Below are 113,774 nucleotides of genomic sequence, written 5' to 3'. Positions count from 1 at the left end.
CCGCTGCCCGCGGGCAGTGCGCTGGCCGACGCGCCGAACCTGATCCTGACACCGCACATCGCGGGGCTCACGCAAGAGGCCAACACGCGCGTTTCCGACATGGTGGCCGCCGGTGTGACAATGGCGCTTGACGCCCGCGCACGCTGACGAGGCGCGGCGCGCCTCACACGACAGGAAGGATATGGCTCACATCTATCTGGACGAACTTCAACACCTGGCCGCGGCCGGTCTTGCCGCCGCCGGCGCCAACCCGGTCATGGCCGACAGCACCGCCCGCGCACTGGTCTTCGCGGAAAGCCAGGGGCTCAGCTCTCACGGTCTGTCGCGCGTGCCGTTCTACGCCGGTCATCTGCGCACCGGTCGCGCCATCGGCTCGGCCGTGCCGCGCCTGGTGAACGAACGCGGCGGCGCAGCGCTGATCGATGCCGGTTCGGGCCTGGCGTTTCCCGCCTGCGCGATGGCGGTCGAACAGGCCACGGCCCGCGCCCGCGAGCATGGCGTTGCGTTCGTGGGCGTGGCCAACAGCCATCACTTTGGCGAAGCGGCCTACCACCTGGAAGCCCTGGCGGACGCCGGCATGGTGGGGCTGGCGCTGAGCAACTCGCCTGCCGCCATGCCCGCCTGGGGCGGCAAGCGTCCGCTGTTCGGCACCAACCCCGTCGCGGCGATCTTCCCGCGCCGCGGCGGCGCGCGGCTGGTCATCGACCTGTCGCTGTCGCAGGTGGCGCGCGGCAAGCTCATGATCGCCGCGCGCGACAACCAGCCCATTCCGCTGGGCTGGGCGCTGGACGCCGAGGGCCAGCCCACCACCGACCCCAAGGCGGGACTGGCCGGCAGCATGCTGCCCGCGGGCGGCGTCAAGGGCGCCATGCTGGCGCTCATTGTCGAACTCATGGCCTGCGCGCTGACCGGCGCGCGCTTCGGCTACGAGAACGAGTCGTTCTTTGTGGATGAAGGCGGCCCGGCGCGGCTGGGGCAGGCCTTCATGGCGATCGATCCCAACGCGCTGGCGGGTAACGATGTCTACCTGGAACGCGTGGAAACGCTGGTCGACGCCATGCTCGAAGACGAAGGCGTGCGCCTGCCGGGCGACCGCCGCCGTAAGCTGCGCGACGAGGCGGTCAAGCACGGCCTGGATCTGCCGGATGCGTTGATGACGCAGTTGCGCACGCTGGCGGGTGCAGGCTGAACCGCGCGGCCTGACCGCGCGATTTGACTGCCGGGCTTGGCTGCCGGGTTTGACTGCGGGACTTGACCCCGCCGCCCGGCGCCCCTACTGCCCGTGGGAGAACCACAGCATCAGCGGCGCCAGCAGCAGAAACACGACGGTGGACACCAGCACGGCGCCCGCCGCGGTGTCGCCCAGCGGCGTGTAGCGCCGCGCGTACATGTAGCTGACCACCGCGCACGGCATGGCCATCTGCAGCGTCAGCGCACCGGCCAGCACCGGCTCCAGGTCCATCGCCCACACCACGGCCAGCCCGGTCAACAGACCCGCCACCAGGCGGATCGCACCAACCTTGGCGCCGTCGCGCATGCCGTTCGACGGAATCAGCGCCAGCGCATGGCCCAGGCTCAGCAGCATCAGCGGCACCGTCACCGCGCCCAGCATGCGCGCCGTCTCGATGATCCACGCGGGCACCGGCACGTCCAGCAGACGCAGCGCCACCGCCACCAAGGACGCCAGCAGGATCGGGCTCTTCCAGCTTCCCTTGGTGTTGACGCCGGGCAGCATGCGCACTGCGATGGTGTGCATAACGAATGAACTCACCGCAAAAAAAGCCACCGCCACCGACAGGCCCGCGTCGCCGAACGCCAGTTGCGAAATAGGCAGGCCCAGGTTGCCGGCATTGGGCTGGAACGCCGTGGGTAGAAGGCTCAGCACAGGCAGCTTCCAGGCCTTGAGCAGCGCCGCGCAAATCAACGCGCATAGCAGCAGGGCGATAAGGGTTGCTGCAGCCACGTCGGCCAGCGCGCGGTTGTCCAGGTGGGTGGTGACGAAGGTATGGAACACCAGCGCGGGCGTGGTGACGGAGGTGACCAGCGTGGTGATGAAGTTGCCGCCGAAGGGAAGATCGCGCTTGCCCCAGTAGAGCCCGATTCCCACGCAGAAGAGCAGGGGCATCATCAGCACAATGGCTGACAGGTAGAACTGCGCGATGGCCAACATGGACTATTCCGTCAGAGATAAAAAGATTGATGCGTCACGGCATCATTGCTTGCCCCGGCCGGGGCGGTCGCCGCAGCATGGGGACATTGTTCACAAATGGACCATCCCGTCCTCGCCGCCATGTCCGCCACACCGATGCGCATTCCTGCCCACTCATCGCGTTGCGCCGTCCGCAGCGCCATTCCACCCGCCGGCCTGCATCTGGCAGACCGGCAGGCAGCTTGCCTGCCGTTATCGGACAGACAGGCCGCGTGCCTGCGGTGGTCCGCCGCGGGCAAAACCAGCTGGGAAACCGCCCGCATATTGGGCGTCAGCGAAAGCACCGTGAATTTCCACCTGCGCAACGCCTGCAGCCGCCTCGGCGTGCGGGGCCGGCGCGCGGCCGTGGTGGCGGCGCTGCGGCTGGGCCTGCTCGAGTTCAAGGCTTGATGACGACGGACCGCAGGAATTCGCGCGCGCGCTCGGCGGGCAGGCTTTCCTCGGTGCCGGCGGCCACGGCCTCGATCAGCATCGTGTCCGTCACCCACACCTTGGCCTGCAGCCATCCGGGCTTGCCCACCGCCTTGCCGCGCACCTCGATTTCCTGGCCATAAGGCGGCCATTCGTTGGGCGGCGGCGCCTGCATGTTGGTGTAGAGCGACCGCATCAGCGCCACGCCCAGCGCCTGCCGGGCCGCGGGGCTGGCCGCGATCTCCGGTGGCAGGGGCGCCGACCCCACGGCAAACACCGCTTCGCCGACGGTCGCGCTGGCCATCGTGAACTTCAACGCATGCGTGTCCAGCTTCAGATCGCGGGTTTCCGTCGACACCCGGGCGGGGAACGCGGCGCGGACGTGGCCGTCCGCCACATCCATCTCGCGCCAGTTGTAACTGGGCGAGCAAGCCGCCAACGCCAACGTCAGCGTCAAAAAAACGCCCGCTTTCTTGAACATGAAACGAAACAGCGATGAAATCGTCATTACCCGAGGACTCCAGGGTCCCGTCATTTCGAGGAATCCAGAAATTGTCGCCGATTTCCATGGCGCCCGCGCCCGATGGCACGTTGCTCGCCAATTATTGCTGGCCCGCCGCGCCAAACGTCCCGCCTCCGATAGCGGGCGACGGAGGCCGGCTATCCGATGACGGGCTATCCGATGACGGGCACTCCGGTGACGCGCAGGCCGCAGACGGGCTGCCGGCAGCCCGGCCCAGCATCTATCTGCTGCACGGCCTGAGCGAGCACGCCGGACGCTATGACCGGCTGGCGCGCTGGCTGACCGCCCGGGGCTGGACGGTGGGCGCGCACGATCACCGCGGTCACGGCCGCTCCGGCGGACACCCCGCCACCCTGCGTGACCAGGAAGACCTGGTCACCGATGCCGTGGACCGGCTGCAGGACTGGACACAGGCCTGCGGCCGTCCGCCCATTCTGCTGGGTCACAGCCTGGGCGCCCTGGTCGCCGTGCGCATCGCCCAGCGCCGGCTGGCCGACCTGGACGGGCTGGTGCTCAGCTCCCCGCCCTTTGCCGTCAATGTCCCGCAATGGGTGCGCCGCACCCTGACATGGATGTCTCTGCATGCCCCCGACCTGCGCGTCCCGCACGGCCTGGCGCCCGCCCGCATTTCCCACGACCGGGCCGTCGTAAAGGCCTACCGCGCCGATCCCCTGGTGCGGCGCCGCATGACCGGCCGGCTGGCGCGCTTTGTGGACGAAGCCGGCCAGCAGGCGCTGCGCGAAGCCAGCCTGCTGCCCTGCCGCACGCTGCTGATGGTGGCCGGCGACGACTCCATCGTGGCGGCCGAAGGCAGCCGCCAGTTCGCCCAGCGGGCGCCTGCTGAATTGCTCACCCTGCGCTGGTACGACACCGCGTGGCACGAGATCTTCAACGAAACCGCCCCCATTGCCGATCCCGTCTATGCTGACCTGGATGAATGGCTGGCGCGCACCGCCCAGGCATTGTCCCTGTCCCCAGTACTGGTTCCCTCAGCACAGGAGGCCAGCACCCCGTAAAATCCGGCGACAGCCCCCAACGAGAACAATCCGTGACCGATACTGCCGCCAACCGCCTCGCCCGCCTAGAGGCCAACCGCTCGATGCTGACCCAGACCCTGCGGGGCATCGAGAAAGAAGGCCTGCGCGTGGACGAACAGGGCATCCTGGCCCGCACGCCGCACCCCGCCGGGCTGGGCTCGGCGCTGACCAACGAACACGTCACCACCGATTATTCCGAGTCGCTGCTCGAGCTCATCACGGGCACGCACGACAACGTGGACGCGCTCCTGGCCGAGCTTGCCGACACGCACCGCCACGTCTACACCGTGCTGGACCATGAACTGATCTGGAATCAGTCCATGCCGGCCACGCTGCCGCCCGAACCTGAAATCCCCATTGCCTGGTACGGCACGTCCAACACGGGCATGCTCAAGCACGTCTACCGCCGCGGTCTGGCCGAACGCTACGGCAAGACGATGCAATGCATCGCCGGCGTGCACTACAACTTTTCCCTGCCCGAAGCCCTGTGGTCCGTGCTCGACACGCAGCCCGGCTCCGACCAGGACCGCCGCTCGCGCGGGTACATCGGCCTGATCCGCAACTTCACGCGGTATTCGTGGCTGCTGATGTACCTGTTCGGCTCGGCGCCCGCGCTGGCCAGCGGCTTCCTGCAAGGCCAGGACCACGCGCTGGACAAGCTGGGCGACCACACCCTTTACCTGCCCTACGCCACCAGCCTGCGCATGAGCGACCTGGGCTACCAGAACAAGGCGCAGTCGCAGCTCAAGCTCTGCTACAACGACCTGGACACCTTCCTCGGCCGCCTGTACGGCGCCGTGACGCAGCCCTGGCCCGACTATCAAAAGATCGGCACCCACCGCGACGGCGAATGGATCCAGCTCAACACCAACGTGCTGCAGATCGAAAACGAGTACTACTCCAGCATCCGCCCCAAGCGCGCCACGGGCCGCTGCGAACGCCCCATCACGGCGCTGGCCGAACGCGGCGTGCAGTACGTTGAAGTGCGCTGCCTGGACATCGATCCGTATTCGCCGGTCGGCATCGACGCCACCACCGCCCGTTTCGTCGACGCCTTCCTGCTGTTCTGCACGGCCTCGGACAGCCCGTTCTTCCCCGCCAACGGTTACTGTCAGCGCAGTGCCGACAACTTCTCGGTCGTCGTCAAGGAAGGCCGCAAACCGGGCCTCACGCTGGACCGCGACGGCCAGACCATCGGCCTGGCGCAATGGGGCCACGAACTGCTGGATCAGATCGCGCCGTACGCGGCGCTGTACGACAGCGCCATGGGCGGCACCGCCTACGCGGATGCGCTGGCGGCGCAACGCGCCAAGCTTGACCAGCCCGACACCACGCCCTCGGCGCGCCTCTTGGCCGAACTGAAGGACAGCGGCCTGTCGTTCCACGATTACTCGCTGGCGCTGAGCCGCAAGCATGCGGATGCGCTGCGCGCGCAGCCGCTGCCGGCCGACGTGGCCACGGCCTATCAGCAAGCCGCCGAAGCGTCCGCCGCCGAACAGCTCCGCCTGGAACAGTCGGACACTGAAGACTTCGATACCTACGTGAGCCGCTATCACGCCGCGCTCAAGGCGCCGCGCAAATAAGGCGTATCGTTAGGGATTGGTCCGCGCCGCGCCCCTGCGGGGTGCGCGCGTGGGCCTTACCAGTCACATCAGGAGGTTTTATCCATGCGCCGCACCGCAAAATTTCTGCTGGCCCTGGCGGTCAGCGTAGCGGGCATTGCCCACGCCGCGCCGCCGCCCATGCAGACCGTCGAATCCGTCGACCTGAAACGCTACGTGGGGATGTGGTACGAAATCGCCAACTTCCCCATGTTCTTCCAGCGCAATTGCGTGGGAGACACCACGGCCGAATACACCGCGCATCCGGACGGCACCATCGGCGTGAACAACCGCTGCCGCACCAAGGACGGGGATATCGATTCGGCGTCGGGCACCGCCACGGTGGTCGAAGGCAGCAACAACGCCAAGCTCGAAGTCACGTTCTTCAAGCCATTCAAGGGCGATTACTGGGTGATCGGTCTGGATCCCGAATACCGCTGGTCCGTCGTCGGCACGCCCGATCGCAAGTACCTGTGGATCCTGTCGCGCTCACCCAAGCTGCCCAAGGAAGAACTGGACAAGGCGCTGGCCGCCGCCACGGCGCAGGGCTATCAGCTCGATGAGCTGCGCTACACGCCGCAGAAGTAAGCGCCCCCCTCAGCCCGCGGCGTAGTCGCGGGCCAGCCTGACCACCGTCACGCCGGGCTTCAACTGCCGCAGCGACGGCATGATCAGCGTGCAGTTGTCGTAGGGCGTCACCACCGGCTGCTCGTCGGCCCAGCCGATGAGCGATCCGGCCTTTTCAAACGTTTCCAGCCCCGACCAGGGGCCGGCAAACCGCACATTCATCGACGGCGCCACCACGGCGTCCGTCACTTCCAGCACGCGTTGCGCCGCCGGATCCGGCAGCAGCCAGCCTTCGGGCAGGTCCGGCGCGTCAATCACGCCCGATTCCACCAGCATCCGCGCCACCATGTCGTGCGCCACATCGCGCGACGACAGGTCGCCATGAAAGCCGCATTCGATCAGCAGGGCGCAGGCGTCGTCGCGAGCAGGGTCGCCAAAGTGTTCAAAGTCGCGCATGCGCACGCCGTCCTTGTGGCCGGCGTCCACGATGACGTGCTGCGGCGCCTTCAGGCGGCGCGCCAGCGCGATATTGCGCGGCAGCACGCCCGTCAGCAGCAGCGGCGCCCCCGGCTCGTGCATCGAATGCAGGTCCAGCAGCCAGTCGGCACGCCGCACCCACGGGCGCAGCGCCGCGCCGCGCTGGCGGTCCGGCGACGTGGGATTGTCCAGGCGCTCGGCGCTCCAGACGCGGTTCATGTCTTCCTGCACGAAACGCGACGCATCGTGGTTTGCGTGATCGAAGCGGTCGAACGCGTCCAGGTTGCAGAAGGCCAGCGTCAGGCTGCCGCGGCGCGGGCGCAGACCCGAAGCCAGCAGGTCCTTCAGCGCCCAGGCGCCGCACAACTCGTTGCCATGCACGAGCGCGCTCACCATGAGCGCCCGTCCCGGCACGCCCGAATCAAAGTGCCACACGCCCAGCGTGTCGGTATTGCCCGCGCGCTCGGCGGCGATGTCGGGAACGGGGAGCTTGAATTCCATGGTGATATCCGCTTGATGCCTGGTCTTTCGATGGTGTGATGCGTCGCGCGCAGCCTTATTGCGCTTCGATCTTGGCGGCCTTGACCAGCGCGCCGTACTTCTTGGTTTCTTCAGCCTGGAACGCCACCGGGTCCACGCCCGGCTTGGCCACTTCGCCGCCGGCGTCCTGCATCTTGGCGCGGAACTGGTCCGACTTCAGCGTTTCATCCAGCACGGTGCGCAGCTTGGTCACCACCGGCTCGGGCAGGCCGGCCGGGCCGTACAACGCAAACCACAGGTTGATGTCCACGGACTCAAAGCCCTTGGTGGCGGCCAGCGGCGCGATCTCGGGCGCGGCGGGCGAACGCTTGTTCTCGGTCAGGCCCAGCGCGACGATGTTGCCGCTACGCACCTGCGGCAGCCCGGAGGACAGCACCAGCATGCCGTAGTCCAGCTGACCGCTCATCAGGTCGGTCACCAAAGGCGACACGCCGCGGTAAGGGACGTGCTCGGCGCGGGTGCCGGTGGCCTGGTTGATCATCTCGCCGGCCAGGTGCAGCGTCGTGCCCACGCCCGACGAGCCGTAGTTGAACGTGCCGGGCGCGGCGCCCTTCAGCTTTTCCAGATAGTCGGCGGCGGTCTTCACGCCCGAGTTCTTGCTCGCGGCCAGCAGCATCGGCTGCGAGGCCACGATGCCCAGCGCCGTGAAATCCTTGGCGCTGTCGTATTTGACGGCGGTGTTGATCATGCGGGCGATCACCATTTCGTTGGTGGAGCCCAAAAAGATGGTGTAGCCGTCCGGCGCGGCGCGCGCCACACGTTGCGCGCCGATCGTGCCGCCGGCGCCACCCACGTTCTCGACCACAACGGTCTGGCCCAGGCGCTTGCCCAGTTCCTCGCCCAAGAGGCGCGCGGTCAGATCCAGGCTGCCGCCTGCGGGGTAACCGACGATCAGCGAAATGCTGCGGGACGGATAATCGGCCGCGCTCGCGGCAGGGGCCGCGGCAAGCGCCGAGGCGGCACACAACGAGACTAGCGCCGCACGCAGCGGCTTCAAGATGGACTTCATGACTTTCTCCCTGGGGTGCTGTGGGTGGACGGCGGAGCCGTCTCATTTGATTTCGGGAGCTATTTTCGAGCGCGGCCCAGGGCCAGTCCGTGCCAAAGCGGCACATCGTTGTGCTGATCGGGATTCTGGCGGCGAGATATGGTCGCTGAAACTCCAGGTGCTAAGCAGCAGGCGTTGAACTTCAGGCGCTGGAATCCGGACCCGAGGCCAGACCTGAATTCACGCCTTGCGATTCGCCGTCGCTTCCCAGGCGGCTTCGGCCAGGTCGGTCAGCCGCGCGCGCGGGCGGTACAGGCGGACTTCGAATGCGATCTCGTCGCTGCGCCCGCCCAACTCAGCCAGCGCGCCGCGCCGGCAGTCGGCCGCCACCATGGACCACGGCAGCCAAGCCACCCCCACACCCTTGGCGACCGCGCCATGCGCCGCGTCCAGCGAATCGCTGCGCACAAACGGCGTCAGCGCATACGGCGTGGCCTCAAGCCGATCCCCCACGATGCGCTCCATTGCCAGCCCGCCGGTGTACGTGATGAGCGGCACGGGCGCCCCGCCCTCCTGCAGCAGAAAACGCGGCCGGCCCCGGGTATCCATCTGGCTGACCGGCACCAGCTTGTCCGTCGCCAGCGTCATATACCGGTAGCGCGAAGGGCTGAGCGGCACGGACAGCGCCGGATGCTCGTAGCAGCACAACAGGTCGACCTTGCCCTGTTCCAGCCGCACCACCAGGTCCTGCGCCTTGCCGGTGGACAGCTCCACCTGCGTGCCGTCCGTCAGCACGCGTGGCGTGCGGTGCCGCAGCCGCGCAATCCAGTCCGCCACCAGCGTGCGCGCCAGGCTGCGGCCCGTGGCGATGCGCAGCACGGCCTCGCCGCCCGCGCCCGAACTACGGATGCGATGGCGCACCAGCCCCATCTGCTCGACGACCTGCGTCGCCGTCTTGAGCAGCGTCTCGCCTTCGGGCGTCAGCGTCACCGGCAGGCGCTGGCGTTCCACCAGCGGTGTGCCGGCCCACGTCTCCAGCGCACGGATGCGCCGCCCGAAAGCGGGATGCGTGACGTGCCGCAGCTCGGCCGCACGCACGAAGCTGCCGGTCTGCGCCAGCGCAATCAGATCTTCGAGGAGTTTCAGGTCTGCCATGGACGACAAGCTTACGGCATCGCGCGTGCTAGGCCGCCGCTTGTCCCTCGGGCAGGGACAGGATGCGCGCGATGACCTGCGCCGTCTCGCGGTAGTGCGCCGCCAGCAGCGCCACCGCGCGATCGGCATCGCGCGACACCGCCGCATCCAGCAGCGCGCGATGCTCGTCGTCAACATCGCGTTCAGGGCCGTACGCCATGGCTTGCGCGCGCGCCGGCCGGCGGTAGCGTTCGGTCTGCGCGTACAACTGCGCGGACAGGTCCAGCAGCCAGGGCGAGCGGCAGGCGCCGATCAGCGCCTGATGAAAATCCTGGTGACGCGCTTCCAGTGCGTCCTCGCGGTCCGGGTCCAGTCCCGGCGCGGCGTCCGCCCGCCGCGCGGCCAGCGCCAATGCGTGAAACGCCCCAACCAGCCGCGCCTCCCAGGCGTCGTCGGCATTGGCCAGCGACCGGCGCAGCGCGTCGCAATCGATCAGGATGCGGGTCTCGCAGGCATCGCGCATTTCGTCCACGGATAGCGGCGCGATGCGAAACCCGCGCGACGTCGTGGTGAGCACCATGCGTTCGCTGCGCAACCGGTTCAGCGCCTCGCGGATCGGTGAAAAGCTGCCGCCATAGCGCTGGCGCAGCAATTCCAGCCGCAGCGACTGGCCCGGCGCAAACGCGCCGCGCATGATGTCGCGGCGCAGTTGCCGGTAGATCTGTTCGGACAGCGTGATGTCTTCGATCTCGGCGCCGCCGTTTGCCGCCGCATCCTCACGCGGGGCCTTGATTTTGGGTTTCAAGCGCGGCGCTCCTAGACGGCCACCACCGGGTGGCGCAGCGTGCCGATGCCTTCCACGCAGGCCACGACCACGTCGCCCGGCCACAGGAACTCCTGCGGCTTGCGGCCGGCGCCCACGCCCTCCGGCGTGCCGGTGGCAATGATGTCGCCCGGCTCCAGCGTGATGCCCGCGCTGATGTCGGAGATCAGGAACGGCACCTTGAACAACATGTGGCGCGTGTTCGAGCCCTGCTTCTTTTCGCCGTTGACCGTCAGCCACAGGTCCAGCACCTGCGGATCGGGAATTTCGTCGGCGGTCACGATGCACGGGCCGAACGGCGCATAGGTGTCCTGCCCCTTGGAATAGATCCATTGCCCTGCGCGGCGGCAATCGCGCGCGCTCATGTCCAGCATCACGCTGTACCCGAACACATACGACAGCGCATCGGCCTCGGCAACGCGCGACGCGCGGCGTCCGATGATCACCGCCAGCTCGACTTCCCAGTCCAGTTGCTGCGTGATCTTCGCGTTGTGCTCGATGGCGTCGCCCGGTCCGATCACCGTCGTGGGCGGCTTGGAGAAGATGACGGGCTGCTTGGGCAGGTCGGCCGACGTGTCCAGCGTGCGGCTGGACTCGGCCACGTGTTCCACGTAGTTCAAGCCGATGCCGAAGATGTTCTTGCGCGGACGCGGGATGGGCGCCAGCAGCTTCACGTTCTCCTGCGGCACCGCGCTGCCCACCGGCCAGTTGCCACGGAACGTGTCCAAGAGACGCGTCGCCTGCGCGACTGCCACCGGCCCCAGATCGATGAATTCCAACATGTCGTCGGGCAGGTCGACCCCGCCTTCCTGACCCAGCAGGAACAGGTCGATCACGTAGCCGTCGACAAGCGCGCCCAGGCGGGCGGCGGCGGTGGGATGAGCGCGAAAGGTCACCAGGCGCATCGGGAACTCCAGAAGGTCAAAGGTTGATGGAACCGGCCGCCGCGGCGCGGCGGTTTGCGTTCAGAAACTAGATCAGCTGCTGATGGCCGCTGTTGTCCTGCACCGCTTCCTCGCGATACAGGGCCAGCGAGCGCATGACGGGCAGATCGTTGAAACAGAAGAGGCATGCGTCGTCGTTGGACGACAGGTTGGCGTGTTCGTGGATGGCCCAGGACGGCACGCAGAAGATGTCGCGTTCGGTCCAGTCATAGCGCTTGCCGTCGATGACGGAAAAACCGCTGCCCTTGGCCACCTGGTAGATGAAGCTGCCGGTATGCCGGTGCGCCTTTGTGTGCTCGCTGGGACGCAGCAGCTGCATGCTGGCGCCAATTGTCGGCATCACGGGGCCGCCCGTCGCCGGATTGACGTATTCCAGCAGGATGCCGTCGTAGGGACTGCCCGCGGTGGTGCGCGCGTAGCGGCGCAACGCCTCGTACGTAGGCTCCCATTCGTACTTGAAGAGCGGGGAATACGGCTTGGTCCAGCCGGACACCTGCGGCCGCAGCGCCACGCCGCCCCACGCGCCGCTGGTGTCGTCCACCGGGTGCGTGACGGTCTGGTTCAGGTCTGGATGCACGGCATAAAAGCCCGCTTCCAGCGCATTGACCAGCGGGATGTCCAAGCCGTCCTGCCAGATGCAGGTGGTGCCGTCCTCGGCCACGCCGTGCTCGTGCCAGGTGCCGTTCGGCGTCAGCACGAAATCATTCGCCCCCAGCGTCATCTTGTGGCCGTCCACCACCGTGAACGCGCCCTGTCCTTCCATGATGAAGCGCAGCGCCGAATGCGTGTGCGCGTGCGCGGACGCCAGCTCACCCGGCCGCATCACCTGCAGCCCGGAATACAGCCAGCCCACCGCGGCCGCCACGTCGCGCCGGCCGGGATTGTTCAGGTAGATGACGCGGCGGCCCGCCTCTTCGGGGGACACCAGTTCGGCGGACCGCAGCACGTGACCGCGCAGGTCCTGGTAGCGCCAGACCACGGGCACGGACGCCGACCGCGGCGCCCACGGCTCGATCTTGTTCGCCACCGTCCACAGCGCGCCGGTCTCCAGCCGCGCCAGCTCCTGGTAATAGGCCACCCGCTCCGGCGAGTCGGCCACATTGGCGCGGCCCGCGGTGTCTTCGCGGTAGGCGTCGTAGCGGTTCGCTTCCATTCCGTGCCCCTGGTTTTATAAAACGCCGAGGATTTTCGAAAATACTAAGCGCGGGGCCAGAGGGCGGGCAATGGCGAAACGCTAGGGGTTTTCCTTGAACGGCGAAGTCGCTTCGCAAAAATATCTTGGCGACCGTGGCAAAAATACTGTACAAAAACACAGTGCGACGTGATACATTGCGCTCGCCCGAAAAACTGTCGTCCAGGGGAGAATTCCTGTGTCAGAAGCTGCTCATCTCGTTCAGTACATCGTCGTTCCCTACCGCGCCGCCGCCAATGGCGTCGCCCCCGGGGAAATCCGCCCGGCCAGCAGCGAATTCGGAGCCATCCGCATCGCGAATTCCATGGCCTCCAAATTTGCCGGCGTCGCGGCCTATGAAGTGATGATCGACAAGGAAACCGGCGACATGGAATCGCCGCGCATCCTGATGCAGATCGGCACCGTGCCTTCACTGGACGACTAGCCAACGGAAATCGCCCGCCCCGCATGCTCGCGGGGCGGGCGATTCAATGGCTTGGCGTGCAATGCCAGCACGCAGCCAGTACCTCCGTGGGATCCGTCATTCGCAGACGCCTGATCTGCGAACGCTAGAACAGATACTTGATCCCCACCGAGCCACCCACCGCGCGCAAGCCCGAAGCGCCGCCCAATCCCTGCTCGGCGTTCAACTGCACATTGACGAACGTGTTCTTGCCGGCCCGACGGTCGTAGCCCGCCGATAGCCCCACGCGCGATCCGTCCAGCTTGTTGTCAAAGGCAATGTCGCCTTGCGTCAGCGTCTGGTAGGAACTGGACGATTCCCCCAGCGTGTGCCGGTAGCTCAGCATCAGCCATCCGTGGTTCTGCGCGCCGTCCTGCTCGCCCCACGCTTTGGACAGCTTCAGACTCACGCGCGAATGCAGCGCCTGCGATGCCGGCAACGCCACTTGGCCAACGTCATCATCGCCGTCGCGCAGCTTGACGTGCTGGACCATCGCCTGCGCCTGAGGTTCGAGTCGAAGGCCACTAGACGCATCGCCAATGTCGAACGCCTTGCCGGCTTCGGCCGACAACGCCACGCCCCAACCCGACGTCTGCATTGACATGCCATCCGCGCCGTTCGATTGGGTTTTCACGCCATAGCGGCTGATCTGCGTGACGAAGTCGGCATACCCGCCCTTGCCGTCCATCATCGTGTAGTACGCGCCCAGACCGTACATCGTCTGATCGCTGCGGCCGGCATTGATGGTCGAACGCGTGGATGCCTGGAAATGATCCACGTCGGCTCGGGATACCAACGCGGTGCCGAACACGCCCAGGCTGTTGCGGCGGATGCCCTGGCTGGTCACGAAGAGGTCCGTGCCCACCTGCAGGCCGCCCAGCGTCGTGCGGCTTCCCACCTGAGACTGCAGGATGCCGCGCGACGCGCCATCGCGGTTTTCCCATCCGCCCAGCGTTCTGGCCCACGCATACGGGTAAACCTTCCGAGCCAGCGTTTCGGTGGCGCCCATGCGTTCATTGAACGTCCCCACCGCCACTTCAGACTGCCTCAAGGCTTGGCCGCCCAGCTGCGAGTACAGCGAGACCTCGGGGCGGGTCTCGCTGATCAAATACCAGTTGTTGGCAAGTTCCGGTGAGCCATCCAGCGCGCCATGCGTCAGCACGTAGTGGAACGCGCCGCTCCGCGAAGCTTGTCCAGGCGTTTGCTGGAATGCGTTGTCCGTGCCGGCGCCGGCCTTGACCAGCAGATAGCCGTTTCCGCTGAAGGCATCGCCAAAGCCGCCGTCGGTGTTGACCGTCAGGTTGGTCAGCCCCGTGGCGCCCGCGTTCAAGGTGAGGTAATCCGCTGCGCCGTTGGCGGGGGGCCCCAAGTGCAGTTGCACTTCGCCGCCACTGCCCACCAGATTGTTGGCGGTGAACGTTCGGCCGATCTCATCGTGCGCCCAGTCCGCGGGCGGTGCAAACGCGACGCTGCCTTCGAGCCGAAGTTCACCGACGGTGCTGAGGTTGTTTGCTTGCGCGGGATTGGAGGCATCGGTCAGCACGTTCCATTTGCTGGTCGCGTCGATGGCGAGACTGGGTCCATCCACCCAGCCGTCGAGCGTGGCGCCGCCTGCCAGACGCAAATCGGCGCCAACCGCCCCCACGACCCGGGCGACCGCATGATCGGCCTGGCCCAGCGACGTCCCCCGGATCTCAAGCGCGCCGTCGAATAGCCGCGTGATGCCGGTGTACGTGAGCGGGCCCGTCAGCGTCGTCATGCCTTCCAACTGATGCAGCTCGCCGCTACCCGATATGGCATTGGAGAACGCGCCCCGGTGCTGAGACATCGCCAGGACGGCATTGTTTTCGATCGCACCCGCGCCCAGAGATCCGCCGTATTGCGTTCCGCCGGCGCCAAGCTGAAGCACCCCTTCTTCGATGACGACCGCGCCGGAAAAGGCGTCATTGTCACGACCGATGGACAAGGTTCCCGCGCCGGTCTTGATAAGCGCGCCCGATCCGGTGATGTTTCCGAACAGGTGTACGTCCGCCGCCTGCCCTTGCGTCGCCAGCTCTGGATTTCCTGTCCGGATCACGCCGTCTCTGGCGAAATGCATGTCTCGGTCCATCACCGTCGCGGCCTCCACCTGCAGCCCGCCGCCGTTGAAGGTAAGCGTGCCTGACCGATCACCCAGATTGATGTCGTGGTCAATCGCGAGCCACCCGCCCGACAGCGTCCACGGCGTTCCGACCTGGCCGGTCCCGCCTATCAGCTTCCATGTTCCGGCCGACGTTTTCTCGAAGGCATTGAAGCCCAGATATTGGGCCGGTCCGGTCGCACCGGTTCCGATCAGGCTGACATCGAAGACGTTGTTGTCGTAGTCCAGGCGGGCGTCCCAGCCACCATCAAGAACGAGCGTATTCGTGCCGCCCGATTCCGTGGCATCGACCAGGCCGATGATCTGGCTGTCCGGGTTGTCCCAGCCGCCCTGCGCCTTGAGCACCAGCGTGGAATCGCGGGCGGTCTCGGCATATTTGATGGCGGTGTCCTGGTTCTCCGGGCCCTGCGATATCGTGCCCGTATTGATGATTACGGAGTTGGCGCCCGTGACGTAGACGCCGTGACCGCTCGTGCCCCCGGCGCCGCCTGCGGGGCCGCCCTCGACGTAGCTGCCAGGCCCGCCGTTGCCGCCCGATCCGCCAGCCGCCCCGCCGCCGCCTCCGCCACCGCCGTAGCCGTCCAGGACGGCATCGATTTCTTGCCGGCTCAACCCCAACTCCAGCGCTTCGGCCGCTTCAGGGTTGGCGATGCCGCCGTCTACCCCCGACTCTCCGCCGGCGATGCCGCCCCCGCCACCCATGCCGGAAATCTGACTCTCGAATAAAGCCTGGCCGGGCGTCCCTCCATGGGTGTAGGTGCCACCGCCCCCGCCGCCACCGCCTGCAAACTTGCTGGCCCCTGGACTCTGAATATTGCCTCCGCCCGACGAACCATTGCCACCCGCGTGGCCCCCATCTCCGCCAAAGCCTGCCCCAAACGCGCCGCCAAAGGTGAGGTCCGCGCCGCCGCCACCCCCGCCGCCGCCACCGCCGCCCGCGCCCCCGCCGCCGTCACCGCCGCGGCCGCCATTACTGGACACGGTCATATGAAAAGCGCCTCCGCCACCGCCCCCGCCGCCGCCGCCCTTGCCGCCGCTGATCGCGTACCCGTCGTTATGCAAGACCACGCCGTCGCCCGAGATCACGATGCCGTGCCCGCCGTTACCTCCCGAGCCTCCCGCGCCCCCCACGATACCGCCGCGTCCACCGCCACCGCCGCCGCCCCCCCCGCCGCCGGGCGCCCCTTCAATGTCGTCATAGGTCGTATAGGACGTCGTGATATCCAGGGCGGTAATGCCATCCCCGCCGTCCCCGCCTCTGCCGCCATTGGCAGCCCCGCCAACGCCGCCGACGCCCGCCTCGCCGATGATCAGCGCGCGCGCTGCGGGATGCGGGGACATGCCGAGAGAGATCAAGGACAGGCCAAAGAAAAGCCTGAGCGTGATGCCGCGCGCTTTGTGGATTTGAGTCGGGGTCGAATGTGCGTGTCGCAACGCCAAGCAAGAATCCGTGTGCATCTCTGGTTCATCCTGGGTAGTGGATTCACGCGCGGCTTCACGAAAACAATTGCTCCCGGCGCATCGGGCTGCACCAGGGCGAAATCGTCTGCTTGAGGTTTTAAGAACGTGGAACACCGGACTTGCCGGTTGCGCGCTGAATTCCGATTAATGACATCGCGCGACGTCGGCTGAGTAGTCTCAAGTAATTATTGATACCCATATCGTCGGCGCAATTGATTCTGTGTATGCGCGCAGGATTCGCCGAGAGTACGTTTACTCCGTTGGCCCGCAAACTTCCAAAGCCATCGGTTCCAGCCGTCGAAATGCGACTGATCCTAAAGGAGCGAATACCCGCGCAGCCGCTATGCGGCGGGGCGCCTACGCGGGGGATGTTCTGTGTTCGCTAGAACAGATACTTGATGCCGACCGATCCACCCACGGCGAGCAGCCCCGACTCGCCGCCCAGGCCCTGCTCGGCATTCAGCTGAACATTGATGAACGTGTTCTTGCCCGCCCGCCGGTCATAGCCCGCCGACAGGCCTACGCGCGATCCGTCCAGCTTGTTGTCGAACGCGATATCGCCTTGCGTCAGCGTCTGGTAGGAGCTGGTCGAGTCCCCCAGCGTGTGCCGGTAACTCAGCATGAGCCAGCCGTGGTTCTGCGCATCGTCCTGCTCGCCCCAGGCTTTCGACAGCTTCAGGCTCACGCGCGAATGCAGCGCATGGGATTTGGGCAGCGCCACGCGGCCAAGGTCATCATCGCTGTCGCGCAGCTTGATGTGCTGGACCATCACCTGCGCTTGCGGTTCGATTCGCAGCCCTTCGGACGCGTCGCCGATGTCGAACGCCTTGCCGGCTTCGGCCGACAGCGCCACGCCCCATCCCGATGTTTGTAGCGACATGCCGGCCGCGCCGCTCGATTGCGTTTGGACGCCATACCGGCTGATCTGGGTGACGAAGTCGGCATACCCGCCCTTGCCGTCCATCATCGTGTAGTACGCGCCCAGGCCGTACATCGTCTGATCGCTGCGGCCGGCATCGATCGTTGAACGCGTGGATTCCTGATAATGATCCACCTGCGCGCGCGAGACCATCGCAGTCCCGAACACCCCAATGCTGTTGCGGCGAATCCCCGTGTTGGTCACGAACAAGTCCGTTCCCACCTGCAGCCCGCCCAGCGTCGTGCGGCTTGCGACCTGTGATTGCAGAATGCCGCGCGACGCGCCGTCGCGGTTTTCCCAACCCCCGAGCGTTCTGGCCCAGGCAAACGGGTATACCTTCCGAGACAGCGTTTCGGTGGCGCCCATACGTTCGTTGAAAGTGCCGACCGCCAGTTCGGACTGCCGCAACGCTTGCCCGCCCAACTGCGAGTAAATGGAGACTTCGGGGCGGACTTCGCTGATCAAGTACCAGTTGTTGGCGAGTTCCGGCGAGCCGTCCTGCGCGCCATGCGCCAGCACGTAGCGGAACGCGCCGCCTCGCGGGGCCTGTCCCGGCGTCAGCCTGAACGCGTTGTCCGTGCTGGCGCCCGCCTTGACCACCAGAAAGCCGTTTCCACGAAGCGGATCGCCAAAATCGCCCTGGGCGTTGAGCGTCAGATTGGTCAAGCCCGTCGCTCCGGCGTTCAAGGTCAGGTAATCCACGGTGCCAGCCGCGGTGGGAATCATGTGCAGCTGCACTTCACCACCGCCCCCTGCCAGGTTGTTGGCAGACAACGTGCGTCCGATCGCATCGGTGGTCAATTCGGCGGGTGGCGCAAAGGCAACGCTGCCGGCAAGCTGGAGTTCGTTGACCGTGCTGAGGTTGTTGTCTTGCGCGGGGTTGGACGCGTCGGTCAAGATGTGCCACCGGCTGGACGCGTCGATGGAAAGACTCGGCCCATCCACCCAACCTTCGAGCGTGGCGCCGTTGGCCAGGCCCAGACCCGCACTGCCTGCACCGATGACCCGGGCGATCGCATGATCGGCCTGGCCCAACGATGTGCCGTCGAGGACGAGCGTGCCATTGTCCACCCGCGTGACACCGGTATAGGTGAGCGGTCCGGTCAGCGTGGTCGTGCCCGGGCCTGCCTGTCGCAGTTCGCCCGTACCCGATATGGCGTTGGACATGACGACCGCGTCGGCGCGATCGATGGCCAGGACGGCGTGGTTCTCGAAAGCGCCCGCCCCCAACGATCCTGCGGTCTGACCCGTGCCGAGCTGCAGCACGCCATCGTCAATCAGCGTGTCGCCAGCAAAGGCATTGTCGCGGTCGATGATCCACGTGCCCGCGCCGGTCTTGGTCAGCGTGCCCGATCCCGTGATCGCGCCTTGCATCACGGATACCGTGCCGTCCGCCGCACGGATCGCGCCTTCTCCCGCGAACTGCATGTCGCGCTGCGTCAGGATGTCGGCATCCAGTTGCAGTCCGCCGCCGTTGAACGTGACGGCGCCGGCCGCGTCGCCCAGGATGGCGTCGTCGGCAATCGCGAGCCACCCGCCCGACAGGGTCCAGGGTGTGAGGGTCTGGCTGGGCGTTCCTGTCAGCGTCCATGTTCCGGCCGACGTTTTTTCGAAAGCATTGAAGCCCAGGTATTGCGCCTGCGCGCCACTCCCGATCTGGCTGACGTCAAAGGCCAGCGCGGCGCCGCCATCCAGAGCCAGCGTATTCTTGCCGCCCGACTCCGTGGCGTCGACCAGGCCGATGATCTGGCTGCCCGCTTGCAGAACAAGCGTGGAATCGCGAGCCGTGGCTGAATACTTGATGGCGGTGTTCTGGTTCGCCGGCCCTTGAGATATCGTTCCGGAATTGATGATCATGGTGTTGGCGCCGGTGACATAGACACCGTGACCGCTGTTGCCGCCAGCGCCGCCTGGAGGCCCCCCTTCGAATCCGGACCCACGCCCGCCATTGCCGCCAGATCCGCCGGCGGCCCCGCCGCCTCCGCCGCCCCCACCCCATCCTTCCAATGCCGTTCCTGGATTTGCCCGGCCACCGTCTACGCCGACCTCACCGCCAGCCATACCGCCCGATCCGCCTACACCCGGACTTTGGCTATTGAATAACCCTTGGCCCGCCGACCCGCCGTTGGTGTAGGTACCGCCGCCACCGCCACCGCCACCTGCATAGGGAGAGGTACCCGGGAGGTCGCCGCCACCCGGCATGCCATTTTCACCCCCATTGCCGCCATTTCCGCCGTAACCCGTTCCATCGATCCCGCCGGGGTTGATATCCGCGCCGCCCCCTCCGCCCCCGCCAGCGCCACCGCCTTCTCCTCCGGACCCATTACCACCCCGACCGCCGTCGCTGACCGCATCCTCACTGTAGCTGCCGCCACCCCCGCCCCCGCCGCCACCGCCTTTGCCGCCGCTGATCGAGTAGCCGGCGTTATGCAGGATCACGCCGTCGCCAGAGATCACGATGCCGTGCCCGCCGTTCCCGCCCGCTCCGCCCCCGCCGCCGTCGAAGTTTCCTGGCCCGCCCCCGCCACCACCGCCGCCACCGCCGCCGGGCGCGCCTTCAATGTCGTCATAGGTCGTGTAAGACGTCGTGAGATCCAAGGCGGCATAACCATCCCCGCCGTCGCCGCCGGTACCCCCATTGGCAGCCCCGCCTACGCCGCCCATCCCCGCCTCGCCGACGATCAACGCGCGCGCAGCAGGATGAGGGGACATGCCCAAAGAAATCAAAGACAGACCAAAACAAAGCCTAAGCGCAATACCGCGCGCCTTGTCGGTTCGATTTGAGATCGAAACCGCATGTCGCGACGCCAAGCAAGAATCCGTACACATCAATGGTTCATCCTGGGTGGTGGATTCACGCGCGGCTTCACGAATTCAACAGCACCTGAAGCTCAGGTGACGCTACATGCAGAATCGCTACTTTGATCTCGTAAGAACGTGGAATACCGGAGTGGCCGGTTGCGCGTTTGAGTAATCCGGTTAATCACATCGAACGACGGAAGCACGCTGCAAAGCGTTCAAGCCTCTGTCGTCGGTGTCTCAGATTCTCTTTATGCGCCCCGACTTCACCCAGAGTAGGTTTACTCCGATGTCGCGAGAGCCTTCATAAGAATCAGTCGCCGGGCAAAATCAGACGATCGCTATGGCGCACATTGCAAGACACTGCCAGTTATCCGGCGGACCCATGCTTCGCGCGATTGCTAGAACAGGTACTTCACCCCAACTGAGCCGCCCACCGCCCGCAACCCTGACGCGCCGCCCAAGCCCTGTTCGGCATGCACCTGCACGTTGACGAAAGTGTTCCTGCCCGCGCGCCGGTCGTAGCCCGCCGTCAGGCCCACGCGCGACCCATCCAGATCGTTGTCGAACGCGATGTCGCCTTGCGTGGCGGTGGGGTACGTACTGGAGGATTTTCCAAGCGTGTGCCGATAGCTCAGCATCAGCCAGCCGTGGTGCCGCGTCTCGGGTTGCGCGTCCCAGACTTTGGAAACCTTCAGGCTCACACGCGAGTGCAGCGCGCGCATTCCGGGCAGCGCAACCGGCCCGACTCGGTCTTCGCTGTCGCGCAGTCTGACGTGTTGGACCATCACCTGGGCTTGCGGCTCGATGCGCAGTCCGCTGGCGTCGTCGATGTCGAAGGCTTTGCCGGCTTCGGCGGACAACGCGGCGCCCCATCCGGACGTCTGCAAAGACAAACCTTGCACGCCGCGCGAATGGGCCTTCACACCGTAGCGGCTGACCTGCGCGACGAAATCGGCGTATCCGCCCTTGCCGTCGATCAACGTGTAGTAGCCGCCCAGGCCATACATGGTCTGATCGCTGCGGCCGGCAGCCACGGTCGAACGCGTGAACGCCTGATAGTGCGCTACGTCGTTGCGTGAAGCCATTGCCGTAGCGAACACGCCCGCGCTCCGGCGGCCGGCGCCTCTGCTGGCTACGAACAGGTCGGTTCCCACCTGTAGCCCGCCCAGCCGCGAATCCACGGCGACGTTCGCTTGCCGGATTCCCATGGGTGCGCCATCCCGGCGTTCGAGGACGCCGAACGATCGCGCCCAGACATACGGATAGACCGTTCGCGCCAGTGTTTCGGTCGCACCCATCCGTTCGTTGAACGAACCCACCGCCACCTCGGACTGCCGCAAGGCCTGATTGCCCAACTGCGAGTAGATGGACACCTCGGGGCGGACATCGCTGAACAGATACCAGTTGTTGGCCAGATCGGCTGCGCCGTTTCGCGCGCCGTGCACCAGCCCGTAGTTGAACGCGCCGGCCAGCGTGGGTTGTTCTGGGGATTGGCGAAACGCATGGTCGGTGCTGGCGCCTGCCTTGACCACCAACAGCCCGTCGCCGGCCATGGGATCTCCGAAGCCGCCGGGCGTGATGATCTTCAGGTAGGTCAACCCCGTGGCGCCCTGGGTCAGCGTCAGATGATCCGCAGCGCCGGTCGGACTGACGTGCAACTGGACTTGCCCGCCCGCGCCCACCAGGTTGTTGGCGGTAAGCGTTCGGCCGACCTCGTTGTTGGACCCGTCGGGCGGTGCGAAGGCAATGCTGCCTGCAAGCTGAAGCGCATTGACGGTGCTGAGATTGTTTCCCGCCGAGGCATGAGGGGTATCGGCCAGGACGTTCCATCGGCTCGTCGCATCGATGACGAGATTCGGTCCGTTCGTCCGGCCGTCGAGCACGGCACCGTTGGCAAGGTACAAGGCCGCATTGCTGGCGCCAGCAACACTGGCCGCATGATCGGCCCGCCCCAGGCTCGTGCCTTGAATGACCAGCATGCCCTCATCAACTCGCGTGGAGCCTGCATACGTGAGCTGCGCCGCCGGCGGGGTAATGCCCGATCCGGTATCGTTGCGTTCGATGATCCATGTTCCGGACCCGGTCTTGGTGAGGTTGCCGGCGCCGCTGATTGTTCCGTGCATCACGGACACGGTGCCGTCGGCAGTGTGGACCGCGCCATCACCGCGCAGCTGAAAATCGCGCTGCGATGTGATGCTGGCGTTCAGCTGCAATCCGCCGCCCTCGAAGATGAGGCCGCCCGCTGTGTCTCCCAGCGCCGCGTCGTCCGTGATCGCAAGCCATCCCCCGGAAAGCGTCCAAGGCGTAAGCGCCAGCGCGGGCGAACCCGTGAGCGCCCACGTGCCGTGAGACGCTTTCTCGAATGCGTTGAAGCCCAGATACTGACCCTGCGCGCCGGGGCCGATCTTGCCCACGTCAAACGCCTGCGCAGCGCCGCCATCCAGGACCAGCGTGTTTGTGCCGCTGGATTCGGTGGCATCGACGAGCCCCTGAATCAGGCTGCCTTCGCGGAGCATCAAGGTCGAATTGCTGGCGGTCGCCGCGTACTGGATGGCGGTGTCCTGGTTGACCGGCCCCGCCATAATGGAGCCCGCGTTGATGATGACTGAGCCGGCCCCCGTGACATAGACGCCGTGATTGCTGCTGCCGGCTGCGCCGCCCCCGTTCGTATCGAAACGCGAGTACTGTCCGCCGTTACCGCCATCGCCGCCTGGCGCGCCGCCGCCGCCACCGCCTGCGGCGAAACCTTCATACGGTTTGGCATCGCCTCCGTTGACGCCGGATGCCCCGCCGGCAATGCCGCCCGCCCCCCCAATGCCCTCGATCAGGATCGGCCACACGTCTGTGCCCGGAGCCCCCCCGTTGACGGAAGAACCTCCGCCCCCGCCCCCGCCGCCGGCCCAGGAGATGCCTGGCGGGCCCCCGCCCGCAGTCAGGCCATTTTCTCCCCCGTTGCCGCCGTCTCCACCGAAGGCCGCCCGGACGTGTGCGCCGCCTCCGCCGCCCCCGCCGGCAGCGCCGTCAACGCCCGTCGAGCCGTCACCGCCGCGACCGCCGTCCGGCTCCACGGAGGGGTGGAAGGTGGAGCCGCCTCCCCCTCCGCCGCCGCCGCCCTTGCCGCCGCGGATAGACCAGCCATCGTTGTGCAATACCACCGCGTCGCCTGAGATGACGACGCCGACTCCGCCGTTCCCGCCGTCGCCACCCGCTCCCCCCACGGCGTTACCATGCCCGCCGCCACCGCCTCCCCCGCCGCCGCCGCCGGCCCCGCCCTCGACGTCGCCGACCGTCGTGTATGAGGTCGTCAGGTCCAGGGCGGTATCTCCGTTGCCACCATCGCCGCCGCGGCCTCCATTGGATGCGCCGCCGACGCCGCCGGCCCCCGACACACCCACGAGCGCACCCCAGGCATCGGGCTGGTGCGACATGTTCACGGATAACAGCAACAGACCAAAGCAGAGCTTGGTCGCGGTGGTTCTGGCATTGAGAAACAGCATTGAATCTGCGCGGCGCAGCGCCGCGCGGGAATCCACGAGCATCAATCGATCATCCTGGGTGTTGGATTGACGCGCGGCTTCTGTTCGTTCAGCTCGGCTGATCGTCAAAGCGCATTGCGTCGGTGTGATCGATTGTGTTCAAGCTCCCCGGCCTCACCCAGAGTACGTTTACTCCGATGGCGCGACCCGCTTATCAGGATCAACGTCCGCTTGGGAATCCGACGAGTCTCGGTTGCTCTGAATTCGATAACGTGCCAGCCCACCGGAACGTTTGCGGCGGCAAGGGTGTATTCATGCCGGCGGCAATCAAAGTGCAAATTTGCATCTTGAAAGCGCAGTAATGCGCTCCCGGAACTTCGTGCCACGGTTACGCTGGAGCCTTCTGATCACACACCTTCTTTCCCACATCCCCAAGGAGAAAACCATGACGACGCAAACGAACCCGCTCGAAAAGAAAACCGCCTACTGGGGCGTGCCGTGGGAAGACGCCTATGGTTATGCGCAGGCGGTGCAGGTGGGCAACGAGATCTATGTGTCGGGCCAGCTGAACCACGACAAGGACGGCAACCTGATCGCGCCGGCCGAACTGGATGACCAAGGCAAGCCGCGCGACTTCTCCACGATGGAAGCGCAGATGCGCGCCACCTACGAGAACCTGGCGGTGTTGCTGGGCAAGTTCGGCGCCACGCTGGATAACGTCGTCGAAGAAACGCTGTATGTCCTGGATGTGGATGCCGCCTTTGCAGCGGCGGGCAAGGTGCGCAAGGCCGCGTACGGCACCGACCGTCCGCAAGTGGCCAGCAACCTGATCGGCGTGTCGCGTCTGGCGATGCCTGCGCAGTTGATCGAGATCGCTTGCAAGGCCATCCTGCGTCCCAAGGCTGCCGGCTGACCGGGCACTGCTGCTTGGCGGGAAAAGGGCCTAGCGGCCCTCGATCAACGCCTTCTGCTTGGCCACGGCCGCGGCGCAAAAGCGCATGAAAGCCTGGACGCGCCGGGATCCGCGGATGTCAGGATGGGTGAGCAGCCAAAGCTCATCCTGAAGCTCGGGCACGACGGGACCGACCCGCACCACATCGGCCATCGCGTCGCCCAGCATGCAAGGCAGGTAGCCCATGCCCAGGCCGGCCGAGATACCCGCGCTTACTGCGGCAACCAAGTCCGACCGGTAGGCAATGCGGGATGGCGCGACACGGCTTTCAAGGTAATGCGCGGCCTTGAGCCCGGACAGCCCGCCCGCGTACGACACCCAATCCAGCTCGTAAAGGCGTTCGGCGGCGGGTGTCTTGCGGCGAAATTGCTGCGCAGCCCCGTAAGGCGCCCACGCGATGCCTGCCAGCCTGCGTCCCACCCAGCTCTCGGGCGGGCGCCGCGTCGCCCTGAGCGCGACGTCGGATTCGTCCCGCGCCAGATCCAGTGTGCCGTTGCCAACCAGCACCTCGACGGTCAATGAGGGATGCGCCGCTCTGAATTCAGCAATGATGGGCGTCAGGAAATACAGCAGGAGCGAATCGCTGGTGGCGACGCGCAGCGTGCCCTGCGGATCGTGCGCGGCGCCGGAAATGCGTCGGGCCACGCTGACGACATCGAGTTCGACGCGCTCGCTCAGTGCGCGCAGCTCCGTGCCCTCAGGCGTCAGCTTGTAGCCCGCGTGCCGCCGGTCGAACAACGCGACGCCCAGCGCGGCTTCGGCGTGCGCCACGCGGCGCGAGACGGTGGAGGCATTGATGCCGAGCTTTTCGGCAGCGATCGACCGATTGCCGCAGTCGCTCAGTGTCTTGATGATGCGCAGGTCATCCCATGACAACTGTTGCGCCGCGTCGCGCTGTCCCATGGAAAGGCGATCGGAGTGCGTCTGAGTTTTAGCGGGTTTGGACGGCACGATGATTGGCGGATGTTCTTTCGCGGCGGATTATTGGGAATCGTCGGTGATCCTGCCCTCGCGAATTGCCCTCGCGATGGTGCCCGCGCGATTTTGTCCACGGGCGTTCGCCCGCAGTACGGCGAAAACAAAAAAGGGCCCATGAAGGGCCCGGAACAACGCACTGCTTTAATCAGTTGGCGCGCCCGACAGGAATCGAACCTGTATCAAGAGCTTCGGAAACTCTCATTCTATCCATTGAACTACGGGCGCAGCGCAAGGAGGCGGTATTGTACCCAGTTTTACGCGTTCTGCATGAACTGGATCAAATCCTCCGGCAAACTCATCGAAAACCCGTCCTTTCTCATTGGACGATCGTCCATGACACCGTTATATAATCCAGCGTTTGCTTGCAGGCGGGCATGAGTTGCCGCCGACTTGTGCAGTTCTGATTTTCTGTTGCCGCCGCCAGGCGCCCCCGGTACCCGTTAGCAGGATTAGGTCATGAGCAACGAGCAGGAACACATAGAAGAGCACTCCTCCCCCATCAAGACCCCGAAGCAACTGATCGTCACGATCGTCCTGGCTTTCGTGGTTCCCATCGCCATCATCATCCTTCTGGTGAACATGGTGGTCACCGGCACCAAGACCGGCGCCGGCTCGGACGCTTTGTCCGGCGAGGCCGTCGCACGGCGGATCGCGCCCGTTGCGGGATTCGAACTCGTTGACGCCAACGCGCCCAAGGTCTTCAAGACCGGCGAACAGGTCTTCGCCAGCGTCTGTACGGCCTGTCACACCGCTGGCGTGGCGGGCGCACCCAAGCTGGGCGACAACGCCGCGTGGGCGCCGTTCATCAAAGCTGGCTACGACGAGATGATGAAGGTCGCGCTGCACGGCAAGGGCGGCATGCCCGCCAAGGGCGGCAACCCGGCCCTGTCCGACTACGAAGTCGCGCGCGCCGTGGTCTACATGGCCAACAAGTCCGGCGCCTCGCTGCCGGAACCGGCAGCCCCCGCTGAAGACGGCGCCAAGAAGGAAGGCGAAGCCGCACCGGCTGCGCAAGCCGCTGCACCGGCGCCGGCGGCTCCCGCTGCTGCCGCGCCCGCCGCCGCTGCTCCTGCCGCCGCTCCTGCTGCTGCCGCTCCCGCCCCCGAGCAAAAGGCCGCCGCCGTCAACCCGGCGGGCGAACAGCTCTACAAGACGGCCTGTTTCGCGTGCCACGCCACGGGCGTGGCCAACGCGCCCAAGTTCGGCGACAAGGCCGCCTGGGAGCCCTACATCAAGACCGGCATGGACGCGATGGTCAAGGTCGCCATGACGGGCAAGGGCGCAATGCCTCCCAAGGGCGGCGCGGCCAACGCCTCGGAAGACGACATCCGCGCCGCCGTGGAGTTCATGGTGAACGCGGCCAAGTAATACCGGCCCGCATCGCAGGCGATAAAAAGCCCCTTGAATCTTCAAGGGGCTTTTTTTATCCGGTGACCCGGCTTCGCGTGGCAAAGGTGTCAGACACCTCGCCACCCAGCGATCAGTCCGCCGCCGACGTCTTCACCAGCGACATGCCCAACTGCACGCGGCGCTGCAGCCACAGGCTGGGACGGTAACGGGTGTCGCCCGTCACGCGCTGCATGCTCTTCAGGATTTCCAGAATGCGATCGGCGCCCAGCTTGTCGCCCAAAGCCAGCGGGCCCACCGGGTAACCCAGCCCCAGCGTCACGGCCAGATCGATGTCCTCGGGCGTGGCGATCTTCTGCTGCGCGATATCGCAGGCGATGTTCACGATGTGCGCCACGATACGTTGCGCGATGAAGCCGGGAGAATCCTCGATCACCGTGACGGGCACGCCGTCGGCCGCCAACAGCGCATGGGCGGCGTCGCGCCACTTGTCCTCGGTGGCGGGCGAGACCATGATCGTGCGGCGCTTCGCGTTATCGAACGCATACAGCGTGTCCAGGCCAACCGTGCGGGCCGCGTTCAGGCCTTGCGCGGAGACGCTGGTGGACACGTCTTCACCGAACGGCGTGACGATAATCAGTGCATCGGCATCCGGCGTCGATCCCGTGACCAGCGTGCCGCCCAGCTTTTCAACCAGCGCGGACGCGCGGGCGTAGCCTTCGCCGTGCTTGGGGCTGACCCAGACCTTCAGGCCCTCGGGCAGCGCGGGCGCAGCCGCTTCGGCCGGCACCTGCTTCTGGCCGTCGGCGTAGACGTAAAAGCCCTCCCCCGCCTTGCGGCCGATCAGCCCGCCCGCCAGGCGCACGGTCGTGATCGGCGACGGGCGAAAGCGCGGCTCGTCAAAGAACTGGCGATAGATGGATTCCATCACCGGATGCGAGACGTCGAGCGCGGTCAGGTCCAGCAGTTCGAAAGGTCCCATGCGAAAGCCCGCCTGCTCGCGCATCACGGCGTCGACCTGGGCGAAGGTGGCCACAGCCTCCTGCGCGACGCGCAGGCCTTCCGTGTTCATGCCGCGGCCGGCGTGGTTGACGATGAAACCGGGCATGTCCTTGGCGCGCACGGGCGTGTGACCCATGCGGCGGGCCAGCTCGGCCAGGGCGTCGCCCACTTCCGGCGCGCTGCGCAGGCCGTCGATGACCTCGACCACCTTCATCAGCGCGACCGGGTTGAAGAAGTGATAGCCCGCCACGCGCTGCGGCCGCTTGCAGGCGGCCGCAATCGCCGTGATGGAAAGCGACGAGGTGTTGGACGCCAGAATGCAGTCGTCGGACACCACGCCTTCCAGCGCGGCGAAAAGATCACGCTTGACGTCCAGGCGCTCGACGATGGCTTCGACCACGAGCTGGCAGTTCGACATGTCGGTCAGCGCGGTGGCCGATTCGACGCGCTCGAGCGCCGCTTGTGCGTCGGCGGCGGTCAGCTTGCCCTTCTGGGCCAGCTTCTCCCAGGTCTGGCGCAAGGATTCGCGCGCGGCCGCAATGGCCTCCGAACTGGTGTCGTACAGACGCACGCGCAGGCCGGCCTGCGCCGCGATCTGCGCGATGCCGCGCCCCATGGCCCCGGCGCCCACGACGCCGATGGTTTGAATCTCCGTCATCAACTCTCTCCTGCCTATATTGGAATGGATCGTGCGCCTGGCGCGGCGCGGCGTGCGCGACAGGCGGACTGGCCGCCTTCGCGCGCGCATCAGGCCCGGCTCTGCGCCAGCGCCTGGATTTCTTCGGCCGACAGTCCCAGCTTCTCGGACAGGACCTGCTCGGTGTGCTCGCCCAGCATGGGCGGCGCGCGGCGGTACTCGACCGGGCTGCCGGAAAACTTCAGCGGGCTGGCGGCCACGGGCACGGTGCCGGCAGCCGGATGCGGCAGCTCGCGCTTCATGTTGCGGGCCAGGACGTGCGGGTCTTCGTAAACCTGGTCCAGCGTGTTGATGGGCCCAGCCGGCACGCCCACGCCTTCCAGCGCGGCAAGCCAGTGGTCGCGCTCGCCGGTGGCCATGCGCTCGGCCAAGAGGGGCACGAGTTCCTCGCGGTTCTTCACGCGTTGCGGGTTGGTGGCGAAACGCGGGTCGGCCGACAGCTCGGGCAGGCCGATCGCGCCGCAGTAGTTGCGGAACTGGCTGTCGTTGCCCACGGCCACGATGAGGTGACCATCGCTGGCCGCGAACACCTGGTAGGGAACCAGGTTCTGGTGCGCGTTGCCCGCGCGGCGCGGGGCCACGCCGGAGGTCATGAAGTTCAGGTTCTGATTGGCCATCATGGCGACCTGGCAGTCCAGCAGGGCCATGTCGATGTGCTGGCCCAGGCCGCTGCGGGCGCGCTCGTGCAGCGCGGCCAGGATGCCCACGGTGGAATACATGCCCGTCATCAGGTCGGCCACGGCCACGCCGGCCTTCTGCGGACCGCCGCCGGGCAGGTCGTCGCGTTCGCCCGTGATGCTCATCAGGCCGCCCATGCCCTGGATCATGAAGTCATAGCCGGGACGGCTGGCGTACGGGCCGGTCTGGCCGAAGCCAGTGATCGAACAATAGATCAGGCGCGGGTTCAGTTCCTTCAGGCTCTCGTAGTCCAGGCCGTACTTGGAAAGGCCGCCCACCTTGAAGTTTTCAACCAGGATGTCGCTTTGCAGCGCCAGCTCGCGCACCAGCTCCGCGCCGCGCGGCGACGCGATGTCCAGCGCCACCGACATCTTGTTGCGGTTGGCCGACAGGTAGTAGGCGGCCTCGGTGGTGTCGTGGCCCGCTTCGTCCTTCAGGTACGGGGGGCCCCAGGCGCGCGTATCGTCGCCCGAGCCGGGCCGTTCGATCTTGATCACCTCGGCGCCAAGGTCGGCCAGGTTCTGGGTGCACCAGGGACCCGCCAGCACACGGGTCAGATCCAGCACGCGTATGCCGGTGAGGGGAGCGGGACGTTGCGACATCGGTAATCTTTTCGCTAGAAGGGAAATGAGAACTTCCGGCCCCGCGGAGAAGCGCCGGGCGGACTGGGATTCCGTCATGCCAGAAGGCGGCCCGCGGGGGCCGCCTTCCGATCAACATTCGTCAGACTGGATATTAGCCTCTGGAACGCGTTGGCCGGACGTCTGGCGACGGAAAGATCAGGAATGCGCCTTGATGGTCTCGCGCGCGATGACCAGCTGCTGGATCTGCGAGGTGCCTTCGAAGATGCGGAACAGGCGCACGTCGCGGTAGAAGCGTTCCACCGCGTATTCGGACATGTAGCCCGCACCACCGTGGATCTGCACCGCGCGGTCGGCGACGCGGCCCACCATTTCGGTGGAGAAGAGCTTGCAGCAGGCGGCCTGCATGGTGGTGTTTTCGCCGCGGTCGCGCATGCGGGCGGCGTCCAGCACCATGCAGCGGGCCGCATACAGCTCGGCCTGGCTGTCGGCGATCATCGCCTGGATGAGCTGGAACTCGGCGATGGGCTGGCCGAACTGCTTGCGCTCGGTGGCGTACTGCACGGCGTCGCGCAACAGGCGGTCGGCAATGCCCACGCACAGCGCGGAAATGTGCAGGCGTCCCTTGTCCAGCACGCGCATGGAGGTCCGGAAGCCGTTGCCTTCTTCGCCGCCCAGCAGCGCGCTGGCCGGCACGCGGCAGTTGTCGAACACGACGTCGCTGGTCAGCGCGCCGGCCTGGCCCATCTTCTTGTCCGGCTTGCCGATGATGAGGCCCGGCGTGCCCGCTTCGACCAGAAAGCACGAGATCGAATTGGCGCGGCGCTCGGGTGCGGTACGCGCCATGACCGAGAACAGGCCGGCGATGGGCGCGTTGGTGATGTAGCGCTTGGTGCCATTCAGCACGTAGAAGTCGCCGTCGCGCTCGGCGGACACGCGCAGCGACATGGCGTCGGAACCGGCATCGGGCTCGGTCAGCGCAAAGGAGCCGATGAGCTCGCCGCTGGCCAGCTTGGGCAGGTAATTGGCGCGCTGCTCGTCGGTGCCGGCCAGGACGATGGCCTGCGAGCCGATGCCGATGTTGGTGCCTGCCAGCGAGCGGAAGGCGGGCGAGGTCTGGCCCAGTTCGAACACAACGCGGACCTCTTCTTCCATCGTCAGGCCCAGGCCGCCGTAATCCGGCGAGATCGACAGACCGAACAGGCCCAGGTCGCGCATTTCGTTGACGATGTCCGGCGGCACTTCGCCGCTGGCGGCCAGTTCGTCCTCGGCGGGAATCAGGCGTTCGTGGACGAAGCGGCGGACGGCGTCGATCAGGAGATTCAGGGTTTCGGTGTCGAGGGCCATGATGGAGGTCTCTATAAGCGAATATGGGTCAGGAATGGAGGGTGGCGGCCGGTTCAGGCACGCATGCCACCCACCAGCAGATCGAAATAGCCGTCGGCGATGGATTCGGCGCTGTCGCCCTGGCCGGGCTTGTACCAGCGCACCATCCAGTTCAGCATCGACAGCACGGCGCGGCCGGTGGCGGCCACGTCCAGCACACGGAATGCGCCTTCGGCCACGCCCTGCGCGATCACGTCGCGCAGCTGCTTCTCGTAGCTGTCGCGCAGGCGGGCGGCATCTTCGCGCTCGGACAGCGCCATGCCGGAATACCCGATCAGCATCGTCACGAACTGGGCGTGGTGCTGCTCGAAGTACCGGGCATGTCCCACCATGAAAGCGCGCAGGCGGGCCACGCCGCCCTCGGCGCCGGCCACGTCGCGGCCGACGGTGTGGGTCAGGCCCTCCAGCACCTCGAGGATGATGGCGTCGTAGATGTCCTGCTTGGTGGGGTAGTAGTGATAGATGGCCGCCTTGGACACGCCGATTGCGCCGGCCAGGTCGGCAATGGAGCTGCCGTCGTAACCGCTGCGCGCGAACAGCTTGGCGGCTTCTTCCAGAATGCGTTCGCGCGGGGCGGCCAGGGTGGGTGGCCGGCCCGCACGGGCACGTTTCTGAACGGGTTGGGGGGTGATGCCCATGGACGCCTTTGGCAGGGGCCGCGCGAGGCCGGAGGGTTCTGGCGAACCGCAATTGACAGCCATTCCGCGCATGCCGTTAAATAAAGATTAATTAATTACCGGACGGTCGGTAGGTAATTAATATACTCCAAAACCTACAACGAGACGACGCCCCATGCCCCATCCCCTCGTGACTGATTTGTATGGCCAGATGTCCTTGCCGGTCATCAGTGCCCCGATGTTCATCGTGTCCAATCCCAAGCTGGTCATCGCGCAGTGCACGAGCGGCATCGTGGGGTCGTTTCCCGCGCTGAATGCGCGCCCGCAGACGCTTCTGACCGACTGGCTGGACGAAGTCCAGGCCGGTCTGGCGTCCTACCGCGAGGCCAATCCCGGCGCCCACGTCGCGCCGTTTGCCGTCAACCAGATCATCCACCAGTCCAACGACCGGCTGGAACAGGACCTGGCGGTGTGCGCCAGCCACCGGGTTCCGCTCATCATCACCAGCCTGCGCGCCCCCGGCGACCTGGTGAAGGGCGTGCATGACTGGGGCGGCAAAGTCTTCCATGACGTGACGACGATCCGGCACGCGGAAAAGGCGCTGGAAGCGGGCGTGGACGGGCTGATCCTGGTGTGCGCGGGCGCGGGCGGCCATGCCGGCACGCTCAGCCCCTTCGCGCTGATCTCTGAAGTGCGGCGCTTCTACGACGGCCCCCTGATCCTGTCGGGCGCCATCACCTCGGGCGCGCACGTCCTGGCCGCGCAGGCCATGGGCGCGGACTTCGCCTACATGGGCACGCGCTTCATCGCCAGCGAGGAAGCGAACGCCAGCGACGGCTACAAGGCCGCGATCGTCGAGGCCAGCGCCTCGGACATTCTGTACACGCCGTTCTTCACCGGCATCCCGGGCAACTACCTGAAGGCCAGCATCGCGGCCGCCGGCCTGGATCCGGCCAACCTGCCCGCCCCGGACAGCGGCGCATCCAATTTCGGCACGACCCGCGTCAAGCCCTGGAAGGACATCTGGGGCGCCGGCCAGGGCGTAGGCGGCATCGCCAGCGTAGAACCGACCCGCAAGATCGTCGACACGCTGCGGCATGAATACGCCGAGGCAAAGGCCCGCCTGGCCACGGGACCGCACGCATGAGCGCCGGCCTGAAGGTGGCGCGCGACGGCGCCGTCCTCACGCTGACGATCGACCGCCAGGACCGCCGCAACGCGCTGGACACCGCCACCTATGCCGCCCTGACCGAGCAGATTTCGCTCGCCAGCGCGGACGTGGCGGTCTCGGCGGTCATCCTGACGGGCGCGGGCGAACATTTCACGGCAGGCAACGACCTGCGCGACTTCCAGGCCGAACGCGGGGCGGGCGACAGCGCCGGGCTGACGTTCCTGCGCGCGCTGACCACGGCCGACGTGCCCGTCATCGCCGCGGTCGAGGGTTACGCCATCGGCATCGGCGTGACGCTGCTGCAGCATTGCGATTTTGTCCACATCGGGGAAGGCGCGACCCTGCGCATGCCGTTTGTCGCCCTGGGGCTGTGTCCGGAAGGCGCGTCCAGCCTGCTGATGCCGCGCCTGGTGGGCCGCCGGGCAGCGCAGTGGCTGATGCAGGGCAAAGCTTTTTCGGCGCAGGAGGCGGTGGACGCCGGCCTGGCCACGTCCGTCACGCCCAAGGGCGAGGCGCTGGCTGCGGCCCAAGCCACCGCAGCGGACCTGGCGCGCCAGCCGCCGGCCGCGCTGCGCCTGACCAAGGCCATGATGAAGCGGGCGGACCGCCAGGCCATCCAGGAGACGCTGGACTACGAAGCCCAGCAGTTCCGCGCCCGCCTGCAGACCGAAGAGGCGCAGGCGGCGTTCGCGAAGTTCTTCAAGAAATAGCGCGTCAGAAGGGCGAATCGGGGCGGAAGTTCGGCGCCCGGCGTTCACGCAGGGAATTGATGCCCTCGCGCACGTCCGGGCCGCCAAAACCCATGAATTCCAGCGCCAGCGACGTGTCGAAAGTCGGTCCGGCCATGCGCAGCCAGTTGTTCAGCGAATATTTGGTCCAGCGGATCGCCGTCTGCGACCCGGCCGCCAGCTTGTTGGCCACTTCGAACGCCTTGCCGATCAGCTCGGCCTCGTCCACGCAGAGCGACACGAGGCCGATTCGTTCGGCTTCCTCGCCAGACACCGTCTCGCACAGCATGAGGTAGTACTTGGCCTTGGCCATGCCGCACAGCAGCGGCCAGACGATGGCGGCGTGGTCGCCCGCCGTGACGCCAAGCCGGGTGTGGCCGTCGATGATGCGGGCGTCGCGCGCCGCGATCGAGATGTCTGCCAGGAGGCCGGCCACCAGCCCCGCCCCCACCGCCGCGCCATGCATGGCCGACACGATGGGCTTGCTGCAATTGATGATGTTGTAGACCAGGTCGCGCGCCTCGCGCCAGACGCGGGTGCGCACGTCGAAGTCGTCCGCCATCTGCTGCACCAGATCCAGGTCGCCGCCCCCCGAGAAGCCCTTGCCCTCGCCGCGGATCACCACGACCCGCGTGTCCGGATCGGTGTCGATGTCGCGCCAGATGTCGGCCAGTTCCCGGTGCATCCGGTCGTCGGCCGTGGAAAGCTTGCCCGGCACGCCGCCCTTGGCGCCCATGATCAGTTCCAGCACGCCGCCAGGATGGCGGCGCAGCTTCAGGGATTCGTAGGCCGAATAGTGTTCCAGCGTGATGTCGGTCATTGTCTGCTCCGGGTCTGGTCTTTGGTTGTTCGCACCCCGCCCCAAGGCGGCCGCGTTTTTGCGCACTATAGTGGATACGGCCGACCCGCCAAGACGATTTCCCTCCGGAGCCTCACCCCATGAACACCCCCGCCGTCCCCATTGACCGCGCCGCGTTGCCCGCCCTGTTCGCACCCCGCGCGGACGACTCGCACAAAGGCAGCTTCGGCACCGTGGGCGTGGTGGGCGGCGGTCCCGGCATGACCGGCGCAGCCCTGCTCGCCGCCCGCGCTGCCCTGAAGACCGGCGCCGGCAAGGTGCTGGTGGGTTTCGTGCAGGAAACGCTGCCGCTGCCCTGCGACCCGCTGCAACCCGAACTGATGCTGCGCGACTTCCGTTCGCTGCTGGAAGAAGACTGGGGCGTGACCGCCTGGGTCGCCGGCTGCGGGATCGGCACGGGCGCGCTGGCCGCCAACGCCCTGTCGGAACTGTTCGTCCTGCGGCGGCACGCGCCGCTGGTCCTGGACGCCGACGGCCTGAATCTGCTCGCCCGCGGCGAAATCCGGCCGACCTGGGGCGCGGGCCCCGTCGTGCTGACCCCGCACCCGGCGGAAGCCGCCCGTTTGCTGGGCGTCGGCACCGACACCATCCAGCGCGACCGCCCCGCCGCCGCCCGGCAACTGGCGCAGCGCTTTCAGGCGTGGGTGGTGCTCAAGGGCGCCGGCACCGTGGTGTGCGCCCCGGACGGCGGCCTGCACATCAACACCACGGGCAACCCGGGCCTTGCCACCGCCGGAACCGGGGACGTATTGGCCGGCATGCTGGGCGCGCTGATCGCCCAGAAGCTGCCGCTGGACCAGGCCGTGCTCGGCGCCGTCTGGCTGCATGGCGCCGCCGCCGATGCGCTCGTCGCCCAGGGTGTCGGCCCCATCGGCCTGACGGCCGGCGAGCTGGCCGACGCCGCCCGCACCCTGCGCAACGCGCGCTAAGTCCAAGCCCGACAAAACATTTTTACAACATACTAGGGTTTTCCCCTAAAATGAGATTGCTATTGGCCTAGGGTTATCCCTATAATGGTTTACCCCATGACGAAACGGACTGGAGCCAAACCATGAGCGAACTGACCCTGAACAACACTGCCCGCCTGACCGACGCGCTGGAGCGTGACCTGCTCCGCGGCGCTCTCGAAAACCAACCGAATTCTCACCCGCTGACCAGCCTGAAGAAGGCTGGCCAATCCGTAGCAGCCGCTGTAGCCGCCGTCTTTACCTTCATCGACGAAGTGAACGAATCGATGAACAAGGCTCGCGCCGCCAGCTCGCGCTTCTCCGGATCGCAGTGGTAATAACAGCCGCGCCAGGCTGAATCGCGACCAATCTCCCGCGACTCAGCCTGGCGCGCTGCCGTTGCCGCGCCCGCCTGGCCCTCCCCAGGCGCCCGCCGCAACGTTTCGGCGCCCGTCCCCTCACCGGCGCCATCGCGTCGCGAGAGGTCCCAAGAGGGACCGCGCGACGCCCTCTCTCCCTTCCCCTCTCGGCGTTTTCCCTAGCGCCCCGATTGCCGCTGCGCATTGACAGCGCGCGAACCCCCTACCGATAATCGGCCCCTTGCCGTCGTGCCCTGGCGACATTTCCCCGCAAGCCCCCTGGCCGACGCAGTCGTCCCCTGGCGCGCGTGGCCGCCTGCACGATCCGGTTCGTTCCCCATCCGGAGTTGTCACCATGAAGTTGCGCACCACCCTGGCCCTTGTGGCCGCCGCCATTCCCCTGGCAGCCGCCCAAGCCCAGACGTTGAAGATCGGCCTGTCGGCCGAACCGACCTCGGCGGACCCCCACTATCACAAGATGACGCAGAACGACGCGTTCTCCGCGCACGTCTACAACTCGCTGGTGGGCCGCAGCGCCGACATGAAGCTGGTTCCCCAGCTTGCGACTTCCTGGAAGCCCCTGGACGACCTGACCTGGGAATTCAAGCTGCGCGACGACGTCAAGTTCTCGAACGGCAAGCCGTTCACGTCCGAAGACGTGCTGTTCACGATCTGCCGGACGCTGAACAACGAAACCAACGTGTCGCAGTCCTACATGGACATGACCAAGCGCATCACCGACGTCCAGACGCCGGACGCGCACACCGTCATCATCAAGACGGGCGAACCCTTCCCCCTGATGCCGGCCGAACTGGCCCGCTCGCTGCCGATCATCTGGAACGGCATCGTCGAGCACGGCAAGCTCACGTATGACCCCAAGAAGGGTTGCGGCGTGACGGGCGCCTGGCCCACGGTCGTCGACTTCAACAACGGCAAGGACGCCATCGGCACCGGCCCCTACATGCTGAAGTCCTACGTCAAGGGCACCGGCATCGAACTCGTCCGCAACGAGAACTACTGGGGCGAAAAGCCGCACTGGAAGGAAGTGAAGTTCGTGCCGGTGCCGTCCGCCGGCCCGCGCCTGACCGGCCTTTTGTCCGGCGACTTCGACATGATCGAAAACCCCGCCGCGCGTGACCTGCCGCGCCTGAAGGACAACCCGAAGTTCGGCTTCGTGGCCACGCCGTCCACCCGCCTGGTGTTCTTCCAGCCGGACGTGGGCCGCAACCCCAGCCCGTTCGTCAAGAGCGCCGACGGCAAGAACCCGCTGCAGGACCTGCGCGTGCGCAAGGCCATCAACATGGCCATCGACCGCAAGACCATCACCGCCCGCATCATGGACGGCATGGCGACCCCGGCCTTCCAGTTCATGCCCGACGGCATGTTCGGCGCGCTGCCCAAGGCCCCGGAAATCAAGTACGACCCGGAAGGCGCCAAGAAGCTGCTGGCCGAAGCCGGTTACCCGAACGGCTTTGAACTGACGCTGTCGTCCACCAACGATCGTTACGTCAACGACGGCCAGGTCGCGCAGGCCGTGGCCCAGTATCTGTCGCGCGTCGGCATCAAGACCAACGTGGACGCGATGACCGCCTCCATCTACTTCCCCAAGCGCGCCAAGCGCGAGTTCAGCTTCTCGATGGGCGGCTGGCCGGCGGAAACGGGTGAAGCGTCGGCGCTGTTCCAGCTGTGGGTCGCCACGCTGGATTCGCCCGTCAGCCTGGGCACCAGCAACTACGGCGGCTTCTCGAACGCCGACTTCGACAAGGTCTACAAGCAGGCCATCGTGACGGTTGACCCCGCCAAGCGCGAAAAGCTGCTGCAGGAATCCACCCAGATCGCCCTGGACAACGTGCCGCTGATCCCGCTGCACTTCGAAAGCAGCATCTGGGCATACCGCAATGGCATCTCGTACGAAGGCCGCCGCGACCAGTACACCCTGGCCACCTCGGTCAAGCCCGACGCCAAGTGAGCCGGCAGGGCTGAGTAAAGAAGAAACGGCTGCCTCGTGCAGCCGTTTTGCCTTGTGGCGGCGCAAATGCGCCCCGCTTTGCCCGAGCCCCCCGCCCCATCCCCTACAATCGTCTCGCTTCATCGGAACCGCCATGCCCACGTCTTTGCCCCCGTCTTCGTCCGCCCCTGCCCCCCGTCCTTTCCTGTTGGCCTGTCCGGACCTGTCGGCCGAGCGCGTGGGCAACACCGACACGCCCGGCGTCTGGCATTTCGATTCCGGCGCGCCCGGCAAGCGGGTGATGCTGAGCGCGCTGATCCACGGCAACGAACTGTGCGGCGCCTGGGCGCTGAAGGACCTGCTTGCCGCCGGCCTGCGCCCGCGCCGCGGCACGCTGACGCTGGCGTTCTGTAACCTGGCGGCCTTCGACCGCTTCGACGCCCGCAATTACGCCCCCGCGCGCTTCGTGGACGAAGACATGAACCGCGTCTGGAGCGAGGACAAGCTGTCCGCGCCGATCTCCCAAGAGCGCCGCCGCGCCGCCGAGCTCCGGCCGTGGGTGGAACAGGCGGACTGGCTGCTCGACTTTCATTCGATGAGCAATTCCGACGTGCCGCTGCAGCTGACCGGCCTGGAGCAGCGCAACATCGATCTGGCGCTGGCTTTGGGCAATCCCGCCACCATCATTGCCGACGCGGGCCACGCTGCCGGCGTGCGCATGCGCGATTTCGGCCGTTTCGGCGAAGCCGGCGACAACGGCACGCGGTCCCTGCTGATTGAATGCGGGTTCCATGGCGCCCCCGAGGCGCGCGGCGTGGCCGCCGACCAGATGGCGCGCTTTCTGGTGCAGGCCGGCACAGTGGACCGCAGCGACATCCCCGCCGCCTGGTTCGCGCCCGGCGCGCCGCTGCAGCGCGCGCTGCGCGTCACGCACGCTGTCGCCGCCAAGAGCGCCGACTTCCGTTTCGCCGAGGCCTGGAAGGGCCTGGAGATGCTGCCCAAGGCGGGCACCGTCATCGGCTGGTCGGAAGGCGAGCCCGTCACCACCCCGTACGACAACTGCGTGCTCATCATGCCGTCCACCGCCAACCTGCGGCCCGGCGTCACCGTCGTGCGCCTGGCGCAGCCGATTGCGTAGCGTACGGCCTGCCAAACCCCCGGCTTTTCCCCAACCCCTGAGCCCACCAAGGAAATCATCTCGTGGCCTTGTTCATCCTACGCAGACTGATACAGAGTCTGTTCGTGCTGCTGGCCGTTTCGGTCGTGGTCTTCTTCGCGGTGTATGCCGTGGGCGACCCGATCGAGCTGCTGGTCAGCCCCGAAGCCAGCCAGGCCGCGCGCGAGGCGATGATCGCCCGCCTGGGCCTGGACCTGCCCGTCTGGCAGCAGTACACAGGCTTCCTGTGGCGCGCGCTGCACGGCGACCTGGGCACGTCCTTCGTGCACGGCATCCCGGCGATCGAACTGATCGTGCAGCGCATTCCCGCCACGTTCGAGCTCGTGATCGTCGCGATCATGCTGACCTGTGTGATCGGCATTCCGCTCGGCCTGATCGCAGGTCTGTACCGCGATGAGTATGTGGGCCGCGGCATCATGGCCTCGTCCGTGCTGGGCTTTTCGCTGCCGAACTTCTGGCAGGGCATGATGCTGATCCTGCTGTTCGCCGTCTGGCTGGGCTGGCTGCCCGCCACCGGCCGCGGCGACACGGTGACCGTGCTGGGCGTGCGCCTGTCCATCCTGACCGCCGACGGCTGGTCGCACCTGATCATGCCCGCCATCAACCTGGCGCTGGCCAACATCGCCCTGGTGCTGCGCCTGACGGCCTCCGGCGTGGTGGAAGCCCGCAGCCAGGACTACGTGAAGTTCGCGCGCGCCAAGGGCGTCAAACCCGGCCGCATCGTGCGCCGCCACATCCTGCGCAACATCCTGATCCCGGTGGTCACGGTGATCGGCATGGAGTTCGGCACGCTGATCGCCTACTCGACCATCACCGAGACCGTGTTCGCGTGGCCCGGCATGGGCAAGCTGCTGATCGACAGCGTGTACCAGCTCGACCGCCCCGTCGTCGTCGCCTACGTGATGCTGGTCACGCTGATCTTCGTCATCATCAACCTGGTTGTGGACATCCTGTACGCCGCGCTCGACCCGCGCGTGCAGCTCGTGGCCCCCGCTCATTGAACCGCCATGGCTAACTCTCCCAATCCCGGCCGCACCCGCACCGTCCAGCCTCTGGCCGAGACGCCCCGGCGCGCCGCCATCCTGAAAAAACTGCATGCGCGTCCCACGGTGCGCGGCTCGGTCATCGCGCTGGCCGTCCTGATCATCCTGGTGGTCTTTGCGCCATTCTTCGCGCCGCAGAATCCGTACGATCTGGCCAATCTGTCGCTCATGGACGGACGCCTGGCCCCGCGCCAAGCGCTGATGGACGGCAGCATCGCCTGGCTGGGCACCGACGACCAGGGCCGCGACATGCTCAGCGCCATCCTGTATGGCCTGCGCATCAGCCTGATGGTGGGCCTGTCCGCCGTCGTGCTGGCAACCGCCATCGGCGGCGCGATCGGCCTGGTGGCCGCCTACATCGGCGGCTGGGTCGACACCGTGCTGATGCGCATCGTCGACTTCATCCTGGGCTTTCCGACCATTCTGGTGGCGCTGGTGCTGCTGGTGGTGCTGGGCCGGGGGGTCGACAAGGTGATCCTGGCGCTTGTCCTTGTGCAATGGGGCCACTACGCGCGGATCATGCGCAGCCGCGCCTTGCAGGAACGCCGCAAGGAATACGTCGAGGCCGCAGCCAACCTGGGCTTTCCGGCGTGGCGCATCATGCTCTTTCACCTGTTGCCCAACTGCCTGGGTCCGGTGATGGTGTTCGCCACCATCCAGATCGCGACCGCGATCGCGCTGGAAGCGACGCTGTCGTTCCTGGGTGTGGGCGTGCCGATCACCGAACCGTCGCTGGGCCTCTTGATCTCCAACGGCTTCCAATACTTGCTGTCGGGCGACTACTGGATCAGCCTGTTCCCGGGCATTGCGCTCCTGGTTCTCATCCTCTCCATCAACATCGTGGGTGACCGCCTGCGCGAAAGCCTGGATCCTCGTCGAGCATGAGCGACATTCTTCTTGATGTGCGCGGCCTGCGCACTGCATTCCATACCGAGGCCGGTGCGTGGCTGGCGGTCGACGGTGTCGACCTGACCGTGCGCCGTGGCGAGATCGTGGGCCTGGTGGGCGAGTCCGGTTCGGGCAAGTCGGTCACAGGCTTTTCGCTGCTTGGCCTCATCGACCCGCCGGGCGAAGTCGTCGACGGCGAAGTGAAGTTCAAGGGCACGGACCTGCGCAAGCTGTCTGAAGAGCAGATGCGCCAGTTGCGCGGCAACCGCATCGCCATGATCTTCCAGGACCCGCTGATGACGCTGAACCCGGTGCTGCGCATCGGCGAGCAGATGATGGAAGCCATCCTGACGCACGAGGACGTGCCGCGCGCGCAGGCCGAGGAACGCTGCCGCGAGGCGCTGGCCATGGTCGGCATCCCGTCGCCGGAAAAGCGCCTGAAGAGCTATCCGCACGAATTCTCGGGCGGCATGCGTCAGCGCGTGGCAATCGCGATTGCGATGCTGAACAAACCCGACCTGATCATCTGCGACGAACCCACGACCGCGCTGGACGTGACCATCCAGGGCCAGATCCTGTACCGCATGCAGCAGATCTGCCGCGAGCACAACACCGCGTTGATCTGGATTACCCACGATCTGGGCGTGGTGGCCGAGCTGGCGGACCGCGTGGCCGTGATGTATGCCGGCCGTATCGTGGAAAGCGGTCCGGTCGAACAGGTGCTGGACGCACCGCGCCACCCCTATACCAAGGGCCTTCTGGACTCGATGCCCGGCGCCACGCAGCCGGGCGCGCGCCTGCACCAGATCAACGGCATGGCGCCCAGCCTGGCGGGCCGTCCGTCGGGCTGTGCGTTCCGGCCGCGCTGCGTCAACGCGGTCACGCGCTGCACCGAGCAGGCCCCCTCCGTCACCACAGAAGGTTCGCGCAGCTATCGCTGTTACGTGCCGATTGCCCGCGAGGCACAGTAAGCAATGAGCAAAGCCGATACCCCCGTCATCGAGCTCAAGAACGTCCACAAGCGCTTCGAGCAGCGGCCTGACCTGGCCCAACGCATTCTCGCCCTGACCGGCCGCCCCATCGACCGCCGCACCGTGTACGCGGTGAACGGCGTGGACCTGTCCATCAAGCGCGGCGAAGTCGTGGGCCTGGTGGGCGAGTCCGGTTGCGGCAAGTCCACGCTGGGACGCGTCGTGGCCGGCCTGCATCGCCAGACCGAAGGCGAGCTGCTGTACCAGGGCCTGGACGCCAACCGCCTGCGCGGCGCCGACAAGCTGGCGTACACGCTGGGCGTGCAGATGATCTTCCAGGATCCGCAGGCCTCGCTGAACCCGCGCCAGCGCCTGCGGCAGATCCTGGGCGAATCGCTGAAGGTGCACAAGCTGGCGCCCCCGGCGGAGATCCCCGCCCGCGTCGACCAGGCGCTCACGGAAGTGGGTCTGGCCACCGAATACCGCGACCGCTTCCCGCATCAGATCTCGGGCGGTCAACGCCAGCGCATCGGCATCGCCCGCGCGCTGATGGTGGCGCCCAAATTCCTGGTCTGTGATGAACCGGTGGCGGCGCTGGACGTGTCGATCCAGGCGCAGGTGATCAACCTGTTCATGGACCTGCGCGAACAGCACGGTTTCACGTACCTGTTCATCAGCCATGACCTGGGCGTGGTCAAGCACATCTCGGACCGCGTCGCGATCATGTATCTGGGTAAGATCGTGGAGATCTCGACGTCGGCCGAAATCTTTGCCCGCGCCAATCACCCGTACACGCAGGCGCTGATGGCCGAAGTGCCGGACGTGGCGCGCCGCGGCCGCAAGTTCACGCCGATCAAGGGCGAGATTCCGTCGCCGCTGAATCCGCCGTCCGGCTGCACGTTCAACCCCCGCTGTCCCCACGCGATGCCGCGCTGCCGTGAAGTGGCGCCGGCCCTGAAAGAAATCTCGGCGGGCCACTGGTCGGCCTGCCACCTGAACGAAGCGAGCGCCTGATGAAACCTTCCGATATGTCCAACGTGGACCGCATCGCCATCGAAATGGGCCATGCGGGCCGCAACGCGATCCTGTACGTGGACGAGGACCGCAACTACGACCGTCCGTTCAAGCTGCAGACCTACCGCCCCTACGGCTACACGCCGGACTGCCCGGTGGTGATCGTGCAGCACGGCGTGCTGCGCAACGGCGACGAATACCGCGATTTCTGGGTCGAAGCCGCCGACAAGCACAAGCTGCTGATCGTGGCGCTGACGTTCTCGAACGAGATCTGGCCGGGCGTTGAAAGCTACAACAACGGCCGCGTGTTTTCGGCCGGCGGCAATCCGCGCCACATCGATGGCTGGACGTATGCGCTGGTGGGCAACGTCATCAAGGACATGATCGCCGGCGAGATCACCGACGGGCAGAACGTGTACCTGTTCGGCCACAGCGCGGGCGGCCAGTTCGTCCACCGCCTGATGAGCAGCCAGCCGCACGCGCCGTTCAAGGCGGTGACGGCGGGCAATCCGGGCTGGTACACGCTGCCGACGTTCGACTATCCCTATCCCGAGGGCATGGACGGCGTGGGGCTGACCGAGGACCATCTGGTGAAGCTGCTGGCCTACCCGATGACGATCCTGGCGGGCGACAAGGACATCGAGACCAACGATCCCAACCTGCCGTCCGAGCCCGCCGCGATGCGCCAGGGCCCGCACCGCTTTGCCCGTGCGCAAAACTACTTCGAATTCGGCCGCAAAGAGGCCGAGCGCCGCGGCGTGCCGTTTGGCTGGAAGCTGCAGGTGGTGCCGGGCATTGGCCACGACGGCCGCGCGATGTCTGCCGTGTGCGCGAGCCTGTGGTTCGATGGCAAGATGCCCGACGATGCCGAGCTCGCCCGCCTGGCCGGCCAGCAGGTCGCCTGAATCCCTTTTCCATTGCTGAAATCCGATACCGCCATGTCCAACACCCAGAGCACTGAACAGATCGTCGCCGGCATTCAAAGCTGGCTGCAATGCGAGTCGCCGTCGAACTTCCCGGAAGGCATCGCCGCGATGGCGCGCATCATCGCCGACTACGCGGCTGCGGCCGGCCTGACGGTGGAGCTGTCGTCGCTGGGGCCCACGACGGGCCCGCTGCTGTACGCGACCAACCGCGCGCCAGGCGATACGCGTCCGGGCATCCTGATCCTGGCGCACATGGATACGGTGCATCCGGTGGGCACGCTGCTGGAAAACCCGGTGCGCATCGACGGCGACCGTCTCTACGGCCCGGGCAGCTATGACATGAAGGCGGGCATCTATCTGGCGCTGACGGCGCTGGCCGGCGTGGCGCGTCCGGGTGCGACGCAACTGCCGGTGGATTTCCTGGTGGTGCCGGACGAAGAAACGGGCAGCCACGCCTCGCGCGCGCATATCGAACGCTTCGCCGCGAATGCCAAGTACGCGCTGGTGTGCGAACCGGCCCGCCCCAACGGCGGCAAGTGCGTGACGGCACGCAAGGGGACGGGCATGCTGAATCTGAACGTGAAGGGCCGCCCGGCCCACGCGGGCATGCAACACGAGAAGGGCCGCAGCGCGATCCGCGAAATGGCGCATCAGGTGCTGGCGCTGGAAGCGATGACGGACTACGACCGTGGCATCACGGTGAGCGTGGGGACCATCGCGGGCGGTACGGTCACCAACACGGTTCCGGCGCTGTGCCGCTGCGTGGTGGATTTCCGGGTGCCTGACATGGGCGCCGCGGAAGACGTGCTGCGCCGGATGCGTGAACTGTGCGCGGTGGGTCCGGACGTTGAACTGGACATCGACGTGGAACTGAACCGTCCGCCGATGGTAAAGACGGAGGCGGCGGCTGCGTTGCTGGCCTTGGTGCAGGGGTTTGCGGATCGCGCGGGCTTCTTGCTTGAAGATGCGCCGATGACGGGTGGCGGCAGCGATGCCAACTTCACGTCGGCAATGGGTATTCCGACGCTGGATGGGTTGGGAGCGGATGGGGATGGCGCGCATACGTTGAATGAGTATGTGCTGGTGTCTACGTTGGAGCAGCGGTTGAAGTTTTGGGAATTGCTGCTGCGGGATTTGGCTTGATGTTGTGTTTTTTGCGGCATCTTTGCGCGAAGAGTTGAGTTCTTGATGCGGCCGGGTGGTTGAGTTCTTAAGACGTCCGCCACGGTGGCGGCCCGGGGCGCGCGGGGCCACGATTGCGGTCCGGAGCCTTCGCTCCGGACTTGCCTAGGCGGCCCCCCCCGTCGTCATCTTCGTCCGCCTTCGGCTCCCTTCAGATTCCCTCGGGCTTATCGACGCCCCGCGCACCCCGGGCCGCCACCGCACCGGACTCTGGCAATTGAAATCTGATGGCCGCTGGGACGACCAGCGTGCTTGGCATTTTTGCGCCGTGATGTTCAAGCTAGAAGCAGCTTGCGGGGCCCGTCTCCGTTTGGCCGCGCGGGCGGCCTCCGGAGACTTACGCGGCGTCTTGCGGCGTAGCGATGACGCTTCGCGCGTGGCTGCATTTGATCCAGGTGTCTGACACCCAGGTGAGATTCACGTCATACCAAGCGCATCTCCCGAGGGTGTCAGACACCGGCAGCGGCAGACGCTCTCGCCAAGTTCAAGCGGAGTCGCCATTAATCGTCATTTGAACCCCAGTACCCGATGGGCGGCGCGTACTGGTCGGCAAGTTGCGGCTGACCGTCGCCGCGCCGCCCATCACCGCCCCTCCCCCCGTGACGACGGCCCATTAGCAAGCCAACCGTCACCAGCGCGCAAGCGACCACCGCCACGACGCCCCACCGGCCCAATGCCGGGTTGCCGCCGTCCGGGCGGCAGCAACCCGGCGGCCCCGCAGATCCCCTTCCCTGACCACAGGTCTTACTGCGCCCCATACCAAAGACCCTCGTAGCACGGCGTCGTGGTCACCGGGGAGGCGAGCGCCGTCGATGCACCCGAGGGAATCTGAAGGGAGCCGAAGGCGGACGAAGATGACGAAGGGGGGGGCCGCCTAGGCCAGTCCGGAGCGAAGGCTCCGGACCGCAATCGTGGGCGATCGTGCCCACGGGGACCGCGGCGTCGGGCGACCTACGGAGACCTGCCGCCACGAAGGCTGATGTCTCGAGGGCCGATATCAGACACCCTGACGAAGACGATTGTCAGCTCGGATCACCGTCTCAGCAGGTCTCAGACACCTAGCCATAACTACATCCGTAGACAAACCCACCACCATCCAAATACCACCATCATCCAGACCCATTCGCCTAGAATGTCGCCCACCAAAATCGCCATCCCCCACCATCTCTCATGTCCGCCGCCCCCACCAGCGCCATCGCTTACGGCCTAGCCACGTTAGCCGCCGACGGCACCATCCTTGACACTTGGTATCCGCGTCCCTCGCTCGCCGACAACGCCCCTCCCACCGGGACTCGTCATCTGACGCCTGAGGAAGCGCGCGCCGCGCTTGGCGAGCACGTGGCCACGGCGCTCGTCCGGGACACGCGCCGCAAGGTCGATATCGTTGCCGTGCGCACCGCCATTTCCTCGCTCGACGAGCCGCCCGCTGATGCTCACGACGCCTATCTGCGTCTGCATCTGCTCAGTCATCGGCTCATCCGGCCGCATGGCGCCAATCTGGATGGGTTGTTTGGCGTGCTCGCCAATGTCGCGTGGACCTCGGTGGGGCCTTGTGCGGTGGATCAGGTTGACGCGCTGCGCTGGCATCTGCGCGCCACCGGGCAGGTTCTGGAAATCCGCGGCGTGGACAAGATTCCGCGCATGACCGATTACGTCGTGGCCAGTGGCGTGCGTATCGCGGACACGGCGCGTGTGCGGCTGGGCGCGCATCTGTCGCCGGGCACCACCGTGCTGCATGAAGGGTTCTGCAATTTCAACGCCGGCACGCTCGGCGCGTCCATGGTCGAAGGCCGCATCAGTGCGGGCGTGATCGTGGACGATGGCACCGATATTGGCGGCGGCGCGTCGATCATGGGGACCATGTCGGGTGGCGGCAAGCAGGTGGTGTCCATCGGCAAGCGTTGCCTGCTTGGCGCCAATTCGGGCATCGGCATTTCGCTGGGCGACGATTGCGTGGTCGAGGCCGGTTGCTACGTCACCGCCGGCACACGGGTGCTGACGCCGGAGGGCGCGGTGGTCAAGGCGGTGTCGCTGGCCGGTCAGCACGGGCTGCTGTTCCGCCGCAACTCGCAGACCGGCGCGGTGGAAGCGCTGGTGCGGACCGCGGCGTGGGGCACGTTGAATCCCGCGCTGCATTCGGGCCACTGAATGGAATATGGCCGCTACGAGCGGCCATATCAATCATGCGGCGTGCGCTCGGTCACCCGAGCCGGCGCATTGGCGTCAGGCGTATTCCGCCGTTTGCCCCAGCTGGTTGTACACCAGGTTGACGAAGAGGTCGGAACTCAGGATGCGCGCCACGCGGCATGAGAAGACCGTCTTGCCGCTGTCGTCCTGCAGGGTGACCGTGTCGGTCCAGTCGTTCAGATCGATGGGCTGCAGCGACTCGTAGGGCCACGTGACGCCGTCGATGTGCAGGCCTTGCGCGGACAGGGACACTTCGCGCGTTTCAAGGTTGGGGAAGGTGCCGCCGGTGATATAACGGAATGTGACGCGCGCGCCCTGCTCGGTCAGCGATTCCAGAACCGGCAGCCGGCGCCCCACGTAGTGGGAGCGGAAGGCGTCCATGAACGCGGGGAATTCGTCGATGCCGGTGGCGACTGTCCAGGCGCCTTGCGCGGCGCTGCGGTACGCCAGGCGGTCGGCGGATCCTGCTGGCGAGTCCGGCTGGCCGGTGTAGAGGCAGAGATCCTGGATGTCCGCGAATGCGGTGTAGATGCGGGCGCCGCCTTCCTGGCTGACGACTCCGTTTTCGTGCAATTCAAAGCAATCCGGGGCGCTCCCCGTGCGGGTAAACACCGCGAATGCGTCTATGGCCTGCGGGGTTTCTCTATCTGTCATGCAACTTCCTGAATGGATTGGGGTGCTATCGCGGCCCAGGACGTCGCAATGTCTTGCGAGCCGTATTCTCCCCCATATGCGCAATACGTGCTTGATGACCCCAATTCCCGCACGTTGAACGGAAATCACTCGCCCGGCGGAATCGGCGCAAAACGCATGTGCTGCACGTCGCCGCGTCCGGCGATGATCGCGGTGGATTCGGGCACTTCTTCCCAGACACCGGCCATGTCCGACAGCGGCTCTGACAACAGCAGGAAGGCATCGTCGTCCATGGCGGCGATCTGCGCGTTGTCGGGGTAGAGTTCGCGCAGGTGGCGCACGCAGGTGTTGTGAAACAGCGTGCGCGAGTCGCCTTCGCTGGAATAACGCACCGCGATCAGGCGCTCGCCGTCCAGCGCGCATACGGTCATGTTGATGGGATGCGCCACGCCGTGGCGCCGGCCGGTTTCCTCGACCGCGCCCACCATGCGGGCGATTGCGGGGATAGGGTCTTCGTCCAGGCCGAACGTAAGGGCCAGAAGAAACATCACCTCGGAATCCGTGGAGCCTTCCAGCGAACCGAAATACGCGGGCGCAATCATCAGCATCAGATCACGGCGCAGCAGCGGGTAGTCGCGGATGAGGCCGTTGTGCACGAACAGCCATTGCCCGTGCCGAAAAGGGTGGCAATTGGTCTCTTGCGCGGGGGTATCGGTGGCGGCGCGGATGTGCGCGACGAAGTGCGGTGCGTGGATGGCGCGGGCGGCCTCGCGCAGATTGCGGTCGTTCCAGGCCGGATGCACGCTGCGATAGCGGAACGGCGGTTCGATGGGGCGGCCTTCGATGGGGCGGCTGTACCAGCCCAGCCCGAAACCGTCGCCATTCGTGGTGGTGGCGCCCAGGCGGGAATGCAGGCTTTGTTCGATGAGCGAGTGCTTGGCCTTGAACAGCACGCTCTCCATCTGCAGGGGACTACCGGTGTAAGCCAGCCAACGGCACATGATGCGCTCCTTCAATCCGGACAGGCCAGTGTAGGAGCGGGGCGCGCGTTTCTTCAAGTCTTGGCTTACGGCCCCCGTCTTCGCCTGCAATGCCGTCGCGTGCTGCGCCGGGTTTGTAGCGCCCCTGTGTGTGGAGGCCCTGTGTACCGCGCCCCTGTGTGTCGCGCGCCTGGTCCGCCCCACCCCTATTTGTTCAGCAGCGCCTTCAGCATGGCCATGCGCTCCTTGGGGCTCATGGCGGCCGTCGCGTCGTCCTCCTGGATGCGCACGTCGCCCAGGCCCATTTCCTCGATGAAGCGCGACGGCTCGCGCACCAGGTCTTCGCGCGCGCGGCGGCGGCGCTTGCACCAGCTCAGGTGCAGGCTGCGCTGCGCGCGCGTGATGCCGACGTACATCAGGCGCCGTTCTTCCTGAATGCGGGTGGCCAGGTTCTCGGCGGCGCGCGCAGGATCGCCGACTTCGTCGTCCTTGCCCAGATGCGGCAGCAGGCCTTCTTCCACGCCGGCCAGGTACACGTGCGGGTATTCGAGGCCCTTGGAGGCGTGCAGCGTGGACATCTTGACGGCGTCGGGCGCTTCTTCCTCGCCGCGCTCCAGCATGGTGACCAGCGCCACGTGCTGCACCAGATCGAAGAGCGACATGTTGTCTTCCTCGGCCTTGCGCTTGAGCCAGCCGGTCAGCTCCAGGACGTTCTGCCAGCGCGTCTGAGCGGGACGCTCTTCGAAGAGTTCGAACAGGTGCCGTTCGTACTGGATGGCTTCGAGCAGGTCGTCGAGGATGGCGCCCGCGGGTTCCGCAGGCGCCGCGTCCTTGCCCGAGGCCGCGCCGCGGCCGGCGCGCCACTGCATGCGGCGGATGAATTCCGCGAAGGTGCGCAGCTGGTCAATCTGGCGCGGCGCCAGCACGCTTTCGAGGCCGGTCTCGGCCACGGCGGCCAGCAGCGACAGTTCGCGGCTGGCGGCGTACTGGCCCAGCGCCTGCAAGGTGGCCTGGCCGATGCCGCGTTTGGGCGTCGTGGCCGCGCGGATGAAGGCGGGGTCGTCATCGTCGTTGGCCAGCACACGCAGGTAGGCCAGAATGTCGCGCACTTCCGCCTTGTCGAAGAAGCTTTGCCCGCCGGAGATCGTGTACGGAATCTTCAAGTTGCGCAGCGCCTGTTCCAGGATGCGCGACTGATGATTGCTGCGGTAAAGGATGGCGAAATCCTTCCACTGCGCCTGGCGTTCGAAGCGCGCGGCGGACACCTTCATGGCGATGGATTCGGCCTCCTGCTCCTCGCCGTCCATGGCCGAGACCTGGATCGGTTCGCCCACGCCCAGCTCGGACCACAGTTTCTTTTCGAAGAGCTTGGGGTTCTTTTCGATGACCTGGTTGGCGGCTGCCAGGATGCGCTGCACCGAACGGTAGTTCTGCTCCAGCTTGATGAGCTTGATGTTCGGGTAGTCGGTGGTCAGCTTGGCCAGGTTCTCGATGGTGGCGCCGCGCCAGGCGTAGATGGCCTGGTCATCGTCGCCCACGGCGGTGAACATGGCGCGCGGGCCGGTCAGCAACTGCACCAGACGGTACTGGCACACGTTGGTGTCCTGGTATTCGTCCACCAGCAGGTAGCGCACGCGGTTCTGCCAGCGGGTGCGCACTTCTTCGTTGCTGGCCAGGAGTTGTGCAGGAATGCGGATGAGGTCGTCGAAGTCCACCGCCTGATAGGCGGCCAGCGTGGCGGCGTAGCTGCGGTAGACGTTGGCGGCTTCGACGTCGCCCGGGGTGATGGCTTCGCGCGCGGCGTCGTCCGGCTCCAGCAGCGCATTCTTCCATAGCGAGATGATGCCTTGCACGTGGCGCAGGCGGGCCTTGTCGGTGGTCGCCAGCAGTTCCTGGATGATGCCCATGGCGTCGTCGGCGTCCAGGATGGAGAACGTGGGTTTCAGGCCCGCGTTGCGCGCTTCTTCGCGCAGCATCTTCACACCCAGCGAGTGGAAGGTGCTGATGATCAGGCCCTTGGACAGCTTGCGGTCGACCAGCGTCTTCACGCGCTCGTCCATTTCGCGGGCGGCCTTGTTGGTGAAGGTCAGCGCGACGACATTGCGGCCCATGTAGCCGCATTCGCGCAGCAGGTAGGCGATCTTCTGCGTGATGACGCGCGTCTTGCCGCTGCCGGCGCCCGCCAGGACGAGGCAAGGGCCGTCCAGGTAGAGCGTCGCCTCCCGCTGCGCGGGATTCATGCCGTGGCCAATCGGTTCGCTTGCGGACATTGGAGATTCAGATCGTCATGCGTCGCGGCGGCCATGCCAACGCAGCCGGCAAGCAAGAGGCCTGCCGCTGCCCGTCAATGGGCCGGAAAAACGCGAGAAAAATGGGGACGGGCGCAGCCGCCGCAGCGGGTCTGCCGCGCCGGTGCGATAGAGGAAGACGATCATAGAACAATCGGGTCGAAGGCGCATCGGCGGGTTGCCGCAGAGGCGCCCCACGTGGCCGCAGGTGTGCAACACCGGCGCATCGTCGCAGCGGCGAACGGTACACGGGGAGTCCTGCGGTGTGCGACAGCCAGCCAGCAGCGCGGGGCCGCGGCGCCCCGTCACACGAGCGTGCCGCCCTATCGCTTATCAGATTTCCAGCGGATCGACTTCCAGTTGCCAGCGCACGCGCGCCTCGTTCGCCAGATAAGGCAGATGATGCGACCACGATGCGAGAAACGCCTGCAGCGCCGGCCGGCTGCTGCTTTCGGCCAGCAGCTGCGCACGCTCGATGTTGGCCACGCGCACGACGCGCAGCGGCACGGGGTCGTACAGCATGATCGCGTCCATGCCGGGAAAATCGGCCGCCCATTCGCCCTCGGGCAGCACGCGGGCCTGCTCAAGGAACGCTTGCGCCACCTTGAGTTCGCGCGCCTCGGCGGTCAGCAGCGCCTGGTAGACGTAAGGGGGCAAGCCGGTGCTTTCGCGCTCGTGCAGCGCGTGCCGCGCAAACCCGGCGTAGTCGTGGCGCAGCAAGGCCTGGTACACGGGCTGCTCGGGATAGCCGGTCTGGATCAGCACTTCGCCGTTGCCCTGATGGCGGCCCGCGCGGCCGGCCACCTGCATCAGCTGCGCGAACAGGCGTTCGGGCGCGCGGAAATCATGGGCGAACAGCATGGAGTCCGCATTGAGCACGCCCACCAGCCCCAACCGCGCAAAGTCGTGCCCCTTGGCCACCATCTGCGTGCCGACCAGGATGTCGACCTCACCGGCGTGGACGGACGCGAACAGCGCTTCGGCGCTGCCCTTCTTGCGCGTGCTGTCGGCGTCGATGCGCAGGATGCGCGCCTCGGGAAAGAGTTCGGCCAGGTGTTCCTCGACGCGTTGCGTGCCGCGGCCCATGGGCGCCAGATCCTGGTCGCCGCATTCGGGGCAGGCGCGCGGCACGGGGGCCTGATAGCCGCAGTGGTGGCACTGCAGGCGATGGCCGCGAAAGTCCGTGCGATGCAGCACGGTAAAGGCCGTGCAGCGCGGGCAATTGCTGACCCACGCGCAGGACTGGCAATGCAGCACCGGCGAATAACCGCGCCGGTTCAGGAAGATCAGCACCTGTTCCTTGCGCTCGAGCCGCTGGCCGATGGCCTCGAGCAGCTGCGGCGACAGCCCTTGCTTCATCTGCAGGCGGCGCGTATCCACCAGGCGGATCTTGGGCAGCTCGCTGGACCGCGCGCGGCCGGGCAACGTCAGGCGCAGGTAACGGCCACGCTCGGCGTGCTGCCAGGTTTCCAGCGACGGCGTGGCGGACCCCAGCACGACCGGAATGTTCAGATCGTGGGCGCGCCACACGGCAAGGTCGCGCGCCGAATAGCGCAGTCCGTCCTGCTGCTTGTAGGACGTATCGTGTTCTTCGTCGACCACGATCAGGCCCAGCTCGGTCAGCGGGGCGAAGATCGACATGCGCGTGCCCAGCAGCATGCGGGCCTGGCCGCGCTGGGCGCGAGTCCACGCCTGCAGCCGCTCGCCGTCGGACAGCCCGCTGTGCATCACCGCCAGCCCCTCGGGTCCGACCAGCGTTTCCAGGCGCGCACGCAGCGCGGCTTCGAGCTGCGGCGTCAGATTGATTTCGGGGACCAGCAGCAGCACCTGCTTCCCTGCGGCCAGGACCTTTTCGGCGGCGCGCAGGTAGACCTCGGTCTTGCCGCTGCCCGTCACGCCGTGCAGCAGCACCGGCTTGAAGCAGTCGAGCGCGCCGATGGCCTGCACCGCCGCCTCCTGGGCCTCGTTCAGCGCCGGCGGCTGGTCGGGCGTGGCCGGCGCGCGCGCGGTCTTGCGCTTGCGCGCATCCATGCGCGCCACGGGCCCTTCTCCAGACCGCTTGCCCTGGTAGGACGTGGGCTTGCGCAGCGGCGGCGGCAGCGTGGGCAGCATCACCTCGCCCAACGGGCGTTGATAGTAGTCCGCCGCAAAGCGCGCCATGCGCAACCACGCTTCGTCAAAAGGGGGCAGATCGTCCAGCACCGCCTCGATCGGACGGATCTGTTTGGGCTCGAAAGACGGCTCTGCGGGGTTGTCGACGACCACCCCAATCATCTTGCGCCGGCCGAACGGAACGATAACCCGCAGGCCGGCCGGAATCGGCGCGTCGCTGCGGTAATCGAACGGGCCGGGCAGCGGCACGTCCAGCGCGACGCGCACCCAGCACACCGCTGCGGTGTCGGGATTGGCTTGCGCGTCAGGCATGGAGTCGGGGGACATTCATCTAATGAAATAGGACTAGCCGAAAGTATGAGGACCGCTCGGCGCCACGTTGGAGGATTCTCGCTCGCCGCCGCGCCATTGATCCACCGGCGCCTGTGGATAACTTTGGGGAAAAGGCGAGAGCAACATCAGAAATTGGAATATGGCAAGAATGCACAAACTATTGCATCCCTGTTGATAAGCGACATTTTCCGATATAAAACAGGCACTTGAAGCCGGTTTCCAGATTGTAAGCCAGCTTGGGGAGGGTTTTCCCCGACCCCGGATTTAATGTGCACAAGTCGCCCGGGCGGCCCATCTGCTTCGGCCCTTGGGGCCGAAGCGTTCACTTACTTACGCGTGGAAGGCGCGGCTGTACTGGTGGACTTCATCGACCAATTCAGCTACAGCTTCTGGCGGAGTGAAGCGCGAAATGCCATGTCCCAGATTGAACACATGGCCGCCCTTGCCCACCGGGCCAAACGCGTCCAGCACGCGGCGCGCCTCCGCGCGAATGGCGCTGCCACCGCCAAAAAGCGCCATCGGATCCAGGTTGCCCTGGAACGCGACCGAGTCGCCGGTGCGGCGCCGCGCCGCCGCCAGATCCACGGTCCAGTCCAGGCCCACTGCGTCGCTGCCACAGGCCGCAATGTCTTCAATCCACTGGCCGCCGCCCTTGGTGAAGACGATGACCGGCACGCGCCGCCCTTCGTGCTCGCGGGTCAAACCGGCGACGACCTTCTTCGTGTAAGCCAGCGAAAACTGCTGGAACAGGCCGTCGGCCAGCACCCCGCCCCAGCTGTCGAACAGCATGACGGCCTGCGCGCCGGCCGCGATCTGGCCGTTCAGGTATTGCAGCGTGGCTTCGGCGTTGATCTCGAGGATGCGGTGAAGCAGATCGGGACGCGAATACAGCAGGGTCTTGATAAGACGGTAGTCGTCGCTGCCCTTGCCTTCGACCATGTAACAGGCGATGGTCCACGGGCTGCCGGCAAAGCCGATCAGCGGCACCTTGCCGTCAAGATCACGCCGGATCGTGCTGACCGCGTCGAACACGTACCGCAGCTTGTCCATGTCGGGCACCGCCAGGCGCGCGACGTCTTCTTCGGTGCGGATGGGATGCGCAAAGCGCGGGCCTTCGCCTTCAGCGAAGTCCAGCCCGAGGCCCATCGCGTGGGGCACGGTCAGGATGTCCGAAAACAGGATGGCCGCGTCCAGGTCGTAGCGCTCCAGCGGCTGCAGCGTGACTTCCGAGGCATAGTCCGGATTCTGCGCCAACCCCATGAACGAGCCTGCACGCGCACGCGTCTCGCGGTACTCGGGCAGATAGCGACCCGCCTGGCGCATGAGCCAGATGGGGGTGTAGGGCACAGGTTCGCGCATCAGGGCGCGCAAGAACACATCGTTCTTCAAACGGGGAGCAGACACGGCTAACCTCGATGATCGGAAGCCGTGAGTTTACTTCCCTTGGCTGACAAGGCGGGCCGCGCCCACGTGGACGGGGTTGAGCGGGCGCAATGGGCGGCGGCTGCGGGCGTGCCGCCTGGTTAGCGTCAACCCAAGTCGTGCAACCGCGCTGCGGCCAGCGCCGCCTGGCGGTAAGGCGCGGCTTCGATGCCGTGCTTGCGCATCAGCGCCCAGAACGCGCGCCGGTGCTTGGCGCACGCACGTGCGGCCTGCGCGACGTTGCCGCCGTGGCGCGACAGCGCGTGACGGATGTATTCGCGCTCGAAGCCGTTCACCACCTGCGCCTTCGCCGCCCGGAATGTTTCTGGCACGCCGCGCCGGTACTGGTGCCGCAAGCTGCTCAACGCGTGCTCGACGATGTCGGCCGGCACCTTTGGACGCGCGGATCCCGCGCGTGACGCGTGGGGCGGATATGCCGCGTGCTCGGCGCCCTGCGCCTCTGCATGCTCGCCCAGATAGTTGACGGGATGCTCATGGACGCTACCCGTCACGCCGGCACGGCGCACGGCGCCGCGGCGAGCCAGGCGAACCAGCCGCACCCGCAGGCTCTCGACGCACACCGGCTGCGAGATGAAGTCCGCCGCGCCCAGGCTGAGCAAGTCCAGAATGGCGGGCGCCTTGACGTCGTGGATGAGCAGCAGAACGGGCGTTGTGAGCGCGCCGCGCGCCTGCTGCAAGGCCATGCGGGCCCAGGCGAGCGAGGACGGCGCCACGGGCAGGATGCAAGCGTCATAGCGCCGCAGCGACAACGCCTGCTGTGCAAGGGAGTCCGGCGGCGTCTCGGCAAGCGCCGGCGGAGCCAGGGACACCGGATGCAGCCGCACACGCGTCACCTTGGCCTGATGGCCGGCGATCCAGGCGCCCATCGTCGATTCATGACCGGGCGCCAGCAGCACCCCGCAATCCAGCACGTCTCGCATGCCTTCCTCGTTTGCATCGCAAAAACTGAAGGCTACTGTTGCAGACCCCGTGCCGACTATTCGTAGTGAACGCATTGCGGCAGGCCGCTACAGGGCGTAGCGCCGTGGGGCGGCGCAGGTTGGCGCGGGCTCGGCAAAATATCGGACGCATTCAGGTGTCAGACACCCTGCAATAAGCAGGAATGAAAAAAAGCGGCCCGAGGGCCGCTTTTTTTTTACGCCGGGACAAGCCCGGAAACCGCATTGCCGCTTAGTGCGAGCGGCCGCCTTGGCGCAGCTTGCGCGCCGCGATGGCTTGCGCAGCCAGCATGGCGAGCTCGGCTTCGACGACAGCGATGTCAGCCTTGTCCTTGGCGTTGGCCAGGGCCAGTTCGGCCTTCTGGCGCGCTTCCAGGGCGCGGGCTTCGTCGAGGTCGGCGGCACGGATAGCCGTGTCGGCCAGGACCGTCACGCTGCCCGGCTGAACTTCCAGGATACCCCCGGCGACGAAGATGTTTTCCTCGCCTTGGTCGGCACGAACGATCTTGACCGTTCCGGGGCGTATGCGCGAGATCAGCGGGGTGTGGCCGGGCAGAATGCCCAGTTCACCCGACTCGCCAGGCAGAACCACGAACTTCGCCTCGCCGGTGAAGATCGCTTCCTCTGCGCTGACCACATCCACATGCAGGGTAGCCATATCGGTTCCTTATTGCAGTTTCTTGGCCTTCTCGAAGGCCTCGTCGATCGAACCGACCATGTAGAACGCCTGTTCCGGCAGGGAGTCGCACTCGCCGTTGACGATCATCTTGAAACCACGGATGGTTTCGGCCAGCGGAACGTACTTGCCGGGCGAACCGGTGAACACTTCAGCAACGTGGAACGGCTGCGACAGGAAGCGCTGGATCTTACGCGCGCGGGCCACGGCCTGCTTGTCTTCCGGCGACAGTTCGTCCATGCCCAGAATCGCGATGATGTCGCGCAGTTCCTTGTAGCGCTGCAGCGTCTGCTGCACGCCACGGGCAACCGAGTAGTGCTCTTCGCCGACGACTTGCGGGTCGAGCTGGCGGCTGGAGGAGTCGAGCGGATCGACGGCCGGGTAGATACCCAGGGCGGCGATGTCACGCGACAGCACGACGGTGGAGTCCAAATGCTGGAAGGTCGTGGCAGGCGACGGGTCGGTCAAGTCGTCCGCAGGGACGTACACTGCCTGGATCGAGGTGATCGAGCCGGTCTTGGTCGACGTGATGCGCTCTTGCAGCTTGCCCATTTCTTCGGCCAGCGTGGGCTGATAACCCACGGCGGACGGCATACGGCCCAGCAGCGCGGACACTTCGGTACCGGCCAGGGTGTAGCGGTAGATGTTGTCCACGAAGAACAGGATGTCGCGGCCTTCGTCACGGAACTTCTCGGCCATCGTCAGGCCGGTCAGCGCGACGCGCAGACGGTTGCCGGGGGGTTCGTTCATCTGACCGAACACCATGGCGACCTTGTCCAGAACGTTCGACTCTTCCATTTCGTGGTAGAAGTCGTTGCCTTCACGGGTACGCTCACCCACGCCGGCAAACACCGACAAACCGCTGTGCTGCTTGGCGATGTTGTTGATGAGTTCCATCATGTTCACGGTCTTGCCCACGCCGGCGCCGCCGAACAGGCCGACCTTGCCGCCCTTGGCGAACGGGCACACCAGGTCAATAACCTTGATGCCGGTTTCCAGCAGTTCCACCGACGGCGACAGTTCGTCGAAACGGGGAGCGGCTTGGTGAATACCACGCTTTTCTTCGTGCTGGATCGGGCCGGCTTCGTCGATGGGACGACCCAGCACGTCCATGATGCGGCCCAGCGTGCCGGTGCCGACGGGCACCGAGATCGGGGCGCCCGTGCCGGTGACCTTCATGCCGCGGCGCAGACCGTCGCTGGAGCCCAGCGCAATGGTACGCACCACGCCGTCGCCCAGCTGTTGCTGCACTTCCAGCGTCAGACCCTTTTCGGCGAACGAGGAACCCTCGTCGGCCAGAGTAAGCGCTTCATAGATCTTGGGCATTTGATCGCGGGGGAACTGAATATCCACCACGGCGCCGATGCACTGAACGATGGTTCCGTTGCTCATGTCGATTCCTTGCTTGATAGCTTTTGACGGGATGCTGCCTGCCTCAAACGGCGGCAGCGCCCCCTACGATTTCCGAAATTTCTTTGGTGATCGCGGCCTGACGGGTCTTGTTGTAGACCAGTTGCAGATCGCCGATGACCTTCTTGGCGTTGTCCGACGCCGCCTTCATGGCGACCATCCGGGCCGACTGCTCCGAAGCCATGTTCTCGGCCACGGCTTGGTACAGCAGGCCTTCAACGTAACGCTGCAGCAGGTCGTCGATCACGCTACGGGCGTCGGGTTCGTAGATGTAATCCCAGCTGTATTCCGACTTCACTTCCGAGGTCTTGGCCAGGCTATCGGCGCCCGTCTGGTACGGATCTTCCAAACCGCTGGCCAACGGCAGCAGACGCAGGAACAGGGGCTCTTGCTTCATCGTGTTGACGAAGCGGGTCGAGGCCACGTACAGCGCGTCGATGCGGCCTTCCAGGTAGGCGTCCAGCTGCACCTTGATCGCGCCCAGCAGGCGGTCGAGTTGCGGCTTGTCGCCCAGTTGCACTTCCTGGGAAACCAGTTTGGCGCCGATACGGGTCAGCACACCCACGCCCTTGTTGCCGAAAGCGGTCGCCTGCACGGCGATGCCGGCTTTCTCGAACTCTTTCAGCTTGCCCAACGTCACACGCGTGATGTTGGTGTTCAAGCCGCCGCACAAACCCTTGTCGGTCGTCACCATGACCACGCCGACCGCCTTGATTTCGCGTTCGACCAGGTACGGGTGGCTGTACTCGGGATTGGCCTGCATCAGGTGCGCAGCAATCTCGCGCACCTTGGTGGCGTACGGACGGCCTGCACGCATCCGCTCCTGCGCCTTGCGCATCTTGGATGCGGCGACCATTTCCATCGCCTTGGTGATCTTGCGCGTGTTTTGCACGCTCTTGATCTTGGTTCGGATTTCCTTAATTCCGGGCATTGCGCTTTCCTGTGAAGACTGGCCGATGGGTTCCGCTCGCGCCTCAACCATCCGGGAAGGATGGGTGAGGCGCCTGGGACGCCTAACCCATCACTTTCTTAAAAAGCACCGTGCTTCTTGAATTCCTGAACGGCGGCGGCCAGTTCGGCCTCGTCGTCCTTGGACAGTTCCTTGGTGTCTTCGATGCGCTGGATCAGAGCAGCGTGCTTGCTCTTGAGCTGATCCTTCAGCGACTTCTCGAACGACAGCACTTGGGCCACGTCCACGTCATCCAGGTAGCCGTTGTTGACCGTGTACAGCGTGACGGCCAGTTCCCACACTTGCAGCGGCTGGTATTGCGGCTGCTTGAGCAGTTCAACGACGCGCTTGCCGCGCTCGAGCTGGCGACGGGTGGCGTCGTCCAGGTCGGAGGCGAACTGCGCGAAGGCGGCCAGTTCACGGTACTGCGCCAAGTCGGTACGGATACCGCCGGACAGCTTCTTGACGACCTTGGTCTGGGCAGCGCCACCGACGCGCGACACCGAGATACCGGCGTTGATTGCGGGGCGGACACCGGCGTTGAACAGGTCGGTTTCCAGGAAGATCTGGCCGTCGGTGATCGAGATCACGTTGGTCGGAACGAAGGCCGACACGTCGCCTGCCTGGGTTTCGATGATCGGCAGCGCGGTCAGCGAACCGGTCTTGCCCTTGACGGCGCCTTCGGTGAACTTCTCGACGTACTCTTCGTTGACGCGAGCAGCACGTTCCAGCAGACGCGAGTGCAGGTAGAACACGTCGCCCGGGTAGGCTTCGCGGCCCGGCGGACGGCGCAGCAGCAGCGAGACCTGGCGGTAGGCCCAGGCTTGCTTGGTCAGATCGTCATAAACGATCAGGGCGTCTTCGCCACGATCGCGGAAGTATTCGCCCATCGTGCAGCCGGCGTAGGCGGCCAGGTACTGCATGGCGGCGGAGTCGGAAGCCGAAGCGGCCACGACGATGGTGTATTCCATCGCGCCGTGTTCTTCGAGCTTGCGGACCACGTTGTTGATCGTCGAAGCCTTCTGGCCGATAGCGACGTACACGCAGGTGACGCCCTTGCCCTTCTGGCTGATGATCGTGTCGACGGCCACGGCGGTCTTGCCGGTCTGGCGGTCGCCAATGATCAGTTCGCGCTGGCCACGGCCGATGGGAACCATCGAGTCGATAGCCTTGACGCCGGTTTGCAGCGGCTGCGACACCGAGCGGCGGGCGATAACGCCAGGCGCCACTTTTTCGATGATGTCGGTTTCTTTGGCGTTGACCGGGCCCTTGCCATCGATGGGCTCGCCCAGCGTGTTGACCACGCGGCCTTTCAGTTCCGGACCGACCGGAACTTCCAGAATGCGGCCGGTCGTCTTGACCTGGTCGCCTTCGGAAACGCCGGTGTAGTCGCCCAGAATAACGGCGCCGACGGAATCACGCTCGAGGTTGAGCGCCAGACCGAAAACGTTGTTGGGGAATTCGAGCATTTCGCCCTGCATCACGTCGGACAAGCCGTGGATGCGGGTAATACCGTCGGTCACGGACACGACGGTGCCCTGAGTACGGACATCAGCCGAAGCGCCCAGGCCCTCGATGCGGCTCTTGAGCAGTTCGCTGATCTCGGAGGGATTGAGTTGCATATTGACTCCTGGAATCCTGTTAGTAGCCTTAAGCGGCGAGCTGATCGCGCATGCGGACCAATTGGGCTTGTACGGAAGTATCGAGCACCTGGTCGCCGACGGCCACGCGCACGCCGCCGATCAACGACGGGTCGACGGTAACGCTGGGCTTGAGCTTGAGGCCGAATTTTTGTTCAAGCGCGCCGACCAGATCCTTGACCTGGGCATCGCTGAGCTCGAACGCGCTGGTGATTTCCGCCTGCGCCGTGCCTTCGTGACGATTCCGCAGCGCGACGAATTGCGAGGCGATCTCGGGCAGCAGCAGCAGCCGGTCGTTTTCGACCAGCAGCTCGATGAAATTACGGGCGGCCTGCGGAAAATCGGCCTTGATCAGGCCGGTAAACAGTTCGACGCGCTGCTTGTCACCCAGACGCGGGTCGGCCATGGCCTCGCGCACGTCGGGGTTGGAGGCGACCTGAGCCATTACGCTGACCAGGTCGGCCCACGCCGGCAAACCGGCCTTGTCGTCGCGCGCTGCGCTGAAGAGCGCTTCAGCGTAGGGCCGGGCAACAGTGGAAAGTTCAGCCATGACGGTCCCGGATTAGAGCTGCGCGCGGAGCTGGTTCAGCAGCTCGGCGTGTGCGCGGGCGTCAACCTCGCGCTTGAGGATCTGTTCAGCACCCTTGACGGCCAGCGCGGCGACGTCGTCGCGCAACGCTTCACGGGCGCGCTGGACTTCCTGCGCGGCATCCTGGGCAGCCTGCGCCACGATGCGGGCACGTTCGGCTTCCGCTTCGCGGCGGGCCTGTTCGATCAGGGAGGCGGCTTGCTTCTCGGCCTCGATGATGCGTGCGTGGTTTTCGGACTTGGCAGAAGCCTCGATCAGACTGACGCGCGCCTGGGCTTGAGCCAAGTCGGCTTTGCCCTTCTCGGCGGCGGCCAGGCCGTCGGCGATTTTTTGGCGGCGCTCGTCCATCGCCTTCGTCAGGGGAGGCCACACGAATTTCATCGTGAACCAGCCCAGAACGAAGAACACGAGCATCTGGAAAATGATCGTCGCGTTCAGATTCACGGTCGTTCCTTTAACACCTTGCGGCTCCGACCGCACCCGGAAAGGGGCGTCGCGGAGCACTCGATACTTTGCTGATCGGCGATGGAGCCGTTGCTCTCATCGCCGACAGCGTCATGACCCACCTATTTGCCGGCGGGCGGTGCCTTAGCCGACGAACGGGTTGGCGAAGGCGAACAGCATGGCGATACCCACGCCGATCAGGAATGCCGCGTCGATCAGGCCAGCCAGCAGGAACATCTTCGTTTGCAGAGCGTTCATCAGTTCAGGCTGACGAGCCGAAGCTTCCAGATACTTGCCGCCCATCAGTGCGATGCCGATGCAAGCGCCGATAGCGCCCAGACCGATGATAAGACCGCAAGCGAGGGCAACGAAAGCGACGTTGGTCATGACAACTCCTTGGTTAGAAATCTGAAGTCAAAAATTGAAAAATAAGAGGTACAGCTCAATGCAAGATAATCTTGCTATCCGATGCCGGCCGGGTGGCCGACACCGGAAATTCGGGGGATCAGTGGCCTTCGTGAGCCTGGCCGAGGTACACCAGCGTCAGCATCATGAAGATGAAGGCCTGGAGCAGAACGATCAGGATGTGAAAGATTGCCCAGATCGAGCCGGCCAGGATGTGGCCGATGCCCAAGCCGATGCTGGCGCCGTTGAAGCCGGTCCAGGCGCCGCCCAGGAGGGCGATCAGCATGAAGATCAGTTCGCCGGCGAACATGTTGCCGAACAACCGCATGCCCAGCGACACGGACTTGGCGGCGTATTCGATCAGGTTCAGCAGCAGGTTGAACGGAGCCAGCACGATGGCGCCCAGGCCATGCGCATGGAACGGCGCGGTGAACAGTTCTTTGACGAAGCCGCCCGGCTGCTTGATCTTGATGCCGTAGTAGAACATCAGGAGCAGCACGCCCAGCGACATGCCCATCGGCACGTTCAGGTCGGCGGTCGGCAGAATGCGGTGGTAATAGAGGGGATCGCCGTGCTCAGCACCCAGGCCGGTCAGGCGCCAGATGGAGGGCAGCAGGTCGACGGGCAGCAGGTCCAGCGCGTTCATCAGGATGATCCAGAGGAACACGGTCAGGGCCAGCGGGGCGATGAAAAGACGGCTCTTGGCGTTGTGGACAATGCCCTTGGCCTGGTCGTCAACCATGTCGACGATCATTTCCACGAAGGCCTGGAAGCGGGAAGGAACGCCGCTGGTGGCGCGGCGCGCGGCGCGCCACAGGAAGAAAATGACGATCAGGCCCATCAGGCCGGACCAGAACAACGAGTCGTAATTGATGATGTCGAACTGAGCAATAGCGCTCTGTTTCTCACCCGTATTGTTCAGATGCACCAAGTGATGCTGAATATACGCGGATTGAGGCGACACGTCGCTGGCAGCAGCCATTTGAACCTATCCTATTTGCTGTATGCCCGGTCCTTGCGAACCGGACGATTCCACGATTTCGTTTGCCGCAACTTACTCGGCGCTAAGACAGCCTGCGGAACATCAGAAGCAGGAGATAGCCTTTCAATGTAAGTATCAGACCGAGCAACGCGGCAGGCCACACAAGCCAGTCATGCGTCACACGCGAAAGCAGCCACAACAGCAATGCCGTTGCGAACAACTTGATCAACTCACCAGAGAGAAAGGTAAAGGGACTGGCCTTACCGGCCCGAACGCTGACAGCCAGGCGCAATGCGAACAACGCATTGGGTATGAAATACGCTCCTGCCCCCGCCAGCGCCGACCAACCTGCCGCCGCCCCTCCGACAACCCCCGCTATTACTGCTGCTGCGAGCCCCATGGCGCCTTGCGCCGCCAATGCCAACAAGAGCCCACGGCTAGCTTGTGCATTCAGCGCCGCGCGATCCGCGTCACTGAGTACCAGAACTTCCACCACATCCGGATCGATCGAATCCTGATCCAGGCTGGGCCTCAGACCGGGTTTCTTCCCCTGCCCTTGCTGCATGGAGCTCTGCTGCATCAAACTTCCCCGCTTAACTTGGCCCTGAGGGAATCGACGCGCTTTTTTAGGCGCATGTTTCTTATCCCGCAAGCGTCAAACCCGCAGAGTATAGCTTGGTTTTTTGCACCCTAGCAAATGAACTTTCGGCCGTTTGTAAGGCGGCAACAACGCCCGCTTGCGACAGAAAAATTGGGGACGAGCGAGCGGCCCGCCGAGGCGTGTTCGCAAGCGCGCGCCCCTCATGAAAAGGCGCGCGGCCCCTTGCAGGAGACCGCGCGCCCGATGGGCTTCACAGACGGGCGCTTGCCGAACGCGCCCTTGCCGGACCTTAGTCTTCCTTGACTGGCGGAGGCGCCCACTGCCCGTCCAGGGCGCTGTTCTGCGGCGCATAGAGACGCATGCTGAGCACGAACGGACCATCGGCGGCCGGCGTGCTGACCCAGTTGGCGCGCTTGGACTCGCCCGGATCACGGCGCTGGACGTAGATGTCGAGCGAGCCGTCGGCGTTGTACTTCAGGCCGTCGGTGCTGCGGATCACGTAGCGGTTAGCCGGATTTTCGGCAAAGCCGTACTTGCTGTTGTAGACATGCAGCGACCAGAGCTGCGCCGGGGGCAGTTGACCCTTGTCGAAGTGCAGCACGTAGTCTTCGTTCGAGTCCAGCGGACGACCCTTCGAATCAGACACGGTGACAGGATACAGCACGTCTTCCGGCGTCGGCGCGCCCAGGCCGGCGTAGGCGATGGCGGCGCGGCGCGTGTAGTCGGTGCCATAGGTGCCGATGCCCGTCAGCACGGTGTTCCAGCCGTTGATCGGCGTGGCCAGTCGCGAGACGTTGTCGGCGATACGGCGGCCCGCCAGCGGTTGCGCATCCGTCAGGGCCTGCTGCACGGCCGGGCTCAGACGGCCATACGAGAAGGGCTGACGGTCATCCAGGCCGATGCGGCGCATGCGGTCCAGCATGGGCGTGTCGTTGGCATGCGGCGGGTTGTTGCGCAGCGCGTCGAAGAACACGGCAAAGAACGAGGCGGCATCCATGCCCGCGACCTGCTCGGCCGGGGTGCCATCGGGCACGGTGGTCGCCGGGGCCGGCATGGGCAGCGTGCTGCCGATCGGTGCGGTGCCGACACTGGAGCCGGTCTGCGGGAAGGCGTTGCCGGCATTGCGGCCGCGCGGCGTGGTGGCCGGGGTCACGGGCACCAGCAGCGGACGCGCCGTCATGCCGGACTGGATCTGATTGACCGCGGCGTAGTCCTGCGGACCGCCGGCCTGCGTCCAGCCGATCAGCCAGCCGGTCGAGGTCGGGGCGCGGATCACGTCGACGCCCGCCGGCACGGTGCCGTTCCAGTGCGGTCCGACGATGGCGAAGGATTGGGCGCCATGGCCGTTGGTGCGCGTGCCGCGCGAGGCGAAGACGTCGCTCCACATGTCCAGCGCGGACAGCACGGTGTAGCGGCCGCCGGTGTCAGGCAGGCTGATGATGAGCGGGGCGCGCGAGACATCGAACCACAGGCTGGAATACAGCGCGTCGGCGCTGGGCCACGGCGCGTCGGTGGCACGCGGGTCGGGGAACGCGGCCTTGTGGCCGAACTGGTTCATCGGCGCCTTGCCGTCCAGCGGGCTCTGCACGGCCGTGGCCTGGCGGCGGGCCAGTTCCATCAGCACCATGGGATACGCATAAACGTAGGCGTCGATGGCGGTGTCGCGCAACTCGGCCTCGCTCATCTGCGGTGCAGCGGCCTGGCCGGCCTGATAAGGCGTCTCGGAGACCAGCCGCAGCGTGGACTGCGGCGATTGAGCCTGGGCAACATTGAGAAAGCAGACGCTGAGCGCGCCGGCGAGCGCAGCCGTGGACAGCCGGCGGGTAGCGGTAGGTATACGCATGCAAGGCTCCTTCTTGATTTTGTTTGCAATCGAGCCGCCGCGCGGGACTTGCCAGTGTGGGGGGGCAAGCCGCTCTGGCGCGGCACCTCGGGATGACGCTCAATCAGGATAGGGCCGAAGTCTGCAACAAGGTGCTAGCCAGAAGTTTCAAGGCGAAACCTGGGGATTGCCCGTAGATGACCATGAAAAAGCGCGCCGTCATAGGGCGCGCGGGGCAATGAAGGGCCTGCTGTGGATGCAGGCCCGGACGTAACAAGGATTAACGGTGTTTGAAGTCGGGTTTGCGCTTTTCGGTGAACGCGGCCATGCCTTCCTTCTGGTCTTCCGTGGCAAAGAGCGAGTGGAAGACGCGGCGTTCGAACAGCAGGCCTTCGTTGAGCGAACCCTCGAACGCACGGTTGACGCATTCCTTGGCCATCATGACGGAGGGCAGCGACATGGAGGCGATGACGGTGGCGGCGTCGAGGGCTTCTTCGAGCAGCTTGTCGGCGGCGACGACGCGCGAGACGAGACCGGCGCGTTCGGCTTCTTCGGCGCCCATCATGCGGGCGGTCAGCGCGAGGTCCATGGCCTTGGCCTTGCCGACGGCGCGCGGCAGGCGTTGCGTGCCGCCGGCGCCGGGGATGACGCCGAGCTTGATTTCGGGCTGGCCGAACTTGGCGGTGTCGGCCGCGATGATGATGTCGCACATCATGGCGAGTTCGCAGCCGCCGCCGAGCGCGTAACCGCCGACCGCGGCGATGACGGGCTTGCGGATGCGCTTGAGGGTTTCCCAGTTGCGGGTGATGTATTCGCTGCCGTAGACGTCCATGTAGGACCAGTCTTTCATGGCGCCGATGTCAGCGCCGGCGGCAAAGGCCTTCTCGCTGCCGGTGATGACGACGCAGCCGATTTCGGGATCGGCCTCGAACGCGAGCAGCGCGGCGCCGAGTTCATCCATGAGCTGATCGTTCAGCGCGTTGAGCGCCTTGGGACGATTCAGCGTCAGCAGGCCGACTCGGCCCCGGGTTTCGACCAGTACAAACGACTCGCTCATGAATGTCTCCGGTAATAAGATATGAGCCATGAAAAAAATTGATGACGTACCGCCCATACTTTACCGCCTTGCGCCGCACGATCCCGCCGGCCACCGCTACCGGATAACCCTTACGATCGCATCGCCCTCGCCCGCGGGCCAGCGCCTGTCGCTGCCGGCATGGATTCCGGGCAGCTACCTGATTCGCGATTTCTCGCGGCAGATCGAGTCGCTGACCGCCTATTCGGGAACGCGGCGGGTGAATGTCGACAAAACAGACAACCACACGTGGCAGGCAGCGCCTTGCGAGGGGCCGCTGCGGATTGAATACACGGTGTATGCGTGGGATCTGTCGGTGCGCGGCGCGCATCTGGACGAGACGCACGGGTTCTTCAACGGTACGAGCGTGTTCCTGCGCGTGCAGGGCCAGGACCATGAACCCTGCCTGGTGGACCTGGCGCCGCCGCGAGGCATCGACGGCTGGAAGGTGTACACGAGCCTGCCCGAGGCCGCAGGGCACAAGGGCGCGGCGCGGCGGCACGGGTTCGGGTTGTATCTGGCGCCGGACTATGACGCGCTGATCGACCACCCTGTCGAAATGGGCACGCCGCAGGTGTCGCGCTTTGTGGCGCACGGCGCGGAGCACGAGCTGGTGTTCACGGGGGTTGCGCCGAATCTGGATCTGGCGCGGATTACGGAAGACGTGAAGAAGATCTGCGAGACGCAGATTGCGTTTTTCGAACCGCGCACGAAGCGGGCGCCGTTCCTGGACAGCGCGGACCGCTATGTGTTCATGACGATGGTGACGGGCGACGGCTACGGGGGTCTGGAGCATCGCGCAAGCACGGCACTGATGACGGCGCGCAAGGACCTGCCTGTGCTGGGCCAGCAAGGCCAGGGCGACGGCTACCGGGGATTCCTTGGGCTGGTGAGCCACGAGTATTTCCATACCTGGAACGTGAAGCGTATCAAGCCGGATGTGTTCGCGCCTTACGATCTTTCGCAGCCGGATCTGACGCGGCTGTTGTGGGTGTTTGAGGGCTTTACGTCTTACTACGACGATCTGCTGCTGTTGCGCTCGGGTGCGATCACGCGTGCAGATTATCTGCGTCTGCTGGGCAAGACGATCACGAGCGTGGCGCGCACGCCGGGGCGGCATAAGCAGTCGGTTGCCGAAAGCTCTTTCGATGCTTGGACGCGGTATTACAAGCAGGACGAGAATTCGCCGAACGCGTTGGTGAGCTATTACACGAAGGGCGCGTTGGTGGCGCTGGGGTTGGATCTGCTGATCCGGGACGAATCTTCTGGCGCGCGTTCGCTGGATGATGTGATGCGGTTGTTGTGGGATCGCTATGGGCGGGATTTCTATCGGGGCAAGCCGCAAGGGTTGCCGGAGGATGGATTGCCTGCGCTGATCGAGGAAGCGACGGGCGTGGATACGCGGCGGTTCATCGCTCGGCATGCTTACGGGACGGCGGATGTGCCGTTGGCTGACTTGCTTGAAACGCAGGGAGTGAAGCTGCAGTGGAAGGCGTCGGCCAATATCCCGTCATTGGACGTGCGGACGCGCAAGCAAGGTGAGTCACTGACGCTGGCGACTGTTCTTGAAGGCGGGGCTGGGCATAAGGGTGGGTTATCTGCCGGGGATGTGCTGGTGGCGATCGATGGGCTGCGGGTGGATGCGCCGGCGGGGTTGGAGTTGCTGTTGGCGCAGTACCGGGCTGGGGATCGGGTGAATGTGCATGTGTTTCGGCGGGATGAACTGCGGGAGTTTCGGGTGCGGTTGAGTGGGCCTGAGGCTTCGGAGTGTGTGTTGGTTTGACGTCTGGGTCGGTGCTGTGGCTTCCCGAAGTTTGAGTTCTTAAGACGTCCGGCACGGTGGCGGCTGCGGTTCTTAAGACGTCCGGCACGGTGGCGGCTGCGGTTCTTAAGACGTCCGGCACGGTGGCGGCCCGGGGTGCGCGGGGCCACGATTGCGGTCCGGAGCCTTCGCTCCGGACTGCCCCGTCGTCATCTTCGTCCGCCTTCGGCTCCCTTCAGATTCCCTCGGGCTTATCGACGCCCCGCGCACCCCGGGCCGCCACCGCACCGGACTCTGGCAATTCAAGTCTTTAGGCCGCTGGGACGACCAGCGTGCTTGGCATTTTTGCGCCGTGATGTTCAAGCTAGAAGCATCTTGCGGTGCCCGTCTCCGATCGGCCGCGCGGGCGGCCTCCGGAGACTTACGCAGCGTCTTGCGGCGTGGCGATGACGCTTCGCGTGTGGCTGCTTCGGCTCTAGGTGTCTGACACACAAGTGTGATTCGCCTCATACCAAGTGCGTCTCTGCTTCAGGTGTCCGACATCCAATGAGATTCGCGTCAGGCCAAGTGCGTCTGCGAAGGGTGTCAGACACCAGCAGCGGCAGACGCTCTCGCGAAGTTCAAGCAAAGACGCCAAGAATCGTCAATTGAACTCCAGTGCCCGATGGGCGGCGCGAACCGGTCGGCAAGTGGTGGCTGACCGTCGCCGCGCCGCCCATCACCGCCCCTCCCCCCGTGACGGCGGCCCATTAGCAAACCAACCGTCACCAGCGCGTAAGCGACCACCGCCACGACGCCCCACCGGCCCAATGCCGGGTTGCCGCCGTCCGGGCGGCAGCAACCCGGCGGCCCCGCAGATCCCCTTCCCTGACCACAGGTCTTACAGCGCCCCATACCAAAGACCCTCGTAGCACGGCGTCGTGGTCACCGGGGAGGCGAGCGCCGTCGATGCGCCCGAGGGAATCTGAAGGCAGTCGCCGAAGGCGACAACGAAGATGACGACGGGGCAGTCCGGAGCGAAGGCTCCGGACCGCAATCGTGGGCGATCGCCTCCCCGGTGACCGCGGCGTCGGGCGACCTACGAAGACTATCGCCACGAAGCCCGGTATCAGACACTTAACGTAGCCTTCCTCAGCCGAGACAACCCTTCAATTCACCTTTGCCCCAGACACCTCAACCGCCCTCTTCCAAGTCCCCAACTCCCGCTCGATATGCGCCCCAAACTCCCCAGGCGTAGACCCCACCACCTCATACCCATACCCCGCCAACTGCCCCTTCAACGCAGGCACTGCCACCGCCTCCGCAATTCCCTTGCTGACTGCATCAACCACCGCCCCCGGCGTGCCCGCCGGCGCCAATATTCCGTACCAGCCGTTGACGACGAAGTTGGGAACGGTTTCGGCGACGGTCGGGACGTCGGGCAGAAGCGGAGACCGGTGTTCGCCGGTGACGGCGATTGCTTTCAATTTGCCGGCCTGCACTTGCGGCAGCGAGGTCGAGATGCTGTCGAACATCAAGGACACTTCGCCGCCTAGCAGCGCAACGACTGCAGGACCGCTGCCTTTGTACGGCACGTGCATCATGTCGGCGCCGGTCTGGTTCTTGAACATCTCGGCGGCCAGGTGGCTGGTGTTGCCGTTGCCGGCGGACGCGAAGCTCAGCTTGCCGGGGTTGGCCTTGCCGTAGGCGATGAGTTCGCTGACGGTGTTGGCGGGCGTGGCGAGCGGGGCGGCGACGAGCATGGGTAGTGTGGCGACGAGGGAGACCGGCGCGAAGTCTTTGCGGGTGTCGTAGGGCAGCGAGGGATAGAGACTGGGGTTGATGGTGTGGGCGGCCAGCACCATGAGGAGCGTGTAGCCGTCGGGCTTGGCGCGGGCGAGTTGGGCGGAGGCGATGGCGCCGCCTGCGCCCGGTTTGTATTCGAGGACGACCGGCTGGCCCCACTTCTTCTGGAGTTCTGCGCCCAGCGGGCGCGCGAGCATGTCTGCGCTGCCGCCCGGCGGGTACGGGATCAGCAAGGTGATGGGCTTGTCCGGATAGGTTGGCGCGACGTGCGCGACGGCGCTGGCGCCTAGACACAGCACGCTTGCCGACGCGGCTGCCAGGATTGAACGGATCATCGGTAGCTCCTTTGCCCGGCGCGGGGCGGACGTGGGTCATCATCAGGGCGGCAGGAACGGCTGCGCCTGCCAGTCGTTTGCGCACATCTCGGCGTGGCTGCGCAAGCCGGTCGCTTACGCACATTGCGACGCGCCCCGCGCAGAATCCCGCTTACGTGTGTCGCGGCGCGTCTGCGTCAGCGGGTCGATTGCGCGTATCGCGGCACGCCCGTGTCATCCACGACGATCGTTCGCGGCGATTGTGGAAAGTGCAGCGGCGCGTCGGTGACCGACCGCAGGAAGTCTTCGGTTACCCCCGCCTTCATCGCGTGCACCTCCAGACCCACGGGCATGACGTCGATGACGGCAAGGTCCGTGTAGATGCGCGACACCACGCCTTTGCCGGTGAGCGGATAGGTGCATTGCCGCAGGATCTTGGGCGTGCCGTCGCGGCCGCGGTGTTCCATGGTGACCAGGACCTGCTTGGCGCCAACGGCCAGGTCCATTGCGCCGCCGACGGCGGGGATGGCGTCCGGGGCGTCGGTTTTCCAGTTGGCGAGGTCGCCGCGTTCGGACACCTGGAAGGCGCCCAGGACCGCGTAGTCCAGGTGGCCGCCGCGCATCATGGCGAAAGAGATCGTGTGTTCGGTGATGGACGCGCCTTGCAGCAAGGTGATGGGCTGGCGGCTGGCGTTGATGAGGTCGGGGTCGACGTCGTCGCCGGCGGCGGCGGGGCCCATGCCGAGGATGCCGTTTTCGCTGTGCAGCAGGATTTCGCGGCCGCGTGGCAGGTAGTCGCCGACCAGGGTTGGCATGCCGATCCCGAGGTTGACGATGGCACCGTCGGGGATGTCGCTGGCCAGAAGTTGCGCGATCTGCTGGCGGGTCAGGCCGATGATGTCTTGCATGTCAGGCCTCCACGCGGACGACGGATTTCACGAAGATGCCCTGCGTCATGATCTGCTCGGGCACCAGCGCGCCCAGCGGCACGATCTCGTCGACCTGCGCGATGGCGTGTCCGGCTGCCATGCACATGACGGGATTGAAGTTGCGCGCGGCGTGGCGGTACATGAGGTTGCCCCAGCGGTCGCCCAGGTGCGCGCGGATGAGGGCGTAGTCGGCGCGCAGGGGCTGCTCGAGCACATAGCCGATGCCGTCGATGACTTCCTGGCGCCGTCCCTCGGCCAGTTCAGTGCCGTAGCCGGTGGGCGTGTAGAACGGACCGAGTCCAGCGCCGGCGGCGCGCAGCCGTTCTGCCAGGGTGCCTTGGGGCACGCATTCCAGTTCGACCTCGCCTGCGCGGTAGGCGCGCGCGAAAGCCTCGGAGTTGGGTGGGCGCGGGTGCGAACAGATGATCTTGCGGACCTGCTTGCGCACCAGCAGCGCGGCGATGCCGCGTTCGAAAGTGCCGGCGTTGTTGGAGATGATGGTGAGGTTGCGCCGGTCCAGTTCGGCCAGGCAGTGCAGCAGTTCGTAGGGCACGCCGGCTTCGCCGAAGCCGCCCACCAGCACGGATGCGCCATCGGGAATGACGGCCACGGCCTGCGCCATGGATTCCTGAATCTTGTCGATCACTTATTGCTCCTGCACGAGACCCGCGGCGTCCACGATGCTTTTCCAGCGGGCGCGTTCCTGGTCGATGAAAGCCGCGAACTCCGCGGGGGTGTTGCCGCCGGCCTGGCCGCCCATGGCCTTGAAGCGCTCGCTGATTTCGGGGCTGCGCACCACGTCGCGCGTGGCGGCGTAGAGCTTGTCGATGGCGTCCTGCGGCGTGCCGGCGGGTGCGACCAGGCCGAACCACGCGGTGACCACCATGTCCTTGACGCCGGCCTCGGCCATGGTCGGCACGTCCGGCAATTCGGCGAGGCGTTTGTCGCTGGTGACGGCCAGCGCGCGCAGCTTGCCGGCCTGGATGTACGGCATGGAGCTGGGCAGGTTGTCGATCATGAAGGTGAACTGCTGGCCGAGCAGCGCGGCCACGGCGGGGCCGGCGCCCTTGTAGGCGACGTGCGTGCCGGGGATGCCGGCGCGTTGCTTGAACATTTCGGCGGACAGGTGCGGCGACTGGCCCGCGCCGGAGCTGCCGAAGGAGACCTTGGTGGGGTCCTGCCTGACCTGCGCCAGTAGATCCGCGACGCTGCGGGCGGGCGAGGCCTCGTTGACGACGAGGACGTTGGGCACCGAGATCACGAGCGTCACCGGCGCGAAGTCGGCGGGCTTGTAGGGCAGCGTCTTGTAGAGCGCGTAGTTGATGGCGTTGGGGCCGATGTTGCCCATCAGCAGCGTGTAGCCGTCGGGCTTGGCGCGCGCCAGCGCCTGCGCGCCGATGATGCCGGCGGCGCCGGCGCGGTTTTCCACGATGACCTGCTGGCCGAGCTTGGCGGACAGCTTGTCGGCGATGAGGCGTGCCGAGATGTCGGTGGTGCCGCCCGGCGCGGCCGGGATGATGAGGGTGATGGGCCGTTCAGGCCAGGCCGCCTGCGCCGGGTTCGCGATGGCGATGGCCACCGCGCCGGCTGCCAGCCAGCGATGCGCACACATCATGCTTGTCTCCCTGCGTGACCATTGATTGGTCAACTCGTGAGCACGAGTGTGGGCGCGGGGGTGGCAATTGCCTATTCCGGAATCCGGAGGTGTGGGTTCGCCTGGGCTGAAGTACGCATTCTGGCCGACGCGGTTTAACTGCCGCGGGTGCCACGATGGCCTTGCCGGCCAACGCTGCGGCGGCCGGCCGGCGTGGCCAGGGACGGCCGCCGGGCGTTGGGTATTACGCCCCCGCGCGCTCCCAGCGCCGCTGGATGGCCTTGGCCGCGACCACGCCATCCGCCATCGACGTCACCACGCACGGATGCATGCGGTGCGCGACCTCGCCGATGGCGTAGATGTCGGGCACGCTGGTCTCGGCGGTGGCGAAGTCGGTGCGGATGTAGCCGCGCTCGTCGCGCGCGAGCCTCAGGTCGTCGGCAAACGCGGCCTGTGGTTCCCAGCCGTAGAAGACGAGGATCAGGTCGTACTGCCGGCCGTCCACGCTGCGGGTGGCCGGGTCGACCTTGTAGGGTCCGATGTGCACGCCTTCGGTACCGGCGCGCGTCACCCATTGCTGTTGGGCGCGCACACTGCGGGCGTAGAGATGGACATTGCGCGCGCCGCGGTTGCGCACGTAGACGTAGTTTTCGAAGGCGTTGTCGCCCCCGCCCAGCACCGCGACCGACAGGCCGGAATAGTCCTGCGCCACGATGGGTGAGCCGGGGCCGATCAGCACGCCCGGCCAGGACGCGCCCGGCGGGTGGTCGGGCAGTCCCTTGGCGCGCACGCCGGAGGCAATGACCAGAGTGCGGGCGCGGGCCAGGGTTTCCTGGCCGTCCGGACCGGCGAGCGTGGCCTCGATGCCGCCCTTGCAGGGCCGCACGCCGGTGACCCGGGTTTCCAGCCGTACCGGCACATCGGCGGCGCGCACGCTGGTGTCGATGTTGGCGGCCACCTGCTGGCCGGTCACGCCGGGCAACACGGCGATCCAGTCGTCGGCGAACGGGTTGTCATTGCCCAGCCCGCCCAGACGGGCGCTGGCCTCGACCAGCAACGGCGACAGGCCCAGGCGGGCCAGCCAGAGGGCGCAGGAGGCGCCGGCCGGGCCGCCGCCTACAATGACCGAATCGTGCATCTGTTGCATTTCACCCCTTATTGACTGCGCCGGCGCCTCGCGGGCGCCCGGACATGGCCGAATTGTAGCCAGCGCGTCCCCCCATCCGCCGCCGCCTTACAATTCGGGCTATTCCACCCAGGTTTTCATCATGCCCACTCGCCGCATCATTCTTTCCGGGCTCGCGCTCGACGCCCGCATCGGCATCCTCGAGCACGAGCGCCGCGCCACCCAGCCCCTGCACGTCGATGCCGAATTCGACGTCGACATCCAGCGTTCGGTGGACGACCACGATATCCACAGCGTGCTGGACTACCGCCGGCTGCGCGAGGCCATCGTCGAGGAATGCACGCAGGCGCATGTGAACCTGATCGAAACCCTGTCCGAACAAGTGGCGGCGCGCCTCCTGGCGGACTTCCAGGAAATCCGCGCGCTGCGCTTGCGCATCAGCAAGCCCATGGCCTTCTCCGACTGTGCGGCGGTGGGCGTGGAAATCCAGATCAATCGCTGACATGAACGATATCGCTCCCCCCGGCGTGCAATTTCGCACGCCCGCCGACGAAAAGGCACGCCACGAAGGCAACAAGCTGACCAAGCGGCTGGCGCGCGAGACCACGCGCGCCTTGTCCGACTACAACATGATCGAGGAAGGCGACCGCGTGATGGTCTGCCTGTCCGGCGGCAAGGATTCCTATGCCATGCTGGACATCCTGCTGCAGCTCCAGAAGCGCGCGCCGTTCAAGTTTGAACTGATCGCGGTGAACCTGGACCAGAAGCAGCCGGGCTTTCCCGACCACATCCTGCCGCAGTACCTGAAGGAACTGGGCGTCCCCTTCCACATCGAGACGCAGGACACGTATTCGATCGTGACGCGCGTGCTGGAAGAGGGCAAGACGATGTGCTCGCTCTGTTCGCGGCTGCGTCGCGGCATTCTGTACCGCGTCGCATCGGAACTGGGCGCCACGAAGATCGCGCTGGGCCATCATCGCGACGACATCCTGGCCACGTTCTTCCTGAACCTGTTCTATGGCGGCAAGGCCAAGGGCATGCCGCCCAAACTGGTTTCCGACGACGGCCGCCACACGGTGATCCGCCCGCTCGCGTACGTTGTCGAGTCCGACCTGATCGCCTACGCCGAACTCAAGCAGTTCCCGATCATTCCGTGCAATCTCTGCGGCTCGCAAGAGAACCTGAAGCGCAAGGAAGTGGGCCGCATGATCAAGGAGTGGGACAAGCAGCACCCGGGCCGGTCGTGGAACGTGTTCAATGCGCTGTCGCGGGTGGTGCCTTCGCATCTGATGGACCGCGACCTGTTCGATTTCGTCGGCTTGAAGCCCACGGGCGTGCCGGATGCCAACGGCGACACGGCGTTTGATACGGTCGATCCCACGGACGAGTCGGACGATGCGTGCGGCGATACGCCGCCGGCGTTGGAGCCGGGCGCGATCATCGAGAAGAAAGTGGTGTTCTCGCGCGGGTGATGCGCCGCGTGCAACGCGACCGTCCCAAATGAAAATGGGGCTGCGATAGGCAGCCCCATTTTTTTGCTCGGGCGTTATCAGGCGTTCAACACCCGGATCGGCGAGCCCGCTGCCCACGCCTTCACGGCTTCCAGGCAGTTCTGGTAGAAGGCCTCGAAGTTTTCGCGGCTGACGTAACCCAGGTGCGGGGTCAGGATCACGTTGTCCAGGTCGCGCACGCTGTCGGTGGGCGACAGCGGCTCTTCGGGATACACATCCAGCCCCGCGCCGGCGATGCGGAACTTGATCAATGCGTCCATCAGCGCTTCCTGATCGACGAGTCCGGCGCGCGAGGTATTGACCAGATACGCGGTCGGTTTCATCGCGGCCAGCGCGGTGGCGTCGACCACGTTGCGGCTGCGATCGGACAGGATCAGGTGCAGGCTCACCACGTCGGACGTGGAAAAGAGTTCGTGCTTGTCCACGCGCGTGACGCCGGCGGCCTCGGCGCGCTCGTCGGTCAGGTTGGGGCTCCAGGCCACCACGTCCATGCCGAAGGCCAGACCCACCTTGGCCACCGCGGCGCCCAGCTTGCCCAGGCCCACCACGCCCAGGCGCTTGCCGGCCAGCGGCTCGGGCATGGCCGTCTGCCACATGCCGCGGCGCATGGCGGCGTCTTCGGCGGGCAGGTGCTTGAAGAGACCCAGGATGTGCGCCCAAGCCAGTTCCGCCGTGGCGGTGTTGGCGTCGGCACTGCCGGGCGCGCCGGACACGACGATGCCCTGCTCAGCGCAGGCCTGCATGTCGATGGCGTTGTTGCGCATGCCGGTGGTAACCAGGAGGCGCAGCTTGGGCAGGGCGCGGATGCGCTCGGCGGGAAATGGCGTGCGCTCGCGCATGGCGACGATCACGTCGAAGGGCTCGAGCGAGGCCTCGACCTGGTCGTCGGGGATGAAGTTGTTGAAGATCTGCACCTCGGCGTCACCGCCCAGCGAGGTCCAGTCCGCATAGCGCCGGGCTACGTCGTGGTAATCGTCGAGTATTGCGATTTTCAAGTCTTGTCTCCGGGAGGGATGGCGCTTGCCGCGCCCCCCTTTCCCGGGCCGGCGCGACGCGCGCCGGTCAGTTCAAACGGGCCTTGAGCTGGTCCAGCGGCAGCGCGCCGCTGATGCGCGAGCCGTCGGCAAAGAACAGCGTCGGCGTGCCGCGCACCATCAGCTGCTGGCCAAGCTCCAAAAGCTTGTCTTCGGGCACGTCGCAATTGGCGTTGGGCGGCGTCTTGCCGCGCAGCATCCAGTCGTCCCAGGTCTTGCCCTGGTCCTTGGCGCACCAGACATTGCGCACCTTGACCTTGGAATCCGGCGACAGGATGGGGTAGAGGAAGGTGTACACGGTCAGGTTGTCCACATCTTCGAGCGTCTTGCGCAACTGCTTGCAATAGCCGCAGTTGGGGTCTTCGAAGATCGCGACCTTGCGCGAGCCGTCGCCCTTGACCTGCTTGATCGCCAGGTCCAGCGGCAGCTGGTCGAACGTGACGGCGCTGAGCTTTTCCTGGGATTCGCGGGTGACGTCGCGGCGCGTCGCGGCGTCGATCAGCGGTCCTTCCATGACCCACGTCACGCCTTCGTCGGTGTAGATCAGGTCCATGCCGAGCTGCACTTCAAACAGGCCATAAGGCGTGCGGCGCACGGTCGTGACGTTCATGCCGGAGAAGCGTTGCTGAAAGCGTTCCTTGACGGCGGCCGACTGCGGATCGAGTTCGGTGGTGGAGACGCTTTTTTCGCCCTTGGCCGCCTGCCCCACGGATTGTGTGGAGACGGATTTTGCGCCCTGCGCATGTGCCGTGGCGGACAAGCCGATACCCGCGGCGAGGAAACAGGCCGCCAGCGTGGCGGGAATGCGGAATTTCATCGGTACTCCTGGTCTTGTCAGTCGTGTGCTCAGCCGGAAAGCGTAACCGATCCGGGTCGGGCGGCCGCGGCAGGCGGCGGGTGGGCGGATCCGTATCAGACGGGCGCCGGCCGCCCCAGGTTCCGCCCGGCGCCGGCGTCGGGCCGAATCGGGCCAGGTTTGGCCGAATCGGACCGAATCGGGGCCGGGTTTGGCCGAGTTGGCCCGGTTTGGGCCGGGTCAGCCCTAATTGGCCGACGCCCCCGCGATCAGCCGGCGCTTGATCAGCGGCGCGCCCTCGACCCAGTGCATGCCGGCGTTGCGCAGCCAGACGAGCGGCGTCGCCTTCGATCCGAACAGCTTGTGCAGCCCGTCGGTCGCCAGCCGCATGGCCAGGACCGGTTCGGCACGCGCCCGCTGGTAGCGGTGCAGCACGCGCAGGTCGCCGGCCTGCCGGTAGGGTTCGCGCTCGGCGACGATGCGGGCCAGCGCCTCGACGTCGCCCAGCCCCAGGTTCAGGCCCTGCCCCGCCAGCGGGTGCAGGCGGTGCGCGGCGTCTCCGGCCAGCGCGATGCCGGGCGCCACCATCTGGGCGCGCTCCAGCGTCAGCGGAAAACCGTGCAGCTTGCTGCGGACCTTCAGGCGGCCCAGGCGCCCTTCGGCAGCCTCGGCCAGCAGCGCTTCCAGGCGGGCGGTCTGCGCTTCCTGCGGCAGGTCCAGCAGTTGCTGGGCCAGCTCGCTGCGCATGGACCACACCATAGAAACCTGGGGGCCGTCCGCGGTATCGGGCAGCGGCAGCAGCGCCAGCACGCCGTCGTCGCGGAACCATTGGATCGCCGTGCCCTGGTGCGGCAGTTCCGCGTCCAGATGCACGACGAGTCCGGTGTCGTTGTAGGACTGGGCTTCGTGCTTCAGCCCGGCCGCCTCGCGCAGCGGCGAGGCCGCGCCATCGGCGCCGACGAAGAGTTCGGCCTGGATGCGGGCGCCGCTTTCGGTGTCGATCGCGCCGTTCTGGTAGCCGGTGCAGCGGTCTTCCAGCCAGGCAATGCCGAACATGCGCACGGCCTGGATCAGGACGCGCTCGATCTCGCCGGATTCGACGATCCAGGCCAGTTGCGGCAGCGCGGCCTGCCAGGCATTGAGGTTGACCTGGCCGTCCGCGTCGCCGTGGATTTCCATGGCCTGCACGGGCATCAGCCGGGACGCGGGCATGGCGTCCCACACGCCGATGTCGGCCAGGAAGCGCTGGCTCGCCGGCGAAATGGCGTAGACGCGGGGGTGATAGCGGTTGGGATCGGCGGGCGGCACGGCGGCGCGCGGCGCCAGGACGGCCACACGCTGGCCGCGGCGGGCCAGCGCCAGGGCGGTGGACAGGCCGACGATGCCGGCCCCGCAAACTACGATCTGATGGCTCATCGTGCGGAAGGCTCCCCGGCCTGTTTGGGCCACAGCAGCCACATCTGGCCGCGTTGCTTCATGCGGCCGGCCTGCTGACCGGCTTCTTCGCCGTAACCCCAGTAGAAGTCGGCGCGGGCCGCGCCCCGGATGGCGGTGCCGGTGTCCTGGGCGAACACCAGGCGCTGCAAGGGCCGGTCCGACGCGGGATAGGTGGTGGACAGGAACAGCGGCGTGCCGAGCGGCACGAAGGTCGCATCCACCGCCACCGAGCGCCGCGGCGCCAGCGGGATGGCATAAGCGCCCTTGGGGCCTTGTTCAGGATCCACGACCGCCTCTTCGCGGAAGAACACCACGGCCGGATTGGCGTTGAGCATTTCCTGGACACGCTTGGGATTGCGCTGCGCCCAGGCCCGGATGTTCTGCATGGACGCCTGGTCGGCGGTGAGTTCGCCGCGGTCGATCAGCCAGCGGCCGATGGACACATAGGGCTGGCCGTTGTGGTCGGCGTAGGCGACGCGGATGGTCTTGCCGGCGTCGGGTCCGTCGGTCAGCTGCACGCGCCCGGAGCCCTGGACCTGCAGGAAGAAGTTGTCCACGGGGTCGTCCACCCAGACCACCACGGGCGGGCGTCGGCCGGACGACGATTCGATGGCGGCGCGCGTGTCGTACGGCACGACGCGCTTGCCGTCGAGCTTGCCGCGCACGCGCTTGCCGGCCAGGTCGGGGTAGATGGAACCCAGGTCAATCGTCAGCAGGTCGGCGGGCACCGCGTACAGCGGCCATTGGTAGACACCGCCCTGGCGGCGCGAGCCGCGCACCAGGGGTTCGTAGTAGCCCGTCACCGTATTGGTGGCCGGCTTGCCGTCGGCCGCATTCAGGCGCCACGGTTGCAGGTAGGTCTGCAGGAAGCGGCGCACGCCTTCGGCGTCTCCGGCGGCGGGCGCGCGGGCCGGGTCGATGGCTGCGGCGCAGACCGGCTGCCAGGCGCGCGGCGTGGCGCGCGCGGGCGCGGCCAGGTTGCCGCTGGTGGGCCGCATCAGCCCTTTGCAATTGCGCAGGAACAGGGGCCAGAACTGCGACAGGTCGTCGGCGCTCCAGCCGGGCAGCTCGGACCAGTTGGCCGGCTTCAACTTGCCGGCCAGCGCGCGCGGCGGGGTGTCGGGCAACGAGCCCAGCGGCGGCACGACGAGCGGGCCGTCGGCCGCGGGCGTGCGAGCACCGGGCGTAGCCGGCAGGCCGGATCCGGAATCAGGGGGAATATCGGAGGGGGTGGAACATGCCGCCAGCAGGATCGACAGCACGGACAGGCTAAGAATGCGCTTCATGTGCAGAGGGAAAAACGTGCAACGGAAGGCCGGACCATACTCAGTGCAAGGTGCGCGGCATGGCCAGGACGAATTCGGAGATCGGCACCTCGAACGGAATGCCGTTCTCGCCGACGCAGTGATAGATGCCGCGCATCGTGCCCACCGGCGTGGGCAGGGGACAGCCGCTGGTGTATTCGAAGGTCTCGCCCGGGGCCAGGAGGGGCTGCTGCCCCACGATGCCCAGGCCGCGCACTTCCTGCACGCGCTGGTTGCCGTCGGTGATGATCCAGTGGCGGCTGATCACCTGCGCGGGATGTTCGCCGGTATTGGTGATGCGGACGGTGTAGGCGAACACGAATTGCTGTTCGCCGGGGTCGGACTGTTCGGGCACGAAGCGCGGAGAGACAGAGACGCTCAGGTCGTAAGGTTTCACAGTCCTTCCCTGTGTGGCTGCACGCGGGCGGCGGAACATGGGCGCCCACGCTTGAAAGACGGAATTTCAGGCGCGCCAGCCGGGGCATACCCGCTGCGGCGCCTCAAACTGCAATAATGGCACATTATGCCCTCCCCGACCCCGAACATCATGTCCAAGCAAACGGCCTCCACCCGCATTACTCCCAGCATCCTGTCGGCTGACTTCGCCCGGCTGGGCGAGGAAGTCCGCAACGTCGTCGCCGCCGGCGCCGACTGGATCCACGTGGACGTGATGGACAACCACTATGTCCCCAACCTGACGATCGGCCCGATGGTCTGTGCCGCGATCCGCCCCCACGTCGAGGTGCCGATCGACGTGCACCTGATGGTCGAGCCCGTGGACGCGCTGGTGCCGCAGTTCGCCAAGGCCGGCGCCGACTACATCAGCTTCCACCCCGACGCCAGCGCCCACGTGGACCGCACGCTGTCCCTGATCCGCGAAAGCGGCTGCAAGGCCGGTCTGGTCTTCAATCCCGCCACGCCGCTGTCCTACATGGACTACGTGATGGACAAGATCGACCTGGTGCTCATCATGTCGGTGAACCCGGGCTTTGGCGGCCAGAGCTTCATTCCGGCGGCGCTGACCAAGCTGCGCGAGGCCCGCGCCCGCATCGATGCGTGGATGCAGGCCGGCGGCCAGGAGATCGTTCTGCAGGTGGACGGCGGCGTCAAGATCGACAACATCGCCGAGATCCGCGCCGCGGGCGCGGACACGTTCGTGGCCGGCTCGGCCATCTTCGGCAAGCCGGATTACGCCGGCATCATCAAGGCCATGCGCGACCAGATCGCCATCGGCGAAACCACCGCTGTCTAAGGAACCCGACATGACCGCTTTTCGCGCCGCGCTGCTGGACCTGGACGGTACCCTGCTCGACTCCATTCCCGATCTGGCCTTTGCCGCCAACGCCATGCGTGTTGAACTTGGCATGATCGCGCTGCGCGAGGACGTGGTCGCCACGTTCGTCGGCAAGGGCGTGGACAACCTGGTGCGGCGCAGCCTGGCCGGTTCGCTCGATGCCGCCGACCCGGCGCCGGACGAATTCCAGCGCGCCCGCGAGGCTTTCTACCGCCACTACCACCTGGTCAACGGCGAGCGCGCGCAGGTCTACCCGGGCGTGATCGAAGGCCTGAAACTCATGCGCGACCAGGGCCTGAAGCTGGCCGTGGTCACCAACAAGCCCACGGAATTCACCTTGCCGCTCTTGCAGCGCACGGGGCTGGCGGGCTTTTTCGAGGCCGTGGTGTGCGGCGACACCTGCGAGCGCCGCAAGCCCGATCCCGACCAGATCCACCACGCGTGCGACCTAATGGGCGTGGGCGTGAACGAGGCCGTGACGATCGGCGATTCCATCAATGACGCGCAGGCGGGCCGCAGCGCCGGCACGCAGGTCCTGGTGGTGCCGTATGGCTACAACGAAGGACGTGACGTGCGCGAGCTGGATGTCGATGGTATAGTTGACACGCTTGTTGACGCCGCCCAGTGGGTCGCGCTCTGGAATCAAAACCAGAACGCCGCAAAAGTCCCCGCTTGAAGCACGTCGCAACCCAGGCAAGAATTCACTACCGCGCATCACTTCCGCGTACTTCATTACCGCACCGCTAAATGAACGTTTCCATCCAGAACCAAATGCTCGGCGCCTCGTGGCGTTGGTGGCGTTTGTCTTCCGGGTGGCGATGATTCCCCTTCCCGGCCCTAGACGCGACCTTGCCGCCTAGCGCCGACACTGTGTAAACAGCGCCCAACCCGGAACCAGTCAACTGGACCGGGTTTTTTGTTGCGTGCCCGGTCCGAAAGCAGACACCGCTTACGAGACCCGACATGACCGAAATCGAATTCAAAGCCCTTGCGGCACAAGGCTACAACCGCATTCCGCTGGTGGCCGAGACCTACGCCGACCTGGACACCCCGCTTGGCATCTACCTGAAACTGGCGCACTCCGGTCCCCTGGCCGGCCGCATGACCTGCCTGATGGAATCCGTGGTGGGCGGCGAGCGCTTCGGCCGCTATTCGTTCATCGGCCTGCCGGCGCGCACCGTGATCCGCGCCAGCGGCACGCGCACCGAAGTGCTGCACGACGGCAAGGTCGCCGAGACGCACGACGGCGATCCGCTGGCCTTCATCGAGCAATACCAGAGCCGCTTCAAGGTCGCGCTGCGCCCGGGCATGCCGCGCTTCTGCGGTGGCCTGGCCGGTTACTTCGGCTACGACACCGTGCGCCACATCGAGCCGTGCCTGGGCCCCGCGGTCAAGCCGTTCCCGGCCGGCATGGAAGGCGGCACGCCCGACCTGATGCTGATGCACGTGGACGAACTGGTCATCGTCGACAACCTGGCCGGCCGTATCTACCTGATGGTCTATGCCGACCCCAGCCAGCCCGAGGCCTACAGCCGCGCACAGCAGCGCCTGACCGATCTGCGCGCCCGCCTGCGCCGCCCCGTGGAGATTCCGTACAGCCACGCCAGCATGCAGACCGAGGAACGGCGCGATTTCAAGAAAGAGGACTACCTGGCGGCCGTGTTGCGCGCCAAGGAACATATCGCCGCCGGCGACCTGATGCAGGTGCAGATCGGCCAGGTCATCGCCAAGCCCTTCCGCGATTCGCCCCTCTCCCTTTACCGCGCCCTGCGGTCGCTCAATCCCTCCCCCTACATGTACTTCTGGAACTTCGGTGATTTCCAGGTGGTGGGCGCATCGCCCGAGATCCTGGTGCGCCAGGAACGCACGGTGGAAAACGGCGAGCCGAAGTCGCAGATCACCATCCGTCCGCTGGCGGGCACGCGCAAGCGCGGCGGCACGCCTGAGGAAGACGCGGCGCTGGCCGCCGAACTGAAGGCCGATCCCAAGGAGATCGCCGAACACGTCATGCTGATCGACCTGGCGCGCAACGACGTGGGCCGCGTCGCGCAGGTGGGCTCGGTGAAGGTGAGCGACACCATGGTGATCGAGCGCTACTCGCATGTGATGCATCTGGTGTCGAATGTGACCGGCACCCTGAACCCCGGCATGAGCAGCATGGACGTCCTGCGCGCCTCGTTCCCGGCCGGCACCCTGACCGGCGCCCCCAAGGTCGAGGCCATGAAGATCATCGACGAACTGGAACCCGTGCGCCGCGGCATCTACGGCGGCGCGGCCGGCTACCTAAGCTACGGCGGCGAGATGGACGTGGCCATTGCCATCCGCACCGGCGTCATCAAGGACGGCACGCTGTACGTGCAGGCGGCTGCGGGCATCGTGGCCGATTCGAACCCCGAAGCCGAATGGGCCGAGACCGAAGCCAAGGCGCGCGCCGTGCTGCGCGCGGCCGAGCAGGTGCAGCACGGCCTGGACGAACCCATCTGAGCCTCGCGGCCAAAACAACACCGCCCGGGCCGCAGAACGGCCCCGAGGAGAAAAAAATGCTGTTGATGATCGACAACTACGATTCCTTTACCTACAACCTGGTGCAGTACTTTGGCGAGCTGGGCGTGGACGTGCGCGTGGCGCGCAACGACCAGATCACGCTTGAAGAAGTGGCTGCGCTCAATCCCGACCAGATCTGCGTGTCGCCCGGCCCGTGCTCGCCGGCCGAGGCCGGCATCTCGGTGCCGCTGATCCAGGCGTACGCCGGCAAGAAGCCCATCCTGGGCGTGTGCCTGGGCCACCAGGCCATCGGCGCGGCCTTCGGCGGCGATATCGTGCGCGCGCAGCAGATCATGCACGGCAAGACGATCCAGCTGTCGCACACGGGCACTGACATCTTTGAAGGCCTGCCGACGCCGTACACTGTCATCCGCTACAACTCGCTGACCATCGATCCGGCCACCCTGCCGGACTGCCTGGCGGTCACCGCGACGGCGCCGGATGGCGACATCATGGGTGTGCGGCACAAGACCCTGCCGCTATACGGGGTACAGTTCCACCCCGAATCCGTACTGAGTGAGCACGGCCACGCCCTGCTGCGCAATTTCCTGAACCTCGCCTGAAAGGACGCACCGTGACGATTTCCCCCTCCGAAGCGCTGACGCGCTGCATCGAACACCGCGAAATTTTCCACGACGAAATGCTGCACCTGATGCGCATGCTGATGCGCGGCGAGATGTCGCCGCAGATCGCCAGCGCGCTGTTGATGGGCCTGCGCGTCAAAAAGGAAACCGTGGGCGAGATCACCGCCGCGGCGCAGGTCATGCGCGAGTTCGCCACGCCCGTGGTCACGCCCAATCCGAACGACCTGCTGGACATGTGCGGCACGGGCGGCGACGGCAGCCACACGTTCAACATTTCCACAACTGCGATGTTCGTCGCAGCCGCGGCCGGCGTGCCGATCGCCAAGCACGGCAACCGCAGCGCCTCGTCGTCCAGCGGCAGCGCCGACGTGCTGGAGGCGCTGGGCGCCAACCTGGTGCTGACGCCCGAGCAGGTGGCCGAATGCATCCAGGAGACCGGCATCGGTTTCATGTTTGCGCCCGCCCACCACGGCGCGATGAAGAACGTGGCCGCCGTCCGCAAGGAACTGGCCGTGCGCACGATCTTCAACATCCTGGGTCCCCTGACCAACCCGGCCGGCGCCGCCAACCAGTTGATGGGCGTCTTCCACCCCGACCTCGTCGGCATCCAGGTGCGCGTGCTGGAACGCCTGGGCTCGCGCCACGTGCTGGTCGTGCACGGCAAGGACGGCATGGACGAGGCCTCGCTGGGCGGGGCCACGATGGTCGGCGAACTGAAGGACGGCGTGGTCCGCGAGTACGAGATTCATCCCGAGGACTACGGGCTATCCATGATGTCCAACAGGAGCATCAAGGTGTCCAATCGCGAGCAGTCGCGCGAGCTTGTCATAGAGGCGCTGGAGAATGTCGAAGGCGCGGCCAGAGACATCGTCGCCCTGAACGCCGGGCTCGCCATCTATGCCGGCAACAAAGCCGATTCCATTCCCGAAGCCTTAGCGCTAGCATTTGAACTAATTTCCACCGGCGCGGCGCGAGCCAAGCTGGAAGAATTCTGCGCATACACCCGGACATTCCAGAAATGAACGATATTCTCGCGAAGATCCTCGCCGTCAAGGCCGAGGAAGTCGCCGCCGCCCGCCAGATGCGCAGCGAAGCCGAAGTCCTGCGCGAAGCGCAGGCGCGCCAGGACGTGCGCGGCTTCGCCCAAGCCATCGAAGACAAGATCTCGCAAGGCAAGGCCGGCGTCATCGCTGAAATCAAGAAAGCCTCGCCCTCCAAGGGCGTCATCCGCGAGGGCTTTGCGCCCGCCGAAATCGCGGCCACCTACGCCGTGCACGGCGCGGCCTGCCTGTCCGTGCTGACCGACGTGCAGTTCTTCCAGGGTTCGCACGACCACCTGCGCCAGGCGCGGGCCGCGTGCGCGCTGCCGGTGCTGCGCAAGGACTTCGTGATCGATCCCTACCAGATCGTCGCCGCGCGCGCGATGGGCGCCGACTGCGTGCTGCTGATCGTGGCCGCGCTTACGCCCGCGCAACTGCGCGACTACGAAACGTTGGCGATCGAGCTGGGCATGGACGTGCTCGTCGAAGTGCACGACGCCAAGGAGCTGGAAGTGGCGCTCACGCTCAAGACGCCGCTGCTGGGCATCAACAACCGCAACCTGCGCACGTTCGAGACCAGCTTGCAAACCACGCTGGACCTGCTGCCGCGCATTCCCGCAGGCAAACGCGTCGTGACCGAAAGCGGCATCCTCAAGCCGGAAGACGTGAAGCTGATGCGCGAGCACAAGGTCGACGCGTTCCTGGTGGGCGAAGCTTTCATGCGCGCGAAGGATCCTGGCGCGGAACTGGCGCGTCTGATCGGGTGAACCCGCGGCGGCGGGCGGCGTTGCCGTCTTGCCGTGCCGGACGGCGCATGCGTCATGCGGCGCATCGCCAGACGAGGGATCGGCCAATCGGCTGATCCCTCGCTCATTTCTACTTCCAACGGCTATTTCGGCCGAGCCAATCCCCATGCAGCGCCGCGCCGGTACACCGTGCTGCGGTGCACGCCCAACGCGCGCGCCGCGCGGCTGACGCTGCCGCCGTGCTCGGCCAAGGCGGCCCGGATGGCGGCGTCCGTCATGGCGTGCAGATCGCCGGAGCCGCCGGCCGGCGCGAGCGTCGTTGTTGCGGTGCGCGATGCATCGACGCCCGGCGTCGCGATGCTCGACGTATCGATGCCCGACGTAGTAGCTCCCGACGTAGTAGCGCCCGACGTAGTAGCGCCCGACGTGTCGACGCCCGACGCGATGGCTTCGATCCTCGCGGCACTCGCTGCACCGCGCAATTCCGCCGGCAGCATGTCCGCATCCACCCTGCCCGCTGGTCCCGCCAGCACATGCAACGTGCGCAGCACCGACGCCAGTTGCCGGTAATTGCCGGGCCAGGAATATGCCGCAAGCACGGCTTCAATAGCGGGCGGCAGCGCGGGACCCGCGCCTTGCGCCGCCCACAGTTCGCGCAGCAATTCCAGGCGGTCCGCCCGCGCGCGCAGGGGCTCGAGCGTGACGGTGTATTCGGCAATCCGGAAGTACAGATCAGGACGCACCGGTGCGTCCGGGCCTTCGTGCGCCAGCGGCCGATGCGTGGCGCACACCAGGGTGAAGTCCACCGGCACGGGCCGCGCCGCGCCCAATGGCGAGACCTCGCGCGTCTGCAGCACACGCAGCAGCCGCGATTGCAGCAGCAGCGGCATGTCGCCGATCTCGTCCAGGAACAACACGCCGCCATGCGCCTGTCGCAACAGGCCCTTGCTGCCCTGGCGGCGCGCGCCGGTAAAGGCGCCGTCTTCGTAGCCGAACAGTTCCGATTCGATCAGGCTTTCGGGCAAGGCGGCGCAGTTCACCGCCACGAAGGGGCCGGCCGCGCGTTGGCCGCGCGCATGGATCTGACGCGCAAACACTTCCTTGCCCACGCCCGTTTCGCCCTGCAGCAGGATCGACACGCCGGCGTCCGCCAGATGCACGGCGCGCGCCAGCGCGCCCAGCGTCGCGGCATCGAAGCTGGGGGCTGGCGCCCTGGCCAGCGCGCCCGGCGCGCGCGACAGGGGCGCGGCGGGCGGTTGCGGTGCGCGCGTGCGCGGCATGCGCAGCCGCGCGTGATAGACCGCGCCTGTGCGTGTGTGCACCCTGCCCGTCGCGTCCGGGCATCGTTCGATGTCGCCGTCGAATACGTCCGCGTAGCGGTACACGCCCAGCGCGGTCGCCGCCAGCGCCAGCGCCTGCAGCGCGCGCCGGTTGGCGCCGATCAGCAGGTCGCCCTGGAAGGCCAGCAGCGCTTCGCCGGGCTGGCCGAGCCCGGCGGGGTCGGCATGCAGGCGCAGCACCGTGCAGGGTTCATAGGCGCTTTCGAACAACTGGTGCTCGATGCGGTCCACTGCCCCGCGCACCAGTGCCAGCACATCGGGGCGCACGTCGCGGGCCTGGCTGGAGAGATCAAGCACGCCGAGCGTGCGGCCTTCGCTGTCGGTGATGGGGACGGCCGCGCAGGTCAGGATGCGGTTGGGTTCGAAATAGTGTTCGGCGCCGTGCACGGCGATAGGCCGGCCTTCGACCAGCGCGGTGCCGATGGCGTTGGTGCCGGCGGCGGCTTCGTCCCACGGCGCGCCCGGCATCAGGGCCACGCGCGAGGCGCGATGCGCAAATCCCGTATCGCCGTCCGAGTCCAGCACCAGGCCCTGCGCGTCCGACAGGATGACGAGGTTGCCGCTGCCGCCGGCCTGGCGGCGTAGATAAGCGATGGCGGGTTCGGACAGGCGGCGCAGCGCTTCGTTGCGCTGCTGGGCTTCGCGCAGTTCGCCCTGCGTCATGAGATCGGCGCGGCGCACGCCACGCATGTCGAAGCCCAGGTCGGCGCAGCGGCGCCAGGAACGCAGGATGGGTTCGGCAACCATGCCGCCCGGCACCGCGCCCTGCTGGTTAAAGAGCAGGCGCGCCTGCGTCAGCGTCTGCCTACCGGAGTGAGAGGCCATGTATGTCTCCTGGGACCGGCGTTCTGCGACGCCTGTGCTGCGACACCCGTTGCGCGACACCTGTTGCGCGACACCGTCGCGGATTGCGACATGGAACAAGCGAAAAACTACTTTCGCACGCGTGCGGCGGGCTGTCCAGCCGGGATGCCCCGACTGGCATGCGTTTTGCTTGATACCGGACAGGCAGCCCACTGCCACCATCCCAACAATACGGAGACAAGCATGGATATCGCGACCCGCGTTACCCCGGAGACCTACGGCACCCGCCTGGACCTCAGGACGCAGTATGACAATTTCATCGACGGCAAGTGGCAGTCGCCCGCGGATGGCGAATACTTCGACAACGTCACGCCGGTTACAGGCCAGACCCTGAGCCGCAACGCGCGCTCGAAGGAGCGCGACATCGAATTGGCGCTGGACGCCGCGCATCGCGCCGCGCCTAAATGGGGTTCGACCCCGGCCGCCGAACGCGCCCGCATGCTGATGAAGATTGCGGACGTGATGGAAGCCAACCTGGAACGCCTGGCCACGGCGGAAACCTGGGACAACGGCAAGCCCATCCGCGAGGCCCGCGCTGCCGACATTCCGCTGGCCATCGACCACTTCCGCTATTTCGCGTCGTGCATCCGCAGCCAGGAAGGCGGGCTGTCCGAGATCGATCACGACACGGTGGCCTACCACTTCAATGAACCGCTGGGCGTGGTCGGCCAGATCATCCCGTGGAACTTCCCCATTCTGATGGCTGCGTGGAAGCTCGCGCCCGCGCTGGCCGCCGGCAATTGCGTGGTGCTGAAACCGGCAGAGCAGACGCCGCTGGGCATTCTGCTGCTGATGGAACTGATCGGCGACATCCTGCCGCCGGGCGTCGTCAACGTGGTGACCGGCTTCGGGCTGGAAGCCGGCAAGCCCTTGGCATCGAGCAAGCGCATTGCCAAGATCGCGTTCACCGGTGAAACCACCACCGGGCGGCTGATCATGCAGTACGCGTCGCAGAACATCATCCCGGTCACGCTGGAACTGGGCGGCAAGTCGCCCAACATCTTCTTTGCGGATGTGGCCGCGCAGGACGACGATTTCCTGGACAAGGCCGTCGAGGGCTTCGTCATGTTCGCGCTGAACCAGGGCGAGGTGTGCACGTGCCCCAGCCGCGCACTGATCCAGGAATCGCTCTACGACAAGTTCATGGAACGCGCCCTGAAACGCGTGGCCGAGATCAAGCAGGGCAACCCGCTGGACGCCGACACCATGCTGGGCGCGCAGGCTTCCACCGAGCAGCTGGAAAAGATCCTGTCCTACCTGGACATCGGCAAGCAGGAAGGCGCCGACGTGCTGGCGGGCGGCTCGCGTGCGCAGATGCAGGGCGGGCTGGAAGGCGGCTACTACGTGCAGCCCACCGTGTTCAAGGGCCACAACAAGATGCGCGTGTTCCAGGAAGAAATCTTCGGGCCGGTCGTGGCGGTCACCACGTTCAAGGATGCGGATGATGCGCTGGCGCTGGCCAACGACACGCTGTACGGCCTGGGCGCCGGCGTGTGGTCGCGCGACGCCAACACGTGCTACCGGATGGGCCGCGCGATCAAGGCGGGTCGCGTGTGGACCAACTGCTATCACGCCTATCCCGCGCACGCGGCATTCGGCGGCTACAAGCAATCGGGCATCGGACGTGAGAACCACAAGATGATGCTCAACCATTACCAGCAGACGAAGAACCTGCTGGTGAGCTATTCGCCGAAGAAGTTGGGGTTCTTCTGATCCGTCTGGCTTGATCCCTTCAACCCAAGCCGCTTGCGCGGCCAACCTGCGCGCCGGGTCCGCCCGGCGCGCTTGCAGAGGAATCCCGTCATGCCAGAGCACACGCCACGCGTGGTTGCGACCGACGAGGCGCGCCAGCTGATCGACACCTTGCGCACCAAGCACGGGCCGCTGATGTTTCACCAGTCCGGGGGCTGCTGCGACGGCAGCTCGCCCATGTGTTATCCCCAGGGCGAGTTCATGGTGGGCGGCTCGGATGTGCTGTTGGGCGATCTGGAAGGCTGCCCGTTCTGGATCGGTGAAGACCAGTTCGCTTACTGGGAACACACCCAGCTCGTCATCGACGCCGTGCCCGGCCGCGGCGGCGCGTTTTCGCTGGACAGCGCGGAGGGCAAGCGGTTTCTGCTGCGGTCGCGGCTGTACTCGGATGAAGAGTGGGCGAACGTCGGGCCGGTGACGAAGGGATAACGCGCCTTACCCGCGCTTGCCGTGGCCGCCGCCCTTGGACAAGGTCTCGTCCTGAAGGCCGGCGCGTTCGGCCTGTTTCCACTGGAAGGACACCCGCCGAATGCGGGCGGCGCGGAATTGCGTGAACGAACGGCCGCCCGGCATGGGCGCACCGCGATAGGCGCTGCTTGCGTTTTTCATTGCTGATGATGCGTTGACGAGAAATCTTGCGAAGGATGATTGGGCGGAGCGGCTGACGACGTGCAGCCGTCGCCGTGCGGCCGGCCAGGTGCGGCCGGCTAGTTGCGGCCGGCGAGGTGCGGCGGCGGGCCAGGCGCGGCTATCTACACGCCCGCATGCGGAGACCACGCGCTGGCCGGCGCTTTGCGGCGCGTCCACGCCAGTGCGTCTTCCAAACGGTCGTTGCCCCAGAACATTTCCCCCTCCACGAAAAGCGTCGGTGCGCCGAAGATGCCCAGGTCGCGCGCACGGTCGACCTGCTTGCGCAGCGCCTCCTTGGCGCTTTCCGTCTTGGCCCGGGCGATGAGCGCATCGGCATCCAGCGACAGGCCAATGAGCAGATCGCGCACGACGTCTTCGGACTGAATGTCCAGGTCGTGCTGGAAATTCGCGCGGAACACCGCGACGCAGAAATCGCGTCCCCAGGGTTCATCCTGGCCCAGCAGCGCAATGCGCGCCGGCAGCACGCTCATGCGCGGAAAGAGGCGCGGGCGGTTGTAGACCACGCCGTACTTCTCGGCCAGGCGGGCGATGTCGCGCATCATGTACGCGCCCTTGCCGGGAAACAGCCGGAACGGCGTGTCGTTCCAGCCCTGCGCCTGGAAGATCGGCCCCAGCAGAAACGGCCGCAAATCCACCTTGACCTCGGCCTCGCGCGCAAGACGGTCGATGCGCTCGATCGCCAGATAGCTGTACGGGCTGGCGAAGTCGAACCACATTTCGATGCGGGGCGTATCGGGCAAGGACGCGGTCATGTCTGGAACTCCGGTTGGCCTGCACAGCGGGGCGTGGCGCTGGCGCGCTGCGCCTGACCGCCCTGCGAAAGTAGCGCGACCTGCGCATCCGGCAGGCCGCTGAGGACGACGTCGCGATCGCTGTGCACGGTCAGGGATTCGCCCGCTTGCAGCACGCTGTCATCGAAGCGGCGGTACTCGGAGACCCACACGGCGCCAGCGTGACACTCGATGCGGACGCCCGAGGCGCGCTTGAGCAGCATAGTCGAGCCGCCGCCCAAACGGAATGACATGCCTGCGGTGCAACATAACTGGAACATGGCCCCCCTCCCGGCCGCAGCAGCGGCGATCACGGCGGGTGACCACGACCTGGTCCCGGTCACCCAACGTCTGAGTCATATTGGACGCCCGCGGCGTACTATTGCTCAAGCGACTTTTCCGCTCGACACGCATGAGTTTCACGAATGCCATATCCGCTAGCGAAACTACCTCCGCTTGATCTGGTTCGCGGCTTTGTCGCCGTCGGCCGCCGCATGAGCATCACGCTTGCCGCGCAGGATCTGCATGTCACGCAGTCCGCCGTCAGCCGCCAGATCCGCGCGCTGGAAGCCCATCTGGGAGTGCCGTTGCTGGTGCGCGGGTTTCGTAGCGTGACGTTCACCTCTGAAGGCGCGCAGCTTTTCCGGATGGCCGATGTATGGCTCAGTCAGCTCGGCGACCTGACCGAACAACTGCGCGCCCCCGAGCGGCGCACGCCTGTCACCGTCACCACCACCATCGGCGTGGCCTCGTTGTGGCTGCTGCCCCGGCTGGGCGATTTTCAGGCGGCGCATCCCGACATCGACGTGCGCGTGGCCGCCGACAACCGGCTGATCGACATCGACCGCGAAGCCGTCGACATCGCCATCCGCTACAGCGAGCGCAACACGGTCTCAGATGGCGCCGTGTGGCTCTTTGGCGAGTCGGTAGTGCCCGTGGCCCATCCGTCGCTCAACGCGCGCGAACTGGATGCGCGCGAGTTGCAGCGCCATGTGCTGCTGGAATTCGACGATCCCACGCGGCCCTGGCTGCAATGGTCGGAATGGCTCAACGCGCGCGGCCTGGGGCGTGTGCGCCCGAAAGGCATGCTGCGCTTCAACCAGTACGACCAGATCGTGCATGCCGCGCTGGCCGGCCACGGCATCGCGCTGGGACGGCTGGCGTTGATTGCGCCCATGCTCGCGGACCGGCGGTTGGCCCTCGTTGGCAGCCCCGCGGCCAGCGCCACCGAACACGCCTACTGGCTGGTGCGTAACGCGCGGCGCAGCACGCCGGATGCCGACGTCGTCACGCAGTGGCTGGTGGATCAGGCGGCGGCGACGGCGCGGGATTTGACGGGTTGAGCGGACGTCGCCGCGGCGAACGGCGCGGCGGGCGCGCGCAGGGGCGAACGCGGGTGGCACAGCAGCCGCCCATGCCCTGGTTACCAGACCGGCGACCACCAGACCGCTCGGGTGCAGCCCGCCGTGCCCTGTGTAGCTTGCCGGTCAGTCCACCACGACTTGCGCCGGACCCGCTGCCATCTCGCCGATCACGGCGGCCTGGCCGAAGCCCTGTTCGTGGAAGATCTTGAGCACCGCATCCGCGGCTTCCGGTGCGCACGACACCAGCAGGCCACCCGAGGTCTGCGGATCCGTCAGCAAAGCACGCTGGGTGTCCGACACCCCGGCGCCCAGACGCACCGATTCGCCGTACGACGTCCAGTTGCGGCCGGACGCGCCCGTGATCACGCCGTCGGCGGCAAACGCTTGCACACCCGGCAGCCAGGGCAACGCATCCAGCCGCACGCGAGCCGTGAGCTTGGCGCCGCGCGCCATCTCCAGCGCATGGCCCAGCAGGCCAAAGCCCGTCACGTCCGTGATCGCGTGCACGCCGTCCAGCGCGGCCAGCGCGGGGCCGGGACGATTCAGCCGCGTCGTCGTGTCGATCATCACGCGATAACCGTCCACGTCCAACAGGTTCTTTTTCAGCGCCGCCGACAGGATGCCCACGCCCAGGCCCTTGCCCAGGATCAGCACGTCGCCGGCGCGCGCATCCGCGTTGCGCTTGATGCGGTCCGGATGCACCAGCCCCATCGCGGCCAGGCCATAGATGGGTTCGACCGAATCAATGCTGTGGCCGCCCGCCACCGGAATGCCCGCGTCGGCACAGACCGATTCGCCGCCCTTCAAAATCTGGGCAATCACGTCGTGCGGCAGCACATTGATCGGCATGCCGACGATCGCCAGCGCCATGATCGGCGTGCCGCCCATGGCGTACACATCCGACAGCGCGTTCGTCGCGGCGATGCGGCCGAAGTCGAAGGGATCGTCCACGATGGGCATGAAGAAGTCCGTGGTGGCGATAAGTGCCTGCTCGTCGTTCAGCCGGTACACCGCCGCATCATCCGCGGTTTCCGTGCCCACCAGCAGGTTTGGATAGCTGGCGGCGGGGCCAAACCGCGCTAGCAGCGCCGACAGTACACCCGGCGCAATCTTGCAGCCGCAGCCGCCGCCATGCGATAGGGAAGTCAAGCGCGGCGCGTTAGTGGACGCAACATCCTGGGTCATCTCAGTCTCCGTGAGTCAGTCGGAAAAAGGATAGCACCGGCCCGGTGAATGGCCCTATGATCGAACGCAGCCAGGCCCTCGCCATTGAACGCTCGCTTGCAGGAGTCCGCCTTGATCAGCCGCCGCCGCCTTCTGCAAACCGGTTTGACGCTCGCGGCGCTGCCCGCGTGGGCCGGCGCCGCGAACAATGCGGCAAGCAACGCCGCGGCTGGCGTCGGAAAAGGCCCGGCAAATGGCGCCCAGAATGGCAGCCCGAACGGCACTCCCAGTGCCGCCCAGAATGCCGCCCAGAATGCAGCCCAGACAGCCGACGCATTGAAAGCCGCCACCGGCCCCAACTGGGCGCCATGGACCGGCCCGGCCTTGCCGCTCGTCCTGCCCGACCTCGGCGGGCGCGAGCAAAAGCTTTCTGCTTGGCGCGGCAGCGTCGTCATCGTCAGCTTCTGGGCCACCTGGTGTGAGCCGTGCCGCGACGAACTCCCCGTTCTGTCCACCATGGCCAAGCGCCATCGCGAAGAAGGCCTGCGCCTTGTCGCCGTCAACGTCGGCGAAGCGCCCGCCAAGATCTCCGCCTTCTTGAAAAAGACCCCCATCAACGGCACGGTCCTGCACGACCGCAACAGCGCCGCATCGAAGAAGTGGGAAGCCGCCGCGCTGCCCGCCAACTACCTCGTCGACCGCGCCGGCACGATCCGGTTCTGGCATCTGGGTGAACTGAACTGGAAGTCGCACGAGATAGGCGGCGTGGTGACGCGCATGCTGCGCAGTTGATGGAGAGCCCCCCATTTGCGCCGGGGCGCAGCTACGCACTGCGACGGACATCTCGTAAGGGCGTCAGACACCTGCATCGGGGTATGCCGGCACTTGGTCCGGCATCCACACCCCGACGACCGCCCGATCAGCCCCTAAAAGAGCCCGTGGTGGCGCGGGGTTCGCGTTGCGGGCCGTTTAGATGGTGCCCGGCGGAATCCGAAGGGAGCCGAAGGCGGACGAGGATGAGCACGGGGAAGTCCGGAGCGAAGGCTCCGGACCGCCATCGGAGGCCCGCAACGCGAACCCCGCGACGCCGCGGGCGGCAGAAGAACACAAACCGACAGCCCGGTGTCAGACACCCGGACACGACCCAGTATCAGCCCCGGTGTCAAACACCCGGACACGACGCAGTATCACGACGACTATCTCGCACGGGAATCACACACCTGCGTGGGGAGCGGCAGAAGAACCCGAATGGCGGAAGGCAGCAGGAGTCGAACCTACCTGGGAACGTCTGACGCCCCCAACCGGGTTTGAAGCCCGGCCGTGCCGCCGGGCACGAATGCCTTCCGTGGCGGACCGCCTATGATACCGGCTCGGCGGGCGGCTGCATCGCCGCGTACGCGCTTTCGCCGCGCAGCACATGCGTATCCCGCACCCGCCGCGTGTAGCCCACGCGATCGAAGAACTCCAGGATCTGGATCGCCCGCTTGCGACCCAGGCCCGTCGCGTCCCGGAAAACCGCGGCATTCAAGCCCGGCGGCTGCGCGGCCAGGTCTGCTGCCAGCGCCGCCAGCTTGCGTACCTGATCGCGGTGATAGAACAGATCCTTCACTACCTGCGCCACCTCGCCACGCCGCAGCAGCTTGCGCAGCAATTGGCGCACGGCGTCCTCGGGCTGCGCCTGCAGCTTCGCCAGGTCGCGCACCCACGGCGGATCGAACGCGCCCGCGTCCAGCAGCGGCAACAGACGCGCCGCCAGCGCGGATTCGGCCGCTCCCAGCGTCGCAGTGTGCGTAGGCAGATGCAGCCAGGGACCATTGCGCGCGATATGGCCGTCGCGCTGCAGTTCGTCTAGCAGCGATGTCCAAAGCGTGTCGGACATCGCAGGAAACGCCATGCGCCGCAGCCGCGCGCTGTCCGGACCGGGTTCGTCGGGCGCGCTTTGGTGGAACGACGCCAGCGCCTGCTCGGTCCGATCGCGCAGCGCCTTCCAATGCGCGTCCAGGATCAGCGTGCGCGCGCCCTGCGCATTGCGCGGCTCGATCCACACCGCACCTTCGGGCGCCGCGATGTCGCTGACCGGCAGGCCCGTCAGACGCTGCAACGCCGCTTCGTCCAGGCCCTGCGGCGCATGCGCCAGCACCGGTTGCAGGCCGCCGCCATCCAGCATGTCGGTCAGCGCCTGCAGGCCCGCCAGCCGCGACGCCGACCGGCGCTTGCGGTCCGGCGCATTGGGATCCAGCACCCGGCCGCCGCCCACCGTGCGCGTCGCCTGTGCGTTGCGCACGATGTAGCGGTCGCCCGGCATCGCGCAGACGGGTTCGTCGAACACCAGTTGCACCCATCCCGACTGGCCCGGCGACAGCGACTCGGCGCTGATCGGCACCACGTGCGCCACATGGCGCGCCGCGCCGATGTGCACGTGCAGCGGCGCCCACGCCCGCACCGGCGCATCCGCGGACGGCAGCAGCGTCAGCGCCACATCCACGTGCTTCGAGGGCAGAAAGCAGCGCGCGTCCGCGATCCAGTCACCTCGCGAGATGGCGTTCTTGTCGATGCCCGCCAGGTTCAACGCGCACCGCTGGCCAGCCGAGCCCGTCTCGCTGGGCTGGTTCTGCGCGTGGATGCCGCGCACGCGAACGCGTGTATTGGCCGGCATCAGGCGCAGATCGGTCGCGTCGTCGTCCGCGCGGACCTGGCCGGCGTGCGCCGTGCCGGTGACGACCGTGCCGTGCCCGGACAAGGTGAACACGCGATCCACCGCCAGCCGGAAGAGGCCCGTGGCCTCGGGCCGCGACAGGGCCTGCGCCTGCGCGTGCAAATAGTCTTTCAGCGCCGCCACGCCGGGATCGCCGGCTTGCCCCGCCTCGGCACGTGCTTCGGCGTGGGATGTTTGGCTCCCGTGAGCCATCTGCGTCGCACTCGTGCCGAACACCGGCGCGCCTTGCAGGAACGTCCCTTCCGTCAACGCCGCGATCTCGCCGCGCACGGCTTCCAGTTGTGCCGCATCCGCGCGATCCGTCTTGGTCAGCGCCACCGCGCCGCGCGCCACGCCCAGCATCGACAGGATGGCCAGATGCTCGCGCGTCTGCGGCATGACGCCGTCGTCCGCCGCCACCACCAGCAAGCCGAAATCGATCCCGCTGGCGCCGGCCGCCATCGTATGCACGAGCTTCTCGTGCCCCGGCACGTCGATGAAGCCCAGCACGTCGCCATTGGCGAGCGGCGTGTAGGCGTAGCCCAGTTCGATGGAAATGCCGCGCGCCTTTTCTTCCTTCAGCCGGTCCGTGTCCACGCCCGTCAGCGCGCGCACGAGCGTCGTCTTGCCGTGGTCGATATGCCCTGCGGTGCCAACGATCATGCCAGCGGCTCCGCCAGCTGCGCCGCAAAAGCGGCTTCGTCGCGGTCTTCCAGGCAGCGCAGGTCCAGCCACAACGCGTCATCCGCGATGCGGCCGATGACGGGCACCGGCAGCTTGCGCAACAGCGTCTCCAGCCGGTCCAGATGCCGCCCGGGGCGGCCGGTTCCCGCATGGCGCACGGCCAGTCCGTAACTGGGAAGCTGGTCGATGGGCAACGCGCCGCTGCCGATCTGGCTGAACATCGGCACCGCCTCGACCGCATAGCCCGGGCCTGCGGCATGCGCCAGCACGCCGCGCAGCCGTTCGGCCCGCGGCTGAATATCGCGCAGCGGACGGGTCAACAGGCGCAGCGTCGTCAGCCGCTGCGCCAGAAACTCGGGCGCGCGGTACAGCTGCAACACCGGCTCCAGCGCCGCCAGCGTCAGCTTGCTGACGCGCAGCGCGCGCTTGAGCGGGTTCTTCTTGATCTTGCGGATCAGGTCGGCGCGGCCCACCAACAAGCCGGCCTGCGGTCCGCCCAGCAGCTTGTCGCCGCTGAACGTGACCAGATCGGCGCCCGCAGCGATGGTCTCGCGCACGGTGTCTTCTTTCGGCAGCCCGAATTGCGTCAGGTCCACCAGCGTGCCGCTGCCAAGATCCACCGTGGCCGGCAGACCGCGCGCATGGGCCAGCGCCGCCACCTCGGCCACGCTCACGCTTTTGGTGAAGCCGGTCACCGCGTAGTTGCTGCAATGCACCTTCATCAGCATCGCGGTGCGCGGGCCGATGGCGTTTTCATAATCCGCCGCGTGCGTGCGGTTGGTGGTGCCGACTTCGACGAGCTTGGCGCCCGCGCGCTTCATGATGTCGGGGATGCGGAACGCGCCGCCGATCTCGACCAGTTCGCCGCGCGACACCACGACTTCGCGGCGATCCGCCAGGGCGTTGAGCATCAACAGCACGGCCGCGGCATTGTTGTTGACCACCGTGGCGGCCTCGGCGCCCGTCAGCTCGCACAGCAGATCGTCGATGAGGTCGTCGCGATCGCCGCGGCCACCGGTGTCCAGGTCGAACTCCAGGTTGGCGGGCGTGGTCAGCGCGCGCAGCACCGAGGCCACCGCTTCGTCGGGCAGCAGCGCGCGGCCCAGGTTGGTGTGCAGCACGGTGCCGGTCAGGTTGTAGACCGCGCGCAGACGGGGCCGCGCGGCCTCGTCCAGCGCGGCTGACGTGCGCGCCGCCACTGCGGCCGCGTCCAGCTCGTGACGCGGCACGCCGCCGTCCAGCGCGCGCTTGCGCAGCGCGTCCAGGTCACGGCGCAGGGCCGCCACTACCTGCGTGCGGCCGTGGGTTGCCAGCGCCGGCTGCAACGCGTCGGCATTCAGCAGGCGGTCCAGCGAAGGAATGTCGGACGCGGCGGCAAGGCCGGCGCCGGACAGTTGATCTGCCATGCGAGACTCCGTCATTGAGCGGCGCTAGTCCTCGGCGCCATGCCACAGCAGCGGATTGCCGCTGGACCGCGAATAACCGGCCTCGCCGACCAGCACGTCGAGCATCAGGCTGGCCAGGTCATCGGCCACCGGCTCCACGTACAGATCCTTGTCCTGGTAGAAGATCTTGCGGTACGTGTGGCAGTTGTCACAGGTTTCGGCCTTGATGGCGGGCGTGCGGCCCTCGATGGACTGGTACGCGACCTTTTCCACGTCCTCGCAGTGCGAGCATTTGACCCGCACCATGTGCCACTGCGTCGCGCACAGGCTGCAGCACAGATAGCGATAGCCTTCGTACTGGCCGCCGACCCGCACGATGCTGGCGACCGGCAGGCTGCCGCACACCGGACACACGCCGAACGGGCTGGCGACGGGGAGTTGCTTGGGATCGAAGCGGTTGGCCAGGTCCGTCCAGTAGACCTGCAGCGCCGCCATGACAAAGGGCGCGGCCGCGCTGTCCACGCCTTCGTCCTGCTCGGACAGCACGGCCTGCGCCAGGTCTTCAAGCGATTCGGGATCGTCGGCCAGCGCGCGCCGCAGCGCAGCACAGACGTCGAGGGCTTCGGCGGGCACGCCAGGGGCGCGCGACACGTCGTCCAGCAACTGGCCCAGGATGCGGCGCCACAGCGCATCGCGCGGCCAGCCGATGGCCTGCAGCGGCGGCATGCCATGCGCCTGCGCGAGCGAAATCCGGTCTTCGGTGGCGGGCGGCGCGGCGCAGTCCTGCAGCGCGCGATGCTGGGCGTCGACCAGATGCGCCATGAGCTGCAGGTAGTCGCCGACCGGATTGCCGTCGGCAAGCTGCCGCAGGCGCGCCGCCCGCGCCGCGAAAACGGATGTCCGTTCCGGCAGGCTGATGCGGGGAATGGCGTTATGGTCTAGCGCTTCGATCTCGCCGCGTGGAAGAATTCGCTGCAATTCTCGTCTCCAGAAAAACAAATACGGCTGCCAGCCTGCAAAGAGGATAGCAGCCGTCGATCACGACATGCCGGGGATTACTTCTTCACCTGCTCCCGGAACCAGGCGCGATGGTGCTTCCACGCCCAGCCTGCGGTGACATAGCCGCGCAGCATTGCCGTGAGCGACCCCTTCACCCAGATCGCCGCGTAAATATGCACAATGATCGCGCAAATCAGCACCAGCGCACAAACCGCGTGCAGCACCGACGCCGCGCGGACCACTTCGATCGGGAAGTAGAACGCGAAATACTCGCGCCAGATCACGATGCCGCTGACCATCAGCCCCAGCATGCACAGGATCAGCACGTAGAAGAGCAGCTTCTGGCCGGCGTTGTACTTGCCGACCTCGGGCAGCTTTTCCTCGCGGTTCTCGACCACGTCGTCGAGCTGCCTGAGCCACTGGCGATCGGCGCGCGTCAGCAGGTTGTGGCGCCACATGTGCCCGGCAAACACGGCAAAGCAGACGAACATCACCACCCCGATGAACGGATGCAGGATGCGCGTCCAGGGTCCGCCCCCGAACAGGTTGGACAGCCAATACATGGATGGATGAAACAGCGCCAGCCCGGACAGCGCGAGCAGGATGAACGTGAGCGCGATGATCCAGTGGTTGGTGCGCTCGCCCGGCGTGTAGCGCTTGATGCGGCGGTAGTGGTGTTCTTCACTCATGGCGCACCTCCTCTTCAGCCCTGCGTTCGTCTTCCTCGGTCACTTCGTTGCGGCCCACGCGCGCATAGTGGAAAAAGCCCGCCAGCGCGGTGAGCGCCATCGTGGCCAGGCCCAGCGGCTTGGCCAGGCCCTTCCACAGCGACACCATCGGACTGATCTTCGGATCGGCAGGCAGCCCGTGGTACAGCCCCGGCTGGTCGGCGTGATGCAGCACGTACATGACGTGCGTGCCGCCCACGCCGGGCGGGTCATACACGCCGGCCTGCGCAAAGCCGCGCGACTTCAGGTCTTCGACGCGTTCGGCCGCATGCTGGTGCATGTCGTCCTTGGTGCCGAAGACGATGGCGCCGGTGGGACAGGCCTTGACGCACGCGGGCTCCATGCCGACCGCGACGCGATCGGAACACAGCGTGCACTTGTAGGCCTTGTTGTCCTTCTTGGAAATGCGCGGGATGTTGAACGGACAGCCGGTGATGCAGTAGCCGCATCCGATGCAGTTTTCCTCGTGGAAGTCCACGATGCCGTTGTTGTACTGGATGATGGCGCCCGGCGAGGGACAGGCCTTCAGGCAGCCCGGGTCCTCGCAGTGCATGCAGCCGTCCTTGCGGATCAGCCATTCCAGGTCGCCGGCGGGATTCTCGAATTCCGAGAAGCGCATGACCGTCCAGGAGTGCTCGGTGAGGTCGGCCGGGTTGTCGTAGACGCCCACGTTGACGCCGATCTCGTCGCGCAGGTCGTTCCACTCCATGCAGGCGCTCTGGCAGGCCTTGCAGCCGATGCACTTGGAGACGTCGATCAGCTTGGCCACCGAGCCCGTGACAGGTTCACGGATGCCCGGCGGCGGCGTGGTGGTGGCGGAGCGCCGCTTGATGTCCAGGGATTGCATTGACATGTCGGTTCTCCTATACCTTTTCGACCTTCACCAGGAACGACTTGAATTCCGGTGTCTGGGAATTGCCGTCGCCCACGAATGGCGTCAGGGTGTTGGTGAGGAAGCCCGGCTTGGCGATGCCCACGAAACCCCAGTGGATGGGAATGCCGACCTGGTGCACCGTCTTGCCTTCGATGGTGAGCGGACGGATGCGCTTGGTGACCAGCGCCACGGCCTTGATGTAGCCGCGGTTGGACGACACCTTGACGCGGGAGCCGTTGGGAATGCCCAGCTCCTTGGCCAGCGCCTCGCCGATCTCCACGAACTGCTCCGGCTGGAGAATCGCGTTGATGCGGACGTTCTTGGTCCAGTAGTGGAAGTGCTCCGTCAGGCGATAGGTGGTGGCGACATACGGGAAGTTCTCCACCGTGCCCATCGCCGCAAGGTCATCCTTGAAGATGCGCGCGGCCGGGTTGCTGGTGACGCCCTTGGCCTTGGGATGCAGCGGGTTGTAGCCCAGCGGGTTTTCGAAGGGTTCGTAGTGTTCCGGGAACGGCCCTTCGGCCAGGCCCGCCCGCGCAAAGAAGCGCGCCACGCCTTCCGGGTTCATGATGAACGGCCCCATGCCGCCCGCGGGGTTCTCGTCGCCCTTGAAGTCGGGGATGTCGGCGCCCACCCACGCCCTGCCGTTCCATGACACCACGCTGCGCCGCGGATCGAACGGCTTGCCTTGCAGGTCGCACGACGCGCGGTTGTATAGGATGCGGCGGTTGGCCGGCCACGCCCAGGCCCAGTTCAGGGTCTGGCCGATGCCGGTGGGGTCGCTGTTGTCGCGGCGCGCCATCAGGTTGCCGCTGGGACTCCAGGCGCCCGCAAAGATCCAGCAGCCGCTGGCGGTGGAGCCGTCGTCGCGCAGTTCGGCAAAACCGGCAAGCTGCTCGCCGGCGCGGCGCATGATCTTCGTCGGATCCTTGGGATCGGCCAGATCCACCAGCGCGCGGCCCGTGTATTCCTTGGCCAGTTCCTCGGCCGTGGGATTCTGCGGATTGGAATAGGGCCACGACAGGTTGACGATGGGGTCGGGGTACTTGCCGCCGTCCTGTTCGTACATCTTGCGCAGGCGCGTGTAGATGAGCGCCATGATCTCGATGTCGCTCTTGGCTTCGCCCGGGGGCTCGGCGCCCTTCCAGTGCCATTGCAGCCAGCGGCCGGAGTTGACCAGCGCGCCGTCTTCCTCGGCAAAACAGGTGGTGGGCAGGCGGAAGACCTCGGTCTGGATCTTGGACGGATCCACATCGTTGGCCTCGCCGGCGTTACGCCAGAACTCGGACGTTTCCGTGACCAGCGGATCCATGATGACCAGGAACTTGAGCTTGGCGAAGCCCTCGTTCAGCTTGGCCTTGTTGGGCGCCGCCGCCAGCGGGTTGAAGCCCTGCGCGATGTAGCCGTTCATCTTGCCCTGGACCATCAGCTCGTAGACCTGAAGCATGTCGTAGAGCTTGTCCAGCTTGGGCAGGTAGTCGAACGCCCAGTTGTTGTCGGCCGTCGCCGCACCGCCCCACCAGGCCTTCATGAGACTGACGTGGAACTTGTGATAGTTCTGCCAGTAGCTCAGCTGGTTGGGCCGCAGCGGCTTGAGCGTGCGCGTGTCGATGTACTTGGCGTAGTCCTGCTCGGGTTCGTTGGGCAGCGTCATGTAGCCCGGCAGCAGGTTCGACATCAGGCCCAGATCGGTCAGGCCCTGGATGTTCGAGTGCCCGCGCAGCGCATTCATGCCGCCGCCGGCGATGCCGATGTTGCCCAGCAGCAGCTGCACCATCGCGCCCGTGCGGATGATCTGCGAACCGATGGAATGCTGCGTCCAGCCCAGCGCGTACAGGATCGTGGCGGCGCGATTGGTGGTGGCCGTGGACGCGAGCATGTCGCACACCGTCAGGAACTTGTCTTTGGGCGTGCCGCAGACGCGTTCGACCATTTCCGGCGTGTAGCGCGAGTAGTGCTTCTTGAGCAGCTGATACACCGAACGCGGATGCTGCAGCGTGGGATCGGTCTTGACGTAGCCGTCGTCGCCGCGCTCGTAGTCCCAGCTTTGTTTGTCGTAGGTGCGCTTTTCGGCGTTGTAGCCCGAGTACAGGCCCGCGTCGAACGCGAAGTCCTCGCGCACGATGAACGAAAAGTCGGTGTAGTTGCGCACGTACTCGTGCTGGATCTTGTCGTGATCCAACAGGTACTTGATGACGCCACCCAGGAAGATGATGTCGGTGCCGGTGCGTATGGGCGCGTAGAAGTCCGCCACGGATGCCGAACGCGTAAAGCGCGGATCCACGACGATCAACTTGGCCTTGTTGTGGGCCTTGGCTTCAGTGACCCACTTGAACCCGCACGGGTGGGCCTCGGCGGCATTGCCGCCCATGATCAAAACTATGTCCGCGTTCTTGATGTCGACCCAATGGTTCGTCATCGCTCCACGGCCAAACGTCGGGGCAAGACCTGCCACCGTCGGGCCATGTCAGACACGGGCTTGATTGTCGAACGCCAGCATCCCCATGCTGCGCACTGTCTTGTGCGTGATGTAGCCGACCTCGTTGCTGCTTGCCGAGGCGGCCAGCATGCCGGTGGTCAGCCACCGGTTGACCGTCTTGCCGTCCGCGGTCTTCTCGACGAAGTTCGCGTCGCGGTCTTCCTTCATGAGCTTGGTGATGCGCGTCAGGGCTTCGTCCCACGACATCCGTACCCACTTGTCCGAACCGGGCGCCCGGTATTCCGGGAATTTAAGACGGTTGGGGCTGTGGATGAAGTCGATCAGGGCCGCGCCCTTCGGACAGAGGGTGCCGCGGTTGACGGGGTGGTCGGGGTCGCCTTCGATGTGCATGATGCTGGCGCGGGCGTTCTTCGAGCCATCGCCCAAGCCGTACATCAGCAAACCGCAGGCGACCGAACAGTAGGGACAGGTGTTGCGCGTTTCGGTCATGCGCGCAAGCTTGAACTGGCGCACCTCGGCCATGGCCGTGCCGGGGGCAGCCCCCAACAAGGCCAGGCTGGAGCCCGCCAGCGTCGCACCGGTCACCTTGAAGAACTGGCGGCGATTCATGTTGACCATGAAGCACTCCTCTCCTGGTGAATGAAGGAAGCGGAAATTTCCAGGACGAAAAAGCCCTACGACTTCCAGGGAAATGTGAGGAAGTATAGGCCTTCGATACGGGGTCCGTCATGCCTGGCGATGCCGGAGACGCCGGCGCTGGTCCGAATTTGACGGCAAAATGCGCTTTTTTCGCAGATTTTGCCGCAGTGCAGCGCTGCTACGATGGCCGGCGGCATCAGTGATCCGGCAGCATGTTTGCGCCAGTCGCCGCCTGCCCTTTTTCCCGCATGTCATTGGAGCGCCGATGCGCCGCCTTGCCCCCTTGGCCCGAGTTCTCGCCCTGACACTGGCTTTCTCGCCCTTCGTTCTGATGCCGCTGGCGCCCGCCCACGCGGCGCCCGCCGCGCTGTCGCCCGCCGCCGCCGCCACCGAGGCGGCCCAGCAGGCGGCCACGGAGGGGTATCTGTATTTCTATCCGCTGGTGGCGATGGACCTGACCCGCCGGCAGTTCACGCATCCATCGCGGGGCGCCGATGGGGCGCCGGCCAACACGTTCCATCACGGGCGCACCCTGCCCCGCGCGGGCGCGGCCACGCCGTGGGCGAACGTCGACATGCTGCGCAGCAGCGCGTGGCTGGATCTGACGGACGGACCCGTCGTGCTGTCCGTGCCCGACACGGCGGGACGGCTCTACACGCTGACGCTGCTGGATATGTGGACCGACGTCTTCGCGACGCTGGGCAAGCGCACCACGCGCACCGCAAAGGGCAACACCGTGATCGTGCCCCCGGGCTGGAGCGGCACGCTGCCCTCCGGCATGGCGCGCATCGACGCCCCCACCGTGCACGTCTGGGCGAAGGCGATGATCGAAACGCACGGCCCCGCCGACCAGGCGGCGGTGAACACATTGCAGGACGGCTTCGTCCTGACGCCCCTGGCGCAATGGAACCTGCCTGCGCAAGCGCCACGCACCAAGCCCGACCCGTCCCTCGATCTGAAAACCCCGGTGAGCGAACAGGTGGACTCGATGCCCACCGACGCGTTCTTCACCTACGCCGCCGAGCTGCTGCGCAAGCACCCGCCGCATGCGACGGATCAGCCCGTGCTGGCTCTGCTGCGCCGCGTCGGGCTGGCGCCGGGCCGGCCGTTCGACTTCGACAAGCTCGATCATTCCGCCAAGCAGGGCATGCGCCGCGGCGTGCGCGCCGCGCGTGACCGCATGGCGGCAGCCGCCGGCCATTCGCTGCGCGCCACAGACGGCTGGCTGCAGGAAACAGGCAGCATCGGCGTGTATGGCAACGACTGGCTACGCCGCGCGCTGGCCGCGCAGGCGCAGCCGGGCAGCGGATTGCCCGAGGACCTGACGGTGCTGGTGCTGGCCACGGACAGCGATGGCGCGCTGCTGGACGGCGCGCACCGGTATGCGCTGCATCTCGAGACCGGCCAGTTGCCCGACGCGGGCGCGTTCTGGTCGCTGACGGCGTATGACAGCCAGGGCATGCCCGTGCCCAACCCCGTCAACCGCCATGCGCTCGGCAGCCGCGATCCGCTGCGCTACAACGCGGACGGTTCCCTGGATCTTGTCTTCAGCCACTCGGCGCCGCCGCCGGAAGATCAATCGAACTGGCTGCCGATTCCGGCGGCCGGGCCGGTGGGAATGCTGCTGCGGGTTTATCTGCCGGGACCGGCGGTGCGGGATGGCTTGTGGACGCCGCCTGCGGTGCGGCGGGATGTACCGGAGGCGGCTGATGGGGGAAATGGCGAACCTGCGGCAGGCGAACCTGCGGCAGGCGAGCCTGCGTCGGAAGACGCCGCGAAGACCGATGCCCCGGCAACGTCCGAAGCGCCGGTCTCAAACAAGACCGCATCGCCGTCTGGCGCGGCAAAGCCGCAGGCAAACGCCCCCGCCACGCCGCCCGCCAAGAAACCCTGACCGCACCAAAAATACGGCGCGATGTCAGCCGCCAGCCGCTACCATTGGCGTTTTATTCATGAATGAGCCGCCCGCCATGGACGACGCCTTTAGCCACCAATTGTCGATGACCATCCTGATGACGCCTGACATGGCGAATTTCTCAGGAAACGTACACGGCGGAACCATCCTCAAGTATCTGGACCAGGTAGCCTACGCCTGTGCCAGCCGGTACGCCGGCCAATATGTCGTGACGCTGTCCGTCGATCAGGTGGTGTTCCGCGAACCGATCCACGTCGGCGAGCTGGTGACGTTCCTGGCGGCCGTGAACTACACGGGCCGCACGTCGATGGAAATCGGCATCAAGGTCGTGACCGAGGACATCCGCAAGAAGCTGGTGCGCCACACCAACAGCTGTTATTTCACGATGGTGGCGGTGGACGACAAGGGCGCCCCGACCGCCGTGCCGCCGCTGGAGCCCCGCACGCACGAGGAAAAGCAGCGCTTCAAGGCCGCCGGCCTGCGCCGCGAACTGCGCCAGGAAATGGAACGCCGCCACGGCGAGATCAAGCGCGAAACCACGCACGACACGCCGGGCGCCTGATCATCGCGGGGAAGACAGGCACGCAGCTGTCTGCCCGTTGCCCCGCTCTGGAATCCGTTGTCCGGCTCCCGTCGTCCGGACCGCGCCCTGCTTACCCCCGCCCGCTGATACCCAGCCGCGGGGGTTTTTCATGCCCGCTCGATGCCCGCCGGCGGGGCCGGCGGCGCGGCGGCCGGTTCGCGGTCGCGGCCGATCATGCGCTTGATGCCCAGCCATTGCTGCGACCAGAACCCGCGTCCGTAGTCGCGTCCGCCCAGCTCGGCCTGCTGGTCATGGATGCCCGTGGGACCGTAGCCCACTCCAAACCGCGCGGTGCGGAACAGCACGTCCCAGATCGGAAACAGCGCGGCGAAGTTGTAGCCGCCCACCGGCCCCGGCGACGAGGCGTCGTAGGCGATGGAATGGTGATGGCGATGAAAGCGCGGGCTGACCAGGAGGCGTTCGCCCAGCGCGCCGAAGTGCATGCGCAGATTCGCGTGCGAGAAGCTCTGCGCCAGCTGGGTGATGGCCACCACCATGACGAACTGCGCGGGCGGCACGCCCACCAGTTGCGACACGAACACGACCAGCACGTCGCGCAGCATGTCGTCGAGCAGGTGGTTGCGGTCGTCGCTCCAGATGGTCATCTGGCGCTGGCTGTGATGCACGGCATGCAGCGCCCACAGCCAGCCGAAACGGTGCTGCGAGCGATGGTAGAAGTAATCCACCGCATCGAACAGCAGCAGGTAGATGATGAGGCTGACCCATGCCTTGTCGGTCACGCCCGGCCAGTACTGATCCAGCTGGAACGGCGCAAAGCCCCACACGTGCAGCTGGCCGAAGATGCTGTCCCAGAACGGGTCGATGGTGAAGAACAGCAGCAGCCGGAAGGCGCCCAGACGGTGGATCAGCGTGTACAGCACGTCGATGCCGATCTGGCGGCGGTCGGTCACCGGCTCCACGGGACGCAGGCGCTGGAGGGGTCCCAGGACCAGCACCAACACCGCGATCTGGATCAGCCCGACCAGCAGCCACATGGTGGCGTCGTAGGCGTCCTCGATGAAGTTGCTCAGGCCCAGGTGGAACAGCGCGGGCTGAATCGCCGTCTCGAAGAGCCATTGCTGGCTGTCCCCGAAGAGTTGGCTAAGCGTATCCATGATCAGTGATGCGAAGCGATCCAGTCGCGATAGGCCGGATGGGTGTTCAAGGTGGCAAAACAATAGCCCTTGCGCTGCAAACCTTCAATCAGCGGTTCCAGCACGCCGGGCGCCCACGGGTCCTGGCGCGACCAGATGCCCAGGTGGGCGAGCAGGATGTCGCCGGGCTTGACGGTGCGCAGCGCCTGGTCCAGCAGCTTGGCGTTGGGGTATTTGTCGCTGGGCAGCTCATCGCCCAGGAACCCGGCCGGCGACCAGCCCACGTGCTCGAAGCCGCAGGCCTTGGCCGCCTTCAGCAGCGCGGGCGAGGTCTTGCCGCCGGGCGCGCGGTACAACGGCAGCATGTTCTTGCCCGTCATCTGGTGGAACCGGGTGACGGAGCGTTTGATTTCGGCGCAGTATTGCTCGGCGGTCCACTCGGCGCGCTTGCCGGCGTCGGGCCCGGCGCTGGGTTTGACGCGGAACTTGCCGCCCGGCAGGTCGCCCTGCCAGTAGACGTGGTCGTAGGTGTGCGAGGCAAAGGCGTGGCCTTCGGCGGCGCGTGCCTTCCACCAGGGCGCCCACACGTCGTCCAGGCTGGCGCCGTCGGTCAGCGTGCGCTCGTTGGCCAGAAAGAAGGTGACCTTGACCTGGTGACGGGCCAGCACGTCGGCCACCAGCGGCGCGACGCCCATGTGGCCGGTGTCGAACGTCAGGTAGACAGGCTTGTCGCAGGTGGCCTGCGGGGCCGCGCCGGCCACCGAGGTCGCCAGCGCCAGGCACAGGACCGCGGACCGGGCTTTGCCCTTAGCGGGTCGGCGCATGATTCAGGGTCCATACGCCGTGCGGCGACTTGCCCACGGGCACCTGGTTGACGACCTTCTTCTGCTCCAGGTCCACCACCGTCAGCTTGCGCGCCCAGCGCGAGGTGACCAGCAGCGTCTTGCCGTCGGCCAGCACGTCCATGCAGTCCGGGCCGCCCGGCACCGGGAAGGTGTCGACGACAGCCAGCGTCTGCAGGTCGATGCGGCTGATCGAGTTGGCGGTGCGGTTGCTGACGAACAGGTGGCGGTGGTCGCCCTGCGCGCGGAAGGCGTGCGCGCCCGCCGCTGTCTGGATGCGCTTGACCAGCTTGGCCGGGCCGTTGCTGACGTCATAGGCTTCCACGTACGAGTCGCCCGTCAGCGCCACCAGCAGCGTCTTCTGGTCGGGGGTCAGGAAGACGTCAGCGGGCGTCTTGCCCGTGGACACCGTCCACTTGGGCGTCTGCGTGGCCAGGTCGATGGCGATGAGCTGATCGCTGTCCTGCAGCGAGACGTAGGCCGTCGTGCTGTGCTTGTCGATCATGATGTGGCTGGGCGTCTTGCCCGCCTGGATGCGCTTGACCAGCGTCAGGTCAAAGCCCTTTTCGAGCGGCTTCCAGGCATAGATGTCGATGTGGTCCAGGCGGTTGGCCGCCGTGACGAACCACTTCATGTCCGGCGAAAACTGCAGCTGGTAGGGATCGACGATGCCGGTCAGCGTGCGCTGCACTTCGCCCGTCTTGGGATCCATCAGGGTGATGGAATCGCCGGTGGCGTTGGCGATCATCAGCGACTTTTCGTCGGGCGTCAGATACAGGTGATGCGGCTCTTTGCCGGTAGGCACGCGCCGCAGTTCCTTGTAGGTGGCCGGATCGATGATGCTGACGTTGGCGTCCAGGGAATTCAGGACAAAAATCGGGGCGGAAGCCGCCGCGGCGCTAAGCGCCATCCCCACGCCGAACAGGGCGTAGCGGACAAAAGACATGGGGTTCAATTTGGAGATCCGGCAAGGGGAAATCGGGCAGGCACCCGGTGCTCGCCATTTTAGGCACAGGCGCCTGACAAATGGGTCACAGGTGACGACGGAAACGCGGCGCGGCGGCAGGCTTTGACGGCAAACACGCAAGCCTGTTGCGACCCCGCAACAGGCACGTGAAAAGCGGCATACGGCCCCGAAAAACCTACCTGGCAGGCGCCGGCTGACCGTTCGCGTCCACCCAGTTTCCAGCGCGGATATCGGCGTCTCGCAAGGCCGCCGCGCGGGAAGCCGAGGACGGTCCCAGGTCACTCTCCAGCACGCCGCCTTCCGGCCCCACGACGAACGTGCCGATGCCCGTGTGCCCGTAACGCGCGGGCCAGGCCACGATGCGGTACGTATTGCCCGCGCCTCCCGGCAGCACCTTGTAGCGATAGCCGAAATACGCGTCGTCCACGGGCACGTCGGGCCCCATCGCCAGCGCATCCGGGCCAAAGGCCTGCTGCGGCGCACCGGGCACGTCGGGCCAGTACAGGCCGTCGCGCTCGCCGGCCCGGCTGACCAGCCGCGTGGCGTACCGGCCCTGGCCGACCCCTTGCGCATACCGGGTCTGCGCGGCCTGAAGTTCCTGCAGGGTTTCGATGGCGGTCAGCTCATTGCGGTCGATGGCGCGGCGCTGGATCTCCGCCTTGCCCGCCACCGGGTCGAATCGCCATCCCTGGCCGGCGCGCACCAGCGGCACCGGCAGCGTCCACCCGGAATCACCGACCGCCACCCACGAACGCCCGCCGTCGGCGACGATGTCGTGCTTGCGCACCCACGCCGCCAGGTAGCGATAGATGTTTTCCTGATCGACGCCGCCCGGCACGAGCTGCCGGTGGTTCGGACCCAGCACGGTGCGCAGGGCGTCGACGTCGTTCAAGGCCAGCGCATCGGTAAACGCCTGCGCCGCCGCCTGGGCGCTGGGATACACGGCCTGCGACATGGCGGGCGCCGCCACGCCCAGCCCCAGGACCGAAGCCACGCACAGCGCGCGCAAACGAGCGATCGTCATAGAAAGTCCCTTGTCCATGGTGCCTATCTCCGGCCACCGCCGCGCCCGCCGCCACCGCCGCGATGGACGCCTGCCCCGCCGCCACGATGCGGCGCGCTGGCGCCGGTGCTGCGATGCCCGCCGCCGCGGCTCATTTCGCCGCGCTGGTTCTGCTGCCGCATGCGGTCGCCGTCGCCCGCCCCGCTCAGTGCGTTGTGGCTGTTCGACGCCCGCGCCCGGTCGCGCGCGGCCGTCTCGTCGGCGCGCTGGCGCTGGGCGGCGGCCTGCCGGTCCTGGGTCGAGATGCCGGACGTCCCGACGCTGGACGCGCCGTCGCGCGGACGATCCTGGGTCGAGACGCCCGTTGACCGGTTCTGGGCGCGATCCTGAGTCGAGACGCCGGTTGACCGGTTCTGCGCGCGATCCTGGGTCGAGACGCCGGCCGTCCCGGCGCCGCGGTCCCGCCCGCCCTGTCCGGCTTGCGGCCCCTGCCCTTGCCCCCGGCCCGCCGCGCCGTCGCCCCGGCCTGCCCCCTGGCCGCGTCCGCCGTCCGCGCCGGAATGACCCGCGATCGGCTGCCCGGTCCGCCCTTCAAAAGACTGCGCCGCCCGCTGCCTGGCGGCATCGCGTGACCCGGCCGCCGGCGCCGAGCCCGCCGCGCCAAGCCCTTGGCCGCCCGCCTGCGCACGGTTCTGCAAGCCGGCCTGCCGCTGGCTGTCGAAACGCTGGCGATTGGCGGCGTCCGCGTACGGCGCGTTGCCGCGATTGGCGGCGTTGTGTTGCCACGTTGACCGATTGTTGTTGACGTTGTTGCGGTCGATGCGATTGTTGACGTTGATGTTGTTGTAGCGATCCACGTCGATATCGATGTCGCCATGCCCCCAGTTCGCGTCGCCCCACATCGAATTGATCGCCGCGACGCCGATGCCGAATCCGATCCCGGCCACCAGCGAACTCGCAAACACCGACCCCGGCGGCGGGGGATAGTAATAAGGCGGATACGACGGATACGCCCACGCGCCATAGACCACCGTGGGGTTGTAACTGGGCACGTAGACGACTTGAGGATCCGCCGGCTCGATCACCACAACCGTCTTGTCATTCGCGGTGGTGGTCTTGACCGTCTGTTGCGGCGTGCTTTTCAGGTTGCCGGCCTTTTGCGCCTGGGTGCGCAGCCGCTGGACGGAATCCATGACGGCCTCGGGTTGCGCCAGGAACGCGTCGCCCACGGACTTCACCCAGCCGGGCTCGCGGCCCATCATGTCCATGACCGAGGGAAAGGCCACCAGCGACTTGACGCTGGGGTCCCAGGTTTCGGCGTCGACGGCTCGCACCGCATCATCGCCGGACTGGTTGGCGTTTGCGGCCGACCATTTGGCCGCCGCCGCGACGTCATCGGGGTACGTGGATCCCATCAGGATCTGCGACAGCAGCGCGTCCGGATAGAGCGCCACGGGCGCCATCAACTGATCAAGCTGAGCGTTGCTCAGCTTGGTCTGCGCCATGGCGGGAAAAGAGAGTGACAGCCCCAGGCAAATCAGGCCGAAGAACCACGTTCGCAGTCGCCGCATTTCCGTTCTCCGCACACAGAGCAAGACGCCACAAGCCAGGAGGGAACCGCCGGATATCGCGAAGACAATATATGCCTAACCCTGGTGGTTTGGAAGCGCCGGCGGCGAGCAAGAGAGCGTGGTGTCTGAGACCTGGGGAGAAGATCGTCATCTTGAGACGGTGTCTCGGCGGTGTCAGACACCGGCCGATCCGCCATATGCCGGATTGGCTTGCGCCCTTCCGCAGGCCTATACTGGATTCGCCGTTGCTGGACATTCCTTTACCTAAAGGAGAGGCAACATGTACAGGCACTTGCTCATCGCCGTGGACGGCTCCCTGCTGTCCGAATCGGCATTCAAGCGCGCCCTCGTTTTCGCCAAGGAAATGGGCGCCACCATCACCCTGCTGCGCGCCATCCCGGAAGACCATCTGCTGGTTTACCAGGCCGAAATGCTGGGCACCACCGAAGGCCATCACACCGATCAGGCGCGCAAGAACGCGCAGGCGTATCTGGACGGGCTTGAAGCCGAGGCGCGGCACGCGCTGGTGCCCTGCGAAGCCATCGTCACGGTGAACGACCATCCGCACGAGGCCATCGTGGAGACGGCGCAAAAGTCCGGGTGCGACCTGATCGTGATGGGTTCGCACGGGCGGCACGGCATGACGGGCTTCTTGCTGGGCAGCGAGACGCAACGCGTGCTGGCGCGCACGCGGCTGCCGGTGCTGGTGTATCGCTAGCCGTGCGTCAAGGTGTCGGCGAATCGTGGCCGGCGAGGGGCCGCGCGTCTCCACGGGCCGGCCACGGTCACGCGGCCGCCAGCGCGTGCTGAAACGTAAAGCTGTCCGCGTACAGGTGATCCAGACTGGCGCCGCGTTCGGCCAACAGGCTTTTGGCCTGGCGAATCATCTCCGGCGCGCCGCACAGATAGAACGCATGTTCCGACAGGTCCGCGTGATCTTCCAGCACCGCCTGCTGCACGTAGCCCCGGCGCCCCTGCCAGTCCGCTCCCGCGCGCGACAGCACGG

At 66.3% G+C, this 113,774-nt stretch carries 100 protein-coding genes and 2 tRNA genes (2 of these 102 cut by a window edge); 39 read left to right on the top strand and 63 right to left on the bottom strand.

Annotation, left to right across the window (positions count from 1 at the left end):
- Positions 1-147, top strand: partial view of a hydroxyacid dehydrogenase gene (locus tag AC6CIE_RS15080; protein ID WP_498092692.1) — the final stretch only. The gene continues 789 nt to the left of window position 1, outside the view; 147 of the gene's 936 nt are visible here — the last part of the coding sequence; its start codon lies off the left edge, out of view; the stop codon is at positions 145-147.
- 34 nt (positions 148-181) lie between these two features.
- Complete coding sequence (locus AC6CIE_RS15075) at positions 182-1,189, top strand: Ldh family oxidoreductase (RefSeq protein WP_312433907.1); 1,008 nt, start codon at positions 182-184, stop codon at positions 1,187-1,189.
- Between the two features lie 84 nt (positions 1,190-1,273).
- Here the strand turns inward: AC6CIE_RS15075 and AC6CIE_RS15070 are convergent, their stop codons facing one another.
- Positions 1,274-2,170, bottom strand: coding sequence for an AEC family transporter (locus AC6CIE_RS15070; RefSeq protein WP_498092690.1), 897 nt, complete (start codon positions 2,168-2,170; stop codon positions 1,274-1,276).
- Between the two features lie 96 nt (positions 2,171-2,266).
- Here AC6CIE_RS15070 and AC6CIE_RS15065 point away from each other — a divergent pair, with 96 nt between their 5' ends.
- On the top strand, positions 2,267-2,599 hold the full coding sequence (locus AC6CIE_RS15065) for a helix-turn-helix domain-containing protein (RefSeq protein ID WP_239216411.1): 333 nt from the start codon (positions 2,267-2,269) through the stop codon (positions 2,597-2,599).
- Here the strand turns inward: AC6CIE_RS15065 and AC6CIE_RS15060 are convergent.
- Complete coding sequence (locus AC6CIE_RS15060; protein ID WP_175139440.1) at positions 2,589-3,128, bottom strand: hypothetical protein; 540 nt, start codon at positions 3,126-3,128, stop codon at positions 2,589-2,591. The genes AC6CIE_RS15065 and AC6CIE_RS15060 overlap by 11 nt on opposite strands.
- A gap of 44 nt (positions 3,129-3,172) precedes the next feature.
- Between AC6CIE_RS15060 and AC6CIE_RS15055 the strand changes: the two genes are divergently transcribed.
- From AC6CIE_RS15055 to AC6CIE_RS15045, 3 genes are all read left to right on the top strand, one after another.
- The gene (locus AC6CIE_RS15055) at positions 3,173-4,159 is read left to right on the top strand and encodes an alpha/beta hydrolase (protein ID WP_498092688.1); all 987 of its coding nucleotides are present in this window, start codon (positions 3,173-3,175) and stop codon (positions 4,157-4,159) included.
- Between the two features lie 32 nt (positions 4,160-4,191).
- Positions 4,192-5,763 carry a glutamate--cysteine ligase gene (gene gshA, locus AC6CIE_RS15050; protein WP_175139442.1) on the top strand — a complete coding sequence of 524 codons (1,572 nt, stop codon included), beginning with the start codon at positions 4,192-4,194 and terminating at the stop codon, positions 5,761-5,763.
- A gap of 84 nt (positions 5,764-5,847) precedes the next feature.
- A complete protein-coding gene (locus AC6CIE_RS15045; RefSeq protein WP_175125135.1) occupies positions 5,848-6,369 on the top strand; it encodes a lipocalin family protein in 522 nt (173 codons plus the stop codon).
- Positions 6,370-6,378: 9 nt separating this feature from the next.
- Here the strand turns inward: AC6CIE_RS15045 and AC6CIE_RS15040 are convergent, their stop codons facing one another.
- The 6 genes from AC6CIE_RS15040 to AC6CIE_RS15015 form a co-directional block, all read right to left on the bottom strand.
- The gene (locus tag AC6CIE_RS15040) at positions 6,379-7,326 is read right to left on the bottom strand and encodes a M14 family metallopeptidase (protein WP_498092686.1); all 948 of its coding nucleotides are present in this window, start codon (positions 7,324-7,326) and stop codon (positions 6,379-6,381) included.
- Between the two features lie 55 nt (positions 7,327-7,381).
- Positions 7,382-8,374, bottom strand: a complete 993-nt coding sequence (locus AC6CIE_RS15035; protein WP_175125133.1) for a Bug family tripartite tricarboxylate transporter substrate binding protein — start codon at positions 8,372-8,374, stop codon at positions 7,382-7,384.
- Positions 8,375-8,593: 219 nt separating this feature from the next.
- Positions 8,594-9,508: a LysR family transcriptional regulator gene (locus AC6CIE_RS15030; protein WP_175125132.1), complete on the bottom strand. Its 915-nt coding sequence runs from the start codon at positions 9,506-9,508 to the stop codon at positions 8,594-8,596.
- Between the two features lie 28 nt (positions 9,509-9,536).
- Entirely contained in the window at positions 9,537-10,292 is a 756-nt protein-coding gene (locus AC6CIE_RS15025) for a GntR family transcriptional regulator (RefSeq protein ID WP_498092684.1), read from the bottom strand.
- Positions 10,293-10,303: 11 nt separating this feature from the next.
- Positions 10,304-11,215 (bottom strand): fumarylacetoacetate hydrolase family protein, encoded by a 912-nt coding sequence (locus AC6CIE_RS15020; protein WP_175125130.1) that lies wholly within the window; start codon positions 11,213-11,215, stop codon positions 10,304-10,306.
- Positions 11,216-11,282: 67 nt separating this feature from the next.
- Positions 11,283-12,407 carry a cupin domain-containing protein gene (locus tag AC6CIE_RS15015; RefSeq protein WP_498092682.1) on the bottom strand — a complete coding sequence of 375 codons (1,125 nt, stop codon included), beginning with the start codon at positions 12,405-12,407 and terminating at the stop codon, positions 11,283-11,285.
- Between the two features lie 217 nt (positions 12,408-12,624).
- Here AC6CIE_RS15015 and AC6CIE_RS15010 point away from each other — a divergent pair, with 217 nt between their 5' ends.
- On the top strand, positions 12,625-12,870 hold the full coding sequence (locus tag AC6CIE_RS15010) for a hypothetical protein (protein WP_056327580.1): 246 nt from the start codon (positions 12,625-12,627) through the stop codon (positions 12,868-12,870).
- Between the two features lie 124 nt (positions 12,871-12,994).
- Here AC6CIE_RS15010 and AC6CIE_RS15005 read toward each other — a convergent pair whose 3' ends face one another.
- Both AC6CIE_RS15005 and AC6CIE_RS15000 read right to left on the bottom strand, forming a co-directional pair.
- Entirely contained in the window at positions 12,995-16,369 is a 3,375-nt protein-coding gene (locus tag AC6CIE_RS15005) for an autotransporter outer membrane beta-barrel domain-containing protein (protein ID WP_498092680.1), read from the bottom strand.
- A gap of 502 nt (positions 16,370-16,871) precedes the next feature.
- Positions 16,872-19,265: an autotransporter outer membrane beta-barrel domain-containing protein gene (locus tag AC6CIE_RS15000; protein WP_498092678.1), complete on the bottom strand. Its 2,394-nt coding sequence runs from the start codon at positions 19,263-19,265 to the stop codon at positions 16,872-16,874.
- Between the two features lie 249 nt (positions 19,266-19,514).
- Here AC6CIE_RS15000 and AC6CIE_RS14995 point away from each other — a divergent pair, with 249 nt between their 5' ends.
- A complete protein-coding gene (locus AC6CIE_RS14995) occupies positions 19,515-20,192 on the top strand; it encodes a hypothetical protein (RefSeq protein ID WP_498092676.1) in 678 nt (225 codons plus the stop codon).
- Between the two features lie 416 nt (positions 20,193-20,608).
- On the opposite strand, the gene AC6CIE_RS14990 is transcribed toward AC6CIE_RS14995, so the two are convergent.
- Positions 20,609-23,815, bottom strand: a complete 3,207-nt coding sequence (locus AC6CIE_RS14990; protein ID WP_498092674.1) for an autotransporter outer membrane beta-barrel domain-containing protein — start codon at positions 23,813-23,815, stop codon at positions 20,609-20,611.
- Positions 23,816-24,131: 316 nt separating this feature from the next.
- Between AC6CIE_RS14990 and AC6CIE_RS14985 the strand changes: the two genes are divergently transcribed.
- Entirely contained in the window at positions 24,132-24,599 is a 468-nt protein-coding gene (locus AC6CIE_RS14985) for a Rid family hydrolase (protein WP_495602337.1), read from the top strand.
- Positions 24,600-24,629: 30 nt separating this feature from the next.
- Here AC6CIE_RS14985 and AC6CIE_RS14980 read toward each other — a convergent pair whose 3' ends face one another.
- Positions 24,630-25,541: a LysR family transcriptional regulator gene (locus AC6CIE_RS14980; RefSeq protein WP_498092672.1), complete on the bottom strand. Its 912-nt coding sequence runs from the start codon at positions 25,539-25,541 to the stop codon at positions 24,630-24,632.
- A 225-nt stretch (positions 25,542-25,766) separates the two neighbouring features.
- Positions 25,767-25,841: transfer RNA gene (locus tag AC6CIE_RS14975), tRNA-Arg, on the bottom strand.
- Positions 25,842-26,072: 231 nt separating this feature from the next.
- Between AC6CIE_RS14975 and AC6CIE_RS14970 the strand changes: the two genes are divergently transcribed.
- Entirely contained in the window at positions 26,073-26,984 is a 912-nt protein-coding gene (locus AC6CIE_RS14970) for a c-type cytochrome (protein ID WP_239216534.1), read from the top strand.
- Positions 26,985-27,096: 112 nt separating this feature from the next.
- On the opposite strand, the gene AC6CIE_RS14965 is transcribed toward AC6CIE_RS14970, so the two are convergent.
- The 4 genes from AC6CIE_RS14965 to AC6CIE_RS14950 form a co-directional block, all read right to left on the bottom strand.
- Entirely contained in the window at positions 27,097-28,623 is a 1,527-nt protein-coding gene (locus AC6CIE_RS14965) for a 3-hydroxyacyl-CoA dehydrogenase (RefSeq protein WP_343738264.1), read from the bottom strand.
- An 89-nt stretch (positions 28,624-28,712) separates the two neighbouring features.
- Complete coding sequence (locus tag AC6CIE_RS14960) at positions 28,713-29,942, bottom strand: CaiB/BaiF CoA transferase family protein (protein WP_105237142.1); 1,230 nt, start codon at positions 29,940-29,942, stop codon at positions 28,713-28,715.
- A gap of 177 nt (positions 29,943-30,119) precedes the next feature.
- A complete protein-coding gene (locus AC6CIE_RS14955) occupies positions 30,120-31,268 on the bottom strand; it encodes an acyl-CoA dehydrogenase family protein (RefSeq protein WP_175139455.1) in 1,149 nt (382 codons plus the stop codon).
- 53 nt (positions 31,269-31,321) lie between these two features.
- Positions 31,322-31,945 (bottom strand): TetR/AcrR family transcriptional regulator, encoded by a 624-nt coding sequence (locus AC6CIE_RS14950; RefSeq protein WP_367351343.1) that lies wholly within the window; start codon positions 31,943-31,945, stop codon positions 31,322-31,324.
- Positions 31,946-32,099: 154 nt separating this feature from the next.
- Here AC6CIE_RS14950 and AC6CIE_RS14945 point away from each other — a divergent pair, with 154 nt between their 5' ends.
- Both AC6CIE_RS14945 and AC6CIE_RS14940 read left to right on the top strand, forming a co-directional pair.
- The gene (locus AC6CIE_RS14945; RefSeq protein WP_495602340.1) at positions 32,100-33,071 is read left to right on the top strand and encodes a nitronate monooxygenase; all 972 of its coding nucleotides are present in this window, start codon (positions 32,100-32,102) and stop codon (positions 33,069-33,071) included.
- On the top strand, positions 33,068-33,805 hold the full coding sequence (locus AC6CIE_RS14940) for an enoyl-CoA hydratase-related protein (protein WP_105237138.1): 738 nt from the start codon (positions 33,068-33,070) through the stop codon (positions 33,803-33,805). The genes AC6CIE_RS14945 and AC6CIE_RS14940 overlap by 4 nt, the downstream gene beginning before the upstream one ends.
- A 4-nt stretch (positions 33,806-33,809) precedes the next feature.
- Here the strand turns inward: AC6CIE_RS14940 and AC6CIE_RS14935 are convergent, their stop codons facing one another.
- On the bottom strand, positions 33,810-34,643 hold the full coding sequence (locus tag AC6CIE_RS14935; RefSeq protein WP_175125116.1) for an enoyl-CoA hydratase/isomerase family protein: 834 nt from the start codon (positions 34,641-34,643) through the stop codon (positions 33,810-33,812).
- A 119-nt stretch (positions 34,644-34,762) separates the two neighbouring features.
- On the opposite strand from AC6CIE_RS14935, the gene AC6CIE_RS14930 reads away from it, so the two are divergent.
- The 11 genes from AC6CIE_RS14930 to dapD all read left to right on the top strand — a co-directional run bounded on the left by AC6CIE_RS14930 (position 34,763) and on the right by dapD (position 47,285).
- Entirely contained in the window at positions 34,763-35,611 is an 849-nt protein-coding gene (locus AC6CIE_RS14930) for an NAD(P)H-hydrate dehydratase (RefSeq protein WP_498092669.1), read from the top strand.
- 122 nt (positions 35,612-35,733) lie between these two features.
- Positions 35,734-35,967, top strand: a complete 234-nt coding sequence (locus tag AC6CIE_RS14925) for a hypothetical protein (RefSeq protein ID WP_218342258.1) — start codon at positions 35,734-35,736, stop codon at positions 35,965-35,967.
- Between the two features lie 376 nt (positions 35,968-36,343).
- Positions 36,344-37,957, top strand: coding sequence for an ABC transporter substrate-binding protein (locus AC6CIE_RS14920; RefSeq protein WP_498092667.1), 1,614 nt, complete (start codon positions 36,344-36,346; stop codon positions 37,955-37,957).
- A 133-nt stretch (positions 37,958-38,090) separates the two neighbouring features.
- A complete protein-coding gene (locus AC6CIE_RS14915; RefSeq protein WP_175125112.1) occupies positions 38,091-39,074 on the top strand; it encodes a M14 family metallopeptidase in 984 nt (327 codons plus the stop codon).
- Between the two features lie 62 nt (positions 39,075-39,136).
- Positions 39,137-40,114 (top strand): ABC transporter permease, encoded by a 978-nt coding sequence (locus AC6CIE_RS14910; RefSeq protein WP_175139461.1) that lies wholly within the window; start codon positions 39,137-39,139, stop codon positions 40,112-40,114.
- 6 nt (positions 40,115-40,120) lie between these two features.
- The gene (locus tag AC6CIE_RS14905) at positions 40,121-41,041 is read left to right on the top strand and encodes an ABC transporter permease (RefSeq protein ID WP_105237134.1); all 921 of its coding nucleotides are present in this window, start codon (positions 40,121-40,123) and stop codon (positions 41,039-41,041) included.
- A complete protein-coding gene (locus AC6CIE_RS14900; RefSeq protein ID WP_175125110.1) occupies positions 41,038-42,015 on the top strand; it encodes an ABC transporter ATP-binding protein in 978 nt (325 codons plus the stop codon). The genes AC6CIE_RS14905 and AC6CIE_RS14900 overlap by 4 nt, the downstream gene beginning before the upstream one ends.
- A gap of 3 nt (positions 42,016-42,018) precedes the next feature.
- Complete coding sequence (locus AC6CIE_RS14895) at positions 42,019-43,029, top strand: ABC transporter ATP-binding protein (protein WP_498092665.1); 1,011 nt, start codon at positions 42,019-42,021, stop codon at positions 43,027-43,029.
- Positions 43,029-43,934, top strand: coding sequence for an alpha/beta hydrolase (locus AC6CIE_RS14890; RefSeq protein WP_343738357.1), 906 nt, complete (start codon positions 43,029-43,031; stop codon positions 43,932-43,934). Before AC6CIE_RS14895 ends, AC6CIE_RS14890 begins: the two co-directional genes overlap by 1 nt.
- A 33-nt stretch (positions 43,935-43,967) precedes the next feature.
- On the top strand, positions 43,968-45,098 hold the full coding sequence (locus AC6CIE_RS14885; RefSeq protein WP_175186070.1) for a M20 family metallopeptidase: 1,131 nt from the start codon (positions 43,968-43,970) through the stop codon (positions 45,096-45,098).
- Between the two features lie 1,209 nt (positions 45,099-46,307).
- Positions 46,308-47,285: a 2,3,4,5-tetrahydropyridine-2,6-dicarboxylate N-succinyltransferase gene (dapD, locus tag AC6CIE_RS14880; protein WP_498092663.1), complete on the top strand. Its 978-nt coding sequence runs from the start codon at positions 46,308-46,310 to the stop codon at positions 47,283-47,285.
- 75 nt (positions 47,286-47,360) lie between these two features.
- Here dapD and AC6CIE_RS14875 read toward each other — a convergent pair whose 3' ends face one another.
- From AC6CIE_RS14875 to AC6CIE_RS14795, 17 genes are all read right to left on the bottom strand, one after another.
- The gene (locus tag AC6CIE_RS14875; RefSeq protein WP_498092661.1) at positions 47,361-47,978 is read right to left on the bottom strand and encodes a hypothetical protein; all 618 of its coding nucleotides are present in this window, start codon (positions 47,976-47,978) and stop codon (positions 47,361-47,363) included.
- A 125-nt stretch (positions 47,979-48,103) separates the two neighbouring features.
- Complete coding sequence (locus AC6CIE_RS14870; protein WP_175125103.1) at positions 48,104-48,958, bottom strand: class II glutamine amidotransferase; 855 nt, start codon at positions 48,956-48,958, stop codon at positions 48,104-48,106.
- Between the two features lie 185 nt (positions 48,959-49,143).
- Complete coding sequence (locus AC6CIE_RS14865; RefSeq protein WP_239216517.1) at positions 49,144-51,207, bottom strand: UvrD-helicase domain-containing protein; 2,064 nt, start codon at positions 51,205-51,207, stop codon at positions 49,144-49,146.
- Between the two features lie 351 nt (positions 51,208-51,558).
- Complete coding sequence (locus tag AC6CIE_RS14860) at positions 51,559-53,664, bottom strand: primosomal protein N' (RefSeq protein ID WP_498092659.1); 2,106 nt, start codon at positions 53,662-53,664, stop codon at positions 51,559-51,561.
- A gap of 336 nt (positions 53,665-54,000) precedes the next feature.
- Positions 54,001-55,074, bottom strand: coding sequence for a uroporphyrinogen decarboxylase (hemE, locus tag AC6CIE_RS14855; protein ID WP_175139470.1), 1,074 nt, complete (start codon positions 55,072-55,074; stop codon positions 54,001-54,003).
- Positions 55,075-55,199: 125 nt separating this feature from the next.
- On the bottom strand, positions 55,200-56,033 hold the full coding sequence (locus AC6CIE_RS14850) for a helix-turn-helix domain-containing protein (RefSeq protein WP_498092657.1): 834 nt from the start codon (positions 56,031-56,033) through the stop codon (positions 55,200-55,202).
- A 250-nt stretch (positions 56,034-56,283) separates the two neighbouring features.
- Complete coding sequence (locus AC6CIE_RS14845) at positions 56,284-56,709, bottom strand: F0F1 ATP synthase subunit epsilon (RefSeq protein WP_056327609.1); 426 nt, start codon at positions 56,707-56,709, stop codon at positions 56,284-56,286.
- A gap of 9 nt (positions 56,710-56,718) precedes the next feature.
- Positions 56,719-58,119: a F0F1 ATP synthase subunit beta gene (gene atpD, locus AC6CIE_RS14840; protein WP_175125099.1), complete on the bottom strand. Its 1,401-nt coding sequence runs from the start codon at positions 58,117-58,119 to the stop codon at positions 56,719-56,721.
- Positions 58,120-58,162: 43 nt separating this feature from the next.
- Positions 58,163-59,068 (bottom strand): F0F1 ATP synthase subunit gamma, encoded by a 906-nt coding sequence (gene atpG / locus AC6CIE_RS14835; RefSeq protein ID WP_105237122.1) that lies wholly within the window; start codon positions 59,066-59,068, stop codon positions 58,163-58,165.
- A gap of 98 nt (positions 59,069-59,166) precedes the next feature.
- Complete coding sequence (gene atpA, locus AC6CIE_RS14830) at positions 59,167-60,708, bottom strand: F0F1 ATP synthase subunit alpha (protein ID WP_105237121.1); 1,542 nt, start codon at positions 60,706-60,708, stop codon at positions 59,167-59,169.
- Between the two features lie 28 nt (positions 60,709-60,736).
- Entirely contained in the window at positions 60,737-61,276 is a 540-nt protein-coding gene (locus AC6CIE_RS14825) for a F0F1 ATP synthase subunit delta (protein ID WP_175139473.1), read from the bottom strand.
- Between the two features lie 12 nt (positions 61,277-61,288).
- Complete coding sequence (locus AC6CIE_RS14820) at positions 61,289-61,759, bottom strand: F0F1 ATP synthase subunit B (RefSeq protein ID WP_008167494.1); 471 nt, start codon at positions 61,757-61,759, stop codon at positions 61,289-61,291.
- A gap of 144 nt (positions 61,760-61,903) precedes the next feature.
- Positions 61,904-62,146 carry a F0F1 ATP synthase subunit C gene (gene atpE, locus AC6CIE_RS14815; protein WP_003815363.1) on the bottom strand — a complete coding sequence of 81 codons (243 nt, stop codon included), beginning with the start codon at positions 62,144-62,146 and terminating at the stop codon, positions 61,904-61,906.
- A 118-nt stretch (positions 62,147-62,264) separates the two neighbouring features.
- Complete coding sequence (gene atpB / locus AC6CIE_RS14810; protein WP_056564907.1) at positions 62,265-63,146, bottom strand: F0F1 ATP synthase subunit A; 882 nt, start codon at positions 63,144-63,146, stop codon at positions 62,265-62,267.
- 82 nt (positions 63,147-63,228) lie between these two features.
- Positions 63,229-63,642, bottom strand: coding sequence for an ATP synthase subunit I (locus tag AC6CIE_RS14805; RefSeq protein ID WP_063955419.1), 414 nt, complete (start codon positions 63,640-63,642; stop codon positions 63,229-63,231).
- A gap of 394 nt (positions 63,643-64,036) precedes the next feature.
- Positions 64,037-65,590 carry a DUF1254 domain-containing protein gene (locus AC6CIE_RS14800; RefSeq protein ID WP_175125097.1) on the bottom strand — a complete coding sequence of 518 codons (1,554 nt, stop codon included), beginning with the start codon at positions 65,588-65,590 and terminating at the stop codon, positions 64,037-64,039.
- A gap of 259 nt (positions 65,591-65,849) precedes the next feature.
- Positions 65,850-66,626 (bottom strand): enoyl-CoA hydratase, encoded by a 777-nt coding sequence (locus AC6CIE_RS14795; protein ID WP_175139475.1) that lies wholly within the window; start codon positions 66,624-66,626, stop codon positions 65,850-65,852.
- 28 nt (positions 66,627-66,654) lie between these two features.
- On the opposite strand from AC6CIE_RS14795, the gene AC6CIE_RS14790 reads away from it, so the two are divergent.
- Positions 66,655-68,427, top strand: a complete 1,773-nt coding sequence (locus tag AC6CIE_RS14790) for a M61 family metallopeptidase (RefSeq protein ID WP_175125095.1) — start codon at positions 66,655-66,657, stop codon at positions 68,425-68,427.
- A 1,127-nt stretch (positions 68,428-69,554) separates the two neighbouring features.
- Here the strand turns inward: AC6CIE_RS14790 and AC6CIE_RS14785 are convergent.
- The 5 genes from AC6CIE_RS14785 to AC6CIE_RS14765 form a co-directional block, all read right to left on the bottom strand.
- Positions 69,555-70,526 (bottom strand): Bug family tripartite tricarboxylate transporter substrate binding protein, encoded by a 972-nt coding sequence (locus AC6CIE_RS14785; protein ID WP_498092654.1) that lies wholly within the window; start codon positions 70,524-70,526, stop codon positions 69,555-69,557.
- Between the two features lie 176 nt (positions 70,527-70,702).
- Complete coding sequence (locus AC6CIE_RS14780; protein ID WP_498092652.1) at positions 70,703-71,413, bottom strand: 3-oxoacid CoA-transferase subunit B; 711 nt, start codon at positions 71,411-71,413, stop codon at positions 70,703-70,705.
- A 1-nt stretch (position 71,414) separates the two neighbouring features.
- Complete coding sequence (locus tag AC6CIE_RS14775) at positions 71,415-72,080, bottom strand: 3-oxoacid CoA-transferase subunit A (protein WP_175123712.1); 666 nt, start codon at positions 72,078-72,080, stop codon at positions 71,415-71,417.
- Complete coding sequence (locus tag AC6CIE_RS14770; RefSeq protein ID WP_498092650.1) at positions 72,081-73,049, bottom strand: Bug family tripartite tricarboxylate transporter substrate binding protein; 969 nt, start codon at positions 73,047-73,049, stop codon at positions 72,081-72,083.
- A gap of 223 nt (positions 73,050-73,272) precedes the next feature.
- Entirely contained in the window at positions 73,273-74,175 is a 903-nt protein-coding gene (locus AC6CIE_RS14765; RefSeq protein ID WP_175123714.1) for an NAD(P)/FAD-dependent oxidoreductase, read from the bottom strand.
- Between the two features lie 121 nt (positions 74,176-74,296).
- Here AC6CIE_RS14765 and folB point away from each other — a divergent pair, with 121 nt between their 5' ends.
- Together folB and ttcA are read left to right on the top strand one after the other, a co-directional pair.
- The gene (folB, locus tag AC6CIE_RS14760; RefSeq protein WP_056565007.1) at positions 74,297-74,656 is read left to right on the top strand and encodes a dihydroneopterin aldolase; all 360 of its coding nucleotides are present in this window, start codon (positions 74,297-74,299) and stop codon (positions 74,654-74,656) included.
- Position 74,657: 1 nt separating this feature from the next.
- Positions 74,658-75,626 carry a tRNA 2-thiocytidine(32) synthetase TtcA gene (gene ttcA / locus AC6CIE_RS14755; protein WP_191576457.1) on the top strand — a complete coding sequence of 323 codons (969 nt, stop codon included), beginning with the start codon at positions 74,658-74,660 and terminating at the stop codon, positions 75,624-75,626.
- Positions 75,627-75,703: 77 nt separating this feature from the next.
- Here the strand turns inward: ttcA and AC6CIE_RS14750 are convergent, their stop codons facing one another.
- The 5 genes from AC6CIE_RS14750 to apaG form a co-directional block, all read right to left on the bottom strand.
- A complete protein-coding gene (locus AC6CIE_RS14750; protein WP_218342267.1) occupies positions 75,704-76,660 on the bottom strand; it encodes a D-2-hydroxyacid dehydrogenase family protein in 957 nt (318 codons plus the stop codon).
- 67 nt (positions 76,661-76,727) lie between these two features.
- On the bottom strand, positions 76,728-77,516 hold the full coding sequence (locus AC6CIE_RS14745) for a DsbC family protein (RefSeq protein ID WP_175123717.1): 789 nt from the start codon (positions 77,514-77,516) through the stop codon (positions 76,728-76,730).
- A gap of 225 nt (positions 77,517-77,741) precedes the next feature.
- Entirely contained in the window at positions 77,742-78,911 is a 1,170-nt protein-coding gene (locus AC6CIE_RS14740) for a UbiH/UbiF family hydroxylase (RefSeq protein WP_175139586.1), read from the bottom strand.
- Positions 78,908-80,218 (bottom strand): murein transglycosylase A, encoded by a 1,311-nt coding sequence (gene mltA, locus AC6CIE_RS14735; protein WP_175123719.1) that lies wholly within the window; start codon positions 80,216-80,218, stop codon positions 78,908-78,910. Before mltA ends, AC6CIE_RS14740 begins: the two co-directional genes overlap by 4 nt.
- A gap of 40 nt (positions 80,219-80,258) precedes the next feature.
- Positions 80,259-80,633, bottom strand: a complete 375-nt coding sequence (gene apaG, locus AC6CIE_RS14730) for a Co2+/Mg2+ efflux facilitator ApaG/CorD (RefSeq protein WP_056319266.1) — start codon at positions 80,631-80,633, stop codon at positions 80,259-80,261.
- Positions 80,634-80,759: 126 nt separating this feature from the next.
- Between apaG and rpe the strand changes: the two genes are divergently transcribed.
- The 6 genes from rpe to trpC all read left to right on the top strand — a co-directional run bounded on the left by rpe (position 80,760) and on the right by trpC (position 86,465).
- On the top strand, positions 80,760-81,488 hold the full coding sequence (gene rpe / locus AC6CIE_RS14725) for a ribulose-phosphate 3-epimerase (protein ID WP_056565028.1): 729 nt from the start codon (positions 80,760-80,762) through the stop codon (positions 81,486-81,488).
- A gap of 10 nt (positions 81,489-81,498) precedes the next feature.
- Positions 81,499-82,206 carry a phosphoglycolate phosphatase gene (locus AC6CIE_RS14720; protein WP_056319270.1) on the top strand — a complete coding sequence of 236 codons (708 nt, stop codon included), beginning with the start codon at positions 81,499-81,501 and terminating at the stop codon, positions 82,204-82,206.
- Positions 82,207-82,493: 287 nt separating this feature from the next.
- Positions 82,494-84,014, top strand: coding sequence for an anthranilate synthase component I (trpE, locus tag AC6CIE_RS14715; protein WP_056565035.1), 1,521 nt, complete (start codon positions 82,494-82,496; stop codon positions 84,012-84,014).
- Positions 84,015-84,070: 56 nt separating this feature from the next.
- Positions 84,071-84,637 carry an aminodeoxychorismate/anthranilate synthase component II gene (locus AC6CIE_RS14710; RefSeq protein WP_105237103.1) on the top strand — a complete coding sequence of 189 codons (567 nt, stop codon included), beginning with the start codon at positions 84,071-84,073 and terminating at the stop codon, positions 84,635-84,637.
- Positions 84,638-84,648: 11 nt separating this feature from the next.
- Positions 84,649-85,680 (top strand): anthranilate phosphoribosyltransferase, encoded by a 1,032-nt coding sequence (gene trpD / locus AC6CIE_RS14705; RefSeq protein WP_056565041.1) that lies wholly within the window; start codon positions 84,649-84,651, stop codon positions 85,678-85,680.
- Positions 85,677-86,465 carry an indole-3-glycerol phosphate synthase TrpC gene (trpC, locus tag AC6CIE_RS14700; protein ID WP_175123721.1) on the top strand — a complete coding sequence of 263 codons (789 nt, stop codon included), beginning with the start codon at positions 85,677-85,679 and terminating at the stop codon, positions 86,463-86,465. Before trpD ends, trpC begins: the two co-directional genes overlap by 4 nt.
- A 122-nt stretch (positions 86,466-86,587) precedes the next feature.
- Here the strand turns inward: trpC and AC6CIE_RS14695 are convergent, their stop codons facing one another.
- Positions 86,588-88,609, bottom strand: a complete 2,022-nt coding sequence (locus AC6CIE_RS14695) for a sigma-54-dependent Fis family transcriptional regulator (protein ID WP_498092646.1) — start codon at positions 88,607-88,609, stop codon at positions 86,588-86,590.
- Positions 88,610-88,831: 222 nt separating this feature from the next.
- Between AC6CIE_RS14695 and adh the strand changes: the two genes are divergently transcribed.
- Positions 88,832-90,361 (top strand): aldehyde dehydrogenase, encoded by a 1,530-nt coding sequence (gene adh, locus AC6CIE_RS14690; protein WP_175123722.1) that lies wholly within the window; start codon positions 88,832-88,834, stop codon positions 90,359-90,361.
- 90 nt (positions 90,362-90,451) lie between these two features.
- The gene (locus tag AC6CIE_RS14685) at positions 90,452-90,829 is read left to right on the top strand and encodes a DUF779 domain-containing protein (protein ID WP_218342269.1); all 378 of its coding nucleotides are present in this window, start codon (positions 90,452-90,454) and stop codon (positions 90,827-90,829) included.
- A gap of 6 nt (positions 90,830-90,835) precedes the next feature.
- On the opposite strand, the gene AC6CIE_RS14680 is transcribed toward AC6CIE_RS14685, so the two are convergent.
- The 3 genes from AC6CIE_RS14680 to AC6CIE_RS14670 all read right to left on the bottom strand — a co-directional run bounded on the left by AC6CIE_RS14680 (position 90,836) and on the right by AC6CIE_RS14670 (position 92,075).
- A complete protein-coding gene (locus AC6CIE_RS14680) occupies positions 90,836-91,009 on the bottom strand; it encodes a hypothetical protein (protein WP_279975273.1) in 174 nt (57 codons plus the stop codon).
- A 143-nt stretch (positions 91,010-91,152) separates the two neighbouring features.
- Entirely contained in the window at positions 91,153-91,803 is a 651-nt protein-coding gene (locus AC6CIE_RS14675; protein ID WP_175139589.1) for a 2-hydroxychromene-2-carboxylate isomerase, read from the bottom strand.
- On the bottom strand, positions 91,800-92,075 hold the full coding sequence (locus AC6CIE_RS14670; protein WP_498092644.1) for a DUF2917 domain-containing protein: 276 nt from the start codon (positions 92,073-92,075) through the stop codon (positions 91,800-91,802). Before AC6CIE_RS14670 ends, AC6CIE_RS14675 begins: the two co-directional genes overlap by 4 nt.
- A 171-nt stretch (positions 92,076-92,246) precedes the next feature.
- On the opposite strand from AC6CIE_RS14670, the gene AC6CIE_RS14665 reads away from it, so the two are divergent.
- On the top strand, positions 92,247-93,164 hold the full coding sequence (locus AC6CIE_RS14665; RefSeq protein WP_367351328.1) for a LysR substrate-binding domain-containing protein: 918 nt from the start codon (positions 92,247-92,249) through the stop codon (positions 93,162-93,164).
- Between the two features lie 144 nt (positions 93,165-93,308).
- Here AC6CIE_RS14665 and selD read toward each other — a convergent pair whose 3' ends face one another.
- Positions 93,309-94,370 (bottom strand): selenide, water dikinase SelD, encoded by a 1,062-nt coding sequence (gene selD / locus AC6CIE_RS14660; protein ID WP_218342274.1) that lies wholly within the window; start codon positions 94,368-94,370, stop codon positions 93,309-93,311.
- 111 nt (positions 94,371-94,481) lie between these two features.
- Here selD and AC6CIE_RS14655 point away from each other — a divergent pair, with 111 nt between their 5' ends.
- Positions 94,482-95,141, top strand: coding sequence for a TlpA disulfide reductase family protein (locus AC6CIE_RS14655; RefSeq protein ID WP_343736818.1), 660 nt, complete (start codon positions 94,482-94,484; stop codon positions 95,139-95,141).
- A gap of 457 nt (positions 95,142-95,598) precedes the next feature.
- Here AC6CIE_RS14655 and AC6CIE_RS14650 read toward each other — a convergent pair.
- The 7 genes from AC6CIE_RS14650 to fdnG form a co-directional block, all read right to left on the bottom strand.
- Positions 95,599-95,694: transfer RNA gene (locus tag AC6CIE_RS14650), tRNA-Sec, on the bottom strand.
- Between the two features lie 12 nt (positions 95,695-95,706).
- Positions 95,707-97,707 carry a selenocysteine-specific translation elongation factor gene (gene selB, locus AC6CIE_RS14645; protein ID WP_498092641.1) on the bottom strand — a complete coding sequence of 667 codons (2,001 nt, stop codon included), beginning with the start codon at positions 97,705-97,707 and terminating at the stop codon, positions 95,707-95,709.
- Positions 97,704-99,134 (bottom strand): L-seryl-tRNA(Sec) selenium transferase, encoded by a 1,431-nt coding sequence (selA, locus tag AC6CIE_RS14640; RefSeq protein WP_498092639.1) that lies wholly within the window; start codon positions 99,132-99,134, stop codon positions 97,704-97,706. The genes selB and selA overlap by 4 nt, the downstream gene beginning before the upstream one ends.
- A gap of 24 nt (positions 99,135-99,158) precedes the next feature.
- The gene (gene fdhE, locus AC6CIE_RS14635; protein ID WP_498092637.1) at positions 99,159-100,091 is read right to left on the bottom strand and encodes a formate dehydrogenase accessory protein FdhE; all 933 of its coding nucleotides are present in this window, start codon (positions 100,089-100,091) and stop codon (positions 99,159-99,161) included.
- 77 nt (positions 100,092-100,168) lie between these two features.
- The gene (locus tag AC6CIE_RS14630; protein ID WP_175139596.1) at positions 100,169-100,801 is read right to left on the bottom strand and encodes a formate dehydrogenase subunit gamma; all 633 of its coding nucleotides are present in this window, start codon (positions 100,799-100,801) and stop codon (positions 100,169-100,171) included.
- Positions 100,794-101,693 carry a formate dehydrogenase subunit beta gene (fdxH, locus tag AC6CIE_RS14625; RefSeq protein WP_175139597.1) on the bottom strand — a complete coding sequence of 300 codons (900 nt, stop codon included), beginning with the start codon at positions 101,691-101,693 and terminating at the stop codon, positions 100,794-100,796. Before fdxH ends, AC6CIE_RS14630 begins: the two co-directional genes overlap by 8 nt.
- A 10-nt stretch (positions 101,694-101,703) precedes the next feature.
- A complete protein-coding gene (gene fdnG / locus AC6CIE_RS14620; protein WP_498092635.1) occupies positions 101,704-104,772 on the bottom strand; it encodes a formate dehydrogenase-N subunit alpha in 3,069 nt (1,022 codons plus the stop codon).
- 286 nt (positions 104,773-105,058) lie between these two features.
- On the opposite strand from fdnG, the gene AC6CIE_RS14615 reads away from it, so the two are divergent.
- Both AC6CIE_RS14615 and AC6CIE_RS14610 read left to right on the top strand, forming a co-directional pair.
- Positions 105,059-106,687, top strand: a complete 1,629-nt coding sequence (locus tag AC6CIE_RS14615; RefSeq protein WP_498092633.1) for a DUF1254 domain-containing protein — start codon at positions 105,059-105,061, stop codon at positions 106,685-106,687.
- Between the two features lie 76 nt (positions 106,688-106,763).
- Positions 106,764-107,270 (top strand): acyl-CoA thioesterase, encoded by a 507-nt coding sequence (locus tag AC6CIE_RS14610; RefSeq protein ID WP_056319320.1) that lies wholly within the window; start codon positions 106,764-106,766, stop codon positions 107,268-107,270.
- 128 nt (positions 107,271-107,398) lie between these two features.
- Here the strand turns inward: AC6CIE_RS14610 and AC6CIE_RS14605 are convergent, their stop codons facing one another.
- The 5 genes from AC6CIE_RS14605 to AC6CIE_RS14585 form a co-directional block, all read right to left on the bottom strand.
- Positions 107,399-108,406: a sterol desaturase family protein gene (locus AC6CIE_RS14605; protein ID WP_498092631.1), complete on the bottom strand. Its 1,008-nt coding sequence runs from the start codon at positions 108,404-108,406 to the stop codon at positions 107,399-107,401.
- 2 nt (positions 108,407-108,408) lie between these two features.
- The gene (locus tag AC6CIE_RS14600; RefSeq protein ID WP_218342279.1) at positions 108,409-109,209 is read right to left on the bottom strand and encodes a polysaccharide deacetylase family protein; all 801 of its coding nucleotides are present in this window, start codon (positions 109,207-109,209) and stop codon (positions 108,409-108,411) included.
- The gene (locus tag AC6CIE_RS14595; RefSeq protein WP_056565095.1) at positions 109,193-110,173 is read right to left on the bottom strand and encodes a YncE family protein; all 981 of its coding nucleotides are present in this window, start codon (positions 110,171-110,173) and stop codon (positions 109,193-109,195) included. Before AC6CIE_RS14595 ends, AC6CIE_RS14600 begins: the two co-directional genes overlap by 17 nt.
- Positions 110,174-110,369: 196 nt before the next feature.
- The gene (locus AC6CIE_RS14590; RefSeq protein ID WP_367351320.1) at positions 110,370-111,218 is read right to left on the bottom strand and encodes a DUF2950 family protein; all 849 of its coding nucleotides are present in this window, start codon (positions 111,216-111,218) and stop codon (positions 110,370-110,372) included.
- Positions 111,219-111,241: 23 nt separating this feature from the next.
- Positions 111,242-112,768 (bottom strand): DUF3300 domain-containing protein, encoded by a 1,527-nt coding sequence (locus AC6CIE_RS14585; protein ID WP_498092629.1) that lies wholly within the window; start codon positions 112,766-112,768, stop codon positions 111,242-111,244.
- Positions 112,769-113,048: 280 nt separating this feature from the next.
- Here AC6CIE_RS14585 and AC6CIE_RS14580 point away from each other — a divergent pair, with 280 nt between their 5' ends.
- Positions 113,049-113,486 carry a universal stress protein gene (locus tag AC6CIE_RS14580; protein WP_175123758.1) on the top strand — a complete coding sequence of 146 codons (438 nt, stop codon included), beginning with the start codon at positions 113,049-113,051 and terminating at the stop codon, positions 113,484-113,486.
- A 67-nt stretch (positions 113,487-113,553) separates the two neighbouring features.
- Here the strand turns inward: AC6CIE_RS14580 and AC6CIE_RS14575 are convergent, their stop codons facing one another.
- Positions 113,554-113,774 carry the end of a 2Fe-2S iron-sulfur cluster-binding protein gene (locus AC6CIE_RS14575; protein WP_498092627.1) on the bottom strand. It continues 787 nt past the right edge of the window, so only the last 221 of its 1,008 coding nucleotides appear in the window; its start codon lies beyond the right edge, outside the window — the gene reads right to left on this strand; it ends in the stop codon at positions 113,554-113,556.

Source organism: Achromobacter sp. GQ309 (genome assembly GCF_059759315.1).
This window is presented reverse-complemented; position numbering and strand designations above follow the sequence as displayed.

What these genes read in the sequence shown, in the direction of transcription:
- AC6CIE_RS14845 (WP_056327609.1), bottom strand. Translation starts at nt 56,709, where the DNA reads ATGGCTACCCTGCATGTGGATGTGGTCAGCGCAGAGGAAGCGATCTTC.
- AC6CIE_RS14890 (WP_343738357.1), top strand. Translation starts at nt 43,029, where the DNA reads ATGAAACCTTCCGATATGTCCAACGTGGACCGCATCGCCATCGAAATG.
- AC6CIE_RS15020 (WP_175125130.1), bottom strand. Translation starts at nt 11,215, where the DNA reads ATGCGCCTGGTGACCTTTCGCGCTCATCCCACCGCCGCCGCCCGCCTG.
- AC6CIE_RS14680 (WP_279975273.1), bottom strand. Translation starts at nt 91,009, where the DNA reads ATGAAAAACGCAAGCAGCGCCTATCGCGGTGCGCCCATGCCGGGCGGC.
- selB (WP_498092641.1), bottom strand. Translation starts at nt 97,707, where the DNA reads ATGATCGTTGGCACCGCAGGGCATATCGACCACGGCAAGACGACGCTC.
- AC6CIE_RS14630 (WP_175139596.1), bottom strand. Translation starts at nt 100,801, where the DNA reads ATGAGTGAAGAACACCACTACCGCCGCATCAAGCGCTACACGCCGGGC.
- AC6CIE_RS14590 (WP_367351320.1), bottom strand. Translation starts at nt 111,218, where the DNA reads ATGACGATCGCTCGTTTGCGCGCGCTGTGCGTGGCTTCGGTCCTGGGG.
- AC6CIE_RS14980 (WP_498092672.1), bottom strand. Translation starts at nt 25,541, where the DNA reads ATGGGACAGCGCGACGCGGCGCAACAGTTGTCATGGGATGACCTGCGC.
- AC6CIE_RS14695 (WP_498092646.1), bottom strand. Translation starts at nt 88,609, where the DNA reads ATGGCCTCTCACTCCGGTAGGCAGACGCTGACGCAGGCGCGCCTGCTC.
- AC6CIE_RS14765 (WP_175123714.1), bottom strand. Translation starts at nt 74,175, where the DNA reads ATGCAACAGATGCACGATTCGGTCATTGTAGGCGGCGGCCCGGCCGGC.
- AC6CIE_RS14860 (WP_498092659.1), bottom strand. Translation starts at nt 53,664, where the DNA reads ATGTCCCCCGACTCCATGCCTGACGCGCAAGCCAATCCCGACACCGCA.
- AC6CIE_RS14885 (WP_175186070.1), top strand. Translation starts at nt 43,968, where the DNA reads ATGTCCAACACCCAGAGCACTGAACAGATCGTCGCCGGCATTCAAAGC.
- AC6CIE_RS14935 (WP_175125116.1), bottom strand. Translation starts at nt 34,643, where the DNA reads ATGACCGACATCACGCTGGAACACTATTCGGCCTACGAATCCCTGAAG.
- AC6CIE_RS14960 (WP_105237142.1), bottom strand. Translation starts at nt 29,942, where the DNA reads ATGTCGCAACGTCCCGCTCCCCTCACCGGCATACGCGTGCTGGATCTG.
- AC6CIE_RS14600 (WP_218342279.1), bottom strand. Translation starts at nt 109,209, where the DNA reads ATGCGCCGACCCGCTAAGGGCAAAGCCCGGTCCGCGGTCCTGTGCCTG.
- AC6CIE_RS15035 (WP_175125133.1), bottom strand. Translation starts at nt 8,374, where the DNA reads ATGAAGTCCATCTTGAAGCCGCTGCGTGCGGCGCTAGTCTCGTTGTGT.
- AC6CIE_RS14610 (WP_056319320.1), top strand. Translation starts at nt 106,764, where the DNA reads ATGGACGACGCCTTTAGCCACCAATTGTCGATGACCATCCTGATGACG.
- atpD (WP_175125099.1), bottom strand. Translation starts at nt 58,119, where the DNA reads ATGAGCAACGGAACCATCGTTCAGTGCATCGGCGCCGTGGTGGATATT.
- AC6CIE_RS14895 (WP_498092665.1), top strand. Translation starts at nt 42,019, where the DNA reads ATGAGCAAAGCCGATACCCCCGTCATCGAGCTCAAGAACGTCCACAAG.
- AC6CIE_RS14970 (WP_239216534.1), top strand. Translation starts at nt 26,073, where the DNA reads ATGAGCAACGAGCAGGAACACATAGAAGAGCACTCCTCCCCCATCAAG.
- selA (WP_498092639.1), bottom strand. Translation starts at nt 99,134, where the DNA reads ATGGCAGATCAACTGTCCGGCGCCGGCCTTGCCGCCGCGTCCGACATT.
- rpe (WP_056565028.1), top strand. Translation starts at nt 80,760, where the DNA reads ATGCCCTCCCCGACCCCGAACATCATGTCCAAGCAAACGGCCTCCACC.
- AC6CIE_RS14850 (WP_498092657.1), bottom strand. Translation starts at nt 56,033, where the DNA reads ATGCGAGACGTGCTGGATTGCGGGGTGCTGCTGGCGCCCGGTCATGAA.
- AC6CIE_RS14790 (WP_175125095.1), top strand. Translation starts at nt 66,655, where the DNA reads ATGAAAAAAATTGATGACGTACCGCCCATACTTTACCGCCTTGCGCCG.
- AC6CIE_RS14615 (WP_498092633.1), top strand. Translation starts at nt 105,059, where the DNA reads ATGCGCCGCCTTGCCCCCTTGGCCCGAGTTCTCGCCCTGACACTGGCT.
- AC6CIE_RS14800 (WP_175125097.1), bottom strand. Translation starts at nt 65,590, where the DNA reads ATGCGTATACCTACCGCTACCCGCCGGCTGTCCACGGCTGCGCTCGCC.
- ttcA (WP_191576457.1), top strand. Translation starts at nt 74,658, where the DNA reads ATGAACGATATCGCTCCCCCCGGCGTGCAATTTCGCACGCCCGCCGAC.
- AC6CIE_RS15075 (WP_312433907.1), top strand. Translation starts at nt 182, where the DNA reads ATGGCTCACATCTATCTGGACGAACTTCAACACCTGGCCGCGGCCGGT.
- AC6CIE_RS14905 (WP_105237134.1), top strand. Translation starts at nt 40,121, where the DNA reads ATGGCTAACTCTCCCAATCCCGGCCGCACCCGCACCGTCCAGCCTCTG.
- AC6CIE_RS15065 (WP_239216411.1), top strand. Translation starts at nt 2,267, where the DNA reads ATGGACCATCCCGTCCTCGCCGCCATGTCCGCCACACCGATGCGCATT.
- AC6CIE_RS14915 (WP_175125112.1), top strand. Translation starts at nt 38,091, where the DNA reads ATGCCCACGTCTTTGCCCCCGTCTTCGTCCGCCCCTGCCCCCCGTCCT.
- fdxH (WP_175139597.1), bottom strand. Translation starts at nt 101,693, where the DNA reads ATGTCAATGCAATCCCTGGACATCAAGCGGCGCTCCGCCACCACCACG.
- AC6CIE_RS14685 (WP_218342269.1), top strand. Translation starts at nt 90,452, where the DNA reads ATGCCAGAGCACACGCCACGCGTGGTTGCGACCGACGAGGCGCGCCAG.
- AC6CIE_RS14605 (WP_498092631.1), bottom strand. Translation starts at nt 108,406, where the DNA reads ATGGATACGCTTAGCCAACTCTTCGGGGACAGCCAGCAATGGCTCTTC.
- folB (WP_056565007.1), top strand. Translation starts at nt 74,297, where the DNA reads ATGCCCACTCGCCGCATCATTCTTTCCGGGCTCGCGCTCGACGCCCGC.
- trpE (WP_056565035.1), top strand. Translation starts at nt 82,494, where the DNA reads ATGACCGAAATCGAATTCAAAGCCCTTGCGGCACAAGGCTACAACCGC.
- AC6CIE_RS14675 (WP_175139589.1), bottom strand. Translation starts at nt 91,803, where the DNA reads ATGACCGCGTCCTTGCCCGATACGCCCCGCATCGAAATGTGGTTCGAC.
- AC6CIE_RS14955 (WP_175139455.1), bottom strand. Translation starts at nt 31,268, where the DNA reads ATGGCCCTCGACACCGAAACCCTGAATCTCCTGATCGACGCCGTCCGC.
- atpE (WP_003815363.1), bottom strand. Translation starts at nt 62,146, where the DNA reads ATGACCAACGTCGCTTTCGTTGCCCTCGCTTGCGGTCTTATCATCGGT.
- AC6CIE_RS14865 (WP_239216517.1), bottom strand. Translation starts at nt 51,207, where the DNA reads ATGTCCGCAAGCGAACCGATTGGCCACGGCATGAATCCCGCGCAGCGG.
- AC6CIE_RS14920 (WP_498092667.1), top strand. Translation starts at nt 36,344, where the DNA reads ATGAAGTTGCGCACCACCCTGGCCCTTGTGGCCGCCGCCATTCCCCTG.
- AC6CIE_RS15070 (WP_498092690.1), bottom strand. Translation starts at nt 2,170, where the DNA reads ATGTTGGCCATCGCGCAGTTCTACCTGTCAGCCATTGTGCTGATGATG.
- AC6CIE_RS14900 (WP_175125110.1), top strand. Translation starts at nt 41,038, where the DNA reads ATGAGCGACATTCTTCTTGATGTGCGCGGCCTGCGCACTGCATTCCAT.
- AC6CIE_RS14740 (WP_175139586.1), bottom strand. Translation starts at nt 78,911, where the DNA reads ATGAGCCATCAGATCGTAGTTTGCGGGGCCGGCATCGTCGGCCTGTCC.
- AC6CIE_RS14785 (WP_498092654.1), bottom strand. Translation starts at nt 70,526, where the DNA reads ATGATCCGTTCAATCCTGGCAGCCGCGTCGGCAAGCGTGCTGTGTCTA.
- AC6CIE_RS14870 (WP_175125103.1), bottom strand. Translation starts at nt 48,958, where the DNA reads ATGTGCCGTTGGCTGGCTTACACCGGTAGTCCCCTGCAGATGGAGAGC.
- AC6CIE_RS14720 (WP_056319270.1), top strand. Translation starts at nt 81,499, where the DNA reads ATGACCGCTTTTCGCGCCGCGCTGCTGGACCTGGACGGTACCCTGCTC.
- AC6CIE_RS14710 (WP_105237103.1), top strand. Translation starts at nt 84,071, where the DNA reads ATGCTGTTGATGATCGACAACTACGATTCCTTTACCTACAACCTGGTG.
- AC6CIE_RS14925 (WP_218342258.1), top strand. Translation starts at nt 35,734, where the DNA reads ATGAGCGAACTGACCCTGAACAACACTGCCCGCCTGACCGACGCGCTG.
- AC6CIE_RS14825 (WP_175139473.1), bottom strand. Translation starts at nt 61,276, where the DNA reads ATGGCTGAACTTTCCACTGTTGCCCGGCCCTACGCTGAAGCGCTCTTC.
- AC6CIE_RS14965 (WP_343738264.1), bottom strand. Translation starts at nt 28,623, where the DNA reads ATGACGGAGATTCAAACCATCGGCGTCGTGGGCGCCGGGGCCATGGGG.
- AC6CIE_RS14795 (WP_175139475.1), bottom strand. Translation starts at nt 66,626, where the DNA reads ATGAGCGAGTCGTTTGTACTGGTCGAAACCCGGGGCCGAGTCGGCCTG.
- AC6CIE_RS14985 (WP_495602337.1), top strand. Translation starts at nt 24,132, where the DNA reads ATGACGACGCAAACGAACCCGCTCGAAAAGAAAACCGCCTACTGGGGC.
- AC6CIE_RS14780 (WP_498092652.1), bottom strand. Translation starts at nt 71,413, where the DNA reads ATGCAAGACATCATCGGCCTGACCCGCCAGCAGATCGCGCAACTTCTG.
- atpA (WP_105237121.1), bottom strand. Translation starts at nt 60,708, where the DNA reads ATGCAACTCAATCCCTCCGAGATCAGCGAACTGCTCAAGAGCCGCATC.
- dapD (WP_498092663.1), top strand. Translation starts at nt 46,308, where the DNA reads ATGTCCGCCGCCCCCACCAGCGCCATCGCTTACGGCCTAGCCACGTTA.
- AC6CIE_RS15005 (WP_498092680.1), bottom strand. Translation starts at nt 16,369, where the DNA reads ATGTCCCCGCATCCCGCAGCGCGCGCGCTGATCATCGGCGAGGCGGGC.
- AC6CIE_RS14940 (WP_105237138.1), top strand. Translation starts at nt 33,068, where the DNA reads ATGAGCGCCGGCCTGAAGGTGGCGCGCGACGGCGCCGTCCTCACGCTG.
- AC6CIE_RS14945 (WP_495602340.1), top strand. Translation starts at nt 32,100, where the DNA reads ATGCCCCATCCCCTCGTGACTGATTTGTATGGCCAGATGTCCTTGCCG.
- AC6CIE_RS14595 (WP_056565095.1), bottom strand. Translation starts at nt 110,173, where the DNA reads ATGTCTTTTGTCCGCTACGCCCTGTTCGGCGTGGGGATGGCGCTTAGC.
- adh (WP_175123722.1), top strand. Translation starts at nt 88,832, where the DNA reads ATGGATATCGCGACCCGCGTTACCCCGGAGACCTACGGCACCCGCCTG.
- AC6CIE_RS14930 (WP_498092669.1), top strand. Translation starts at nt 34,763, where the DNA reads ATGAACACCCCCGCCGTCCCCATTGACCGCGCCGCGTTGCCCGCCCTG.
- AC6CIE_RS15000 (WP_498092678.1), bottom strand. Translation starts at nt 19,265, where the DNA reads ATGATCATCAATTCCGGAACGATATCTCAAGGGCCGGCGAACCAGAAC.
- AC6CIE_RS15045 (WP_175125135.1), top strand. Translation starts at nt 5,848, where the DNA reads ATGCGCCGCACCGCAAAATTTCTGCTGGCCCTGGCGGTCAGCGTAGCG.
- AC6CIE_RS14875 (WP_498092661.1), bottom strand. Translation starts at nt 47,978, where the DNA reads ATGACAGATAGAGAAACCCCGCAGGCCATAGACGCATTCGCGGTGTTT.
- atpG (WP_105237122.1), bottom strand. Translation starts at nt 59,068, where the DNA reads ATGCCCGGAATTAAGGAAATCCGAACCAAGATCAAGAGCGTGCAAAAC.
- AC6CIE_RS14670 (WP_498092644.1), bottom strand. Translation starts at nt 92,075, where the DNA reads ATGTCATTCCGTTTGGGCGGCGGCTCGACTATGCTGCTCAAGCGCGCC.
- AC6CIE_RS14950 (WP_367351343.1), bottom strand. Translation starts at nt 31,945, where the DNA reads ATGGGCATCACCCCCCAACCCGTTCAGAAACGTGCCCGTGCGGGCCGG.
- AC6CIE_RS14745 (WP_175123717.1), bottom strand. Translation starts at nt 77,516, where the DNA reads ATGAAATTCCGCATTCCCGCCACGCTGGCGGCCTGTTTCCTCGCCGCG.
- trpC (WP_175123721.1), top strand. Translation starts at nt 85,677, where the DNA reads ATGAACGATATTCTCGCGAAGATCCTCGCCGTCAAGGCCGAGGAAGTC.
- AC6CIE_RS14580 (WP_175123758.1), top strand. Translation starts at nt 113,049, where the DNA reads ATGTACAGGCACTTGCTCATCGCCGTGGACGGCTCCCTGCTGTCCGAA.
- AC6CIE_RS14665 (WP_367351328.1), top strand. Translation starts at nt 92,247, where the DNA reads ATGCCATATCCGCTAGCGAAACTACCTCCGCTTGATCTGGTTCGCGGC.
- selD (WP_218342274.1), bottom strand. Translation starts at nt 94,370, where the DNA reads ATGACCCAGGATGTTGCGTCCACTAACGCGCCGCGCTTGACTTCCCTA.
- AC6CIE_RS15015 (WP_498092682.1), bottom strand. Translation starts at nt 12,407, where the DNA reads ATGGAAGCGAACCGCTACGACGCCTACCGCGAAGACACCGCGGGCCGC.
- AC6CIE_RS14770 (WP_498092650.1), bottom strand. Translation starts at nt 73,049, where the DNA reads ATGATGTGTGCGCATCGCTGGCTGGCAGCCGGCGCGGTGGCCATCGCC.
- atpB (WP_056564907.1), bottom strand. Translation starts at nt 63,146, where the DNA reads ATGGCTGCTGCCAGCGACGTGTCGCCTCAATCCGCGTATATTCAGCAT.
- AC6CIE_RS15030 (WP_175125132.1), bottom strand. Translation starts at nt 9,508, where the DNA reads ATGGCAGACCTGAAACTCCTCGAAGATCTGATTGCGCTGGCGCAGACC.
- AC6CIE_RS15060 (WP_175139440.1), bottom strand. Translation starts at nt 3,128, where the DNA reads ATGACGATTTCATCGCTGTTTCGTTTCATGTTCAAGAAAGCGGGCGTT.
- mltA (WP_175123719.1), bottom strand. Translation starts at nt 80,218, where the DNA reads ATGAAGCGCATTCTTAGCCTGTCCGTGCTGTCGATCCTGCTGGCGGCA.
- AC6CIE_RS14585 (WP_498092629.1), bottom strand. Translation starts at nt 112,768, where the DNA reads ATGCGGCGACTGCGAACGTGGTTCTTCGGCCTGATTTGCCTGGGGCTG.
- AC6CIE_RS15040 (WP_498092686.1), bottom strand. Translation starts at nt 7,326, where the DNA reads ATGGAATTCAAGCTCCCCGTTCCCGACATCGCCGCCGAGCGCGCGGGC.